Source organism: Geotalea uraniireducens (genome assembly GCF_027943965.1).
In the GTDB taxonomy this organism is placed as follows: Bacteria; Desulfobacterota; Desulfuromonadia; order Geobacterales; family Geobacteraceae; genus Geobacter; species Geobacter uraniireducens.
Window position 1 is genome coordinate 1,322,519 of the sequence record NZ_AP027151.1, and the last position, 84,982, is coordinate 1,407,500.

Sequence of the window (84,982 nt, forward strand, 5' to 3'; positions counted from 1 at the left end):
AAACATCTCCCGGTAATCGTCATCGGTCTCGGACTCTGCTGCGTCGTGGTCACCCCGGCCGTGGCCAGAACGGGCAAAACCGCCCGGCCGACGGCAGCGGTGGCGGCAGCGGCGCTCCCGACGGTCGGGACGGTCTTCCGCGACCGGCTGCGGGACGGTTCCGCCGGCCCGGAAATGGTGGTGATCCCGGCCGGCCGCTTCCGGATGGGGGCGATCTTCGGCGGCGGCGACCCCGATGAAAAGCCGGTCCACTGGGTGACCATCGCCCGGCCGCTCGCCGTCGGCCGCTTCGAGGTCACCTTCGACGAATACGACCGCTTCTGCCAGGCGACCGGCCGCGAGCTGCCGAAGGACGGCCGGCGCTACTTCCCCTTCTCTAACTGGGGGCGCGGCCGCCGGCCGGCGATGAACGTCAGCTGGAACGATGCCATGGCTTACTGCCAGTGGTTGTCGCAGCAGACCGGCCGCAAGTATCGGCTGCCGAGCGAGGCGGAGTGGGAATACGCGGCGCGGGGCGGCAAGGATACCCCTTTCTGGTGGGGGGGGACGGCCGGCGAGAACCGGGCCGACTGCAAGGGGTGCGGCAGCCGCTGGGACAACCGGCAGACGGCGCCGGTCGGCTCGTTCCCGGCCAGCCCTTACGGTCTCTACGATACCGCCGGCAACGTCTGGGAGTGGTGCCTCGATACCTGGCACGAGGGGTACGATGGGGCGCCGACCGACGGCCGGGCCTGGCTCGGCGGCGATGACGAGCGCCGGGTGCAGCGGGGGGGCTCCTTCGGCAGCAAGCCCCGCTACATCCGCTCGTCGGCCCGGGGGCGCGGGGCGCCGGACGGCCGCTACGTCTATCTCGGCTTCCGGCTGCTGCGGGAGCTGGAGTGACCCAGTCTCCCCACGACATCCTCCGGACCGTCTTCGGGTACCACGCCTTTCGCCCTCTGCAGGAGCGGATCGTCGCCCGGCTGGCCGGCGGCGGCGACGCCTTCGTCCTGATGCCGACCGGCGGCGGCAAGTCGCTCTGCTACCAGATCCCGGCGCTGCTTCGCCCCGGGGTCGGCATCGTCGTTTCGCCGCTGATCTCGCTGATGAAGGACCAGGTGGACGCCCTGCGGGAGAACGGCGTTGCCGCGGCCGCCTACCATTCGGGGCTCGGCGAGCGGGAGGCCCGCCAGACGCTGGCCCGGCTCCATGCCGGCGAACTCGATCTCTTTTACGTCGCCCCCGAGCGGCTGATGAGCGACGGCTTCCTCGACCGGCTCCGCGAGCTTCCCATCGCCCTGCTCGCCATCGACGAGGCCCACTGCGTCTCCCAGTGGGGGCACGATTTCCGCCCCGAATACGTTGAACTGGGACGGCTGCGCCGGCTCTTCCCCGGAGTGCCGCTGATCGCTCTCACCGCCACCGCCGATCCCCAGACCCGCCTCGACATCGTCGACCGCCTCGGCCTGCGGGAGGCGGAGCTCTTCGTCTCCAGCTTCGACCGCCCGAACATCCGCTACACGGTGGTCGACAAACAGAAGCCGTTCCAGCAGCTGCAGACCTTTCTCAACGTCCGGCCCGACGAGGCCGGGATCGTCTATGCCCTGTCGCGCAAACGGGTTGAGGAAGTGGCGGCGAAACTGCAGCAGGCCGGGATCGCCGCCGCGCCGTACCATGCCGGGTTGCCCGACGCCGAGCGGAGCCGGGTCCAGGAGGCGTTTCTCCGCGACGACCTGCGGGTGGTGGTGGCGACGGTCGCCTTCGGGATGGGGATCGACAAGCCGAACGTCCGCTTCGTCGTCCACTACGACCTGCCGAAGAATATCGAGAGTTACTACCAGGAGACCGGCCGGGCCGGCCGCGACAGCCTACCGGCGGTGGCGCTGCTCCTCTTCGGCTACGGCGACATCGCCGTCAGCCGCGGCCTGATCGAGAACGGCAGCAACCCCGACCAGGTGCGGATCGAACTGCACAAGCTCAACGCCATGGTCGGTTTCGCCGAGGCGGTCACCTGCCGGCGCCGGGTGCTGCTCGGCTATTTCGGCGAGACGCTGGCCGAGCCGTGCGGCAACTGCGATATCTGCCTGACCCCGCCGGAGCAGTTCGATGCCACCGAGGCGGCGCGCAAGGCGCTCTCCTGCGTCTACCGGGTCGGCCAGCGGTTCGGGATGGGGCACGTCATCGACGTCCTGCGCGGCTCCCACGGCGACCGGCTCCGCCAGCTCGGCCACGACCGCCTCTCCACGTACGGGATCGGCGCCGACCGCTCCGCCGAGGAGTGGGGGAGCATCCTCCGCCAGCTGATCCACCGCGGTTATCTCGAACAGGACATGGCCAACTACTCGGTGCTGAAGCTGACCGCGGCGGCCCGGCCGCTGTTGCGCGGCGAGGAGACCCTCACCCTGGCCCGGCCGCGGGTGAAGGTCGCGGCGCCGAAGAAGGAGCCGAAGCGGCGGGCGGGGGGGCCGCCGACCGATTACGACGAAGGGCTCTTCCTGGCGCTGCGCGTCCTGCGCAAGCGGCTGGCCGACGAGCAGGGGGTGCCGCCGTTCGTCATCTTCAGCGATGCCACCCTGGTGGAGATGGCGGCGTTCCGTCCCGCCAGCAGCGACGAACTCCTCCGGATCAACGGCGTCGGCCACCAGAAGCTCGGCCGCTACGGCGCCGCGTTCCTGGCGGCGATCAGCGCCTCCCGGGGCGACTGAGCCCATTGCATTCCATCCCGTCCCTGTGCTATTGAACGGGGACTATCCATTTTCATTCCCAGGCAGGAAACCCCATGAACTTCCAGACGCTTCTCGGTACGGTCACCCCGCCGGTGGTCGGCGCGGTCATCGGCTACGTGACCAACGACATCGCCATTCGCATGCTTTTCCGTCCCCTCAAGCCGTGGCACATTCTCGGCGTCCGGGTGCCGCTCACCCCCGGGGTGATCCCGGCCGGCCGGCACGAATTCGCCACCTCCATCGGCCGGATGGTCGGCACCCACCTGGTGACCGGCGACGACGTCGCCCAGGCCCTCGGCAAGGATGCCTTCCGCCGCGAACTGCGGGAGACGGTGAATAACAAGCTGGACCGGCTGCTCGACCGGGAGCTCGGCACGGTCAGCTCCCTCGTTCCCCCCGGCCTGGAGCAGTGGCTGGCCGATCTCGGCGAGCTGGTCGCCCGCCAGGTGACCGACGAGATCGTCGCCTATCTGGGGAGCGACGGCCTGCGCAACGAACTGGCCGGCTACCTGGCGGTGCTGGAGAGCCGGGTGCTCCCCCGGGAGGTGGAACGGTTCCTGAACGGCGACCGCTACGAAGAGGTCCGGCAGAGTGCCGGCCGGGCGCTGGCAGCACTCCTCCAGTCGCGGGGCGTCACCCGGGCGGTGGCCGGGCTGGTCGACGAAAAGCTCGAAGAACTGCTGGCCGACGAACGGCCGCTGCGAGAGCTCCTCCCCGCCGAGCTGCCGGAGCTCGTGGCGGGGCAGCTCGACGAGGCGGTGCCGCCGCTCTTGGCGCGGCTGGGCGAGCTGCTGCGCACCCCGGAATTCCGGGCCGGCCTCGACGAGAAGCTGAAGGCGGGGATCGGCGGCGCGCTGCAGAACCTCAAGGGAGCCCTCGGTTTCATGGCCGGGCTGATCAGTGTCGACAAGATCTACGCGATGTTCCCCGGGCTGATCGACAAGGTGGCGGCGGAGATCGAGCTCTGGCTCCACGAGGAGCGGACCTGCCGCCAGGTGGCCGGGGTGCTCCGCACGAGCCTCGACGAATTCCTCGACCGGCCGCTGGCCGCCTCGCTGGCCCGGCTCCCTTACCGGCGGGTCGCCGCTGCCCGGAAGATGCTCCGCAAGGGGGCCCTTGGGCTGCTCCGCACCCCCGGCACCGCCGAACTGCTCCTGGAGCTGGCCGAGCGGGAGCTGCAGCGCCGGCTTTTGGCCGGCGGGGAAGGGGAGCCGCTCCTCGACCGGCTGGTGCCGGCGGTGGAGGCGGAACGGTTGCGCGGCGCCCTGGCCGACTGGCTGGTGGCCCTCCTCCGGGCGCCGGAAACCCGCGGCGTCGTGGCCCGGCTGGTGGAGGCCAAGCTGGGCGACTGGCTCTACCGGGCGCCGCTCGGCCGGCTGTCGGCCCGGCTCCCCGCCGGCGCCCGCCGCGATCTCGACGAGGCGGTCTATCGCCAGGTGGCCGAGCTGCTCGAAAAAGAGGTGCCGCCGCTGATCGAGGCGATCGATGTCAGCCGGATGGTCGAAGAGAAGATCAACACCCTCGACATCCTCAAAGTGGAGGAGCTCTTGCTCAGCATCATGGAGAAACATTTCCTCTATATCAACCTGTTCGGGGCGCTGCTCGGCTTCGTCATGGGGTGCGGCAACGTCCTGCTGCTGGCCCTCGGCCGTTAGCCGTCTCCATGCTTGCCTTGCCGGGCAAATTGTTTTAGGCTGCGACCATTACCATTACGTTACGAGGTATCCCCATGTCCGTCGTTCCCGATGAAGTGAAAAACGCCCTGGCCGAGGCCGACCTACTGTTCGGCGAAGCCGAGGTGGAAGCGGCCATCGAGCGGATGGCCGTAGCCATCAACGCCCGGCTGGCCGGCGCCAATCCGCTGGTCTACTGCGTGATGAACGGCGGGCTGATCGTCACCGGCAAACTGCTGCCGCAGCTCGCCTTTCCCCTGGAGGCCGAATACCTCCATGCCACCCGCTACGGTCACCGGCTCTACGGGACGGTCCTCGACTGGAAGGTCAAGCCGGCCCGGGACATGCGCGACCGGACGGTGCTGATCGTCGACGATATCCTCGACGAAGGGGCGACCCTGGCAGCGATCATCGACTACTGCCGCGAGCACGGGGCGCGGGAGGTGCTGACGGCGGTGCTGGTGAACAAGCTGCACGACCGCAAGGCCCGTCCCGAGCTGGTCTGCGATTTCGTCGGCCTGGAGGTGGAGGACCGCTACCTGTTCGGCTACGGGATGGATTACCAGGGGTACTGGCGAAACGCCCGGGGAATCTACGCCCTGAAGGGACACTGAGCCCCGGCCCTTCATCCACTGCCGACCGCCTCGGCGTATTTCTCCGCAGACAGGACCCAACCATGAATGCCCTTGCCGCATTTTTCCGCTTCGACCGCTACGAAACCACGTTCCGGCGGGAGACCGTCGCCGGGATCACCACCTTCCTGACCATGGCCTACATCATCATCGTCAACCCGGCGATCCTGGAAGCGGCCGGCATCCCCCGCGGCCCGTCCACCACCTCCACGATCATCGCCGCGGTCTTCGGTACGGTGGTGATGGCCTTTTACGCCAACCGCCCCTTCGCCATCGCCCCCTACATGAGCGAGAACGCCTTCATCGCCTTCACGGTGGTCAAGGTGCTCGGCTACAGCTGGCAGACCGCCCTCGGGGCGGTGTTCGTCGCCGGGGTGCTCTTCACCGTCCTGACCGTCTTCAAGGTGCGGAGCTGGCTGGCCGACTCGATCCCGATGTCGCTCAAGTGCGCCTTCGCCGTCGGCATCGGCCTCTTCCTCACCTTCATCGGCCTCAACGAGACCGGCATCGTCACCCTCGGCGTCGCCGGCGCCCCGGTGAAGATGGGGAACATCACCCAGCCGTCGGTGCTGCTGGCGTTCTTCGGCTACCTCCTGACCGTGGTGCTGATGATCCGCAAGGTCCCCGGGCCGATCGTCATCGGCATCATCGCCACCACCGTCCTCTCCATCGCCTGCGGCGTCACGCCGATGCCCCACTCCTTCGTCAGCATGCCTCCCGACCCGACGCCGATCGTCGGCCAGCTCGCCATCGGCAACGCCCTCGACATCCGCTTCTTTCCGGTGGTGCTGACCATCTTCATCATGGCCTTCCTCGACACCGTCGGCACCCTGATCGGCCTGTCGATGCGGGCCGACCTGCTCAACGACGAGGGAAATCTGCCGGAGATCGAGAAACCGATGCTCGCCGACGCCCTCGCCACCACCGTGGCGCCGCTCATCGGCACCACCACCACCGGCGCCTACATCGAATCGGCCGCCGGCATCGAAGAGGGGGGGCGGACCGGCTTCACCGCCCTGGTGGTGGCGCTGCTCTTCCTCCTGGCGCTCTTTTTCGCCCCACTCTTCACCATCGTCCCCCCCCACGCCTACGGGATCGCCCTGATCGTCATCGGCTCGTTCATGATCGAGCCAATCAAGCGGATCGACTTCGAGGATTTCACCGAGGTGGTGCCGGCCTTCCTGACCATCGTGCTGATGATCTTCACCTACAATATCGGCGTCGGCATGTCCACCGGGCTTCTGACCTATCCGCTGCTGAAGACCATCGCCGGCCGCGGCCGCCAGGTCTTGCCGGGGATGTGGGTGCTGGCGCTCCTGGCGCTGTCGCTGTTCATTTTCTTTCCGAAGATGTAGACGGCCATTTCGTACTTGCCAATATTTTTACAATTCTGTAGCATTACAGATATCCGTTGGTAACGTCGCCGAGCGATGATGACCGACGGATATTTTGTTTCCATCGGGAAACATTTTTACCTTATACTGGAAAGGAAGAACGCGATGATCTGCCCCGCCTGCCACGCCGAAGTCATTCATCGGCTGGGAAAAACCGTGAAAGGTCGGCAAAGTTTTGTCTGTTTCACCTGTGGCAAAGAGTTTGTCCCCCAATCCGTCAGCGCCGCCGCCCAGCGGCAGTAAGCTCCGGCGGCGGGCGGCCCGCTTCCGGGTCGCCCGCCCGCTGCTCCTCCTCCTGCTGACCCTCTCCCTCTGGCCGAAGGCCGGCCAGTCCCTGGCGCCCGTCGATTCGCGGGCATCGCGCTACGAGATCGTCTCCCACGGTTTCCGGGTCGGTACCCTGCAGACGAATTTTTCCCTGGTCCCCTTCGACGGCCACCAGGCGCTGAAATACTCCTCAGTCACCCATATCCACGCCAGCCTGCTCTTCTATTCTCTCGACGCCGAGACAAAGGAAGAGGCGGTGGTCGACAACGACGCCACGGTCTCCTACCGGCGGAGCAGCCAACGTAACGGCAGCTGCACCGACGTCACCGGCCGGGCGGAGAAAGACGGTTTCCATCTCGACGTCACCGCCGACGGCGTCAAGCGGAGCCTGGTCTTCGACCGGAAGCTCTACGACCACACCACCATGGAGTGTCCCGAACTGCTCCTGAAGCACGAGGGGGACGAGATGACAGAACGGATACTCGATTTCGAGACGCTCTCCATCGTCACCCGCCACTACCGCTGGGTCAGGACCGAAGATGTCGCCGTCGGCGAGGGCAAGGTCCGCTGCCGGGTGATCGACTTCGAGGACCAGAACAAGAAGGGGCGCCGCTGGATTCGCCAGGACGGCCTCGGGGTGATCATCGCCCGCCAGGACGGCACCGGCAAGGACGGTTCCTACTCGCTCCGGATGACCAAGCTCAATAGCAAGGGGTAAGCGCGCCCCGCCGCACTTCTCGCATCTTCCCACCAGAGGCCTTCAGGGCCTCTTTTTTTTGCCTGCGTTTTTCTCCGTAGTGCCTACTTCTGAAGCAGGGGCAGGGCGGCTGCCGCTGCCCGGACTAAATTATTTTTCGTGAGGTTACTATATGTAGGAACTTTGCGGAATTCCGGGGAGTTGCGGGGTGGATTGGGCTTTGTGAGTGTGGGCTTATGTGGTAGGGTGGGGGTGTCGGCGGAGGCTGTAGCCCACGGAGGGGCCATGCTCAAGGATATGAAATCATATTGCCACCTGAAGCCTGGGCAGAAAGGGACGCAGCGCCTGGTGGAGCAGTACGGCGATGCGCTTCTCTGTGTCCGTTACCGCTGTGACGCGAAACGCGGGGTGCGGTTGAAAACTGTCGAGTTGATTGTCGAGGAACGGCCAGCCCGACGGTCGTGCCGCTTCGGTGATGGTCTGCCCCACGCCGGCAAGCGATCCGGTCAAGCTGTTGCCACGGATGGCGGGCTTGAAAGGAATGGGAAAAGTTGAGGGAAGTAGGTCAGCCGGCGGAGGGGTGTTACTCGTAGCGTTGCGGATAAGTGCCAAGGACATGGACACCCGCGCCGAGGCGAAGGCGGCCGGTGGCCGTTGGAATCCTGAAAAGAAACTCTGGTAAGTCAGTTACGGCAATGTCGTTGGGACAGCGCTGAAAAAGTATATAGATATAGATGGTTTTGATAAGTAGCAAAAAACCAGTTTCCATATAAATGTATATAGCAACGCACCATATAGATGTAGATGGATCGATATACATCCATAAAGTTCTATATACATGTAGATAGCACACCCTAACTGGTGATTTACGAGTTGGATCGAGAAAGAAATGAACGACGATTACAGCGATAAATTATACAAAGAATACTCGTCGCAGCGAGAGAAGCTTGACGGAGCTTCACTGGAGGCAGCAGGCCGATATGATCGAGCTATCTTAGCGATCAGTACCGGAGCATTGGCGCTATCGGTTACTTTCATTGAGAAAATTGTTTCAACACCACAGACTTGGACTTTGTTTCTTCTTGTGCCAGGCTGGATCTTGCTACTGTGTACAATCATCCTGCAGTTGCTCGCTCTCGCTTCCAGCCAAAATGCTACAAGTGAACAAATCAGAATACTTGACCAACAGTACCAGAAGTATTTTTCTGCTGAAGATGCAGCCCAAGCTGTCAAGGATGGTTGGATAGAACCAGAGAACCCATACGTCAAAAGAACCAACAGGCTAAACATCGTCTCCCAAATTACCCTGATTATCGGGATTTTACTTGTACTCGCTTTTTCATCCGTAAACGTTTGCGTCAATACCTGTACAAGAAAGGAGGCAGAAATGGCTGACAAACCCTCATCTCCAAAACCAGCATCTACCACCAAGATAGGAAATATCAGAGGAAGTTATACGCCGCCGACGAATAAGCTCCCGCCACCTCCGCCACCGAAAAGCAGCAAATGATCCAACCATCAGCACGACCGGCCCTTGAGAAACCGGGCCGGTCGGCTTATAGCGAACAGGAGGCTTCCCGTGTTCAGGTTTTGGAAACGCATCGCTATAGCTTTGGTCGTGGGGTTATTTCTGGGGATATTTTTTGCGGCCATGTCTAAGATGGATTCGATAAAGCAACAGGAATCAGAGGAAAAGAAGCAAAGGGAGCAGGAGCAACAGGAATATGCGAAGAAAGTAGAGAAAGCGAAAAAGGCGGAAGAAAAAGCCCGCAAGGCAAGGGAAAGGCTAAATATCAGCCCAGAGGAAAAGTCGCAGGCCGTAACAGCACTGCAAAGATTCAGAGATGAAGATATCATTCAGAAAATTGAATATTTTGGAGATGGGCTTGTGAGAGTCTGGGTATGGCCCAAATTTCACATGATGCCGTATGACTGGAAACAGAACCTATGCGGCTACGTTGCAGAAGCGTATTTCGACGACGTTAACGGGTATATCGCCATTACAGACGGAATGTCCGGCAATGATGTAGGCAGCTTTTCGCTGACACGTGGGCTCAAAATGAAGGAGTAATCAGCGGTCGGTGAAATATGATCCAACCATCGGGTGGTGCGGTGAAGTCCGCACACCCTCAGCACCGTTGAATCGAGAAAAAAATGAAGAAATTATACGCATTACTTACAGCGGCATATCTTTTATCTGCGTGCTCAGAGACGGTATACGAAGCTCAGCAAAAATTCGGAGGTACTGGAACCCTTCGGGGACGTTGTGGAACCCTTCGGGGACGTTGGTCACTTGTGCTAACTTACATAGGATAACTATCTGAAAAACCATGCCACGAACAGCGCGAATTGACATACCTGGAGTGCTTTACCATGTCATTGTCAGAGGCATCGAGCGCCGCGATATCTACACGGATGACGAGGACAGACATGCCTTCGTTGACCGGCTGTCATCGCTGCTCGAAAAAACGGGCACATCCTGTCTTGCATGGGCACTCATTCCGAATCACTTTCACCTGCTGCTTCGCACGTCAGAGGTAAAGCTTTCTACGTTTATGCGTCGGTTGCTGACCGGTTACGCCGTCGTCTTCAACCTCCGACACAATCGAAGCGGGCATCTCTTCCAGAATCGGTACAAGTCGATCGTCTGCCAGGAAGATTCCTACCTTCTGGAGCTCGTTCGGTACATTCATCTCAATCCTTTGCGAGCTCACGTCGTTGCCAGCCTCGACTCGCTTCACACGTATCACTGGTCCGGCCATGCAGTCATCATCGGGAAAGGGGAGATGAAGGGACAAGACGTAGGTTCAGTTCTCGCACTATTCGGGACATCACGAGCAAAAGCGGTTGGTGGCTACCGAACTTTCATTGCCGATGGGATTGGCCAGGGGGCTCGACCCGAGTTGATTGGGCGTGTCATAGGCCGGGATGGCTCGGTGGGTCCAGCCGATTCGCGAGTACTTGGAGATACAGGCTTTGTTGAAGGGATTCGTGTGCAGCATGCAGTAGAGAGCCAAGTCCAAGACCGAATTCCTGTTGCCGTCATTGCTGAGAATGCTGCCGCCGTTCATTCAGTTCCGGTTCGCGCACTATCAGCAGGAGGACGGCGGGAGGCAGTGGTGAGAGCGCGCTCAATGACAAGTTTCCTGGCTTTGGAGGAGGGGCATTCTGTTACCGAGATCGCGCGATATCTTGGAATGTCGCGCAACGGTGTGGTGGCTGCGGCAAGACGACACGTCGAACAGCCAAATTCATCCGTCAACGAAAAATCAGCTACTTAATGCATGTAAGTTGGCAGAATGTACCAACGTCCCCTTGGGGGGTCCCCTGTAAGTTGGCAGAATGTACCAACGTCCCCTTGGGGGGGCCCCAACGTCCCCTTGGGGAGTCCTCAGTTGGCTTGGTAAATGACTTATTCTGTCGCAGTCATGTAGTAATGTCATGGCGACAATAGTAAAGAAGGTTGCCACTATGGCAAAAGACAGCATTCAATCTCAACAATGGCTCAACTTAACACTTTCTTAGCAATATTGGCACTGAAGCTGCCAATTTCAGCTGACACCATAAAATGACAAGCGAAAAAAACGAAAGGATAATCATGATGCTACCTCCTGAAAATAAGTATAGATGTGAAGAGCTTATAGATATTGATATTGAAAATGAAATAAATGCGATTAACAAGGAAATGAGTGGCTTAGTTACTAACTCTTTAGATTGGACAAAAGGAGACTATATAACCGTTTTTTTTGCGGGCATACTTGGTGGATTAGTGGATATATTTTTGGGTAAGCCTGCAGACGGCTATTCAAGTTCAGCTAATGACGGTAGTTTACTAGGAAAATCTGCAGAGCCCAAAATAACCAAGGATGCTTATTTCGGCTTGGGAGAAAAGCTTAAACAATTTGACTTAAAAAATAATCCAATTGATGCACATATACCAGGAGCACCAGTTGGCGATCATCGGCTATATTCGTATGGGCATGATCTCTTTAGATTCAATAAGGGTCTTCAGTTGATTTTGAAAGGCACAGGACCAATTGGAATAAACGGTACAGGAGGTGAAATATCTCTAGAACAATCTCTACAAGGATTTACATCACCAGATGAAATGTGGAAGGCAGCACTAATTCTTTTGTTGCATTTATATAAGGACTTTTGGTCTGCCAGGTCACTACCTATTCCTGGTTCAACAATAATCGCAAACCTGAATAATGATGAAATGCCAGAAATTATAGACGAATTAACCAATAAACATGAAGTAAATTTACGACAGCTAAGTGGACAAGTATTAAGCGTAACAATAGTAGAAATTATCAACAGAATATGGATATATTTTAGTTCTAAGAAAAGCGATGTCTCAAAAGAGTTAATAGATCAGAAACGAAATAAAATGCTGCTACTTTCTCATTCAGTAGCCATGGCATTCAACTTAGGCAAAGTATTTGTAACAAAGAACCCATTTTTTTTGAATATACCGCAAATCCTAAAGATAGTTATACTATCCTTCAAAGTAGTTAACGACGAGATAAAGTTAACTCACAACACTATGGTAAAAGTTGACCTTGGAGTGATTCGCAATAAATATATGACATTACAAACACTCGTTATGCTAGATGATGCGATATGCTATACAGCAGACTTCAATAAGTTTTTTATAAAACAATCAGAGGAATACACAAAGCTAATTACAGATAAGACATTGACAAATAACAGCAATTTCAGCGAAATAGATATAATTTTACAAAAATTCAACGAAATTTAATCGTGGGAGACCAACAATGACTAATGCGCTGATGACAATTACACTTGATAAAGAGGTAGCAAACAACCCCAAAACTATTGCTGATATGATTATGCAATTAACCAAAGACATTGATAATTGCAAAGGTGATTTATCTGAAATTAAAGATCGTGGTGTTTTTAAGAGATTCTTTTCTAATAATACAAAAGATTTAGCTGATGCTATGATTAAGCAGAATGACACTATATCATTATTCCTAAATATTATTCAGTCTATCATTATGCTTCATATGCACAATACAGTAGTACTAGGCAAAATTCAGGAACATCTGCATATGTATACTGCATCAGCAGGTGATACTGAAAATAAATATACAAATATGGCGAAGGAATTTATCACCCAGTCATATAATGCCGCTTTAACATTAAAAAATAAAATTGATAAACATGAAAATGCCGTGTGTGAAATAATGAAACAACTGATCGATAAGGACAAAATCGATGAAGAACAATCTTATAAAATAGCTCAAATAAATACGCAATTTGAGAAACATGAATTGGATGACGAAGAACAAGATAAGAAGATAAGCGAATTAGAAAATGCTATTGAAGCTAAGAGCATTATAGATTCTAAGCAAGATCAAGTATTGTCAGAAATAAGCTCAGAATTATTAAAGCACGATTCAATTGATACTGTGCTATCACATAAAATTGACAGCTTAAACAAAATGATGATGCTCAAAGATGATATAGATAAAATACATGATGCAACATTAAACGAACATCAAGGTTCTATAGCTAATATCAACAACAAAACCGAACTTCTCAAAAACCAGTTAGACAAACTATCATCTGATATTAACAACATAAGTAACTTGGCAGCTAAAGCCTCAATAAATAATCTTGTACATCACATTATCACTTGGTTAGTAATCGCAATTTTGATCGGCTACATTATTTTTAAATAAAAATTGACACAGAGTAGGCACCACGCCTCCTTTCACATAAAAGAGTAAATCAAATGGTCAACCAGCGCCAAGACCGGCCCAAAACCCTGCCGGTCAGGCTTATGGCGTTGGACACCAGAAAGGACAAACAATGAAGCCTGAAGAAATTCATCCCGTTGGGGCACCCTTCGGGGGACGTTCCTTTCCATTTGAGTAACTCCGATGGGAAATTGCCCTCCCCGGAAATTGAAATTTGACCCACTCTTTCTGATAACCCAGGCTGTAAATTTGCGCCGTCAAACGTGTAATGCTTAATGGGCGCTTGCTTTGACGGCAGCATTTAATTACCATGACGGCCATGTTGACGGAAAAGGCACATAATTCATGGCTGGCGTTTGTGCCGGGTCTTTTCCTGTTGTCTCTCCTTTTCTGCGCCCCCTTTACAGCCGCAGGGGCCTCACCGCCGCTCGTTCTCCATGCCACTACCGCTTCAGCCCCGCTGGCCGGTCATATCGACATTCTGGAAGACAAAGCCGGACAATTGACGATCAAGGAGGTAAGCGCTCCCGCTGCGGCCGCGCTGTTCAAACCTGATCCCCGGCCTGTCCCGCACTTCGGCTATACCTCAGCTGTCTACTGGGTCAGGTTCACCATCGACAACGAGGCGGTCGCGGAAAAACGGTGGCTGCTGGAGCTGAATTTCCCGCTCGCGAATTACCTCGATTTTTACGCCCCGGCCACAGGTAGCGGCTTCGAACGCATGCAGGCTGGCGCCATGCGGCCGATGAGCATCCGGAAGTTTCAGCACCGCAATCCCGTCTTTCCCGTTTTTATCGATGGCTCCGGCCAAACCTTCTATTTACGGATTGACGCCAGGGGGCGGACATTACTGCCGTTAACGCTTTGGACTCCCGAGGCCTTTGCCCGCATGGACAGCCGCAGGAATATGGTGCATGGCTGCTATTTCGGGGCCATGATGGTGATGTTCGTCTACAACCTGTTTGTTTTTCTATCCCTGCGCGACAAGAACTATCTGTTCTATATCATCGATATCTTTTGTTTTGCCCTGTTCGTCTTCTTCTCAAATGGTTTTCTGATCGAATTCATCAGCGGCGATACTCCGTTGATCAACACCTACGCTCCTTTGAATGTTGCGTTCGGGCTTTTTGCCGGCCTCTTATTCAGCCGCAACTTTCTGGATACCGCTCGCAATGCCCCCTTCATAGACCGCATTTTCAAGATATTGCTCTGGGTGGCTTTTCTGTCCATACCCGCATTTTTTGTCGTTCCTCCGGATTTCTGGAAACGCGCCATAGCTGTTGTTACGGGCGGCGCATCCATCTTCGGCCTGACTGCCGGGGTGATCTGTTTCCGCAGGAGGTATCATCCGGCCCGCTATTTTGTGGCCGCCCGCAGCTTCCGTATGCTGGGTATAGGCTCTTTTGTCTTTGGCGCAAATAATCTGCTTGCCACGAGCCTGCTGACCAACTTTGGCTTGCAGATCGGCTCGATTCTTGAGGTGCTGCTTACCTCCTTCGCCCTGGCCGACCGTATCAGTATCATGCGGCGGGAACGGGAAGAGGAGATGTTCGAACGAAGCAGGCTTGAGCATGAAATCGTCCATATCAGTGAGGATGAGCGCAGACGCATCAGCCATGACCTGCACGACGGCTTGTGTCAACAGTTGACAGCGGCGCGACTCAGGTTTTCGGTGCTCAAGCGCAAACAGCTGGCAGTGGATGGGGCCCAGCCCGAACTGACCCGGATAGCGACGCTGCTGGATGATGCGGTGAATCACGCCTATAGTCTGTCACGCGGACTCTGGCCGGTTGAGCTTGATCCGGTCGGTGCAATCCCCTCGCTGCAGGAACTGGCGCGCCGGTTGTCGGAGTCGAGTGGCATACCGATCGAGTTCAGCCGGAAACAGCGCTGTGAAAACTGTACCAGCAGGCATATCATCCAGCTGCACAGGATTGCCCAGGAGGCGATTACCAATGCTCTCAAGCATGCCCAGGCCGGCTTGATTCAGGTTGACTTCGATTGTTGCGGCAGGGGTGTGGTGTTGGAAGTGCGGGATAACGGGATCGGGCGAGGCATTGCCGCAGATTCTCCGGGTGGCCTTGGTACCGGGATCATGCATCACCGGGCACGGATCATCGATGGTGACCTGCGGATTCTCGATGTCGCAGGGGGCGGTACCGCCGTTGTCTGCCGGGCAGCGTGCGACGTGATAAAGGAGTAGTGACATGACGAGTGACAAAAGAACCTGCGCCGGGATTATGCTGGTAGACGATCACCCTGCTGTCAGGCAGGGGGTGGCCCTGGTGCTGGAGGAAGAGGGTTACCGGATCTGCGGCGAGGCGGATAGTTGCGCTACGGTTCACGCTTTTCTGGCAAAGCAGACGCCCGACCTGGCATTACTGGACATATCCCTTGGCCAGGAGAGCGGCTTGAACCTGATCCCGGAGATCCGGCACCGGGGTGTGGCGACGCTGGTCTACTCCATGCACGAAGATCCGGCTAGTATCGAGCGCGCCTTCATGGCCGGGGCACTGGGATACGTTGCCAAGCGCGAGTCTACGGAGGTGTTGCTGGATGCCGTTGCCGCTGTTCTGGATGGCAGGCGTTATGTCAGTCCCTGCTCTGCCCAGAGTCTTGCCAGCCGCGTGCTGGCAGGGGCTGAAACGGAACATGCCGCCGTACTGAGCGAACGGGAAAAACAGGTACTGCAAGGCCTCGGCAACGGCGCCGCAACCGGCGATATCGCCGCCCTCTGTGGCATCAGCGTGCGCACGGTGGAGACCTATTACAGCCGGATCATTGAAAAGCTGAAGCTTGACGGCATGAAAGCCTTGCGCCGTTATGCCGCCACGTTCAAACCATAACGCCACCCCGTCACATTATTCGCCAGGCCTTCTGCACTATTCTCACCCTGTCCGTAAAATCCCCTACAAAGCCCCTACACAAAAACCACCAGTTCCACGACAGACAAGCCGGGCTTGAAAGGTGTATCTACTAGATGCACCTTTTTCTCTCAACAGCTTGAAATGAGCGGATGAGACAAGATGACATCAACAGCGGAGGGCTCCGTTTATGCGACGTTTCAGTCAGTTTGTAATGATTTTACTCGCGGTGCTGATCTTTAACAGCGGTACTGCCTGGTCGTCGCTGGCCCGCTTTGTTGATATGGAGGATGGGACGGTACTCGATAGATGGACGTACGTGCGCTGGCTGAAAGACACCAACTGTTTTTATAACAAAGTAAACTGGTATGATGCCATGCTGCTTACCGTCAAACTGGCATCTGGCCAGTGCGGTTTGACGGATGGTTCGGTTGCCGGTGACTGGCGGCTGCCGAGTGGGAACGAACTGAGTTTCATGTCGTCTGAATCTGTGAGCGAAGCCGAGCTCTATGCGACATTTGCTGTAGATTATTATTATTATGCAAGTTACTGGACTAGCTCGCAGGTGAACGATAGCTTTATGGTGGTGAGGTTATACCCTGGGGCAGTGCTCGGCCCTTTCAATGCGAGCACGACCACAGAGTACTTTTGGCCGGCCAGAGAGGGGCATATCGGTTGGCTGAAGGTTGCCCCTGCTCTTACCAGCAAGGACTTTGGCACTGTCCCACCCAACACGAGCTCTGCCAGCCAGACCTTTACCATCAGCAACGACGGTGCGATAACTGTCGCCCTCAACATCCTGCTGGATGGGGGGGATACCGGCATGTTTACCCTGGACAAGGGGGACGGAACCAACGGCACCTGCGGTGCTACGCCGGGACTGGATCCTGGTGCCAGTTGTACTGTCTCCGTCAGCTTCACCCCCACCAAGCTCGGCGGTAAATCCACCAACCTGCGGATATACACCACCAACGCCGCCAAGAATCCCGATACGTCCATCCTGCTGAGCGGCAACAATCCCGATCCTACGGTTTCCTGGTGGAAGGGGGAGAACGACGCCACTGACAGCGTAGGCAGCAATAACGGCATCACCAGCAACACGATAACGGCAACTGTTGCGGAGAATCAAACCGCAACCGCATTGTGTAGCGCAGGGTCTACCATAACATCATTTACCTCGGTTTACGGAGCTGATCCAAACTGGGTAAACTGTGGCAGTTGCGAGATCGGCTCATCCAGCTGCAGTGTCGCCTACAGCAACACCGCTTGCGGTGATCCGTACCTGAATCAGACGAAGCAAGGCAAACTGGCTATCGTGTGCGGCAGCATGTTTGCGCCCGGCAAGCTCGGACAGGCGTTCAACTTTGACGGTACTGGGCAGTATGTCGCGATACCGAGTTCTACAACATTGGATATTTACGGCACCCATGCCGTTGCGTTCTGGGTCAAGCCAGCCGCGTACCCGGCCTCCGGCAAGTCGTTCTATCTCGTCAACAAGTGGACGGATGGGCAAGAAGATAAGCGGGTAACCATCGATTCGGACGGCAAGGTGCACTATTTTCTGTTTGGCACAAGCGCCAGTGCGGGGGTGACATCGACCACAGCCGTGCAAACCAATGTCTGGACCCATGTTGTGGCTACCTATGACGGCACGGACATGAAGATCTATCTTAACGGTGTTCTGGATGCAAGCGTTGCCGCCAGCGGGGATGTTTTGGACAGTACCGGTCCCTTATGTTTGGGCTATAACCCCCTAAGGGTAAGCGAGGGACTTGAAGAGCCTTTCACTGGCCAGCTTGATGAAGTGGGGTGGTACAACCAGACGTTGTCGGCAAGCGAGGTTAGTCTGCTCGCCAATATGGTGCCTGATGCCTTTAGTTTTACCGCCAGGACCGGCATGCCGCTGAATGTGGCAATTTTCTCAAACCCGGTCACCGTGACCGGTATTACCGCCCCCACGGTGATCTCGATAACCAATGGTGACTATTCAGTTTCAACCGATAACGGCGCCACCTGGGGTGACTGGACAAACATCTCGGGCACCATAGCTGTCAACAGTCAGGTCAGGGTGCGGCTGACATCGTCCGCCACCGCCGCCACCCAGACCTCCGCAACACTCACGATCGGTGCCGTATCCGGCGTATTTAATGTCACAACGGCAGCAGCGGGTGATCCCATTGTCACTGTCAACGGGCTTGGACTGGTATCCTGGTGGCAGGCGGAGAATAATGCCAATGACACCTTGAATGGCAATGATGGCCTGATCAACAACACACAGTCGGTGACTGTGGCGGAAAATCAAACTGCAATTTTATCGTGCGGCACAGGGTCTACCATAACGTCATTCACCTCGGTTTACGGGGCAGATCCAAAATGGGTAAACTGCGGTAGTTGTGAGACCGGCTCATCAAGTTGCAGCGTCACCTATAGCAACACCATTTGCGGTGATCCGTACCCGGGGCATGTGAAACAAGGTGTACTGAGTATCGTGTGTGATGATGCATTTGCACCTGGCAAGGCCGGACAGGCGTTTAACAGTCCTGCGCAGAATATCTCGGTACCGCACTCATCGTCATTGAATATTTCCGGCGCCCATACCGTTGCCTTCTGGGTCAAGCTTGCCGAGAAGCCGGCTAGCGGCAAGTCGTTCTATCTCGTAAACAAGTGGACGGATGGAAACGAAGACAAGCTGGTTAGCATCGATTCGGATGGCAGGGTGCACTACTACCTGCTTGGCACAAGCGCCAGTGCGGAGGTGAGATCGGCCACTGCCCTGCAGACCGGTGTCTGGACCCATATTGTGGCTACCTATGACGGCGCGGCCCTGAAGATCTATCTTAATGGCGTTCTGGACGTAAGCCTTGCAGCCAGCGTGAATGTGGCGAATAGTACCGGCAAACTGTATTTTGGCTATAACCCCGGCAGGGTCAGTCAGGGAAGCGAGGTGCCGTTCTACGGCCAGCTTGATGAACTGCTGTGGTACAACCGGGCGCTGTCAGCAACGGAAATCCCGGCAATGATGGAAAACTATACCTATACCCTGACGGTCTCCGTATCGGGCAATGGGGGCGGCACGATCACCAGTGCTCCCCAGGGCGCCGATCCGGTCGGCGTCGCCTGCACATCGGGAACCTGTACGACTACCTATCCGTACAATACTCCTGTTGCCCTCACGGCGACACTCGATCCCATCACTACCTTTGGTTCGTGGAGCGGCGATTGCAGCGGCAGCGGGGCCTGCGGTTTCACCATGAATTCGGACAGAACCGTTTCGGCAACCCTGACCCAGGCCCCGCTGGCAATGAACAAAACCTACAATAACAAAACCTACGCGACCCTTGCCGATGCCCTGAACGATACGGACAGGGCCGCCTTCTCCGGCGACGAGTTGCTGCTATTGGGTACGACATACGATGGGGCTGTCTCGCTGAATAAGGGATTTATCCTGAACGGCGGCTGGAACGCGGCATACCTGGGCCTGAGCGGGCTGCCGACTATCTTGAATGGCGGCCTGATCTTTCAGAGCGGCGACTCTACTCTCAAAGGCGTGAATGTGAATGGATTACTTACCATCCAAGGCGGCAGCCTGGAGGTAAACGGTCTGGTGGTTGGGCCGTAGAGGGCTATTACTGAACAGTGCTGATTTGCTTAGGGATCCGTTCTGAAGGGCGTCATCCGCCTCGGGCCAGAAGCGTTGCTTGAACTCGTCCAACAGCGGGGCAAGGCTTTTGCGGTCAGCCGCGCCGCCGTATTCGGCATCAGCATGTCCACGGTGGAAACCTATTACAGCCGGATCATTGAAAAACTGAAGCTTGACGGCATGAAGGCCTTGCGCCGTTATGCCGCCACGTTCAAACCATAACGCCACCCCGTCACATTATTCGCCAGGCCTTCTGCACTATTCTCACCCTGTCCGTAAAATCCCCTACAAAGCCCCTACATAAAAACCACCAGTTCCACGACAGACAAGCCTGGCCGGAAGGGTGTATCTATAGGACTCGTATCTTTGTGTCTTACTGCTTGAAATGGTTTGAAAACCCCTGGTGTCTACAGAGGAGGCCCGGTTTATGCGACCTTTTTACCGGTTTGTAATGATTTTACTCGCGGTGCTGATCTTTAACAGCGGTACTGCCTGGTCGTTAGCGCGCTTTGTTGATCTGGGTGACGGTACGGTACTCGATACCACAAGCCAACTGCGCTGGCTGAAAAATGCCAACTGCAAAGCAACGCTAGGCGGCATTACAAAAAATGGTGATACTCTTCCTTGGTACAGTGCCCAGACCTGGAGTGGGAATGTCGCGTCAGGAGCCTGCGGGCTGTCCGATGGTTCGGTTGCCGGTAACTGGCGCCAACCAACCAAAGAGGAACTGCAGACACTCTCCTCTATCAGCAGCACCCCCAGCGTTACCCTTAATGCAACAGGAGTTTTCAACAACAGTGTCTTAGAGTTGATGTACTACTGGACGTCCAGTGTTGACCCTGGCGACCCATACGACTTCTTCGCTATCTGGATGGGGCCTAATCCCTCAGTGAGCAGTCTGTATTACACAAACGCACTTGCTGTCTGGCCTGTCCGCTCCGGTTTGTGGGTTGTGTCGGCGGTTTCTGTTGCCCCCACCAGCAAGGATTTTGGTAGAGTGACAACCAACACAACATCAGCAAGCCAGGTTTTTACCATCAGCAACAATGGAGCTGCGGGTGATCTGCTGCTCGACAATATCGCGGTTACCGGTGGTGACAGCGGCATGTTTGTCCTGGACACAGGTGACGGAAGCAATGGTACCTGCAGTGGTTCGAAAACACTGGGGATTGGCGCCAGTTGTACGGTCTCTGTTGCCTTCAGTCCCACATCAGGCGGAACAAAATCAACCACCCTGCATTTTGGTTCCAACGACGCAAAAATGACGAACATAGACATATCCTTGAGCGGGACCGGGGGCAGTCCACCAGTTTCCTTGTGGAAGGGGGAGAACAACGCCACTGACAGCGCAGGAAGCAATAACGGCATCACCAGCAACACGATAACGGCAACTGTTGCGGAGAATCAAACCGCAACCGCATTGTGTAGCGCAGGGTCTACCATAACATCATTTACCTCGGTTTACGGAGCTGATCCAAACTGGGTAAACTGTGGCAGTTGCGAGATCGGCTCATCCAGCTGCAGTGTCGCCTACAACAACATCACTTGCAGTGATCCGTACCCGCTTCAAGCGAAGCAAGGCAAACTGGCTATCGTGTGCGGCAGCATGTTTGCGCCCGGCAAGCTCGGGCAGGCGTTCAGCTTTGACGGTACTGGCCAGTATGTCGCGATGCCGAATTCTTCAACATTGGATATTTTCGGCACCCATGCCGTTGCCTTCTGGGTCAAGCCTGTTGCGAACCCGGCCTCCGGCAAGTCGTTCTATCTCGTCAACAAGTGGACGGGTGGGCAAGAAGATAAGCGGGTAACCATCGATTCGGACGGCAAGGTGCACTATTTTCTGTTTGGCACAAGCGCCAGTGCGGGGGTGACATCGGCCACAGCCGTGCAGACCAATGTCTGGACCCATGTTGTGGCTACCTATGACGGTGCGAACATGAAGATCTATCTTAACGGTGTTCTGGATGCAAGCGTTGCCGCCAGCGGGGATGTTTTGGACAGTACCGGTCCCTTATCTTTGGGCTATAACCCCCTAAGGGTAAGCGAGGGACTTGAAGAGCCTTTCACTGGCCAGCTTGATGAAGTAGGGTGGTACAACCAGACGTTGTCGGCAAGCGAGGTTAGTCTGCTCGCCAATATGGTGCCTGATGCCTTTAGTTTTACCGCCAGGACCGGCATGCCGCTGAATGTGGCAATTTTCTCAAACCCGGTCACCGTGACCGGTATTACCGCCCCCACGGTGATCTCGATAACCAATGGTGACTATTCAGTTTCAACCGATAACGGCGCCACCTGGGGTGACTGGACAAACATCTCGGGCACCATAGCTGTCAACAGTCAGGTCAGGGTGCGACTGACATCGTCCGCCACCGCCGCCACCCAGACCTCCGCAACACTCACGATCGGTGCCGTATCCGGCGTATTTAATGTCACAACGGCAGCAGCGGGTGATCCCATTGTCACTGTCAACGGGCTTGGACTGGTATCCTGGTGGCAGGCGGAGAATAATGCCAATGACACCTTGAATGGCAATGATGGCCTGATCAACAACACACAGTCGGTGACTGTGGCGGAAAATCAAACTGCAATTTTATCGTGCGGCACAGGGTCTACCATAACGTCATTCACCTCGGTTTACGGGGCAGATCCAAAATGGGTAAACTGCGGTAGTTGTGAGACCGGCTCATCAAGTTGCAGCGTCACCTATAGCAACACCATTTGCGGTGATCCGTACCCGGGGCATGTGAAACAAGGTGTACTGAGTATCGTGTGTGATGATGCATTTGCACCTGGCAAGGCCGGACAGGCGTTTAACAGTCCTGCGCAGAATATCTCGGTACCGCACTCATCGTCATTGAATATTTCCGGCGCCCATACCGTTGCCTTCTGGGTCAAGCTTGCCGAGAAGCCGGCTAGCGGCAAGTCGTTCTATCTCGTAAACAAGTGGACGGATGGAAACGAAGACAAGCTGGTTAGCATCGATTCGGATGGCAGGGTGCACTACTACCTGCTTGGCACAAGCGCCAGCGCGGAGGTGAGATCGGCCACTGCCCTGCAGACCGGTGTCTGGACCCATATTGTGGCTACCTATGACGGCGCGGCCCTGAAGATCTATCTTAATGGCGTTCTGGACGTAAGCCTTGCAGCCAGCGTGAATGTGGCGAATAGTACCGGCAAACTGTATTTTGGCTATAACCCCGGCAGGGTCAGTCAGGGAAGCGAGGTGCCGTTCTACGGCCAGCTTGATGAACTGCTGTGGTACAACCGGGCGCTGTCAGCAACGGAAATCCCGGCAATGATGGAAAACTATACCTATACCCTGACGGTCTCCGTATCGGGCAATGGGGGCGGCACGATCACCAGTGCCCCCCAGGGCGCCGATCCGGTCGGCGTCGCCTGCACATCGGGAACCTGTACGACTACCTATCCGTACAATACTCCTGTTGCCCTCACGGCGACACTCGACCCCATCACCACCTTTGGTTCGTGGAGCGGCGATTGCAGCGGCAGCGGGGCATGCGGTTTCACCATGAATTCGGACAGAACCGTTTCGGCAACCCTGGCCCAGGCCCCGCTGGCAATGAACAAAACCTACAATAACAAGACCTACGCGACCCTTGCCGATGCCCTGAACGATACGGACAGGGCCGCCTTCTCCGGCGACGAGTTGCTGCTATTGGGTACGACATACGATGGGGCTGTCTCGCTGAATAAGGGATTTATCCTGAACGGCGGCTGGAACGCGGCATACCTGGGCCTGAGCGGGCTGCCGACTATCTTGAATGGCGGCCTGATCTTTCAGAGCGGCGACTCTACTCTCAAAGGCGTGAATGTGAATGGATTACTTACCATCCAAGGCGGCAGCCTGGAGGTTGATGATGTGACAATCGGTCGGTAGAAATGAGCGTTCCCCGCCGCACTTCTCACTTCTTCACCAGAGGCCTTTCAGGGCCTCTTTTTTTGCCGGCGTTTTGCTTCTCGATGCCTACTCCTCTGTCCGCCGCGAGGCCGTTGCCGCTTGCCGGGTAAAATTTTTCCCGTGAGGTTGCTATATGGAGGAACTTTTCAGAATTCCGCGTAGTTGAACAACGGGTTCATCGCTCTTCGCGCGCCTTGGCCTGTGATCTTTGTCTTGACGTTCGGGCCGATAAATCGTGCAATTCTCTACTCGGCAAAGCACCAGCCTGAAGCGTCGCTATTTCATAAGTGCGCCGCCTTTGTCGGTCCGCTCACAATCGTAGCATTTTACGGGGCGCTTTCAGGGTCGTTCAAAAGATTAAATCAGGGGTGCGGTTAGGAGACACCCTTTGCGTGTTGGCATTTACTGAGTCTGGTATACTCAAAGCAACTACGTCCCGGCAATTGTCCCTTGAGGAAGGTTACTATCCTCTTCCGCTTCAAAGAAACGGAAATGGCCCTATGTCTGGAATGATCGGCTCACTCTGGGGAATTATCGGGGTCTTGCTGCTCCTCGGTAGCGCGGCATATCGTCTGACCCCCCTTGCCCTGGCCGCTTTTTCCTCTCCTTTCCAGTGGTATCACTGGGTGGCATGGACCCTAAGCATCGTGTTTATGGCCCATGCAGAAGGTTATCGCGGTTTTCAATGTCATTTTTCCCCACGTGTTGCTGCCCGGGCGCTCTATCTCAAGGCGCATCCTCGGGCCGTTTATGTTATTTTGGCTCCTCTCTTCTGTATGGGCTATTTCCATGCGACACGCCGGAGGCAGATCATCTCCATTTCCCTCACGGCGGGAATTGTTGTGCTCATTCTGGCTGTCCACAGGCTCGCCCAGCCTTGGCGGGGGATTGTCGATGCCGGGGTTGTGGTCGGCCTTGTCTGGGGAGTCATTTCCCTGTTCTGGTTCGGCATAAAGGCTTTTGCCACCGGAACGTGCGACTGCTCTCCAGAAGTTCCGGAGCCGTGGAAGGTGAAAAAGTAGTCCACTATTTTCCCTGTTCTGAAATAAAATGATCTCCAAACAAACCCAGGAGACCCCATGCTCAGTACCGAATTCCTGCTCACCTCGCTCGTCGTCGTGCTCATCCCGGGCACCGGCGTGATCTTCACCGTATCGACCGGCCTGGCCCAGGGCCGCAAAGCGAGCATCTATGCGGCACTCGGCTGCACTGCCGGCATCGTCCCCCATCTCGTTGCCACCGTGCTCGGCCTGGCCGCGCTGATGCACGCCAGCGCGCTGGCCTTCCAGACCCTCAAGTACGCGGGGAGCGCCTATCTGCTCTACATCGCCTACGCCACCTGGAAAGACCGCTCGGCTTTTGCCCTGAACGAGGCGCTGCCGCGGCGCTCGGCACGCTCGCTCGTCGTCCGGGCGGTGCTGCTCAATATCCTCAATCCCAAGCTGACGATCTTCTTCCTCGCCTTCCTGCCGCAGTTCGTCACTCCCGCGGCTGCCGGCCCGCTGCCCCAGCTGCTCTTGCTGAGCGGCGTCTTCATGGCGATGACCTTTGCGGTGTTCGTTGCCTATGGCCTGCTGGCCCACGCCTTCCGCCGCAGCGTCATCGAATCGGCTCCCGTCCAGGCCTGGCTGCGCCGCAGCTTTGCCGCAGCCTTCGCCGGACTGGGACTGCATCTCGCCCTGGCGGAGAAGTGACGGCGGGTGTCGGCAACGTCGGTTTACCGCGGACAAAACAAAAGGGGCCGGGCTGTTTCGCCCGACCCCCATTCGATTTCGTTTCCTGCCGGCAATTTCCTACCTCAAATTGCCACCCAGTCTTCCCCTTCATCGCCAGCCATTTCGTCTACGTGGTGATGGGTCATATGGTCGATGCCATGTGACCTGAGCCAGACGTACACGAACAGGACGGTCGTAACCAGCATGACGAGAAGCAGGCTGACGGTCGTGCTGAACATTACCCAACTGATGCCTGTCATGATGACAACCCCCTTTCTTTCCGAATATGCTCATATATTGCTTGAGATTATTATATCACATCCGGCGTTTTGGACGCGGCAAATATTTTATTCGGCCAGGTCCCGATTGTCGCTGCTTTGCCTAAGCTAACCATCTGTAATTACGCGTATTTGACAGGGCGTATTTGTAGGATAAGCTCTTGTTAATTCCGCCATCCCGCCGCTTTTCCCCCACTGCACCTACACCCGTTTGCCGGTTGCCCACCACAAGGAAGGGGTAAGGAACAGCCGGACACCGCGAAGCAGTCAACCGGTAGCCGGAGATCAAGGAGGATTTCCATGAAACGATGCGCTACAACCATCACGCTGATTTTCGCTCTTCTTTCCTTCGCCACTGCCGCTTTCCCCTGGGGCTCCGCCACCCATGCCTACATCGACGGCAAGATCGGCAAACGGCTGCTCTTCGATGCCCAGGAACGGTACGGCGGCATGGGACCGGACCTGTTCAACTTCATGTTCACCAACCCGGCTCTTGCCACCTACCTCTATGGCCAGACCCACACGGAGTTCATGAAGGTCTGGGACGCGGCGCACACACCGGTGGAGAAGGCGCTGGCCTTCGGTTTCGTCAGCCACAACGACGTCTGGGGGGCGGACATGACGGCCCACCATGACGGCCTCACCTTCGGCCAGGGGGAGGGGTACGTCATTGCCAAGGCGGCAATTCTCACGGATATGCTGAAGACGGTCCCCGAATTCGCCGCCCTCGGCCTCCCCGATCCGGTAGTCATGGAAATCGCCCACAATTTCGTGGAGTACGGCACCGATATCCTCGTGAAGCGCGCCGATCCGCTGATCGGCCAGAAGGTGATCGTGGCGGCGGTCTTGCGCAGCCCAGACTTCCCGCGCCTGTTGATCAAGGCCTATGGCGGGGGAGTTGCCGCGGCCGCCGGGATCTCCCCCGCGGAGGCTGCCCGGCTGATTACCGCCACCGAGCTGGATTTCCGCAAAATGATCATCTCCTACGGCCAGGCGCTGACCCTGGGCGAGGCCACGTCGCGCGGGCTCCTTGCCGAGCAGCTGGCCGCCTTCGCCACCGCTTTCCTCCAGGCTTACGGGATCGTTCTCCCGGAAGGGGTCGATCTGGTCCCACTGGCTGAACTGGGAATCTCGCAGGCGATGCAGCTCTGTGCGGCTGATTTCCCCGGCGAACTGGCCGCGACGGTCGATGAGGTGAGAGTGCAGCTCAAGGCGCACGACATCGGGTATTGAAACCGGCAGGAGAGGGGGCTGGGAGAACGGGCCCGGCATCCTGCCGCCAAGCGCAGGACGTCGGGCTCGCCGCCCTGAGGGAGTCACGCGTTGGGGAGCGTAAAGTAAAACGTCGCGCCTGCATCGACGTCGCCCGTCGCCCAGGCCCGGCCGCCGTGGCGTTCGATGATCCGCTTGACGGTGGCGAGGCCGATGCCGGTCCCTTCGAACTGCTCGTCGGTGTGGAGCCGCTGGAAGGGGCGGAACAGTTTATCCACGTAGGCCATGTCGAAACCGGCGCCGTTGTCCCGGACGAAGTAGACCTTTTCGCCATTCACCGTCGTCCGGCCGAACTCGATCCGACCGTGGGGCGTCCGGGCGGTGTACTTCCAGGCATTCCCCAACAGGTTCTCCAGGAGCTGTCGCAGCAGGGTGGCATCGCCGCTGGCCCGTAGCCCGCTGGCGATGACCCACTCCACGTCCCGGGCGGGCTCGGTTTCGTCCAGCATGGCGGCAATCTCGGCTGCCTTGGCGCTCAGGTTGACCTTCTGGTGGTGCAGTGTTGCCCGTCCCACCCGCGACAGCTCCAGCAGATCGTCGATCAGTTGGCCCATCTGGGCGCTTGCCTTGCGAATCCGGTCGAGGATCTGGCGTGCTTCGACGGGGAGCTGCCGGGCATACTCTTCCGCCAGGATGGCGCCGAAGCTGTTGATGTGGCGCAGTGGCGCCCGGAGATCGTGGGAAACCGAATAACTGAACGCCTCCTGTTCGCGGATCGCGGTCTCCAGCTCGACCGTCCGCTCCATTACCCGCCGGTCGAGCTCCCTGTTGTGCCGATTGAGGCCCTCTTCGGTCGCTTTTTTGTCGGTAATGTCCTGGATCGTGCCGATCATGCGGGCCGGGTTGCCGTCGGGCGCGACGATGATTTCGCCGGTGCCATAGACCCAGCGCTCAATGCCGTCTGATGCACGAACGATCTTGTACTCCATGTCGAACCATTTCTTCTGGAAGAGGGCGTCTGCCAGATGATGTTCCATTTTGCTCCGGAAGTCGGGATGAACCAGCAGGAGCCAGCCTTGGGAACTTCTGGAGAACGTCTTGTCGATCCCAAAGATGAGGTCAAGCTCGGGGGAACTCGTCCAGCAATCTGCAAGCACATTGTAATCATAGGTGCCAACGTGGGCGATCCGCTGGCATTCACGGAGCAGCCATTCACTCTGCCGTAACGCTTCCTCTGCTGCCTTGAGCTCGGTGATGTCCACATGGGTACCGATCAGGCGAAGCGCGTTCCCCTCGGCATCGCGGGCCACCGCCGAGCCGCGGCCGAGGATCCAGCGCCAGCCGCCATCCTTGGTCCGCATCCGGAACTCGACCTGAAACGCCGGAATCTTCCCCTCGGTGCAGGCGAGGTTGGCGGCCAGCGCCTGGTCGCGGTCCTCGGGATGAATCAGCTCGAGCCAGAGCTGCAAGGCCATCGGAAACTCGTCGGGCTCGTAACCGAGCATCCGGTAGTAGCCGGGGCTGAAATAGACCCGGTCCAGGGCGGGGGACCAATCCCAGAGGCCGACACTGGCGGCGTCCATGGCGAGATGGAAACGTTCTTCGCTTTCGCGGAGCGCCTCCTCCTTCCGCTTCAGCTCGGTGAGATTCCGTACGAAGCAGACGAAGCGATGGGTGCTGGGGATATAGGTCGTACTGACTTCAACGTCGATGATCCTGCCGTCCTTGCGCCGATGCTGGCTTTCAAAGCGACCCGCGCCGCCGTCGATGACCTGCCGGATATGCGTCTGCGTCTCCGCCGGGCTTTCACGCGCTTCGATATCCCCGATGGCCATGTTCAGCAGCTCGCCGCGCCCGTAGCCCGAAATTGCACAGTAGAGATCGTTGACTTCCAGAATCCGGCCGCGTTCGTCGGCAACCAGGAAGCCGTCCATGGAGGTGTCTTTGATCGTCCGGTATTGGCTGGCGCTTTCCCGTGCCTGCAGTTCCGCGTCGAGCCGCTCGGTAACGTCGTGCAGGGTACAGAAGACCGGGTCGACGCCGGCAGCGGTTATCTCGACGGCGCGTCGGCTGCCGTCTTTCCTGGTGATAACGACGTTGCGCGGCGCGGGGAACCCTGCTGCCCGGTCCGCTTCGTAGTCCTGGCGGAATTTGGCGTGTGCTTCGCCGTAAAGCTTGCGGAACCAGGCGTCGAGGGTGGGGACTTCGTCCCGGGCGAAGCCGGTCAGGGCTTCGGCCGCCCGGTTCTGGCCGACGTGATTGCCGGTGATGCAGAGGGTGGCGACCGGTAGCGAGTCAAGGAGTGCGATGATCGATTCCTGACTGAGATTGCCCGGGGCTGGCAGCATGTCTCCTCCCGACTATGCCGGATGTTGCTGAACAGTAATCAATTATAAGCCGTCGGCGCGGTTTTGCACGCCGGCCGACTGCCGGCGATCTTTCTGCCGGTCCGGCGGCGGGGTAGTGGCAACTGCATGAAAACTATCGGGAAGGTCGCGGCGGGGCGATATCCGCTCCCTGCCAGCCGGGTTGGCGGTGCGTGAGCGGCGGGGGCGGGCGAATTTGCCGGTTGCGGTCCGGCGGCGACGGTATCGGCTATTGCTGGCTGGCGAAATAGAGATCGAGCGCTTCCCGGACAATTTCGGACATGCCGCCTCGCCGGTTGCTCGATAACGAGCGCAGCCGCTCGATCTGGTCGGGCCGCAAATTGAGCGTTTGCGGCCGGTTGGTCTTCTTTTTGACGGTTCGTCGCCGACTGGGCGTCATCTTGGCCTGTTGCCGGGGTGTTTTGTTATCTGTCATACCATTTCCTTTTCGCGCCTATCTTACCCAAAACTGCCGCATTAGGCGAGAATTTTCATGAAAATGGGCGAATTCCTTGTATCGCTGCCGTTGCCGGCCAGTGGTAAACAAAACACAGTCCAGTAATTCATGCCAGTTAGAGCTTGGCCCGTTCGTACTGCGGCGGCCAGGAAACATCCACCCGGAGGGCCCGGGCGGCGCGGAGCGGCCAGTGGGGGTCGCGAAGCATCTCCCGGGCGAGGAAGACGGCGTCGGCCAGTCCGGTGGCGACGATCTGTTCGGCCTGGGCCGGCTCGGTGATGAAACCGACGGTGCCGGTGGCGATCCCCGCTTCGTGGCGGATGGCGGTGGCGAAGGGGGTCTGGTAGCCGGGGCCGAAGGGGATGGCGGCGTCGGGGGTGACGAAGCCGGCGGAGCAGTCGATCAGGTCGACGCCGAGTTCCTTGAGCTGCCGGCAGAGCGCCACCGACTGGGGCAGATCCCAGCCTCCTTCCACCCAGTCGGTGACGGAGAGCCGGACGAAGAGCGGCAGCTCCGCCGGCCAGGCGGCGCGGACCGCCCGGGCCACCCGGAGCGGAAAGCGGAGGCGGTTTTCCAGGCTGCCGCCGTAGTCGTCGCGCCGGTGGTTGCTGAGCGGGGAGAGGAATTCGTGGAGCAGGTAGCCGTGGGCCATGTGCAGTTCGATCACCTGGAAACCGGCCGCCTGGGCACGCTGGGCAGCGGCTACGAACTGGTCTTCGATCGTCGCCAGGTCGGCCACGGTCAGTTCGCGCGGCACCGGATGGCCGGTAGCGAAGGGGAGGGGGCTCGGCGCTACCGGCTGCCAGCCGCGGCTTCCCGGGCCGAGGGGACCGCCGCCGCGCCACGGTGCGTCGGTGGAGGCCTTGCGGCCGGCGTGGGCGAGTTGGATGCCGGCCACGGCTCCCTGCTTGCGGATGAAGTTGACGATCGGGGCGAACCCCTCGGCGTGCCGGTCGGCCCAGATGCCGCTGTCGTCGGGGCTGATCCGGCCTTCGGCGCTGACCGCCGTCGCCTCGACCATGACCAGCCCGGCGCCGCCGACGGCCCGGCTCCCCAGGTGGACCAGGTGCCAGTCGGTCGGCATGCCGTCGCAGCTCGAATACTGGCACATCGGCGAGACGAAAATCCGGTTGCGGCAGGTAACTTCCCGCAGTTGCAGGGGGGTGAAAAGTCGGCTCATCTGCATCCTCCTCGTGATCGTTGGGCAGTGTCCGGCTGCAGCCGGACACCACCTAACTGTAGACCAGGGAGGGAGCGTGTCAAGCCTCCGGCCGGCCGGCACGGCACACGCGATCATTGACAAGAGCGGCAGATGAGCAATAAAGTAGACCGTTATCCGTATGCGGCCGGCAGCGCCGGTCGTTCTCCCCATTTCCCCGGAGGTCCCGCTCGTGCTCAGCAGAACGAAGATCACCCTCGGCCTGGTGGCCACCCTGGTCATCCTTGGCGTCGGTGCCGGCATCGGCTGGCATCTGTACAGTTATAAGCCCCGGCGGCAGGATGTCGAATATCTGCAGCTGTTTCGCCAGGTGCTCCAGGAGGTGCGGAGCGACTACGTCGAAAAGGTGCCGACCAAGAAGCTCCTCGAAGGGGCGATCAACGGCATGCTGGCGGCCCTCGACCCCCACAGCGAATATCTTCCCCCCGAGCCGTTCGCCGAGATGAAGGTGGAGATTTCCGGCTCCTTCGGCGGCCTCGGCATCGAGATCTCCCAGAAAGACGACCGGCTGACGGTAGTGGCCCCCATCGAGGATACCCCCGCCTGGCGGGCCGGGATCAAGGCGGGGGATTACATCTGGAAAATCGACAATACGTTCACCCGCGGCCTGACGATCACCGAGGCGGTGAAACGGATGCGCGGCGAAAAGGGGACCAGGGTGACCCTGACGATCATCCGCCAGGGGGTGGACCGGCCGCTGGTCTTTCCGCTGGTGCGCGACATCATCAAGACCCGCAGCCTCAAGGCCCGGACCCTGGCGCCGGGTTACGGTTACGTGCGCATCGGTCATTTCCAGGAGCGGACCGGCGAGGATTTTGCCGCTGCCCTGCGCAAGCTGCGGGCGGAGAACGGCGGGACCTTGCAGGGACTGGTGATCGACCTGCGCAACAATCCCGGCGGGCTGCTCGATTCGGCGGTGCAGGTGGCCGGGCGCTTCGTCGGTGACCGGCTCGACAACGGCCTGGTGGTCTATACCAAGGGGCGGGAGCCGGTCGGCCGGCACGATTACAACGCTACCCTCGGCGAGAAGGAGCCGCTCTATCCGATCGTGGTGCTGATCAACGGCGGCACCGCCAGCGCCTCCGAGATCGTTGCCGGCGCGCTGCAGGATTATCACCGGGCGGTGATCATGGGGACGACGAGCTTCGGCAAGGGCTCGGTGCAGACGGTGATCGGCCTGCCGAACGGCGCAGGGCTCAAGCTGACCACCGCCCTCTACTACACGCCGAAGGGGCGTTCGATCCAGGCGCAGGGGATCATCCCCGACATCGTCGTCGGGAATGCCGAACTGAAGGTGGAGAAAGGCGACCTGGGCGAGAATTTCCACGAGAAAGACCTGGACAACCACCTCAACGTGCCCCAGCCTGTTGCCGCACCGGCAAAGGTGCGACCGCAGGGGGGCGCCGGCGCTGCCGCTGCGGCGGCCGGGGCGGCGGAGAAGGATTATCAGCTCGATCGCGCCCTCGACCTGCTCAAGGGGTGGGAGCTGATGAAGAAACGGTCGTAAAACGGGCCAACTGCCCTCCTCAGCCGCAGGGGGAGGGCGAACGCAGCTCTCACCGCCGTGCGGCGCTGCGGGCATAAAAAAAGCCGTCCCCGGTTGGGGGCGGCTTTTTTCGTTGCCGGGGGCGCCGGTCAGTCGGCGAGCGGTCCGGCCCCTTCCAGCGTCAGGGTCGCCTCTTCCTCTGCCGCCATTTCAGCGAACTCCTCGTCGCCGGCACCGTCGAGCATCCGCTGCAGCCGGGCCTCATCCAGTTCATTTTCCCACTTGGCGATCACCACGGTCGCCACCCCGTTGCCGACCAGGTTGGTCAGCGCCCGTGCCTCGGACATGAAACGGTCGATGCCGAGGATCAGCGCCAGCCCGGCCACCGGGATGGTCGGGATGGTGGCGAAGGTGGCGGCCAGGGTGACGAAGCCGCTGCCGGTGACCCCCGCCGCCCCCTTCGAGGTGAGGAGCAGCACGAAGAGGATGGTCAGGGTCTGGGTCAGGGTCAGGTGGGTGTTGGTGGCCTGGGCAACGAACAGCGCCGCCATGGTCAGGTAGATCGAGGTGCCGTCGAGGTTGAACGAGTAACCGGTGGGGATCACCATCCCGACCACCGATTTCCGGCAGCCGAGGTTCTCCAGCTTGGTCATCATCCGCGGCAGGACCGATTCGGAGGACGAGGTGCCGAGGACGATCAGCAGCTCCTCGCGGATGTAACGGATGAACTTGACGATGCTGAAGCCGCTGATGCGGGCGATGGTGCCGAGCACCAAGAAGACGAACAGCAGGCTGGTCAGGTAGAAACTCCCCATCAGCATCCCCAGGTTGGCGATAGACCCGACGCCGAACTTGCCGATGGTGAAGGCCATGGCGCCGAAGGCGCCGAGCGGCGCGACGCGCATGATGATGCCGACGATGCCGAACAGGGTGTGGGATACCTGGTCGATGAGGCGGTAGAGGCTTTTCCCCTTTTCGCCGAGGGCCGACAGGGCAAAGCCGAACAAGACGGCAAAGAGGAGCACCTGGAGGATATCCCCCTTGGCGAAGGCATCGCCGACGCTCGACGGGATGATGTTCATCAGGAAATCGGTGGTGGTGTGGGTCTTGGCGGTGGTGGTGAAGGCGGTGAGCGCCTTGGTGTCCAGCTTGGTGACGTCGGCGTTGAAGCCGGCGCCCGGCTGGATGATCGAGACAACTACCAGGCCGATCAACAGGGCGAAGGAGGTGACCACTTCGAAGTAAAGCAGCGCCTTGGCGCCGACCCGGCCGACCTTTTTCATATCCTCCATCCCGGCGATGCCGGTGACGACGGTGCAGAAGATCACCGGGGCGATGATCATCTTGATCAGCTTGATGAAGCCGTCGCCAAACGGCTTCATGGCGACGCCGGTCGCCGGGAAGTAGTAGCCGATGACCCCCCCGATGGTGATAGCGAGCAGTACCTGGAAGTAGAGGTGCGAGAACAGCTTTTTCATCCTCATGACAATGGCTCCCGATTTGCTGCAGATTGGTAAGACATATTGTATTCATTCCCCATAGCACGGACCGGAGAGCGGGTCAACAGGAATGCAGTTAAAATGGAATCATGAGCTGTCGATCGGGAAGAGCCGACGTCATGGTGCGCCGGTAGCGATTATGTATACGGTGGAGATTCGCCGGTGATGGGCGATGAGCAGTGGCGGTGGGAGCGGTGAAATTTGGGAATGTTGGTAAGGCCAATTTAAAGACGCCAGCACCGGCCGTTGCGGCAGGGCGCCGGCGCCGGTGGTCAGTGTTGCTGTCGGGTCGCGTAATCGGCCAGGCTGGCGACCAGTTCGCCGTCGCCGGTCGGATCGATGTGCGGGATCTTGCTCTGGCCGCCGAGCTTCCCCCGGACGTCCCGCGACCAGCGGTAGATCAGGTCTTCGGCGACGGTCAGCACCTGCGGCGGCTTGATCCGCTCCTGGCTGCGGAAGGTGTCGTAGTCGGCGTTGAGGCTGCGCAGGGCGGCATCCAGCTCGGCGGCCAGGCTCCCCGCATCGGGGCGGCTCTCCCCGCCGAGGGCCAGGATCCAGCGGTGGCGCCGTTCGGCGATCAGCGGCCCGACGACGAATTCCCTCACCTCGATCCCCGGCCGGCGGTTCAGTCGGGCCACCGCCTCTTCCACTTCTCCCTGGGTCACCTTCTCCTCGAAGCGGTCGAGGAACTTGTCGCGGCCGGTGAACTCGATGAAGTGGGGGGCGCGGTCGGTGAAGCGGATGGTATCCCCCAGATGGTAGCGCCAGAGCCCGGCGGCGGTGGTCAGGAGTACCGCGTAGCGCTGGCCCGGTTCGACCCCTTCCAGGGGGACCGTCGGTGCGTCGGCGGCCGGCACGCCGCGTTCGTCGAGGGCGTCGAAGGGGACGAATTCGAAGAAGGTGCCGTAGTAGGGGACGAAGCGCATCTGCTCCTCGCCGAGGAGCTGGAAGGCCATGAACGCTTCGGACGAGGGGAGCACCTCCAGGAAGTGGGGGGCCCGGTCGCCGAAGATGGCGGCGAATTCCCGCCGGTACGGTTTCATGCTCGTGCCGCCGTGGATCAAGAGTTCCAGGTTCGGCAGCAGGTCGGGGAGCGGCCGGTGCCCCATCTCCTCGACTTTTGCCAGGAGCAGAATGATCCAGGGGGGGACGCCGGAGATGCCGCGGATGTTCCGGTCGGAAAGGAGCAGCCCCGCCAGGGCGGCCACCTTCTGCTCCCAGGGGAGGGTCGATACCGCCAGCCCCGGGGCGATGAACGGCTTGAGGTAGAAGGGGCGATGGCGGAGGGTGATGGCGCTCATGTCGCCGCTCTGCACCCCGTCGCCCATCTCGGAGAGGGCGGTGTTGCCGGCCATGTAGAGGAGCTTCCCCTGGAAGAGGCGGCTTTTCGGGTTGCGCTGCAGGTAGCAGGCGGTCATGTCGAGGGCGGCCCGTTTGTTGGCGGCGAACATCTCCCGGGAAAAGGGGATGAATTTGGTCGGGGCGGTGGTGCCGGAGGTTTCGCAGAAGAAGGGGATCTTACCCGGCCAGGTGACGTCTTCCATTTTCAGGTGGCGCTTTCCCCCCTCCTCGCTGAGCCCGGCGCCGAAGTAGTCGCGCCAGAAATCGCCATAGGTGCGGATCGGCACCCGGCGGCGGTATTCGGCGTAGAGCCGCTCGTAGGGCTCGCCGGCCAGTTCGGCCAAGCCGTAGTCGCGGCCGAAGCGGCTGGCGGCGCCGGTGGCGACGATCCGCGCCAACAGCTCCCGCTGGCTGGCGAGCGGGTCGCGGGCCTCGAATTCCCGGGCCAGGGCGGCGGCGCCCGCCTTGAGCACCAGGTCGAGGGCCGGGGCGGTCAGCGACCGGAGCGAGGTCAGCGGGTTCATGAAACCACCGCGAAGCGGAGGACGCCGTTCAGCTTGTCGTACCACGATTCGATGAACGGGTTGTAGCAGTGGTGATGGAAGATCAGCGAGGCGTGGGGGACCGCGTCGCCGCGGACCGCCGAGGCGACGGTGCGGACCGTGCCGCGGGGGAAGAGCCGCCGGCTGGTTGCCTGGTCGCGCAAAAGCTCCAGGGTCGGCGAGCCGGGAACCAGCAGGTTGTCCTCCTCTTCGGCGAGCAGCACCAGTGTCGGTCCGTCGAACAGCGGCGCCCCGGGCGCCGGGGCCGCTTCCTTGAGCGCCAGCACCCGTTCGTAGCCGCCCCGGCAGGAGGTCCGCTCCAGGACCTCCATGATCCGCTTCCGGATTGACAGGTGCCGGCTGGAGAGGGGGCGGTTCTCGGCCCCGGCCTCGAACAGCGCCTGGAAACAGCGCCGGGCCCGTTCGATTTGCCGCTCCAGCTCTTCGCCCTTTTCCGCCCCGGCCCTGAGGATGCGGCGGAGGTTGCTCTCCAGCATCCGCACCCCGTCACCCTTCTGCCGGTCCGGCCGGACCAGGTCGTCGGTGCTGAGGACCGGGCTGGTCATCACCACCCCGCGGATGGCGAGGCGGTCGTCGGCGGCCACCGTCCGAAGGAAGCGGGCCACCAGGCTGCAGCCGAAGCTGATGGCGAAGATCACCGGCTTCTTCCCCCGCCGGTTGAGGTCTTCCACCAGGTCGCCGAGCTGGGCGAGGAGCAGTTCGGTGGAAAAGCCGCTGCGGGCGTAGTTCAGGTAATAGATCGAACCGTAACGGCGGAACAGCTCCCGCTGGAATTCCACCGCCTCGGTGGCGTCGGGGACGAAGCCGCCGACGACGATGGTCGGCAGGTCGCCGCTCCCTTTTTCCTTGTAGATTCGGTTGTGCACGGCGTGGATACTCGGCAGGCGCTCCCGGCAGAGGATTTCCCGGCGGCGGAGCCTGGGGGCGAACGGTTTGATCGCCAGCTGGCGGATGATGCCGCTGGCGGCGGTTGCCACGGTCATCAGGGCGGGGTTGCTGAGGACGATTTTCCGGGCGAACGGCGTGACGGTACTGCTGGTCATGGCCTCCTCCTGTCGTTTTTTCCGATTATCGCCTAGTTTCATGGCGATTCCGTGGCAACGGCGCAAATTTGTATTACGGCGCCGTGACACGGGAGGCGGCGATTTCCGGCGCCACGTAGGCCGGGGCGAGGGGGGCGGCCGCCGGTCGGCCGAGCAGGTATCCCTGGGCGAGCGGCACCCCGAGTTCGGCCAGCCAGGCCAGCTCCTCCGGTCGCTCGATCCCTTCGGCGATCACCGTGATGCCAAGCCGCCGGCAGAAGCCGACCAGCGACTCCACCAGCGCCTGTCGTTTGGCCGACAGGTGGATATCGTCGACCAGGAAGCGGGCCAGCTTGACGTAGTCCGGTTCCAGCTGGGCGAGCATCTTCAGCCCGGCATAACCGGCCCCCAGGTCGTCGATGGCGATCGAGTACCCCTGGGAGCGATAGTAGGCCAGCACCCGGTTGAACAGCTCGTAATCGTCGATCATCGTCCGTTCGGTCAGCTCGAAGGTGACCCGGGAGCGGTCGATGCCGAGCTCGTCCAGCAGCCGGGAGGTTTTCCCCTGGCGATGGTCGCTGCTGGTCAACAGCGCCGGGCAGACGTTGAGGAACAGCCGTCCCGGCACCGCCAGCCGGCTGGCCCCGTGGAGCGCCCGGGTGCGGCAGAGCATCTCCAGGGCGGGGGCGTGGCCGGAGGCGATCGCCTTGTCGAACAGCTCGTCGGGGGACCCGATCAGGGTCGGCCCGGCGATCCGGCTGAGCGCCTCGTAACCGTAGACGGTGCCGTCGGCCAGGGCGAAGATCGGCTGGAAGAAGGGGGTGATCCGCCCCTCGCGGACGATCTCCTCGATCTCCCGGCGTTCGCCGGCCGTCACCCCCTCCGCTTCGCCGAGCGAGGCGCCGAACAGTTCGCGGAAGGCGCCGAAGATGGCGTTGTCGATCTGGCCGGCGGCGGTATTGCTCAGCAGCACGCCGTCGACCTTGGTGGCCACGGCGGCGTCGGTGCGGCGGCCGTGGCAGAGGAAGTGCCGTTCCAGTTCCCGGCGGATCGCCGCCAGGTCGTGCTCGTAGGCGGTGGCATCGTAGGGGCCGGCCGGCACCAGCAAAAGGAAGAATTCCCGGTCGCTCGCCCGGTAGCCCCCCTCGATCCGGCCGCGCAGTCGTTTGCCGACCAGCCGGACGAAGAGCGACAGGGTCCGGGGGGCGATCGGCGGCGTCCCCGGCGGCGTCTCCAGGCGGATGCCGACCACCGCCGTCAGCTGGGAGCGGATGAGATGTTCGCGGAACTGCTGGAACAGGTAGCCGCAGTCGGCAAACGACTCCTCGATGCGGGGGAGATGGCGGCGGTAGCCGGTTGTGGTGGCGGCGATGGCGGGTGCTGCGGGGGGGATCATGGTTTCCTCCGGCGGGTCAGTCGTTCAACAGCGAGGCGAAGTAGTCGCCGTAATAGGCGTTGTTCGCCTGTTTGTAGCCGTCCCGCAGCTCCTGCAGCTTGGCGATCTGCCGATCGAGTTCGGTGAAGTCGAGCCCTGAAAAGTACGTGAATATCTGCTTCATGGTCTGCTCCTTGGCGCCGGCGCCGGGGGGCGGCGGCCGGCAGCGGTCGTCCGACGGCCGCCCCGGTTATTCGGGGCTGCCGAGCATGAAGATGCCGGTCATTTTGAAGAGCATGCTGTTCACCTGGCTGAGCCCGGTCAGCCGGATCTCCGCCTGGCGCTCCTCGCGGATCGCCTTGAAGCAGCGGAGGAGGAAGGCGATCCCCATCGAGTTGATCCGGCTGACGCCGGAAAAGTCGAAGCGAACCAGCGGCTGGCCGATCAGCGCCGGTAGGTTCTGCAACGGCTTCTCCGCGTGGGCGTCGATGGTGCCGCTGAGTTCGATCTGGTCGGCGGCGGCCTTTCTGGTGATCTGGATGTCGAATGGTCGGTTCATGGTTACTCCTTGGTCGGGCCCGGTCAGTGGGCCGAAATGTGAAATCCCCGGGGGGGACGCTCGGTGAGCGGCTCGCCGAGCCTGATCTGGCCGCCGATCACCGTCTGGCGCCCCGGGGTGATGGTGACGTGCAGCCGGTCGAGAAAACGCCAGATGATGAATAGTCCCCGGCCACCGGCGGTCGGTTCGAGGAGCTGCCGGGCCTCGTTCTTCGCCAGGTGCGCCAGCACTTCCTCCGGCGCCAGGCTTCCCCAGCCGTCTTCGACCTCCATCGCCAGGGTCCGGTCGTCCAGGCCGAAGCGGAAGCGAATCGCTTCCTCCGGGCCGATCGGCCGGTCCGTCCCCTTGCGGAACAGGGCGGTGCCGTTCGGGTCGCGGGGGGCGCCGAACATGGCGTTTTCCAACAGTTCGTCGGCGAGCAGCGCCGCCCGCTGCCGGAGCGAGCCGGCGTCGGCCGAATCGGGGATCAGCCGCTCCAGCCGGTCGATGATCTCTTCCTTCTGGCACGAACAGGAGAGCGGGAATTCGAACACTGCTGCCCCCGGCTGCAGGTAGTCGCCGACCTGCCAGCTCTCGCCGCGCAGGAGCTTTTCCACCGCCAGCCGGAAGAGCCGGAGCTCGTCGGCGTGCGCCGCCCCCCCTCCGTCGGGGTTGATGACCAGATGGCGAATCCGGTCGTCGAAGAGCCGGTGGAGCGGCGGCTGCTCCCCGTCGGCGGCGAGGAGGAGCAGCTCGGCTGCCGGGTGGCGGCTGCGGAGTGCCGCCGACAGGTGCGGGGCGGCAGCGTAGGCGGCGGCGGAGACGATCGCCAGCCGCGGAGCGTCGCCGGCGGTCAGGTCGTCGCCGGTCAGCCTGTGCATGGTCCGGCAGGGCGCCGGCAGGGCGGCAAGAACCGGCGACCAGCGGTCCCGGTCGGCGCCGGAACGGAACAGGGCGAGAATCGGGGCGCTGGTCATGGGGTCGGCTCCTCGTAGGGGGCAATGTTGCGGCCGGCGGCGATGAGTATGGTCACGTCGTCGGCAAATACTTTCGAGCCGCTGAACCGCCGGGCGGCGGCAAGGACCTCGTCCCGCAGGGCGACCGGGCTCAGCTCGCTCCCCCGGCGGAGCAGCTCTTCCAGACGGCCGTAGCCGAACTCCTCGCCGGCGGCGTCGGTGCATTCGACGATTCCGTCGGTGTAGAGGAAGAGCAGGTCGCCGGCGGCAAAGGTGGTGCGGTATTCGCTGTAGACGCAGTTGGCATCGAAGCCGAGCGGGAAGCCGGAGACGATCTCCAGCAGCTCCGCTTCTCCCTGCCGCTGGCGGCAGAGATAGGGAAAATTGTGGCCGGCGTTGGCGATGCAGAGCTCGCCGCCGGCCGGGTCGATGATCGCCACGATACAGCTCATCAGCAGGAACTGCCTGGCGGTAGCGAGGATCGCCTTGTTCATTCCGCAGAGGAAGTCGCGCGGGGTGGCGGTCCCCTGGGCGGCCAGCGTATGGAGGGCGGCCTTGGCGGCGGTGGTCACCATCCCCGCCTGGACGCCGTGGCCGCTGACGTCGCCGATCACCAGCCCCACCCGGTTGCCGCCGCAGGGAAAGTAATCGTAGAAGTCGCCGCTCACCTCGCTGGAGGTGGTCAGCCCGGCACCGATCTCGATCCCCGGGAAGCTGCCGGTGGGGGGCGGGAGCAGCGCCTGCTGGATGGCGGCTGCCTTGTCCACTTCGTCGCGAATCCGGGCGCTGAGCCGTTCGAGGGTGCTCAACAGCAGCGCCTGGCAGTCGGAAATGGCCATCATCAGGTCGGACACGGCCACGACCCCGTGGCAGGTGCCGTTGTCGACCACCGCCACCGAATCGACTTCCAGGGTCGGGTCCAGTTCGAGCAGCTTTTTCAGGGCGTGGTTGACGTCGAGGTGGGGCTCCAGGGCTGCTGCCGGGCGGTCGAGCAGCTGGCTGATCGGTTTCCGGCCGAACAGCTCCATGGCATACGGCCCGGCGAGCTGGCGAAAGAAGAGGGTCCGGCGGTCCACCAGGCCGACGAAGCGCTCATCGGCGGTTACCGGGATCGCCGGCAGTGACTGGTCGGCACGAAAGAGCGCCACCACCTCCCGCACCGGCAGTTCGGCGCTGATGGTGGTGACGGGTTTGGCTATTTCACGGACCTTCGGGAATGTGGTGCTCCTGTTTTCCATGCCTCCGCCTCGGTGATTACGTTATTTGGCACTATAGGAGAGTCATGTTACCAGGCGGTTACAGTGGGGTTAATGGTTGAACTTCTCGTTCATTAACCATGCTGACGGCACGTCCCTCCCTCCCTTGTCGGGGGATGAATCTGGGCGCGCTATGGAAGATGGCGGTAATTGGGGATTGATTGGGCAGAAGGCGGGGGAAAGAACAACCGGGGACGAATGGCTCGTCCCCGGCCGGGGTGGCGGGATCAGGCGATCTCCGGCGACGAGGGGGGAGCCATATGGCGGATATCCTTCCCCTTGAGCATGAAAATGACCATTTCGGCCACGTTGGTGGCGTGGTCGGCGATCCGTTCCAGGTACTTGGAGATGTAGTTGAGCCGGAGGGCCCGGCTGATGGTCCCCGGGTCTTCGAGCATGAAGGTCAGCAGTTCGCGCTGGATCTGCTCGTTCAGGTGGTCGACGATGTTGTCGTCGCGGCAGACCTTGAGCGCCAGGGCTTCGTCGCCGCGGACGAAGGCGTCGAGCGCCTCCTTGACCATTGTTCCGGCGGCCTTGGCCATCCGGGGGAGGTCGATGTACGGCTTGAGCGGCGGCTCCTCGTTCAGTTCCACCACCCGCTTGGCGACGCTGGTGCACTGGTCGCCGATCCGCTCCAGGTCGGTAACGATCTTCAGCGCCAGGGTGATGAAGCGGAGGTCGCGGGCCGCCGGCTGGCGGAGCGCCAGCACCTGCAGGCAATTCTCGTCGATCTCCATCTCCAGGTGGTTGATCTCGTGGTCCATGGCGATGGTCTTGCGGGCCAGGTCCGAATCGCGCTCCACCAGCGCCTTGATCGCCGCGCCAATCATTTCCTCCACTTTGCCGCCCATTTCCAGGAGCTTGGCGCGGATGGCGTTCAGTTCGGCGTCGTACTGCTTGATGATGTGTTCCTTTTCCATGTGGTTCCTCAAGGTCGGGTAATGGGAGACGGTGCCGGTGATGCTGCCGGCCGGCATGCCGTCGATTATAGCCGATAATCCCCGTGGTTGTCACGGGGGGACTGCGGGCCGGCTGGCCCGGTTAGCCGAATCGGCCGGTGATGTAGTCCTCGGTCTGGCTCTTTTCCGGGGTGGTGAAGATCTTGCGCGTCGTGTCGCACTCGATCAGCTCGCCCATGTAGAGGAACGCCGTGAAGTCGGAAACCCGCGCTGCCTGCTGCATGTTATGGGTAACGATGACCACCGTGTAGCGTTCCTTGAGCTCGCTGATCAGCTCCTCGATCTTCGCCGTGGAGATCGGGTCGAGAGCCGAACAGGGCTCGTCCATCAGGATCACCTCCGGTTTGACGGCGATGGTCCGGGCGATGCAGAGCCGCTGCTGCTGGCCGCCGGAGAGTTCCATGGCGCTGCTCTTCAGCCGGTCCTTCACCTCGTCCCACAGGGCGACCCGGCTGAGGCTCGATTCGACGATCTCGTCGGCGTCGCTCTTCTTCAGGCGGCCGCTCAGCTTGTAGCCGGCGATGACGTTGTCGTAGATCGACATGGCCGGAAACGGATTGGGCTTCTGGAAGACCATCCCGACCCGGCGGCGGATGACGACCGGATCGACGCCGCGGTCGTAGATGTCGCCGCCGTCGAGGAGAATCCTGCCGGTAACCCGGGCCTGGGGGAAGAGGTCGTGCATCCGGTTGAGGGAGCGGAGGACTGTCGACTTGCCGCAGCCGGAGGGGCCGATGATGGCGGTGACGGTGTTTTCGGGGACGTCGATGCTGACCCCCTTGACGGCATGGGTCGAACCGAAGTGGACGTTCAGATCGGAGATTTTTACCTTGGCGTTCATGGTCTTCCTTTTGTCGGGGCGGCGAGTGGCCTGCCGCCGGTCGATACGTTACGATTGGTACTTGTTCCGCCCCAGGAAACGGGCGGTCAGGCTCAGGACAAACATCAGCGTTACCAGGACCAGTGCCCCCGCCCAGGCGAGGCGATGCCAATCGTCGTAGGGGGAGATGGCGAAATTGAAGATCTGCAGCGGCAGCGCGGCGATCGGCTCGGTCAGCTTCTTGCTCCAGAACTGGTTGCCGAGAGCGGTAAAGAGGAGCGGCGCCGTCTCGCCGGCGATCCGGGCAACTGCCAGCAGAATGCCGGTCAGCACCCCTTTCAGGGCGCTGCGCAGGGTCACCCGCAGGCTGGTCCGCCAGAGGGGGACGCCGAGTGCCAGCGACGCCTCGCGCAGGGTGTCGGGGACCATCTTCAGCTGTTCCTCGGTGGTCCGGAGAACGATAGGGATCATGATCAGCGCCAGGGCGACCGCGCCGGCCAGCGCCGAGAAGCCCTTCATCGGCACCACCATCAGGGTGTAGGCGACCATCCCGGTGATGATCGACGGGACACCCGACAGGACGTCGGCGGCGAAGCGGATGCCGCTGGAAATCCGGCTGCCGCCGTATTCGACCAGGTACATGGCGCCGAAGATGCCGACCGGGATGCCGAGGCCGCCGGCCAGGACGATCAGAATGGCGGAACCGACCAACCCGTTGGCCATGCCGCCGCCGCTCTCGCCCGGGGGCGCCGGGATCTGGGTGAAGAAGTCGGGCGAAACCGAGCTGATCCCCATCTTGACGATATGGACGAAGATCATCACCAGCGGCAGCAGGACGGTCAGCGTTGCCACCCCCAGCAGGAGCATCATCAGGGCGTTTTTCAGCGATCGGATGGTCAGCCTGTTCATTTCGCACCTCCGACGGCGGTCTTGCGGGTCATGCTCCAGAGGAGCAGCCGAGCCAGGACGTTGATGATCAGGGTCACTGCCAGGAGGATCAGGCCGATCTCCATCAGTGCGGCGCTATGGAGCGCCGAAGTCGCTTCGTTGAACTCGTTGGCGATAACGCTCGGCATGGTGTAGCCGGGCGAGAGGAGCGACAGCGAGATCTGCGGGGTGTTGCCGATCACCATGGTAACCGCCATGGTTTCGCCGACTGCCCGGCCGAGACCGAGGATCACCGCGCCGAGGATTCCGGAGCGGCCGTAGGGGAGGACCGCCATCCGGATCATCTCCCAGCGGGTGGCGCCGAGGGCGATGGCCGCTTCCCGCTGGTTCTGGGGGACCGCCTGCAGCACTTCCTTGGTGATCGAGGTGATGATCGGCAGCACCATGATCATCAGGATGATCACCGCGGCCATCATGCTCACCCCGTAGGGGGCTCCCTGGAAGAAGGGGAGGAACCCGAAATGGTCGATCAGGTAGGGCTGGACCGTCTGCTGCAGCCAGGGAGCCATCACCAGCACCCCCCAGAGGCCGTAGATGACGCTTGGGATCGCCGCCAGCAGCTCGACCAGCGAGGCCACCACCCCGCCGAACCGCTTCGGAGCGATCTCGGTAATGAAGATGGCGGTACCGACGCCGAGCGGGGTCGCAAGGAGCAGGGCGAGGATCGACGAAACGACCGTCCCCCAGATGTAGGGGAGGGCGCCGAAGATCCCCTGGACCGCGTCCCAGTCGCTGCCGCCCACGAAGCTCCAGCCGAACTTCCTGATGGCCGGAAGACTCTGGTCGGCCATCTCCAGGATCATCAGGGCGATAATGGCGAGAATGCTGAAGGCGAAGAGGACGGTGATCCCCTTGAAGAGCAGATCGCCGTTCAGCCCTTTCGGCAGCTTCATTCTGCGGAACGATACTTCCGTTGACACCGGGTCCTCCGTAGTTGTGCCTGTCGGCCGTTTGATGGCTGTTTCACCGGGGTTGCTTTCCATGGCGGTTCCTGTTGCTGCATGTGCCGTAATGGTATTGTCCTGGTTGTGATGGTTTCTTAACGTTACTGTAATATTCCGCCGTGCAGGAAAAAGGCCCGACCGGGAGCGCAGCCACGCTGCGGCCGGCCGGGCCTCGTCGGGTACCGCCTAGTACTTGATGGTCTTGATGGTCTTCTCGACCATCTTCTTGACGTTGACGGGGAGCGGCGCATAGAGGAGCGCCGGGGCCATCTTTTCACCGCTGTTCAGCGCCCAGTGGAGGAACTCGACCAGTTTCTTGCCGTTCTCGTGGTTCTTCTGGTGCTGGTAGACGAGCAGGTAGGTGAAGCCGGCGATCGGGTAGGCATTCTTGCCCGGCTGGTTCACCAGGGCGATCCGGAAGTCGGCCGGCATGTGCTTGGCGGCGCCGGCAGCGGCGGCACTGGTGGAGGCGATGGACGGCTCGACGAAGTTCCCGGCCTGGTTCTTCAGGAAGGCGTAGGGGAGCTTGTTCTCGAAGGCATAGGCGAGTTCGACGTAGCCGATGCTGTTGGCCGTGGTTTTGATCTGGCCGGCGACCCCTTCGTTACCCTTGCCGCCGAGACCGATCGGCCACTTGACCGAGGTGCCGGTGCCGACTTTCGTTTTCCATTCCGGGCTGACGCTGCAGAGGTAGTTGGTAAAGATGGCGGTGGTGCCGCTGCCGTCGGAACGGTGGACGACAACGATCGGGGAGCTGGGGAGCCGCAGGCCGCGGTTGATGCCGGCGATCCGCGGGTCGTTCCACTTGGTGATCTTGCCGAAGTAGATGTCGCTCAGCACTTCGGGGGTAAGCTTGAGACCTTTGCCGACGCCGGGGAGGTTGTAGGTGACGACCACCGCACCCATGACGGTCGGGATATGGAGAAGCTTGCCGCCGGCCGCTGCCGCTGCGCTCAGCTCTTCATCGGAGAGCGGCTTGTCGCTGGCGCCGAAATCGACGGTCTGGGCGGTGATCTGCTTGATGCCGCCGCCGCTGCCGATCGACTGATAGTTGAATTTCACCGAGGTGTCGATCTTGGCGTACTCGCTGAACCACTTGGAGTAGATCGGGTAGGGGAAGGTGGCCCCGGCGCCGTTGATCAGGGTTTCGGCCCCGGCCTGTCCCGCTACCGCCGTTGCCGCCACCAGGGCGAGCAGGGCGATTCCTTTGCGAAGAGACTTGAACATGTATTCCTCCTTGGGGGTTGTTTACCTGGCGTAATAATAGCCAGCCAATTGTTACGATCAGGTTACGGATTCCGCAAAAATGGGTAAATTCGCCGCCGCGCCGCGAGTTAGCCGGCGGCGCTACAGCTCCTCGCGCTGGCGACGGGGCGAGAAGCGGACGGCAATGATCCGGACTGCCGCCAGGGACAGCACGAGGGCGATCACCATGGCGATCTTTTCCCATTCGACTTCCCGGTACCAGAAGGCCATCACCTCGGTAAGGACGGTGACGAGCACCGTGTCGATGATGTAGGTCACCTTGACCCGGCCTTCAGAAAAATAGGCCAGCGCCGTCCGGAGGATTTCCACGATGGCGAGTACCGTCAGCACGTCGACGAGAATCGTCTTGAATGCTCCGTGGAAATCGTGGGCAAAGACCAGCCGGAGATCGAAAAAGGTCCAGATGATGCCGGCCAGGATCGCCAGGAGAATGGCGACGATCAGCAGGCTCAAGAGGGCCCGGGCCGATACTTCGAAGAATTTGGTCAGCTTCAGATCGATGACATCTTCTTTCCACATGCAGGTTCTCCTCTCTTTTGGTCACGCGGTATCCTAGCCGAGGATTGTTACAGCCGGATGTATTCACGGTGAGAAGTGGGAAACTATTGACTTTGCGGCGCCGCGGAGTATCGTGCGGTAAGGATTTCGTAACCCAGTGCGAGGTACCTTTGTATGGAGAAAGTCATTGCCCATCTTCGGGGACGATTCGTCACCGGGCTGGTCATCGTTGTCCCGCTTGGCATCACCCTGTTCATCCTCAAGTTCCTCTTCAATTTTGCCGACGGCATCCTCGGGAGCTATCTCGACCGGCTGTTCATCGCCCTGACCCACCATGACTACTATGTGCCGGGGCTCGGGATGCTGACCGGCGCGGTGGTGATCTACGGGACCGGGCTGGTGGCGACCAACGTGCTCGGCCGACGGGTGCTCGCCTGGTGGGACAAGGTGCTGGCGCGCATCCCGCTCGTCAAGTCGATCTACACCTCCAGCAAACAGCTGACCCAGGTGTTCCAGGAGGGGAAGACCTCCTACCGGCGGGCAGTTTTTGTCGAGTGGCCCCGGCCGGGGGTGCGCGCGGTCGGCTTCGTCACCGCCGAAGTCGACCGGAACGGCGAGCGGCTGGTGGTCGTCTACGTGCCGACCATGCCGAACCCGACTTCAGGCTTTGCCCTGTTCTTTCGCGAGGAGGAGGTGCAGGAGAGCGGGATGAGCGTGGAAGAGGCGGTGAAATTCGTCGTCTCGGGCGGGGTGGTGGTGCCGTGACGCAAAAAAGGGGAACGGTTGCCCGTCCCCCTGGGGTGCACTGCTGTCGAGCCGGCCGCTCAGGCCTTGCGGAGGGATATCCAGAAGGTCGAGCCCTTGCCCGGCTCGCTTTCCACCGCCACCGTGCCGCCGTGCAGCTGAACGATATGCTTGACGATCGACAGGCCGAGGCCGGTCCCCCCCTCGTCCCGGTTACGGGCGGCATCCACCCGGTAGAACCGTTCGAATATCCGCGGCAGGTCCTTGGGCGGGATGCCAATGCCGGTGTCCCTGACGCCGATCCGGAGCATGCCGTTTTCTTCGGCGGTGATGAAGGAGATCGTTCCTGACGCCGGCGTGTATTTGATGGCGTTGTCGAGCAGGTTGATCAGCACCTGCTCCAGCCGGCCGGGATCGGCGAGGATCGCCGGTGCGCCGGCCAGGGCCGCGGTATTGATGGTGATCTGCTTCCGGCCCGCCTTCTGTTCCAGGAGGCCTGCGGCATGGCCTGCCGCCCGTTCGATCTGCAGCGGCGTCAGATCGAGGGTCAGGGTCCCCGATTCCAGTTGGGAGAGGGTCAGCAGGTCGCCGATCAGGTCGGCGAGCCGCTCCGAGTGGCTGTAGATGATCTCGACGAAGCGCCGTGCCCGTTCCGGGTCGTTTTCGAGGGTCCCGCCGAGCAGCGCTTCCCCGTACCCCTTGATCACCGTGACCGGGGTCCGGAGTTCGTGGGAAACGTTGGCGACGAAGTCGCGGCGGATGTTTTCCAGCTTCTTCAGATCGGTGATGTCGTGGAAGACCGCGACGATCCCCTGCAGCACCCCTTCTTCGCGCAGCGGCACCCAATGGGTCAACAGATGGGTGTCCTCTCCCAGGTGGAGGGTCATCTCTTCGAGCCGCTCGCTGCCGGAGGCGCTGACGGCGCGGAAGGCCTCGTTGAGGGCGGGGTTGCGGGCGATTTCAATGACTTGGCGCCCCTCCACGTTTTCCGCCAGCGAAAAGAGCCGACAGAAGGCGGGATTGACCAGGGTGATCCTTCCTTGCGCATCGGTCACCATCAACCCCTCACCCATGCTGGTCAGGATCGTGTCGAGCCTGTTCCGCTCGGCGGATATCCGTTCCAGGTTCTGCTGGATCTGGGCGGCCATCTCGTTCATCACTCCAGCCAGTTCCCCCACCTCGTCGCGGGTGGAAACGGGGATGCGTCGGCTGTAATTCCCCCGGCCGATCTGGGTGGCGAGCATCGTCATCGTTCGGAGCGACCGGGAGGTGACCCGGGAGAGGACATAGCTGAGGCAGAGGGCGATGAGCAGCGAGATGACGACTGAAATGCCGAGCAGGGTCCGGATGCTTGCCCGGGCGGCCTCGATGGCGGTCAACGGCAGGGCGAGGCGGAGGATGCCCCGTTCGCCGCTGCTCGCCTGCAATGGGAGCGCGACATACAGCATCGGCGTCCTGATGGTGGCCGAATAGCGGATCGAGCTCCCCTGGCCGGACTTCAGCGCTTCCTGCACTTCCGGACGGTGGAGGTGGTTCTCCAGGTTCGGCAGGTTTTCCGGCGTCACGTCCGAGTCGCCGGCCACCGTGCCGTCGCCGCGGATGATGGTGACCCGGGCGCGAATCTCCCGCGAGATGGTGGCGGCAACAGCGGGGGCGTCACGATTGAGGTCGTTGAAATCGCGGAGGGCGATCAGTCGGGCGAGCCGCGCTTCGCTCTGCAGGTTGTCGCGAATTTCCTGTTCCAGGTGGGTGGCGAGGGTGTGGTCGAGATAGAAAAAGAAAGAGCCGCCGATCATAAGGACGAGCAGCAGGTAGGAAGCCATCAGCTTCCACTGGATCGGAAATCTCACATCTCCTCCATTTTGTAGCCGAAGCCGCGGACGGTCTTGATCAGTTCCCCCGCCGTCCCCAGCTTGGTCCGCAGCCTGGTGATATGGGTGTCGACGGTGCGGGTATCGCCGACGTAGTTGTACCCCCAGACGTTCTTCAAGAGGGTATCCCGGCTCTGCACCCGGCCGAGCCGTTCTGCCAGGTTGAGGAGCAGCTTGAACTCGGTGGTGGTGAGGATGATCTCCTCGTCGCCGATCGTCACCAGGTGTCGTTCCGTATCGATGGTTATCTGGCCGATGACGATGATTTTCCCTTCGCTCTTCTCCGGATTGGCCCGGCGCAACACCGCCTTCACCCGCAGCAGCAGTTCCCGCGTCGAGAACGGCTTCACCACGTAATCGTCGGCCCCCACCTCGAATCCCACCACCCGGTCGATCTCCTCGCCGCGGGCAGTCAGCATGATGATGGGGATATGGGAGGTCTTTTCCGATTTTTTCAGCACCTTGCAGATTTCCGTCCCCATCATCCCGGGCAGCATCAGGTCGAGAATGATCAGGTCGGGAAGCTGGCTGCGGGCCGCCTCCATGCCGCCGGTCCCATCGAGGGTGACAACGGTGCGGTATCCCTCCTTTTCCAGATTGAAGGCTACCAGTTCGGCCAAGTCGCGTTCGTCTTCGATAATCAGAATATTTTTCATGAGGTTTCGTGGCTCCTTGGCGGCGATCCTAACGAAACATTATTGCAGTTTTGTTACAACTATGTAAAAAACACTGTAAAATCAGCATCTATCACGTCTTTCCACAAAAATTGTGGAAACCCTTGTGGATAAAAAAGCGATAAGGTGACAAACGTGTATTAATACAACCGCAAATAGCAAATTGCCTAAATTATGGGCAGGTAAAATGGACGTGTGAAGTGAAAAAAGTCCAATAAAATCAATACGTTTTTGCAATTAAGCGAAAGTATTAGGAAACTCTACTGTCAAGCTTTTTTTTAAAAAACTTGTAACACGGAAGATTGATTCGCAAAAGAAAATTATCCCCCCTGCTAATAGCTTGACTTGTCACGAAGGCCGTGATAATTCATCAAAACTTCCTTAAATCAATGAGTTGTAGTGTGTTAAATATTTGTTTGGTCTGGTGGAATAAAGAGGGGGTATCCCATGAGCCAGCAGCTTGATTTTACGCTTGGTGCCCTGCTAGAGCACGTTGCCGCGACCTATCCCGACAACGATGCCCTGGTCTATCCCGAGCGCGGCCTCCGCTACAGCTATCGCGCCTTTAACGAGATTTGCCGCCAGGTGGCCAAGGGACTGCTCCGGCTCGGGGTCAAGAAGGGCGATCATGTCTCGATCTGGGCCTATAACGTCCCGGAATGGGTCATTCTGCAGTTCGCCACGGCAAAAATCGGTGCCGTCCTGGTCACCGTCAACACCAGCTACAAATCGGCGGAGCTCCACTATCTGCTCGACCAGTCCGACACCAGTACGCTGTTCCTGGTCGGTTCGTTCAAGGATACCGATTATGTGGCGACCCTTAACGAAGTCGTGCCGGAGCTGGCGGCGGCGGAGCCTGGCCGGCTGGCGAGCGCCAGGCTGCCCCATTTGCGGCGGGTGGTTTTCATCGGTGACGAGACGCCGCCGGGGATGAGCAATTTCCGGGAAATCCTCTCGCTGGGGGAGGCCGCCGCCGATACCGAGCTTGCCGCGGTCGAGGCGACCCTCGACCGCCACGAGGTGATCAACATGCAATACACTTCGGGGACTACCGGTTTCCCGAAGGGGGTGATGCTGACCCATTTCAACGTTATCAACAACGGCTTCAATATCGGCGAGTGCATGAAGTTCACCGAGCGGGACCGCCTCTGCATCCCGGTGCCGTTCTTCCATTGCTTTGGCTGCGTCCTTGGCGTCATGGCCAGCGTGACCCACGGCACAACCATGGTGCCGGTGGAGACCTTCGATCCGCTCAGGGTGTTGCAGACGATCGAGAAAGAGCGCTGTACCGCGGTTCATGGCGTGCCGACCATGTTCATTGCCGAACTGGAACATCCCGACTTCGCGTCCTTTGACCTGTCCAGTCTCCGCACCGGCATCATGGCGGGCTCCGTCTGCCCTATCGAGGTGATGAAGCGGGCGGTCAAGGATATGAATCTGACTGAGATCACCAGCGTCTATGGCCAGACTGAATCTTCGCCCGGCATAACCCAGACCCGTACCGAGGACTCCATCGAGCTGCGGGTTTCGACGGTCGGCCGGGCACTCCCCGGCGCCGAGGTCAAGATCGTCGACATCGAAACCGGGGCCGAACTGCCGCCGGGAAAACAGGGGGAACTCTGCGCCCGGGGCTATATGGTTATGCGGGGATACTACAAGATGCCGGAAGAGACCGCCAAGGTGATTGACACCGACGGTTGGCTCCATACCGGCGATCTGGCGATAATGGACGAGAATGGCTATTGCAAGATCACCGGCCGGATCAAGCAGATGATCATCCGGGGCGGGGAGAACATCTATCCGCGCGAGATCGAAGAGTACCTTTACACCCATCCGGGAATTTCCGACGTGCAGGTCTACGGCGTCCCCGACCGAAAGTACGGCGAGCAGGTGATGGCGGCGGTGATTGTCAAAAAAGGAACGACGCTGACCGAAGATGACATCAGGAATTACTGCCGCGGCCGGATCGCCAACTACAAAATCCCCAAATACATCAAGTTCGTCGATACCTATCCGATGACCGCCTCGGGCAAGATCCAGAAGTTCAAGTTGCGCGAGATGGCCATCAAGGAGCTGGGGCTCGGCGATGACGGAGAACCGGTTTAGGCCGGAAGAGGAAGGTCGATGCGGGAAAAGATTCTGGGAATACTGCTGCTCCTTTTTATGTTATGCTTTGTTGCCCTTATTGTTGAGGAGACATTCTTTGGTGGCCGGAAACGGCGCCAACTGGAAAAACAGGCGCGTAACGCCAACCTGGACGATTCCGGAGACAACCGATGCGCATAACGCCACGTGAAGAACTCGAATACCGGATCGGCAAGCTGCAGCGCTTCATGGCGGAAGCCGGCCTCGATGCGGTCATCATTCTGCAGAATGCCGACCTGTTCTACTTTACCGGGACGATCCAGAACGGTACGCTCTATGTGCCGGTAGAGGGAGAGCCGCTCTACATGGTCCGGAAGGATTTTCCCCGGGCGAGGATGGAGTCGGGGTTGAAAGAGGTCGTGCCGTTCCGCTCCATGAAAGATATTCCGCCTCTGCTCGCCGAGTACGGCTATCGGCAGCCGGTCCGGATCGGCATGGAGTTCGACGTGCTGCCGGTCTCCTTTTTCGAGCGCTACCGTACGGTGTTTCCCGAGGCGTCGTTTGCCGATGCTACCCCGCTGGTCAGACGGGTGCGGATGGTGAAGAGCAAGTACGAAATTCATATCCTTCAGGATGCCGCCGTCCAGGTGGAGAAGGTCTGCCAGCGGGCCTGCGAGGTGATTCGCGCCGGGATGACCGACCTGGAACTGGCCGCCGAACTGGAATTCATCGCCCGAAAAGAGGGGCATCAGGGGCTGGTCAGGATGCGGGCGTTCAATGCCGAACTGTTCTATGCCCATGTCTTCTCCGGCACCGATACGGCGGTCCCGGCCTATGTCGATACCCCGCTCGGCGGTCTCGGCCTCAATCCCAGCTTCGGTCAGGGGGCGGGTTACAAGCGGATCGAGCCGAACGAGCCGATTATCGTCGACTTTGCCGGCTGCGTGGATGGCTATCTGGTGGATCAGACCAGGGTCTTTGCCATTGGCGGCATTTCAGCCCAGTTGCGCCAAGCGTACGACGACATGTTGAAAGTCCAGGCGCGGATGATGGAGCTGACGGCGCCGGGCGTGTCGTGGGGGGATGTCTACGAAACGTGTCTCGCCCTGGCCGTCGATCTCGGCTATGCCGACAGTTTCATGGGGAATCGCGGCGCCCAGGTTTCCTTCATCGGTCACGGGATCGGCATCGAAATCGACGAATATCCGTTTATTGCCAAAGGCTTCAAGGAGATGCTCTTTGAGCCGGGAATGGTCTTCGCGTTCGAGCCGAAGGTCGTTTTCCCCGGTGAAGGAGCTATCGGCATCGAAAATACCTTTTACCTTTCCCATTTCGAAGGGCTCAAACAGCTGACCTGCTCCAGTCAGGAACTGACTATCCTCTAGAAATTCCTACTTTTTCCCAGGGAAAAAATTTTGTTGAATTTAATAAAATTGGGTGCTATAACCTTTACAACTGAAAGTGTATACAGTATACTAAAAAGCAATTTTCCCCACGCGTAAACATTCGTTGGTAAGCCCCGCATCAGGCTCTTTACCTAAATCGGCTCAGCCGAAATCACGTTCATAGAGGTCTTCGCATATCATCAGCGGAAAGGAGGGAAGGGGAGAGGTTACCAACAAGCGAGATTGGTTTTTGTTTATTAAACCACACTAAGGTGAAAGGAGATGCAACATGTCTAAACTGAAGGAAAAACTTACCCAGAAAATCCAGGAGTTCCGTCCCCGCACCACCAGACTGGTAAAAGAGTTCGGCAAGGTACTTATCGACCAGGTAACCATCGATCAGTGTATCGGCGGCGCCCGCGATATTCGCAGCCTCGTTACCGACATCTCCTATCTTGATCCCCAGGAAGGTATCCGCTTCCGTGGCAAGACCATCCCCGAGACCTTCGAAGCACTGCCCAAGGCTGCCGGCTCAGATTACCCGACTGTTGAGGCGTTCTGGTCCTTCCTGCTGACCGGTGATATCCCGACCCAGGCCGAGGTTGACGAAGTCGTCGCCGAATTCAAAGAGCGCGGCAAAGTCCCCGCGTATGTATTCGACGCCATCCGCGCCCTGCCGAAAGACAGCCATCCGATGGTCATGCTCTCCGTCGGTATCCTCGCCCTGCAGAAGGATTCGGAATTCTGCAAGTTCTACAACTCCGGCAAGTTCAACAAGATGACCTGCTGGGAATACATGTATGAAGACGCCAGCAATCTGGTTGCCCGCATTGCACCGATCGCCGCCTTCATCTATCGCTACAAATATAAGAATGACGAGCAGATCGCTGTCGATCCGAGCCTTGACTACGGGGCAAACTTCGCCCACCAGATCGGCCAGGTAAAACCGTATGACGACGTCGCCCGGATGTACTTCATCCTCCATTCCGACCATGAGTCCGGCAACGTGTCCGCCCACACCACCCACCTCGTTGCTTCGGCGCTGTCCGACGCCTACTATGCATACTCCGCCGGTCTGAACGGCCTGGCTGGCCCGCTCCACGGTCTGGCCAATCAGGAAGTGCTCGGCTGGATCATGGAATTCCAGAAAAAACTCGGCGAAGGCGTCGAGCCGACCAAGGAAAACGTCACCAAGGCGCTGTGGGACACCCTCAACGCCGGCCAGGTCGTTCCGGGTTACGGTCATGCCGTTCTCCGCAAGACCGACCCGCGTTACACCTCGCAGCGTGAGTTCTGCCTCAAGCATCTCCCGAACGACCCGCTCTTTAAACTGGTCAGCATGATCTTCGAAGTGGCCCCGGGCGTTCTGATGGAGCACGGCAAAGCCAAGAACCCCTGGCCGAACGTCGATGCCCAGTCTGGCGTCATCCAGTGGTACTATGGCGTTCGCGAGTGGGATTTCTACACTGTTCTGTTCGGTGTCGGCCGCGCCCTCGGCTGCATGGCCAACATCGTTTGGGACCGCGGTCTCGGTTATGCCATTGAGCGGCCGAAATCGGTCACGACCGCCATGCTCGAAAAATGGGCGGAAGAAGGCGGCCGGAAGTTCTAATGCCGTTAGGCGGGGGCATTTTGCCCCCGCTGCTTTATCCTGCCGGTACAATGAAAAATGGGGAGATGTCGAATACATCTCCCCATTTTTGCTGTTGGTCCCGTAATGGCAGTGCGGGCGATTCAGTCGAAGACCTGGGCGCTGAAAATGTAAATATCGGCGCCTTCTTGCCAGTCATCCCGTTTGAGCCCGGCCTTGAGGCAGGTCTGGCCCAGGAAGGTCAAACGGTCCCAGCCATATTCCACTGCAACCTGCGGAAGCAGGACGCCCCTGCAATGGTTCTTTTCCAAGTATATCCCGTGGATGCCCACCTCTATTTCATCGATGGAGGAAATTTTTTCCAATGGGCTCAATACGGAAATTTCCAGGGTGAAATTGTCGAGATCTGCCGTTTTCATCGGGTAGAATCGTGGGTCGCGGGTCGCGGCCGCTATGGCCATTTCCTGGACGGTCTGGTACAGTGGCTTGTCGGTAACGAAACTGCCGATGCAGCCGCGCAGCGTCCCGTCCTGCTTCAGGGTCACAAAGCACCCGCGGCAGGCCCGCAGGCCGGAGCCGGGGTCGGCAACCGGCGGGATGGCCCGTTCTCCGATATAATGAATAATTGTTTCTCTGGCAACGGTGATTAGGGTTTCTTGCTCTTGTTTTGTCAGGTTTGTAGTCACGTGCCGCTCCGACGTTAAAATGTTGACCGTAAACAAGTATACTCATTTACCGCATGGTGACAAGGCGGAGCGTTCAATTCAGCTGCAGAGGAGGCCTTATGGCGAAGCGATACAAAGTTCTCATTGGCGGTGCATGGACTGGAGACAACTGTCCGGGGATCGATGTCATCAACCCCTTTGACGACTCGGTGATCGGAGTGGTCCCCGAGGCATCCCTCACCGATGTCGAAGAGGCGATTGTCGCCGCGCAGGCGGGGTTCGCGGCGATGGCCGCATTGCCGGCCCATCGCCGGGCTGAAATTCTTACCCGAACTTCGGAACTAATTTTACGGGATCGGGAGGAGATTGCCGAGATCATTGCCCGGGAGGCTGGTAAGTCGTGGAAATTCGCCTTGGGTGAGGCCGACCGCAGTGCGGAGACCTTTGCCTTTGCTGCCATCGAGGCGCGGAGCACCCACGGTGAACTGGTGCCGATGGATGCCTCGCCGGTCTCCGCCGGCCGCTTCGGCTTCTATCTCCGGACCCCTATCGGCATCATTGGTGCAATCACGCCGTTCAATTTCCCGTTGAACCTGGTTGCCCACAAGGTAGCGCCGGCAATTGCCGCCGGCAATTCGGTAATCCTTAAGCCGGCCACCAAAACGCCGCTTTCGTCAATCAAGCTGGCAGAGCTGATGGAGGAGGCCGGCCTGCCTGCCGGCGCCCTCAATGTCGTGATCGGCAGCGGTCGGGTGGTGGGTAACCGCCTGGTCGAAGATGACCGGCTGGCGATGATCACCTTTACCGGCAGCCCGCCGGTCGGTGTCGAGATCAAGTCTCGCAGCGGGTTGAAGCGGGTAACGCTGGAGCTGGGCTCCAATTCGCCCACCATTATTGATGCCGATGCGGACATCGATGCCGCCGTTGCCCGGTGCGTCGTGGGCAGCTTTGCCAATTCGGGACAGGTCTGCATCTCGGTACAGCGGATTTTTGTCCACCAGAGCCGTTACGACGAGTTTCTGCAGAAATTTGTCGCGGCAACCGGCAAGCTGAAAGTCGGTGATCCGATGGACAAGCAATCCGATATCGGACCGATGATTTCCAGGGAGGAACTCGACAGGATCGTCGGCTGGCTGGATGAAGCCAAGTCTCTCGGGGCCAAGGTCGAGACCGGTGGCACGGTTATCGGCAACTGTCTGACACCGACGGTGCTCAGCGGTGTAACTCCGTCGATGAAGGTTGTCTGTTCCGAAGTGTTCGCCCCGATCGTTACCGTGATGTCCTGCGAGACGTTCGAGCAGGCCCTTGAAATGGCGGACGACTCGGTGTACGGCCTCCAGGCTGGGGTCTACACCAACGACATCAACAAGGCATTCCAGGCGATCAGGCGCCTTGATGTGGGTGGGGTGATCATCAACGACATCCCGACCTTCCGTGTCGACCACATGCCGTATGGCGGCAATAAGCAGAGTGGTCTCGGCCGGGAAGGGGTGCGTTATGCGATGGAAGAAATGACGAATATCAAAATGGTCTGCTTCAATCTCTAAAATGCTCTGACAATGTCTAAAGTTTGGATTGTAACTTGTTGATTTGGCTGGACAAAAATGGTTGGTAGTCAAATTAAAAAAGTCTTGACTTTATTTCTAAAGGTAGTATATTTCGCATCTGTTGTGTTTGAAAACCATGCGCTTTGCGCGAGAATGACAATCACAAAAGAAAAGAGGTGAGAACGTCGATGAAAAAACTGCTTTCCCTGACCCTGTGTCTTGCTCTGGCCGTGGCTTTCGCCGCTGGCTGCAAGAAGAAAGAAGAAGCTCCGGCTCCTGCTCCGGCTGAACAGGCTGCTCCGGCTCCTGCCCAGGCTCCGATGAGCTCCGCTACGGCTGCTCCGGCTGCTCCGGCTGAGCAAGCTCCGGCTGCTCCGGCTGAGAAGAAGTAATTTCGATTATTTCTTCGCGAATGAAAGGGCCCACAGGTTAAGATCTGTGGGCTTTTTTTTTGCCTTTTGCCAAATTGGGTTGACAACCGTTCGGCTACATGCTATCTGAGACGGTCATTTTACTATGAGCGATGCGGAGGTAGTCATGGAAAGAACGTTTGCGATTATCAAGCCCGATGCAGTGGAAAGAAATATAATCGGCAAAATCCTGGAAAAGGTCGAAGGCGCGGGGTTCCGGGTCGTCGGTATGAAGAAAATCCAGCTCTCCAAAGCTGAGGCTGAAGGGTTCTACTACGTGCACAGCGAGCGGCCGTTTTTCAATGACCTGTGCACCTTCATGTCACGGAGCCCGGTGGTGGTACTCGCCCTGGAGCGCGAGAACGCCATTGCCAAATGGCGCGAGGTGATGGGAGCGACCAATCCGGCCAATGCCGATGCCGACACGATCCGCAAGGAATTTGGTCTGAGCATCGAAGAGAATACCGTTCACGGCTCCGATTCGCCGGAATCGGCGGCCTTCGAGATTCCGTACTTCTTCAGCCAGCTCGAACTTCTCTAGCATTATTCGTTGAGTGACGGAAAAGCCCTTCCTGCGAAGGGCTTTTTTTATAATTTATCAGGCAGCATGACTATGAAAGTTGATGTAAAAGGGCTGAGCTTCGAAGAACTCGAGGAGTTGCTGCGCGGGAAGGGGAAAGAGCGATACCGGGCGCGGCAGCTCTTTAAGTGGCTCTACCAGAAGGATGCGGCAACGTTTGCCGAAATGACCGATCTGGCCAAGGACTTACGCCGCGAGCTCGAGGAGACGGCTTTTATCAGCCAGCTTACCCCCCTGGCCGTTGAGATGTCCCGGGACGGCACCCGGAAATACCTGTTCCAGCTTGACGACGGCAATGCGGTGGAGTCGGTGCTTATTCCCGAAGAAGACCGGAATACCCTCTGCATTTCGAGCCAGGTCGGCTGTGCCATGGCCTGCGCGTTCTGTCTGACCGGGACTTTTAATCTAACCCGCAACCTGACTGCGGCCGAGATCGTCAACCAGGTCTGTGCGGTAAAGCGGGAAGTCCCGGTGCGGAATATCGTCTTCATGGGGATGGGCGAGCCGCTGGGGAATCTCGATAACGTCATTCGGGCGCTGAAAATCCTCACCCATGACGACGGCCTGCAGTTCTCGTCGCGACGGGTGACGGTCTCGACTTCGGGGCTGGTCCCGGAAATGGAACGCCTCGGGCGGGAAGTTACCGTGAACCTGGCGGTGTCATTGAATGCGACGACCGACGCGGTACGCAACCAGCTGATGCCGGTCAACCGGCTCTATCCGCTTGCGGACCTGCTGGCGGCCTGTCGGCGCTTTCCCCTGCCGTCCCGGCGCAAGATCACCATCGAGTATGTGCTGATCAGAGGGCTTAACGATACGCTGGAGGATGCCAAGCGGCTGGTTAAGCTCTTGAGTGGCATTCCTAACAAGATCAACCTGATTCCGTTCAATGAGCACGAGGGGTGTGATTACCGGGCACCGGAGCAGGCAAGCATCGACCAGTTTCACAGTTATCTGCTGGCGAAGCATTTTACGGTCATTACCCGTTCGAGCCGCGGCGGTGATATCTCCGCGGCCTGCGGGCAGCTCAAAGGGAAGCTGGACCGGCAGCGGGCCGCCGGAGAGTCCCCGGCAGAGTGATCGGTTGTTTATCTGAGCGATTGTAGTGAAAGGAGCTGGCATGAGTGAGCTGGTAATTGGCGTCTTCGGCGGCAGTGGCCTTTACGAGATGGAGGGGATGAGCGATATCCGGCGCGTCACCATGGATACGCCGTTCGGTGCCCCTTCCGACGAATATATCACCGGGATTCTCGACGGGGTGAAAATGGTGTTTCTCCCCCGGCATGGCCGTGGCCATCGCCTCTTGCCGTCGGAGGTCAACTATCGGGCCAACATCTATGGGATGAAGAAGCTCGGGGTGAGCCGGATCATTTCGGTGTCGGCCGTCGGTAGCATGAAAGAGGAAATCGCCCCTGGCCACATTGTCATTCCCGATCAATTCATTGATCGCACCAACGCCACGCGGTGCAACACGTTCTTCGGTAACGGGATCGTGGCCCACGTCCAGTTTGCCGACCCTGTCTGCGCCGACCTGTCCGGCTGTCTGTACGAGGCTGCCCTGGCGTCGGGTGCCGTCGTGCACCGGGGCGGCACGTACATCTGCATGGAAGGTCCCGCCTTCTCGACCAGGGCCGAATCGAACATGTACCGTTCTTTCGGGGTGTCGGTCATCGGCATGACCAATATCCCCGAAGCCAAGCTGGCGCGCGAAGCGGAAATCTGCTACGGTGTGATCGCCCTGGCCACCGACTACGACTGCTGGCACGAGGCTCACGACGATGTCTCGGTGGATGCGATCCTGACGATCATCAAGAACAATGTGACTATGGCCAAGAGCATTATCCGCAATGCCGTCGGTCGGATTGTCGCCGAGCGGGACTGTCCCTGCGCCTCTGCCCTCCAGTACGCCGTTATCACCGACCGGAATGCGATTCCGGCCGAAGTGAAGGACCGGCTCGACCTGATCGTCGGCACGTATCTGTAAGCGTCTCTATAAAGGAAGAACAGCCATGAGTATTCTCGTTGTCGGTTCAGTAGCGTTCGATTCGGTGGAAACCCCCTTTGGTCAGGTGGACAATGTCCTGGGAGGCTCCGCAACCTACTTTTCCACCTCGGCAAGCTTTTTCACCGATGTCAACTTGGTGGCGGTTGTCGGTGCCGATTTTCCCGAGGAGGATGTCCGGTTTCTGGCGGGGCGCAACATCGATCTGCGCGGCCTGGCACGGGTGCCGGGCAAGACCTTTCACTGGAAAGGGAAATACGGCTATGATCTGAACGAGGCCCAGACCCTGGAGACCCACCTGAACGTCTTTGAATCGTTCAAGCCGCAAATTCCGGTCGAATATCGCGAGACGGAGTTCCTCTTCCTCGCTAATATCGACCCCGAACTGCAGATGGATGTCCTGAAGCAGGTGGGACGGCCGCGGGTAATTGCCTGCGATACCATGAATTTCTGGATTTCTTCCAAGCCCGAAGCGCTGAAACAGGTGATTGCCCTGGTCGATATCCTGATCATCAACGAAGGGGAGGCCCGCCAACTGACCAAGGAAGTCAATCTGGTCAAGGCGGCCCGCCAGCTGCTGGCCCTGGGGGTCAAGACGCTGGTGATCAAGCGGGGCGAATACGGGGTGCTGATGTTCAGCGGCGAAACCGTCTTTGCCGTTCCCGCCTACCCGCTGGAGGACGTTTTCGATCCCACCGGGGCGGGGGATACCTTTGCCGGCGGTTTCATGGGCTATCTGGCCAATACCGGCGACATGTCGGAAGCGGGGATCAGGCAGGCGATCATTTTCGGCAGTGTGATGGCTTCGTTCAATGTGGAGGATTTCAGCCTCGAGCGGATGAAACGCCTTACCTACCCTGAGATCGAAGAGCGGTACCGTAGCTTCAAGGCCCTTACTCAATTCGAGGAGCTGCCGGCGCTGAAAGGCCGGCCAACGGGCGAGTAGCGGCCGGCCGCGTTGACAAGGGGCGGCAAATCTGTTACGTTTCCCGGTGGATACGGCGTGTACTCTCCCGGTTGGCGGGGCTTGACGTTATGGCGGCCGGTGCCGGGAACCCAAATGACCAGAGGTGGCTATTGTGAGACGTCTGTCGGCGCTGTTCGGCATTGCACTTTTCCTGTTCACAGCTGCCTGTGCCTTTGACGATTCCGCCAAGAAGCAGGCGTCATATCATTTCCAGATGGGAGTCTCCTATCTGGGGGAAAATGATCCCACCCGGGCGCTCATCGAGCTGACCGAAGCGGAAAAGCTGACGCCCGACGATCCGACCCTGTTGAACTCCCTGGGCCTCGCCTACTATTACAAAAAACGGTACGATCTTGCCGAAAAGGCATATCTGCGGGCGATTGAGCTGAATCCGGCCTATTCCGAGGCCCGGAACAACCTTGGCGTCAATTACATGGATATGCAGCGCTGGGACGATGCCATCACCCAGTTCAAGGTCGTCTCGGCGGATCTCTTTTTTCTCCACCACGAAGATGCCCGGATCAATCTCGGCCTGGCGTATCTCGGCAAAGGCGATTACCCCCAGTCTTTCGACATCCTGCGGCAAGCGGTCGAGGCCAGCCCGCAGAACGTCATTGCCCGGGTGGCGCTCGGCCGGGTCTACTTTGCCACGGGAAAGACCGACCAGGCCATCGATGAGTATCAGAAGGCCGTGGCCATCGCCAAGAACTATCAGAACGCCCATTACTACCTGGCACTGGCATATCTCAAAAAGAAAGATTACATTGCCGCCGCCAATTCTTTCAAAGAGGCAATCAAGCTTGCCCCTGATTCTGAAAAGGGGCGTCTGTCCCGTGAATACCTGGAATCGATGAAATGAGAGGCCTGCGTGGTTGAGTCAGCTACCGTCGAGTCGGGAAAAGAGACTGTCGGCGGGCTGTTGTCCGCCGCCCGCCAAGCCCGGGAAGTGACCCTGGATGAAGTCGCCCGTGCTACCCGAATCGGGAAAATCTACCTGATTTCCCTTGAGGCCGATGCATTCGACAAGCTTCCCAGCCCCGCCTATGTGAAAGGGTTCCTCCGTGTCTATGCCGCCTATCTCGGTCTGGATCCCGATCGCCTGGTGGCGATGTACGAAACTTCTCTCAAGCCGGCCGTTGCCGTGGCCGATGAACCGCGGCCGGCGGATCCCCGCGAGCCCCGCACGATCGGGACGCCCCGCAACCGGTGGACAATCCCGTTGGTATTGCTGGTGCTTGTTTTCTTTTCCGCCTACCTCTTCCGTGATCGGGACGAAGAGCGGGTGCGGAAAGCCCCTGCCGTGGCCCCGGCGGTACGTCCTGTGCCGCTACCGACCCCTGTCCAGCCTCGGGTCAGTTCTGCCGTAGCCCCTGCCGTGTCGGCGCCGGCCCAGGCGACAGAACCGGCAGCGCAGCCGGCGGATGCTGCCACTCCCGCCCCTGCCGCATCGGGAGTTGTGCTCAGGCTCAAGGTCAATCAGGATTGCTGGTTGAACATTACCATCGATGGTGCGGTTTCCCAACAGTACGATCTCAAGGCAGGAGATTTGATCGAGTGGAAAGGCGAACGGTTTTTCTCTCTTGACCTCGGCAATGCCGGTGGGGTCGAAGCGGAACTCAACGGGAAAGCGCTGCCCTCTTTCGGCGCAGCCGGCCAGACGGCTCATGTCCTGCTCAATGCCGAGGGGGTCGAGGAGCAGTAACTGTCGGCAGTTTACGGATATTCTTTGCGAGGGAGATTCTTAATGCATCTTGCACGCTGCAGAAAATGCGGAAGAGTGATGAAAAGCGAACGGATTGACGCCTATCGGGTCAAACTGGTCTGTAGTTGTGGTTTTTCCGATTTCCGGACTGTTACCGAGAAAGTGAAAACCGTCAATCCCTTCCACCAGAAAGCGAGTTTCACCCCCCTGCTGGAAAGCGAGCGGGGCAAGATGGTGCTGACGATGCAAAAGGCCGACCGCGAGCATCTGGAGATCATCTCGCTCGAGGAGATCAGCATGCTGGTTTCCGCCGATTTCGAGCTGCCGGACGTATTGCAGAGTGTCACGCGGAAAGTGGCCGAACAGCTCAAGGTGAGCGTTTGCAGCGTCTATCTCCGTGACGGCGATGAAGTAGTCCTTGCCGCGACCTCCGGTTTCGATCCCTCGTTCATCGGCAAGATTCGGATCAGGCTCGGCGAGGGGATTACCGGCATCGTGGCCAAGGACGGACAGTACATTTCCCTCAGTCATGCGTCGCAGGATCCCCGTTACAAGTATTTCCCCGAGTTGCATGAGGAAAAGTACAATTCGATGCTGTCGTTCCCGATCGGGGACAAAAAAGAAGTCTACGGGGTCATCAATCTTAACAGCACCTCGATTCGCTCGTTTCAGGAGGACGAGATCTATTTCGTCTCCATTATCGCCAACCTGATTCTGACAGCGATCAAACTCCGGGAGCGCGTGGCTTCAGAGAAGAAATTGTCCTGAGGAAACCGGCTTGACAGAGGGGGATGCCATGCTAGACTCCAAGAGGGTGAAATACTGGCGTTATGTGGGGAAATTCATTGATCGAACAGTTAAAAAAACGTATCCTTGTCGTGGACGATGAGGAAAATGCCCGGATCGGTCTTTCGAAGCTCTTGGAGCGCGAGGGATTCGAGGTTGAAAGTGTTTCTAACGGATACGAGGCACTCAATTATCTGATGCAGCGGGATGTCAATGTCATAGTTACTGACATCAATATGCCTGAGATGAACGGCATTACTTTTCTGAAAGAGTTGAACAAGAATTTTCCGCAGAGCAATGTCATCATGATAACCGCCTATGGTGGCGTTGATTCTTACATTGAAGCAATGAATCTCGGTGCCTTCGAATACATTAACAAACCGGTGAAGATCGACGAACTCAAGTCGATCTTGAAGAAGATCTTCAATGGCAACTATCATTAAGCCTGTCAAGGGGGAATGAAATGAAGACGTTCAGTACGATTGTGTTTCCGACCGACTTTTCTGAAAATTCGGAGTATGCGTTTGATTATGCCCTGACCCTTGCCAAACAGTTTAGTGCCCGACTGGTGGTGATTCATGTCATTAACGAGCCGGTCGACTTGCGCGGCTTCTACGTGCCGCATGTCTCGTTCGAGAAGCTCGAAGAGGAGATCGTTTCGGCCGCGGAAAAAATGATGGATAAGTTTTGCCGGACCAAGATCAAGGACTATACGAATTATACCAGTACGATCGTCTCGGGGATTCCCTATGATGAGATCCTCAAGAAGGCGACGGAGGAGAACGCGTCCCTGATCGTCATGGGTACCCACGGCAGAAAAGGGATCGATCATTTCCTGTTCGGCAGCACGGCCGAGCGGGTGGTGCGGAGTGCCACCTGTCCGGTGATGTCCGTGCGGCCGCCTGAGGCCTGATTACCGGCTCTGTTTTCAGAGCGAACAAAGGGCAGCGAAAGCTGCCCTTTGTTTTTGGCTGTGATGACCTCGGCGAGGTGCCGTGTAATGGGGGGAGCGAATTCGGCTAATGCGTATGGAGTCACCAGTAACTGAATCGACAGCAAGCAAGGGGACGATCCTGATTGTGGATGACGAGCGGGTCATCCTCGACCTGACGTCGATCGTCCTCAGAAACCGCGGCTATACGATTTATACGGCGGGGGACGCTATCAGCGGCATGAGGGAGTTGGAAGAGTACCAACCCCAGTTGGTGCTGCTCGACTACATGATGCCGGTAGTTGACGGTTTGACGGCGCTCAAGGAAATCAGACAGCGCTTTCCCGATACCTACGTAATCGTCTTCACCGGCAAGGGGAACGAGGAGATTGCCGTCGAGTTGATGAAGGCGGGGGCCTCCGATTACATTCTCAAACCGTTCAATAATCAGGACCTGATCGAGCGGATCGAGAATGTGCTCCGGATCAGGGCGGTGGAGCTGAAGAACCGGGAACTTCTCGAAGAACGGGAACGCCTGTTGTCGGAGATCGAGGAGTGGAACCGGCAGTTGGAGGCACGAGTCCTCGAAAAGACCGAGGCGCTCCAGCGGGCCCAGCAGGAGATCGTCCAGTCGGAAAAACTTGCCTCTCTCGGCTATCTTTCCGCCGGGATGGCTCACGAAATCCGTAACCCTCTCAACTCTATCACCCTCTTTGCCCAACTCCTCAAGAGCGGGCTCGACGATCCGGAACGACTCGAATACATCGACAAGATTCTCAAGGAGGTCGATCGGATCGACGATATCATGCGCAAGCTCCTCGACGCCTCGAAGCGGCCGCGGTTCCAGTTGAGCGAAGTCCGCATCGACAAGGTCATTGAGGCGACCCTTGAAGTGTTCAAACCCCAGACCACCCTTTATCACATTGCGGTCCGGCGCGAGTTCACGCGGATTCCGCCGCCTTTCCAGGCCGATTCCGCCGAGATCGAACAGATTTTCACCAATCTGTTCCTCAATGCGATCCATGAAATGAAAGAAGGCGGCACTCTGACGGTCGAACTGGACCACGATGACCGTGATATCCTGATCCGGGTAGCCGATACCGGCAAAGGGATTCCCAAAGAAATCGTGCCGAAAATCTTCGACCCGTTCTTTTCCACCAAGAGCAGCGGCAGCGGCCTCGGCCTGGCGGTGGTGCTGCGGATCGTCAAAACGTACAACGGCCGGATTGGTGTCGAGGAGGGTGACCGGCCCGGCACGACCTTTGTCATCAGGCTGCCGCTGGTCGGTTCGTGAGCCCCCTTTCCCCTTTTCTTTTCGGCCCTGATCGAGTATCATGGCCGAACTTTGCCTGATTCCAGAGGTTCCGATGTCCGCCCGGGAAAAAGTTCTGATCATTGACGATGATCCCTTCTTCCTGAAGGTCCTTTCCGACGCTTTTACGGAGAGCGGGTTTGCGGTTGCTACGGCGGTCAACGGGAAAGACGGCGTCGATGCCTACCTCAGCCATGAGCCGGGGGTGGTGATTTCGGACCTGATCATGCCCCAAATGGGTGGCGTCAGTACTTGTCTGGAGATCAGCCGCCTTGCCGGCGCCCGGGAACCGATCATCATCCTGCTGACCTCGATGTTCAATGAAGCTCCCCACGAGCACTCGGTTCCGGAAATGGGAGCCCGGGTCCATATCTCCAAATCCACCAAGCCGGTGGATATCGTTATTATCGTCGAGCAGCTCCTGGACCGGAAAAAGTACGACGCCCACAGGTCTGAAGAATACTGATGCCGTTTCTGGTACGAAATCTGATCCTGTCCCCGGAAGAGGACGAGAGTCTGCTTTCCGGTCTGGTGCAACGGCGCTTCGGCCTGCGGGCGCAGGATGTCGTTTCGTGCCGGCTGGTACGCAAAAGCATTGATGCCCGACGCAAGCCCCGGGTAAAATTTATCTGTACCGTCGAATGCCGGCTGACAGACGAAGCCGGTTTCCTGGCCCGCTTCGGCACCGATCCCGACGTCCAGCCTGTGGTAGAGCCATCACCGCCGACTTTCCCTACCTTGCGTCCGGAACCGGGGATCGTTATCGTCGGCATGGGGCCGGCCGGGCTGTTCACCGCGCTGCGCCTTGCCGAATACGGGCTGGTGGCGACCCTTGTCGAGCGCGGCCAGCCGGTCGAGCGCCGGACCCGCGATGTCGAGCTCTTCTGGCGCAGTGGCGCTCTGGATCCGGAAAGCAACGTCCAGTTTGGCGAGGGGGGGGCCGGTACCTTTTCCGACGGCAAGCTGACCACCCGGGTCAACGACCGGAACATCACCTACATCCTCGAACGGCTGGTGACCTTCGGTGCCCCGGTGGAAATCCTTTACCAGGCCAAACCGCACATCGGCACCGACCGCCTGCGACGGGTGGTGGCCGGAATCCGGCAGTGGCTGCTTGATGCCGGCTTCGAAATCCGTTTCGCCTGCCGGGCCAGCGATATTCTTGTCCGGGAGGGGCAGGTGGCGGGAGTGGTCCTGAACGACCATGATGAGCTCTCCTGCAGCCGCCTCGTGCTGGCGCCGGGCCACAGTGCCCGGGATACCTACCGGCTGCTGGCCGAGCGGGGCGTCTTCCTGGAGGCGAAACCTTTTGCCATCGGGGCCAGGATCGAGCACCCGCAGGAGCTGATCAACCGGATCCAGTACGGTAAGGGTTTCCATCCCGCCCTGCCGCCGGCCGAGTATGCCCTGGCCTATAACGACCGGCAGCGCGGCCGGTCCGCCTACTCCTTCTGCATGTGCCCCGGTGGCGTGGTGGTGGCCGGCAGTTCGGAACAGGGCGGCGTGGTCACCAACGGGATGAGCGCTTACCGGCGCGATGCCACTCACGCCAACAGCGCCCTGGTGGTCAACGTGGGGCCGGCCGATTTCGCCGATCCCTCACCGCTGGCGGGGATTGCCTTCCAGCAGCTGTGGGAACGGCGGGCGTTCGCTGCCGGCGGTGGCGATTACCGTGCCCCGGCCCAGAATCTGTTGGCCTTTCTCGGGCAGCGGGGCGGTGGGCTGACCTCAAGCTACCGGCCGGGGGTGCGGGAAACGGACCTGGCGACGGTACTGCCGGCGGGGGTTACGGAAACGCTCCGGGCGGGAATCCATCATTTCGAAGGGAAGATGCGCGGTTTCATCACTGCGGAGGCGACCCTGACCGGAGTCGAGACGCGAACATCGGCCCCGGTGCGGATTGTCCGTGGGGACGACTTCCAGTCGGTTACGCTCCGCGGCCTGTATCCTGCCGGCGAAGGGGCCGGTTATGCCGGTGGCATCATGAGCGCGGCCCTCGACGGGATCCGGGTGGCGGATGCCTTGGCGCAACAACTCAGCAAGCAACAAGGAGCATGCTTTGAATAAGATTTTCATCGGGACGATCAAGGACCGGGACCAGGTCGACTCCGTTTTCCTGGTCAAGGATAAGATCATGGCGATGGCCAAGAACGGCAAGCCGTACATGACGTTGCGGCTGATGGACAAGAGCGGCGAGATCGAGGGGCGGGTCTGGGACAACGTGGATACGCTGTCGGCTGTCTTCGACAAGGACGATTTCATCGCCATCCGCTCCAAGGCAACGGTCTATCTGGGCAAGATGCAATTGATCATTGCCGAGCTGAAGCGGGTGCCGGAAGAACAGGTCTGTCTGGCCGACTTCCTCCCCGAGTCGGCGCGGGCGATTGCCGAGATGGAGCAGGAGCTGGCAGCGCTCGTCGGAAGCATTGGCGACGGCAATCTCCGGGGCCTGATGCAGTCCTTTGTCGATGACGAAGGGTTCATGGCCCTCTACCGGGTTGCTCCTGCCGCCAAAGGGATGCACCATGTCTATCTCGGCGGGCTGTTGGAGCACTCGCTGGCGGTGGCCCGACTGGTCGACGCCATCGTGCCGCTTTACAGCGGAATCAACCGCGACCTGCTGGTCGCCGGGGCGCTGCTGCATGACGTCGGCAAGGTACGGGAGATGACCTACCTCCGCTCGTTCGATTATACGGACGAGGGGAAGCTGCTCGGCCATATTACGATCGGCGTGGAGATGCTCCATGAACGGATCGCCGCTATCCCCGGCTTCCCTGTCGAACTGGCGATGCTGCTCAAGCATATGCTCCTCTCCCACCATGGCCAGTACGAATTCGGTTCGCCGAAGCGGCCGAAGACCATGGAAGCGACGATTCTCAATTACCTGGACGACCTCGACTCCAAGATCAACGGCATCAATACCCATATCGGCAAGGAAATCGACGGCCAGAGCCGCTGGACCTCCTACCATCGGCTATACGACCGTTACTTCTACAAGGAAAACGGGTTGGGCGAGACGGGGCACGAGGAGTGCGCCAGCGAGCCTGCGCCGTCTGCCCCGGCAGTGCCCGCGGCGGCGGAACCGCCGGCCAGGGGGAAGCCGGCCGAGGCGAAAAAGGGGTTCCACAACAATCCGTTCGAGTCGTTGCAGGGGAAGAATCTCGACCTGTTCTGACCGCTTTGCGCAAGGAGTCTGTTATGATTTTTGAAAATGTTGTCGTTGGGCCGCTGGGGGTGAACTGTTTTATTCTCGGCTGCCCGGAGAGCAAAGTCGGCGTGGTGGTCGATCCCGGCGCCGATGCCGGGCGGATCGTTGCCAGGATAGGTGAACTCGGCCTGGAGATTCGTTACGTGATCAATACCCACGGCCATTTCGACCATGTCGGCGGGAACCGGCGCCTTGTGGAGGCTACCGGGGCGAAGCTGATGATCCATCGGGACGACGTCCATTTCCTCAATCGCGCTGCCGATGCGGCAGCTACCTATGGTTTGGAAACGGAAAACTCTCCCAGCCCCGATCTTCTCCTGGAGGATGGCCAGATGATCGAGTTCGGCACCTGCCACCTGGAGGTTTTCCATACCCCCGGTCATACGCCCGGCGGCTGCTGCCTCTATCTGGCGGCGGAGAAAAAGGTCATCAGCGGCGATACGCTGTTCGCCGAATCGGTGGGGCGGACCGATTTCCCCGGCTCATCCCATCGCGATCTGATCGACTCGATCCGCAACAAACTGCTGACCCTTCCCGACGATGTACAGGTCTTTCCCGGTCATGGCCCGGCGACCACCATCGGTCGGGAGCGGCGTTACAATCCCTATCTGAACGACTGAGCCCAAACGGCAACCGACGTCCCGGCGGCGTCGGCGGAGAACAGCTATGCTCAACGGCAAGGAAATCGTCCTCGGCGTTACCGGCGGCATCGCCGCCTACAAGGCGGTCGAGCTCCTGCGGCTGCTGACCAAGGCCGGGGCGACCGTCCACGTCGTGATGACCAGATCGGCGATGGAGTTCGTCACCCCCCTGACATTTCAGACGCTGTCGATGAATCCGGTGGTTACCGACCTCTTCAATCTCATTTCCGAACGGGAGATCGGCCATATCGCCCTGGCCGACCGGGCCGACCTGGTGATCATCGCTCCGGCCACCGCCAATGTCATTGGCAAGATCGCCAACGGCATTGCCGATGACATGCTGACCACCACCGTCATGGCAACCAAATCGCCGGTACTGATCGCTCCGGCCATGAACGTCAATATGTACCAGAACCCCCTCTATCGGGAGAACGAGGCCAAGCTGAAACGCTTCGGCTACCGCTTTGTGGAGCCGGCCAGCGGCCTGCTTGCCTGCGGCTGGGAAGGGGAGGGGAAACTGCAGGAACCGGCAGTGATCTTCGAAGAGGCGGTGGCTGCCCTGACCGTAAAGGATCTGGCCGGCGAGCGGGTGCTGGTGACCGCCGGCCCGACCCGCGAAGAGATCGACCCGGTCCGCTACATCAGCAACTACTCTTCGGGCAAGATGGGCTATGCCATTGCCCGGGCGGCGCGGCGCCGAGGGGCAGAGGTGACGTTGGTTGCCGGCCCGACCTGTCTCGCCGATCCCTGGGGGATCGAAACGGTGCGGGTGACGTCGGCCGCTGAAATGTACGAGGCGGTGCTGGCCAGGCTCGAACGGAGCACGGTGGTGATCAAGGCGGCTGCCGTGGCCGATTATCGGCCGAAGTGCAAGGCGCCGGGCAAGATCAAGAAGACCGACGCAGCGATGGCGGTGGAACTGGAGAAGAATCCGGACATCCTGCGTGAAGTGGGCGCCCGGAAAGGGGCGCGGCTGGTGGTCGGCTTTGCCGCCGAAACCGGCGAGCTGGTAGCCAACGCCCGGAAAAAGCTCCTTGACAAGCAGGTCGATCTGATGGTCGCCAATGATGTCAGCCAGGCCGGGGCCGGCTTCCATGTCGATACCAATATCGCCAAATTCCTGTATCCCGACGGGCGGATCGAAGAGCTGCCGCTGATGGGGAAGAACGAGCTGGCCGATCTGCTGCTGGACCGGGTAACGGCGCTGCGGCAGACCGGGGCGAAGGCTGGTCCCTGAGCTGGTGGTGGAAAACCGGCGCTACGGTTCGGCGGAGAGAATTCTGAGCAGTTCGTCAGGCTTCCAGATCGCTTCCTTGAGCCGGCCCTTCATCGCATCGACCTGCTCGAAGGCATCTTCCTTGGTGATCTTGCCACTCCGGTACAATAGCCGCAGATTTTTGCGCACCGCCTCGGCGGTAGCTAGGGCCCGTTCGCCAGTCGGGTCCGCCTGGTAATAGCGTGAGTGCTCCAGCCGGTTGAGAAAATCGAACACCGATTCCTCGGCGAGCCCCATGTATTCGCTGCGATCCCCTTCTTCAAGGACATAGCTCGACGAATCCGCCAGGGTCTTCATGACCTGCTGCCACTTTTCCAGCCGGCTGACCAGGAGGATCGAGTTGAAGATCCGTTTGTTGGTGCCGAAAGAAAAGATGGTGTCGGAGAGCACGTTGCGGAGCAGCGCGTCGTTCGCCTTGTAATTTTCCTGGCAGACTTTTTTGCCGGTTTCCCAGATATCCCGTTCCACGAAGGTTTCAAAGCGCATTTCCCAGTAGGCATGCTTGAGGGTCAGGGTCGAGAAACTGCGCATGATCTTGAAAGGGACGAAGTAGTTGTGGGCGACGGTATCCGCTGCCAGGTGGCAGAGATAGCCGTAGGCGCAGGCTTTCTGGGGGGGATTCCAGGCATATTCCAGCACCTTCATGCCGATCCGCCAGCGGTGGCAGTGCTGGAGATAGTGGGTGAATTTCTTCCCCAGGGTGATGTCGGCGGAAATGCAGCCGTAGAGGAAATCCTGGGGGAATTCGCCGATGATTGCGGCAATGGCCGGGTTGATCGCCTGGAGATTGTTGATGATTGACGTTCCCAGCTGTAAGTGGATGCCTGCTCCCCAGGCAAAGGCGTTGGCAGGGATTAACAACAGTACGAACAGGATGACCGGAAGCATAACCATATCGTAAATGATATTGATCTGTTAGAAAAAAGTAAAGGGATTTGCCATGCCGGAAAGCGATGATGCGCGCCAAGCCTTGTCTTTGTTGAAAAGTTATCTCGAAGAACTGAAGGCGTCAGGAGTCGATGCTCTCCCCTATGGCGTGACCGGGGGGGCCGCCGAACCGGCCGCCGGAGCGCCTTCCCGCCCGGCGGTGCCGAACGTCGCGGAGTCGCTGGAGCAGATCCGGGCCGAACTCGGTGACTGTCAGCGCTGTTCGCTGGGGAAGGGGCGGACCAACCTGGTCTTTGGGGTCGGCAATCCCCGGGCGCGGCTCGTTTTTGTCGGCGAAGCTCCCGGCCGGGACGAAGATCTCCAGGGCGAGCCGTTTGTCGGCGAGGCCGGCGGGCTGCTGACCCGGCTGATTACCCGGATGGGGCTGAGTCGTGAGGATGTCTATATCTGCAATGTCCTCAAATGTCGCCCCCCCGGTAACCGCAATCCGGAGCCGCCGGAGATCGAGCAGTGCAGCCCCTTTCTGCTCCGGCAAATCAGGAGTATCGGTCCGGCGGTGATCGTGGCGCTCGGTACGTTCGCCGCCCAGACCCTGCTCGGATCCAAAGCGCCTATTTCCAAACTGCGCGGGCATTTCCACGATTATCACGGCATCCCGCTGATGCCGACATTCCACCCGTCGTTCCTGCTCCACAACCGGAGCGATACGGGAAAATACTGGCTAGTCTGGGAAGACATGATCCAGGTACTCAATCGTCTCGGTCTGCCGGTTCCCGACGTCAAGCGCAAGGGCTGACAGAGACGATCAAAGGAGAGGAGCCGTGGCGAAAGGTTATCAGGTGAATCGCGAACGCCAGGAATTGCTGGCCTCGTTGGGCAAGTCGCTGGGGAAACGGGCCGGCTTTCGTTGCGAATGGTGCGAGGGGAAAGATGATCTGCGCCCCTGGGAGTCCCGCCCAGACCGGGAGCCGACGGAAGAGTCCATTGCCCTGCTGTGTGCCCCCTGCCGCGAACTGGCAGCAGGGAAACGGGCTCCAGCCGGCGCCTTGCGCAATCTTCGCAATGCCCTCTGGAGCCCGGTGCCGGCAGTCGCCGAGGGGGTGGCGCGGGTCCTGGCGGCGAGCGGCGAGTTGTGGGCCAGAGAGGCGATCGAAGAGAGCCTGATCGATGAGGCGTTGAAACGGGAACTGCTCAAATGAAGTCGCCGGCTGGGGCGAGCGGCGGGCAGATACCGGGAGAGGGGGCGGTGGGGTGAAACGATACCGGGAGCTTTACGATACGGAGATGGTCAAGGGGGCGGCGTTGCCGTTTGCCCTGCCGGCCTGGATTGCCCGCGCGCCATTCGAGGAGTACCTCGACATGACGATCGAGTCGGCGGTCGACGGCCGGGCCGTCCTGACCATGCCCTTCAAGGTCAAGCATGCCCAGGGCAAAGGATTGATGCACGGCGGTGCGGTGACCGCCCTGGCCGATACCGCCGTGGCAATGGCGATCAAAAGCATTCTGCCGGAAGGGAGCCATTTCGTCACCACCGAATTGACCCTCACCTTCCATGCGCCGATTCAGGGCGGAACCGTCAAGGCGGTTGCCACGACGGTCCGGGAGGATGAACGGACCCTGCGCGGCATTGCCGAAGTGTTCGATGCCGAGGGGGTGAAGACGGCGACCTTTCAATCGCTGTTCCGGATCAAACGCGCCAGCCGGCCTGCATAGGCGGGCGGCTGGCTGTCGGGTGAGGCGGGCTTCGGCGCGCCGCCGGTGTTATTGCAGCGGCATGCCGAGCCGGCGCATCTTTTCGACCAGCGTCGTCCGGTTGAGGTTGAGCAGCGTGGCAGCCCGGGCCTTGACCCCGTCGCTCAAGGCCAGCGCATCGTTGATCATGCTCCGTTCGATCTCGGTCAGGGTCTTGACCAGGTCCACTCCCTTGCTCGTGACCCGGGTCAGCGATTCGTTCCGGACGCCGGGCGGGAGGTCCTGGAGGGTAACGGTATCCGCCTCGGTGAGGGCGACGATCCGTTCCATGACGTTTTCCAGTTCCCGGACGTTGCCCGGCCACGGATACCCCTCCAGCGCCTCCAGCGCGTCTTTGGTCAGCACCAGTTGCCGCCGGCCCATCTCCTTGCAGAATTTGGCCTGAAAATGCCGGACCAGCGGCAGGATGTCCTCCACCCGCTCCCGTAGCGGCGGCAGCCGCAGCGGGATAACATTGAGCCGGTAAAAGAGATCTTCGCGAAAATTCCCCTTCTTGACCTCTTCCTCAAGGTTGAGATTGGTTGCCGCAACGATCCGGACGTCGATCTTCTTCGGCCGGGTCGAACCGACCCGTTCGACCTCCTGCTCCTGAAGAACCCGCAGCAGCTTGGTCTGCAGCTGCATCGGCATGGTGCCGATCTCGTCGAGGAAGATGGTCCCGCCGTCGGCGGCCTCGAACTTGCCGAGCTTGTCCCGGGCCGCGCCGGTAAACGCCCCCCTCACGTAACCGAACAGTTCCGATTCCAATAGGTTTTCCGGGATGGCGCCGCAATGGACGGTGATCAGCGGGTTGGTCCGCCGGTGCCCGTTGAAGTGGATTGCCTTCGCCACCAGTTCCTTGCCGGTTCCCGATTCGCCGGAGATGAGCACCGTTGAATCGGTCTTGACGATCCGTTTCATCAGGGCAAAGACCTGCTGCATCGCCGGTGAGGAGCCGACGATGTTCGCCAGTTCGAATTTGTCCTGCAGCTGTTTTTTGAGGTAGACGTTTTCGTTCAGCAGCTGGTGCTTTTCGATGGCTTTGGCAATGATGAAGTTGAGCTCTTCGAAATTCAACGGTTTGGTGATGTAGTCGAAAGCCCCTTCCTTCATGGCTTTGACGGCCGTTTCGGCAGAGGCGTGGCCGGTGATGAGAATCACTTCGGTCTGGGGAGACTGTTCCTTTGCCCGCTTCAGGATGTCGATCCCGTTGCTGTCGGGGAGAAACAGGTCAGTGATGACGATGTCGAACTTCTCGCGGGCGAGCAATTCCAGACCCTCTTTTCCCGTAGCCGTCCCCTTGAGCTGGTAGCCGGCATGTTTGAGAAGGAGGGAAAGGGCTTCGCGCCCCGATTCTTCGTCGTCGATGAGGAGGATTCGCGTCCGTTCTTTCATGGCACCTCCACGGATGAGCCCTCAACGTAGCATCTTTGCCGGAGATTGGCAAGTCGGCAGTGGCCGCCGGAAGGAGCCCCGTTGCGGGCCCGGTGCCGGCGCCTGCGGCCGCTGCTTTGCCTTTGCATTACGCCCCGTCGTTTGCTACTATAGCCCGGTTTATGCGAATCAAACGTCTCGATATAGGGGGCTTCAAGTCCTTCGTCGATAAAGCGTCCCTCGATTTCCAGCAGGGGATTACCGGTATCGTCGGACCGAACGGTTGCGGCAAGTCGAACGTCGTCGACGCCATCCGTTGGGTGATGGGAGAGCAGTCGGCCAAGAATCTGCGCGGTAAGTCCATGGAGGACGTGATCTTCGGCGGCAGCGAGTTGCGCAAGCCCGTCGGGATGGCGGAAGTCTCCATGGTGTTGTCTACCGACGACGGCCGGGTATCGGCCAAGTACCTCGGCTATCACGAGATCCAGGTCACCCGCCGCCTCTACCGGGATGGTGAAAGCGAGTATTTCATTAACAAAACTCCCTGCCGGCTGATGGATATCACCGAACTGTTCATGGATACCGGGGTCGGCGCTCGGGCCTATTCGATCATCGAGCAGGGCAAAATCGGCATGATTCTCCATTCAAAACCCGAGGAACGCCGGTTTTTGATTGAGGAGGCGGCGGGGGTCACCAAATTTAAAGCCAGGAAACAGGTTGCGCTGAAAAAGATCGATCTGACCCGGCAGAACCTGTTGCGGATCGGTGATATCCTGGCGGAAATCAAGCGTCAGCTCAATTCATTGCAGCGCCAGGCCAAGAAGGCGGAAAAATTTAGAGAATACCGGGAAGAGCTCAAAGAACTCGAAATTCGCGCTGCTGTCAGCCGGTTTTCGGTATTGAACCAGGCCAAAGATGAGCTGGAAAACGAACTGCGGCAGGCCGTTTCCCGGGAGACCGAGCTGGCCGCCGAGCTCCGGCAGCGGGAGCTGCAGGTCGAAGAACGGCGGGTAACGCTGGTCGAGCAAGAGAAAGAGGTCACCGGATGCCAGGAGGACCTCTTCCGGCAGAAAAGCGATATCCAGGGATGTGAGAGCCGGCTCGAATTCCAGCAGAAGGAGCTGGCGGCGCTGGAGCGTCGCCAGGAACGCCTGACCGATGAACATGCAGGGCTGGAAAAACAGCTGTCCGAGGCCGAAAACGAGGTGAAGCGCCTCGTCGAGCAAAGCGGGCTCTTTGCGGTGGAGGCCGCCGAGGAGGAAGGAACTCTTCTCGACCGGGAAAATGAATTGGAATCGATGGCGGGGAGCGAAGTGGAGCTTGCCGCTGCCGTGGAAGAGATGCGTCGCGAGCTGTTTTCGCTGCTGGCCGAGGTCGCCCAGCTGAACAACCAGCGGGGGGCGGCCGTACGCCGGCTGGAGAACCTGGCGGAGCGAGTCGAGCGTAACCGTCGCGAAGGGGTGCTGCTCCAGGAAAAAGCGGTCGAGGCCCAGGGAAAAATTCACGAACTCGAATCGGTTGTCGCGCGATTAACCGGGCTGAAAGCGGAGCTGGCAGAGCGGATTCCGCTGCTGGTTCGTCAAGAGCAGCAAACCCGGGCCGACATTGCCGAAGCTGAACAAGCGCTGGTCACGAAGCGGGACGAATTGAGCAGGAAGTCGTCCCGTCTCCACTCCCTGCAGGAACTCGAAGCCCAGTTTGCCGGCTATGGCCAGGGGGTGAAAGCACTCTTGCAGGCAGCGGAGTTTCGCGGCCGGTTCCAGGGGGTCATCGCCGACCATGTCGAAACGGCCGCTGAATTCGAAGCTGCCCTCGAAGCGGTCCTCGCCGATCGTCTCCAGTATCTGATTGCTCCGGAGGAGGCCGCTGCATTTGCGGCGCTGACATACCTGAAAAATTCTGCCGGCGGCCGCTGCTGGGTTCTTGCTGGCGATCCCGCCGCGCCGGAACTCCTCTCCTTGCCCGATCATCTTCAGCCGCTGCTCTCCTGTGTGACCATTGCCGCCGGGGCCGAAGGCTATATTCGCCCGCTGTTGGCCAATGTCGCGCTGGTCGACGACCTCGCCGAAGGAGTCGCCCTCTCCCGGCGGTTTCCCTATGCCACCTTCGTTACTCGGGACGGGGACTTGGCAGCCGGCGGGATGATCGGCGGCGGTTCGGTCGAGGCGGGCGGCGGCGGGCTGGTGCATAAGAAACGCGAGATTCGTGAGCTGGTTGCCGCAGTTGCGGTTGTGACCGAGGTCGTTGGCGACCTTGAGCGACAGCGCGAAGAACTGCGGCGCGCCGCTGCCGGCATCGAGGAAGAATTGCGCGACCAGCGTCAGGAGCTTCACCAGACGGATCTTCAGCTGGTCAATGCCGAAAAAGATCTGGCCAAGGCGCGGGAGGATTGTCAGCGGGTTGACGAGCGGCTTGCCTTGGTCGGTCTGGAAGACGACCAGCTTCGCGAGGAGCGGGAAACGCTCGACGCGGAGGTTGGCGAGGCCGATAGCCGCCGGAGTGTCAGGGAAGAGCGAAAGACCGTTCTCGAAGCCGAACTTGCTGGCCTTCAGGAACAATTGGCCGGAAAAAAGAAGGCGATTGCGGAAGTGCGCGAGGCGGTGACTGCTCTGAAGGTGCGAGGAGCCCAACTACGGGAGAAAAAGGATGCCGCCAGTCGGGCAATGGCCCGGGCCGAGGCGTCGATCGCCGACCTGCGGCAACGGATCGAACGGCATCGGCTGGAGGGTGCCGAATGTGTCCGGGAGCACGACGGACTGGTTGCCGCCCGGTCGGCAAGCGAAGAGGAGCTGCGGCAGCTGCTGGCCGTCCATGCCGGCGCCGAGGCGACATATGCCGAGCGCAAGCGGAGCTTTGAACTCCAGGCCGAGGAAGTGCGCGAAGAAGAGGCATTGCTCAAAAGGGTGCGCAGCGGGTGCGACGAGGCAAAGAATGCCGTTGCTTCCTGTCGGCTCAAACTGTCTGAGCTGACTCTCGAATTGAACCACCTGGTCGCCACGCTGCAGGACAAATATCGTCTTGAACTGCAATCCCTGCTGCCGCGTTATGCGGACCTTGCCTATGACGCGGAGCAGGCGGAACAACGGCAGCGGGAACTGGCCAGGCTCGTCGAAGAGATGGGGGAAGTGAACCTGACCGCCATCGAGGAGTATCAGGAACTCGATGAGCGCTTCACCTTCCTGTCGGGACAGAAGGCCGACCTGGAAGAGTCGCTGCTATCGCTGCAGCAAGCGATTCAACGCATCAACCGGACGACGCGCAAGCGGTTCCTGGAAACCTTCAAGCTGGTCAACGAGAAATTCCAGGAAGTATTCCCCCGGCTCTTTTGCGGTGGTCGGGCCGAGCTGAAGCTGACCAACGAAGAAGACCTCCTGGAGACGGGGATCGATATCATCGTCCAGCCGCCAGGGAAAAAATTGCAGAACGTCACGCTGCTTTCCGGCGGGGAAAAGGCCTTGACTGCCGTTGCCCTGATTTTTTCCATCTTCCTGATCAAACCGTCGCCGTTCTGCCTGCTCGACGAAGTCGATGCCCCGCTCGACGATGCCAATATCGGCCGTTTCAACGATATGGTCCGGGAGATGAGTGAAATTTCCCAGTTCATCATCATTACCCATAACAAGGCGACGATGGCGGTTGCCGACACTCTTTACGGCGTGACCATGGAGGACCCCGGAGTGTCGAAGCTTGTTTCCGTCCGGCTGAACTGACAGGGGAGGTGCGTGGTGCCCTTCAAGACTATCCTAACCGATCTCGTTCACACCGTCCCGGGAGCCAGTGGTGCCATTCTGGCTGATTGGGAGGGGGAAGCAGTTGATCAGTTCGCACGATTCGACACGTTCGAGCTGAAAATTATCGGCGCCCACAAGGCGATAATCCTCAGTCGCCTGCAGGAAGTCCAGGACCGGTTTGCCGGCGGGTTCGTCCGTGAAGCGGTGATTACTACCTCGGCGCTGACGGCAATCGTCGGCGCCGTCGGGAAAGACTATTCACTGGTCATGACCCTTGAACGGGCGGCAATTCCCGGCAGGGCCCTCTACCATTTTCGCCGGGCAGTGGCGCTGCTGGCCAAGGAGATATATTGAATGGCTGACGAGAAAACAGGATTTTTCAGAGGATTATGGGGGAAAATTGCCGGCCAGGAGCAAGAGACGGCTGGCGAGCCCGCTGAAAGTCTACCGGAAAGCGAGGACCGTGAGCGACGTCCCGGGTTCTTCGAACGGCTCAGGCAAGGTCTTGCCAAAACCCGTGATTCATTCGTGGGGAAAATTGACCGGCTGGTTCTCGGCAAGAAAGAGATCGATGCCGATACCCTGGAAGAGTTGGAAGAAATCCTCATTTCCGCCGACATCGGGGTCAACACGACGGTTGAATTGATCCGGATGCTCGAACAGCGGTTGTCCCGTAACGAATTGCAGGACGGCGAGGCGCTGAAAGCCGCGTTGAAGGAGGAAATCTATGCCCGGCTGAGTCGCGACGCCCGGCCGCTCGATATCACTACTGCTTCCCCCTTCGTGATCATGGTCATCGGCGTGAATGGCGTCGGCAAGACGACGACCATCGGCAAGCTTGCCGCCCGATACTCGGCCGAGGGGAAAAAAGTCGTCCTTGCCGCCGGCGACACCTTCCGGGCCGCCGCCGCCGAGCAGCTGCAAATCTGGGGGGAGCGGGCCGGTGTCGACGTCGTTCGCCACCGGGAAGGCGCCGACCCCTCGGCAGTGGTTTTCGACAGCATCAAGGCCGCACAGGCGCGCAACGCAGACGTGCTGATCGTCGATACGGCGGGTCGGCTCCATACGAAGGTGAACCTGATGGAGGAATTAAAGAAGGTCAAACGGATCATTGGCCGGGAGTTGCCCGGTGCGCCCCATGAAACGCTGCTGGTGCTCGATGCGGCGACCGGACAGAATGCGGTGTCACAGGCCAAGCTTTTCAAGGAAACCGCGGAAGTTACCGGTATTGCATTGACCAAACTCGACGGGACGGCCAGGGGAGGAATCGTTGTTGCAATCTGTAACGAGTTCCGGATCCCCATCCGCTATATCGGGGTCGGAGAGGGGGTCGACGACCTTCGCGACTTCGATCCGGAGCAGTTCGTCGAAGCGCTTTTCTATTAATTTCCTTGACTTTACAAGGGGGCTGCACTATCATTACACCCCAAAAAGGCCTCGGTATGGATGGTGAACTTTTCGCCGAAATTGAGCGGCGTGTGGATTTACTTCTTGAGCGCTATCTGGCGTTGAAGGGTGAAAATGAGCAGCTCCGGAATGAAAATTCCCGCCTAATGGAAGAGCGCAATCTGATCAAAGGGCGGCTCGATATCATTCTCGACAAGCTTGAGAGGGTCTGACGCGGGTGAAGCACTCTCACCGGATCAAGGTGTTGGGCAAGGAAATCACGGTTCGAAGTGAGGCCGATCCGGAGCATGTGCAGGAAGTTGAACGGTTCGTCAATCGGAAAATAGCCGAAGCTCAGGCTGCAGTGCCGGTTGGCGATCCCCAGGTGCCGGTTATCCTGGCGCTGATGAATATGGCGGAATCCTGTCTCGCCCTGCAAAAGGAGCGGCAGGGTGCCGCTTCGCAGCTCGACGAAGTTGCAACGCGCCGATTGCTGCAGCGGCTCGATGACGTTTTACGGCGATAGCCGTGTTTGCGTGGTTCCACGATCTCTTGTGAGAGATTTTTGCATAGAGCGGTCCGGTTCGATTCGGTTTGGAAAGTTTGATCAGTTTCAACAGTAGCGAGAATGATGCTCCCTGTTTTACTGATAGCAGCTTACAGAAATTTCCTTGATGCGGAAGGGGTAAGCCCGGCGTTGTTACGCTCATGATTGTTGTTTTCTATGCAAATCTGCCCCTAGAAGCATAAGCAGTTTCGATCTGTTGCTGACCAAACCTTCCCCCGTCTCCCCCCGGAGCCCTTCCTTGCGGAAATCCCGCCCAGATTTGTATTTGTAACCGTAGATTATTCATTGTCGTCGTAAGGCCGCGGTTTATGGCAAAGCAGTTGCTCAGAAAGACCATGCTTTCCCGTCGGAAGCAGCATTCGGCCGGGGAGCTTGCCGAGGCGGGGGATCGCATTCAGCTGACGCTCATTGCATCTCCCGAATTCCGGGCGGCGCAGGTGGTTGCCCTCTATGCGCCGATTCATGGAGAAGTGGCTACGGACAAAGTGATGGCTGCGGCACTCGCGGCCGGGAAGACAGTGCTTTTCCCGGCTGTCTGCGATGACAGTCTCCGCTTCGTGGCGGTTGCCGATCATGGTCAACTGCAGCCGGGAGCTTACGGTATCCCGGAGCCTTGCCCGACTGAGGGCGTTGTGCCGGTGGAATGTGCCGATCTCGTCGTGGTGCCGGGCGTGGCGTTTGATCTCGGCGGCCGCCGGGTCGGTTATGGCAAGGGGTATTACGACCGTGCCGTGCATCATCTCGAAGGGCAGGGGAGGCTCGTCGCTTTCTGTTACGATTTTCAGCTTGTGGCGGAAATTGCCGGCGAGCCCCATGATGTGGCTGTAGATCGAATCATCACCGAGACACGGATTATCCGGCCGCTCGGTTAGAATATACCAGGGGAGGTATCAAAGCATTGAAGATAGAACTGGCAATCACCTTTATTGTTGTTGCGGCGGCGATCGGTTTTTTTGTCGGGAATTTTTTGCGGAAGAGGCTTTCCGATGCGCTTGTCAGCAAAGCGGAAGATCATGCCTCCAGAATCGTCGATGATGCAAAGCGTGAAGCGGAAACGATAACAAAGGAAGCGGCCCTGCAGGCGAAGGATGCCGAGTACGAGGCCAAGGCTGAATTCGAGCGGGAAACCAAGGAAAAACGCAAAGACCTCCAGGCGTTGGAGAAGCGGTTGCAACAGAAAGAAGAGAATCTTGACAAAAAGATGAATCTCTTCGACCAGCGTGACGCCGATATGGCGAAAAAAGAGCAATCGCTGTACGCCCGGGAACAATCCCTTGCGCAGAAGGAGGAAAAGCTCGACGGTCTTGTTGCCGAACAGCGGGAAAAGCTGGAGACCATTTCCGGGATGACCTCTTCCGAAGCCAAGAAGCTCCTCATGGAAACCATGGAGAGCGAGGCCAAACTTGATGCCGCCAAGCGGATCAAGGCCATTGAGGAAGAGGCACGGGAAACCGCCGACAAGAAATCGAAGGAAATCATGGCGCTGGCCATCCAGCGGTATGCCGGCGAATATGTGGCGGAGAAGACGGTTTCGGTCGTGGCGCTTCCTTCCGACGAGATGAAAGGTCGGATCATCGGCCGCGAGGGTCGGAATATCCGGGCACTCGAAGCGGCGACCGGCATCGATCTGATCATCGACGATACTCCGGAAGCGGTTATCCTTTCCGGTTTCAATCCGGTCAGACGGGAGGTTGCCAAGATTGCCCTGGAGAAACTCATTTCCGACGGGCGGATCCATCCGGGGCGGATCGAAGAGGTGGTTGCCAAGGCCGAGGAAGAAGTTGAGCAGGTGATCAAGGAGGCCGGCGACCAGGCGGCCTTTGATCTGGGTGTTCACGGTATCCATCCGGAAATCCTCAAGCTGATCGGCCGGCTCAAATACCGGACATCCTACAGTCAGAACGTCTACCAGCATTCCCTTGAAGTCGCCTTCCTTTGCGGTATTATGGCCGCCGAGCTCGGCGTTAACGTCAAGCAGGCGAAGCGGGCCGGACTGCTGCACGATCTCGGCAAGGCTGTTGACCATGAGGTCGAAGGGTCCCACGCGGTGATCGGCGCCGAGCTGGCGCGGAAGTACGGCGAATCGCCCAAGATCGTCCACGCGATCATGGCGCATCACGAAGACGAGAAACCGAACTCGGTGCTGGCGGTGCTGGTCCAGGCGGCGGACGCCCTTTCCGGAGCCCGTCCCGGCGCACGGCGGGAAATGATGGAGACCTACGTCAAGCGGCTTGAAGATCTGGAGCGGATCGCCAGTTCTTTCGGCGGCGTAAGCAATTCGTTTGCCATTCAGGCCGGGCGCGAGATCCGGGTCATGGTTGCCAGCGAGGACGTCTCCGACGAACGGGCAGTGGTACTGGCTAAGGATATTGCGAAAAAGATCGAAGCGGAAATGACCTACCCCGGGCAGATCAAAGTAAACGTCATTCGGGAAACCAGAGCCATCGAGTATGCCCGTTAAGCTGCTCTTTATCGGCGATATCATTGGTAGCCCTGGCCGGCAGGCTGTCGGACGTGAACTCCATCGGTTGGTCGACCGTTATCAGCTCGACCTGGTGATTGCCAACGGAGAAAATTCGGCCGGCGGGTTCGGTGTCACCGAAGAGACCGCCAAAGAGCTTTTTGGCTTGGGGGTCAACGTCTTGACCAGCGGCAACCATATCTGGGACAAGAAGGAGTCGGTTCCTTACATCCGTCGTGAAGAGCGGCTGATCAGACCGGCCAATTATCCCCCAGAGACGGCCGGCCGGGGGAGTGTCGTCGTCCGGACGGCCGGCGGGGTCAAGGTCGGGGTCCTGAACCTGGAGGGGCGGGTGTTCATGAATAACCTCGACTGCCCTTTTCGTTGTGCCGATTATGAGGTCGACCGCCTCAGGCAGGAAACGAACATAATTCTGGTGGATTTCCATGCCGAGGCGACCTCGGAGAAGATCGCCCTCGGTTGGTACCTGGACGGTAAGGTGAGCGCTGTTATCGGTACTCATACCCATGTACAGACCGCCGATGAGCGGATTTTTCCCGGCGGCACGGCGTATCTCACCGACGCAGGAATGACCGGCAGTTTCGATTCGGTCATCGGGATCAAAAAAGAGCTGGCGATGGAGAAGTTTCTTACCCAGATTCCTGTCCGCTTTGAGGTAGCCAAGAAAGATGTTCGGTTGAACGGCGTCGTTGTTGAAGTCGACGAAACGACCGGCAAGGCGCTGGCGATCGAGCGGGTATCAATTTCGTGTTGATGAGGAGGGCGTAACACGTGATGTCAGTTGCGGAGCAGATGGCAATCATCAAGAGGGGGGCGGTTGAAATCCTTCTTGAAAACGAGTTGGAACAGAAGCTTGAAAAATCGCTTAAAACCGGTGTGCCGCTCAAAATCAAGGCAGGCTTCGATCCGACTGCGCCGGACCTTCATCTCGGCCATACGGTGCTCCTCCACAAGCTCCGCCAGTTTCAGCAGCTCGGCCACCAGGTATACTTTCTGATCGGTGACTTTACCGGCATGATCGGCGACCCGACCGGCAAATCGGAAACACGCAAGGCGCTTACCCGTGAGGACGTGTTGGCAAATGCCGAAACTTACAAAGAACAAGTTTTCAAGATTCTCGACCCGGACAATACTAGGGTCGTGTTCAATTCGGACTGGCTGGCCAAGCTGAACGCCTCCGACATGATTACCCTGGCGGCAAAATACACCGTTGCCCGCATGCTCGAACGGGATGACTTCGGCAAGCGTTTTGCGAATCAGCTGCCGATCAGTATTCACGAATTCCTCTACCCGCTCATCCAGGGGTATGATTCCGTAGCCCTCACGGCCGATGTCGAGCTTGGCGGTACCGACCAGAAATTCAATCTGCTTGTCGGCCGCGAACTGCAGCGCGAATGGGGACAGGCGCCGCAAACAGTTATTACGATGCCGCTGCTCGAGGGGCTGGACGGTGTCAACAAGATGAGCAAGTCGTTGGGGAACTACATCGGGATCAATGAGCCGGCCGAGGAGATGTTTGGCAAGGTGATGTCAATCTCCGACGAGTTGATGCTTCGTTACTATGAGTTGCTCAGTGATATGTCCATCGCCGACCTGGAGCGCCTCAAGGCCGGTCTCAAGGCGGGTGAGCTCCATCCGATGGAGGTCAAAAAGCAGCTGGGACGTGAAATCGTTGCCCGGTATCATGGCCAGTCGGCAGCGCAAACAGCCGAGGAGGCCTTTGTCCGGCGGTTCCGCGATAATCAGATCCCTGAAGATATGCCAGTCGTCACCCTGGCGGCGACAGCCGGCGCCACCCAGCTGTTCCGTGTTTTGGCCGAAGCAGCGCTGGTGAAGTCCAACAGTGAGGGGCGCCGGGCAATCCAGCAGGGAGGGGTGAAGGTCAACGGCGAAAAGGTGGCTGACGATGCGCTGGAGATCCCTTGCCGTGGCGAGTATGTAGTACAGGTCGGCAAGCGCCGCTTCGCCCGAATCATCTTTGGCTAATTTTAATAATTTTCTCGTTGACCCTGCGCGGAGGATTTGGTAGAACTGCACTTCCTTTTGGGACGGGTAGCGAACGCGGCGGGAGCCGGCGAGAAAAAAAGTGGCCTGGACGAAAAAAAGGATTGACAAGAAAAAGCAGATAGAGTAGATTGCAAAGTCTGCCACGGACGAGCGGCAGGTGGTCTTTGAAAACTAAATAGTAGACGCCAAGTAACGTGGGTTCT

The 84,982-nt window shown here is 59.5% G+C and carries 78 protein-coding genes (1 of these 78 only partly in view); 55 read left to right on the forward strand and 23 right to left on the reverse strand.

All coding sequences use genetic code 11. From position 1 onward, the window contains the following. From QMN23_RS06130 to QMN23_RS06225, 20 genes are all read left to right on the forward strand, one after another. A protein-coding gene (locus tag QMN23_RS06130) for a formylglycine-generating enzyme family protein (RefSeq protein WP_282002627.1) crosses the window boundary here: on the forward strand, nucleotides 1-882 show its 3' portion. 9 nt of this gene lie to the left of the window's left edge; the window shows 882 of its 891 coding nt (coding positions 10-891); its start codon lies off the left edge, out of view; it ends in the stop codon at nucleotides 880-882. Next, nucleotides 879-2,684: a DNA helicase RecQ gene (gene recQ / locus QMN23_RS06135; RefSeq protein ID WP_282002629.1), complete on the forward strand. Its 1,806-nt coding sequence runs from the start codon at nucleotides 879-881 to the stop codon at nucleotides 2,682-2,684. Before QMN23_RS06130 ends, recQ begins: the two co-directional genes overlap by 4 nt. 74 nt (nucleotides 2,685-2,758) lie before the next feature. Continuing rightward, nucleotides 2,759-4,360 (forward strand): DUF445 family protein, encoded by a 1,602-nt coding sequence (locus QMN23_RS06140; RefSeq protein WP_282002631.1) that lies wholly within the window; start codon nucleotides 2,759-2,761, stop codon nucleotides 4,358-4,360. A gap of 74 nt (nucleotides 4,361-4,434) precedes the next feature. After that, a complete protein-coding gene (locus tag QMN23_RS06145) occupies nucleotides 4,435-4,992 on the forward strand; it encodes a hypoxanthine-guanine phosphoribosyltransferase (protein WP_282002632.1) in 558 nt (185 codons plus the stop codon). A 62-nt stretch (nucleotides 4,993-5,054) separates the two neighbouring features. Then, nucleotides 5,055-6,365 carry an NCS2 family permease gene (locus QMN23_RS06150; protein WP_282002634.1) on the forward strand — a complete coding sequence of 437 codons (1,311 nt, stop codon included), beginning with the start codon at nucleotides 5,055-5,057 and terminating at the stop codon, nucleotides 6,363-6,365. Nucleotides 6,366-6,509: 144 nt separating this feature from the next. Continuing rightward, on the forward strand, nucleotides 6,510-6,647 hold the full coding sequence (locus QMN23_RS19690; RefSeq protein ID WP_432613098.1) for an IS1/IS1595 family N-terminal zinc-binding domain-containing protein: 138 nt from the start codon (nucleotides 6,510-6,512) through the stop codon (nucleotides 6,645-6,647). Then, nucleotides 6,607-7,389: a hypothetical protein gene (locus tag QMN23_RS06160; RefSeq protein ID WP_282002656.1), complete on the forward strand. Its 783-nt coding sequence runs from the start codon at nucleotides 6,607-6,609 to the stop codon at nucleotides 7,387-7,389. The genes QMN23_RS19690 and QMN23_RS06160 overlap by 41 nt, the downstream gene beginning before the upstream one ends. A gap of 264 nt (nucleotides 7,390-7,653) precedes the next feature. Next, entirely contained in the window at nucleotides 7,654-7,923 is a 270-nt protein-coding gene (locus tag QMN23_RS06165; protein ID WP_282002658.1) for a hypothetical protein, read from the forward strand. A 334-nt stretch (nucleotides 7,924-8,257) separates the two neighbouring features. Continuing rightward, a complete protein-coding gene (locus QMN23_RS06170; protein WP_282002659.1) occupies nucleotides 8,258-8,878 on the forward strand; it encodes a hypothetical protein in 621 nt (206 codons plus the stop codon). Between the two features lie 69 nt (nucleotides 8,879-8,947). Then, nucleotides 8,948-9,439 (forward strand): hypothetical protein, encoded by a 492-nt coding sequence (locus QMN23_RS06175; protein ID WP_282002661.1) that lies wholly within the window; start codon nucleotides 8,948-8,950, stop codon nucleotides 9,437-9,439. A 259-nt stretch (nucleotides 9,440-9,698) separates the two neighbouring features. After that, a complete protein-coding gene (locus QMN23_RS06180) occupies nucleotides 9,699-10,649 on the forward strand; it encodes a transposase (protein ID WP_282002663.1) in 951 nt (316 codons plus the stop codon). A 317-nt stretch (nucleotides 10,650-10,966) separates the two neighbouring features. After that, on the forward strand, nucleotides 10,967-12,130 hold the full coding sequence (locus QMN23_RS06185; protein ID WP_282002665.1) for a hypothetical protein: 1,164 nt from the start codon (nucleotides 10,967-10,969) through the stop codon (nucleotides 12,128-12,130). A gap of 16 nt (nucleotides 12,131-12,146) precedes the next feature. After that, a complete protein-coding gene (locus QMN23_RS06190; RefSeq protein WP_282002667.1) occupies nucleotides 12,147-13,076 on the forward strand; it encodes a hypothetical protein in 930 nt (309 codons plus the stop codon). Between the two features lie 328 nt (nucleotides 13,077-13,404). Further along, nucleotides 13,405-15,297: a sensor histidine kinase gene (locus tag QMN23_RS06195; protein ID WP_282002669.1), complete on the forward strand. Its 1,893-nt coding sequence runs from the start codon at nucleotides 13,405-13,407 to the stop codon at nucleotides 15,295-15,297. A 4-nt stretch (nucleotides 15,298-15,301) separates the two neighbouring features. Beyond that, complete coding sequence (locus QMN23_RS06200) at nucleotides 15,302-15,940, forward strand: response regulator (RefSeq protein WP_282002671.1); 639 nt, start codon at nucleotides 15,302-15,304, stop codon at nucleotides 15,938-15,940. A 208-nt stretch (nucleotides 15,941-16,148) separates the two neighbouring features. Then, complete coding sequence (locus QMN23_RS06205; protein WP_282002673.1) at nucleotides 16,149-19,577, forward strand: LamG-like jellyroll fold domain-containing protein; 3,429 nt, start codon at nucleotides 16,149-16,151, stop codon at nucleotides 19,575-19,577. A 75-nt stretch (nucleotides 19,578-19,652) separates the two neighbouring features. Beyond that, nucleotides 19,653-19,820 carry a hypothetical protein gene (locus QMN23_RS06210; RefSeq protein ID WP_282002675.1) on the forward strand — a complete coding sequence of 56 codons (168 nt, stop codon included), beginning with the start codon at nucleotides 19,653-19,655 and terminating at the stop codon, nucleotides 19,818-19,820. Between the two features lie 205 nt (nucleotides 19,821-20,025). Beyond that, nucleotides 20,026-23,496, forward strand: coding sequence for a LamG-like jellyroll fold domain-containing protein (locus tag QMN23_RS06215; RefSeq protein WP_282002677.1), 3,471 nt, complete (start codon nucleotides 20,026-20,028; stop codon nucleotides 23,494-23,496). A 521-nt stretch (nucleotides 23,497-24,017) separates the two neighbouring features. Beyond that, nucleotides 24,018-24,539 (forward strand): hypothetical protein, encoded by a 522-nt coding sequence (locus QMN23_RS06220; RefSeq protein WP_282002679.1) that lies wholly within the window; start codon nucleotides 24,018-24,020, stop codon nucleotides 24,537-24,539. Between the two features lie 57 nt (nucleotides 24,540-24,596). Next, nucleotides 24,597-25,211: a LysE family translocator gene (locus QMN23_RS06225; protein WP_282002680.1), complete on the forward strand. Its 615-nt coding sequence runs from the start codon at nucleotides 24,597-24,599 to the stop codon at nucleotides 25,209-25,211. 104 nt (nucleotides 25,212-25,315) lie between these two features. Here QMN23_RS06225 and QMN23_RS06230 read toward each other — a convergent pair whose 3' ends face one another. After that, nucleotides 25,316-25,492, reverse strand: coding sequence for a hypothetical protein (locus tag QMN23_RS06230; protein ID WP_282002682.1), 177 nt, complete (start codon nucleotides 25,490-25,492; stop codon nucleotides 25,316-25,318). Nucleotides 25,493-25,810: 318 nt separating this feature from the next. Between QMN23_RS06230 and QMN23_RS06235 the strand changes: the two genes are divergently transcribed. After that, nucleotides 25,811-26,743 carry a hypothetical protein gene (locus tag QMN23_RS06235; RefSeq protein ID WP_282002684.1) on the forward strand — a complete coding sequence of 311 codons (933 nt, stop codon included), beginning with the start codon at nucleotides 25,811-25,813 and terminating at the stop codon, nucleotides 26,741-26,743. A gap of 83 nt (nucleotides 26,744-26,826) precedes the next feature. Here QMN23_RS06235 and QMN23_RS06240 read toward each other — a convergent pair whose 3' ends face one another. From QMN23_RS06240 to QMN23_RS06250, 3 genes are all read right to left on the reverse strand, one after another. After that, the gene (locus QMN23_RS06240; protein WP_282002686.1) at nucleotides 26,827-29,070 is read right to left on the reverse strand and encodes a PAS domain-containing sensor histidine kinase; all 2,244 of its coding nucleotides are present in this window, start codon (nucleotides 29,068-29,070) and stop codon (nucleotides 26,827-26,829) included. A gap of 247 nt (nucleotides 29,071-29,317) precedes the next feature. Next, nucleotides 29,318-29,524, reverse strand: coding sequence for a hypothetical protein (locus tag QMN23_RS06245; protein ID WP_282002687.1), 207 nt, complete (start codon nucleotides 29,522-29,524; stop codon nucleotides 29,318-29,320). Between the two features lie 136 nt (nucleotides 29,525-29,660). Further along, nucleotides 29,661-30,725, reverse strand: coding sequence for an NADH:flavin oxidoreductase/NADH oxidase (locus QMN23_RS06250; protein ID WP_282002689.1), 1,065 nt, complete (start codon nucleotides 30,723-30,725; stop codon nucleotides 29,661-29,663). A gap of 211 nt (nucleotides 30,726-30,936) precedes the next feature. On the opposite strand from QMN23_RS06250, the gene QMN23_RS06255 reads away from it, so the two are divergent. Then, nucleotides 30,937-32,271, forward strand: a complete 1,335-nt coding sequence (locus QMN23_RS06255; protein WP_282002691.1) for a S41 family peptidase — start codon at nucleotides 30,937-30,939, stop codon at nucleotides 32,269-32,271. A gap of 128 nt (nucleotides 32,272-32,399) precedes the next feature. On the opposite strand, the gene QMN23_RS06260 is transcribed toward QMN23_RS06255, so the two are convergent. From QMN23_RS06260 to QMN23_RS06325, 14 genes are all read right to left on the reverse strand, one after another. Further along, complete coding sequence (locus tag QMN23_RS06260; protein WP_282002693.1) at nucleotides 32,400-33,734, reverse strand: dicarboxylate/amino acid:cation symporter; 1,335 nt, start codon at nucleotides 33,732-33,734, stop codon at nucleotides 32,400-32,402. 287 nt (nucleotides 33,735-34,021) lie between these two features. Continuing rightward, entirely contained in the window at nucleotides 34,022-35,614 is a 1,593-nt protein-coding gene (locus QMN23_RS06265) for a GH3 family domain-containing protein (protein WP_282002694.1), read from the reverse strand. Then, the gene (locus tag QMN23_RS06270) at nucleotides 35,611-36,696 is read right to left on the reverse strand and encodes an alpha/beta hydrolase (protein ID WP_282003821.1); all 1,086 of its coding nucleotides are present in this window, start codon (nucleotides 36,694-36,696) and stop codon (nucleotides 35,611-35,613) included. Before QMN23_RS06270 ends, QMN23_RS06265 begins: the two co-directional genes overlap by 4 nt. Nucleotides 36,697-36,769: 73 nt before the next feature. After that, nucleotides 36,770-38,071 carry an EAL domain-containing protein gene (locus tag QMN23_RS06275; protein WP_282002697.1) on the reverse strand — a complete coding sequence of 434 codons (1,302 nt, stop codon included), beginning with the start codon at nucleotides 38,069-38,071 and terminating at the stop codon, nucleotides 36,770-36,772. Between the two features lie 16 nt (nucleotides 38,072-38,087). Next, nucleotides 38,088-38,234: a hypothetical protein gene (locus QMN23_RS06280; protein WP_282002699.1), complete on the reverse strand. Its 147-nt coding sequence runs from the start codon at nucleotides 38,232-38,234 to the stop codon at nucleotides 38,088-38,090. Nucleotides 38,235-38,300: 66 nt separating this feature from the next. Beyond that, nucleotides 38,301-38,609, reverse strand: coding sequence for an STAS domain-containing protein (locus tag QMN23_RS06285; protein ID WP_282002701.1), 309 nt, complete (start codon nucleotides 38,607-38,609; stop codon nucleotides 38,301-38,303). Between the two features lie 23 nt (nucleotides 38,610-38,632). Further along, complete coding sequence (locus tag QMN23_RS06290) at nucleotides 38,633-39,565, reverse strand: hypothetical protein (RefSeq protein WP_282002703.1); 933 nt, start codon at nucleotides 39,563-39,565, stop codon at nucleotides 38,633-38,635. After that, complete coding sequence (locus QMN23_RS06295; protein WP_282002705.1) at nucleotides 39,562-40,782, reverse strand: PP2C family protein-serine/threonine phosphatase; 1,221 nt, start codon at nucleotides 40,780-40,782, stop codon at nucleotides 39,562-39,564. Before QMN23_RS06295 ends, QMN23_RS06290 begins: the two co-directional genes overlap by 4 nt. Before the next feature lie 245 nt (nucleotides 40,783-41,027). After that, nucleotides 41,028-41,720, reverse strand: coding sequence for a phosphate signaling complex protein PhoU (gene phoU / locus QMN23_RS06300; RefSeq protein WP_282002706.1), 693 nt, complete (start codon nucleotides 41,718-41,720; stop codon nucleotides 41,028-41,030). Between the two features lie 121 nt (nucleotides 41,721-41,841). Then, nucleotides 41,842-42,600, reverse strand: a complete 759-nt coding sequence (gene pstB / locus QMN23_RS06305; protein ID WP_282002708.1) for a phosphate ABC transporter ATP-binding protein PstB — start codon at nucleotides 42,598-42,600, stop codon at nucleotides 41,842-41,844. A gap of 48 nt (nucleotides 42,601-42,648) precedes the next feature. Then, complete coding sequence (gene pstA, locus QMN23_RS06310; protein WP_282002710.1) at nucleotides 42,649-43,488, reverse strand: phosphate ABC transporter permease PstA; 840 nt, start codon at nucleotides 43,486-43,488, stop codon at nucleotides 42,649-42,651. After that, entirely contained in the window at nucleotides 43,485-44,420 is a 936-nt protein-coding gene (pstC, locus tag QMN23_RS06315; RefSeq protein WP_282003823.1) for a phosphate ABC transporter permease subunit PstC, read from the reverse strand. Before pstC ends, pstA begins: the two co-directional genes overlap by 4 nt. A gap of 237 nt (nucleotides 44,421-44,657) precedes the next feature. Then, nucleotides 44,658-45,698 (reverse strand): phosphate ABC transporter substrate-binding protein PstS, encoded by a 1,041-nt coding sequence (pstS, locus tag QMN23_RS06320; RefSeq protein ID WP_282002713.1) that lies wholly within the window; start codon nucleotides 45,696-45,698, stop codon nucleotides 44,658-44,660. Nucleotides 45,699-45,818: 120 nt separating this feature from the next. Then, on the reverse strand, nucleotides 45,819-46,256 hold the full coding sequence (locus tag QMN23_RS06325; RefSeq protein WP_282002715.1) for a phosphate-starvation-inducible PsiE family protein: 438 nt from the start codon (nucleotides 46,254-46,256) through the stop codon (nucleotides 45,819-45,821). Between the two features lie 153 nt (nucleotides 46,257-46,409). Here QMN23_RS06325 and QMN23_RS06330 point away from each other — a divergent pair, with 153 nt between their 5' ends. Then, the gene (locus QMN23_RS06330; RefSeq protein ID WP_282002717.1) at nucleotides 46,410-47,000 is read left to right on the forward strand and encodes a DUF502 domain-containing protein; all 591 of its coding nucleotides are present in this window, start codon (nucleotides 46,410-46,412) and stop codon (nucleotides 46,998-47,000) included. A 59-nt stretch (nucleotides 47,001-47,059) separates the two neighbouring features. On the opposite strand, the gene pnpS is transcribed toward QMN23_RS06330, so the two are convergent. Next, nucleotides 47,060-48,829 carry a two-component system histidine kinase PnpS gene (gene pnpS, locus QMN23_RS06335; RefSeq protein ID WP_282002718.1) on the reverse strand — a complete coding sequence of 590 codons (1,770 nt, stop codon included), beginning with the start codon at nucleotides 48,827-48,829 and terminating at the stop codon, nucleotides 47,060-47,062. After that, nucleotides 48,826-49,506 carry a response regulator gene (locus QMN23_RS06340; protein WP_282002719.1) on the reverse strand — a complete coding sequence of 227 codons (681 nt, stop codon included), beginning with the start codon at nucleotides 49,504-49,506 and terminating at the stop codon, nucleotides 48,826-48,828. Before QMN23_RS06340 ends, pnpS begins: the two co-directional genes overlap by 4 nt. A gap of 465 nt (nucleotides 49,507-49,971) precedes the next feature. Here QMN23_RS06340 and QMN23_RS06345 point away from each other — a divergent pair, with 465 nt between their 5' ends. The 4 genes from QMN23_RS06345 (at nucleotide 49,972) to QMN23_RS06360 (ending at nucleotide 54,606) form a co-directional block, all read left to right on the forward strand. After that, nucleotides 49,972-51,630, forward strand: a complete 1,659-nt coding sequence (locus QMN23_RS06345) for an AMP-binding protein (RefSeq protein ID WP_282002721.1) — start codon at nucleotides 49,972-49,974, stop codon at nucleotides 51,628-51,630. A gap of 18 nt (nucleotides 51,631-51,648) precedes the next feature. Next, complete coding sequence (locus QMN23_RS06350) at nucleotides 51,649-51,810, forward strand: hypothetical protein (protein WP_282002723.1); 162 nt, start codon at nucleotides 51,649-51,651, stop codon at nucleotides 51,808-51,810. After that, complete coding sequence (locus QMN23_RS06355; RefSeq protein WP_282002725.1) at nucleotides 51,801-52,994, forward strand: M24 family metallopeptidase; 1,194 nt, start codon at nucleotides 51,801-51,803, stop codon at nucleotides 52,992-52,994. Before QMN23_RS06350 ends, QMN23_RS06355 begins: the two co-directional genes overlap by 10 nt. 289 nt (nucleotides 52,995-53,283) lie before the next feature. Beyond that, a complete protein-coding gene (locus tag QMN23_RS06360) occupies nucleotides 53,284-54,606 on the forward strand; it encodes a citrate (Si)-synthase (protein ID WP_282002726.1) in 1,323 nt (440 codons plus the stop codon). 122 nt (nucleotides 54,607-54,728) lie between these two features. Here QMN23_RS06360 and amrA read toward each other — a convergent pair whose 3' ends face one another. Continuing rightward, entirely contained in the window at nucleotides 54,729-55,307 is a 579-nt protein-coding gene (gene amrA, locus QMN23_RS06365) for an AmmeMemoRadiSam system protein A (RefSeq protein WP_282002728.1), read from the reverse strand. A 62-nt stretch (nucleotides 55,308-55,369) separates the two neighbouring features. Here amrA and QMN23_RS06370 point away from each other — a divergent pair, with 62 nt between their 5' ends. From QMN23_RS06370 to coaBC, 16 genes are all read left to right on the forward strand, one after another. Continuing rightward, nucleotides 55,370-56,797 (forward strand): aldehyde dehydrogenase family protein, encoded by a 1,428-nt coding sequence (locus tag QMN23_RS06370; protein ID WP_282002730.1) that lies wholly within the window; start codon nucleotides 55,370-55,372, stop codon nucleotides 56,795-56,797. A gap of 537 nt (nucleotides 56,798-57,334) precedes the next feature. Then, nucleotides 57,335-57,748, forward strand: a complete 414-nt coding sequence (ndk, locus tag QMN23_RS06375; protein ID WP_282002732.1) for a nucleoside-diphosphate kinase — start codon at nucleotides 57,335-57,337, stop codon at nucleotides 57,746-57,748. A gap of 66 nt (nucleotides 57,749-57,814) precedes the next feature. Next, nucleotides 57,815-58,867, forward strand: a complete 1,053-nt coding sequence (rlmN, locus tag QMN23_RS06380) for a 23S rRNA (adenine(2503)-C(2))-methyltransferase RlmN (protein ID WP_282002733.1) — start codon at nucleotides 57,815-57,817, stop codon at nucleotides 58,865-58,867. Between the two features lie 40 nt (nucleotides 58,868-58,907). Then, the gene (gene mtnP / locus QMN23_RS06385) at nucleotides 58,908-59,771 is read left to right on the forward strand and encodes an S-methyl-5'-thioadenosine phosphorylase (protein ID WP_282002735.1); all 864 of its coding nucleotides are present in this window, start codon (nucleotides 58,908-58,910) and stop codon (nucleotides 59,769-59,771) included. Between the two features lie 25 nt (nucleotides 59,772-59,796). Next, the gene (locus QMN23_RS06390) at nucleotides 59,797-60,735 is read left to right on the forward strand and encodes a PfkB family carbohydrate kinase (RefSeq protein ID WP_282002737.1); all 939 of its coding nucleotides are present in this window, start codon (nucleotides 59,797-59,799) and stop codon (nucleotides 60,733-60,735) included. A gap of 133 nt (nucleotides 60,736-60,868) precedes the next feature. Next, nucleotides 60,869-61,615 (forward strand): tetratricopeptide repeat protein, encoded by a 747-nt coding sequence (locus QMN23_RS06395; protein WP_282002739.1) that lies wholly within the window; start codon nucleotides 60,869-60,871, stop codon nucleotides 61,613-61,615. 9 nt (nucleotides 61,616-61,624) lie between these two features. Next, nucleotides 61,625-62,458, forward strand: a complete 834-nt coding sequence (locus QMN23_RS06400; protein ID WP_282002741.1) for a helix-turn-helix domain-containing protein — start codon at nucleotides 61,625-61,627, stop codon at nucleotides 62,456-62,458. 78 nt (nucleotides 62,459-62,536) lie between these two features. After that, nucleotides 62,537-63,226, forward strand: coding sequence for a GAF domain-containing protein (locus QMN23_RS06405; RefSeq protein ID WP_282002743.1), 690 nt, complete (start codon nucleotides 62,537-62,539; stop codon nucleotides 63,224-63,226). Nucleotides 63,227-63,288: 62 nt separating this feature from the next. After that, complete coding sequence (locus tag QMN23_RS06410; RefSeq protein WP_432613099.1) at nucleotides 63,289-63,687, forward strand: response regulator; 399 nt, start codon at nucleotides 63,289-63,291, stop codon at nucleotides 63,685-63,687. Nucleotides 63,688-63,707: 20 nt separating this feature from the next. Further along, nucleotides 63,708-64,157, forward strand: coding sequence for a universal stress protein (locus QMN23_RS06415; protein WP_282002746.1), 450 nt, complete (start codon nucleotides 63,708-63,710; stop codon nucleotides 64,155-64,157). A 109-nt stretch (nucleotides 64,158-64,266) separates the two neighbouring features. Continuing rightward, nucleotides 64,267-65,469 (forward strand): hybrid sensor histidine kinase/response regulator, encoded by a 1,203-nt coding sequence (locus QMN23_RS06420; protein ID WP_282002748.1) that lies wholly within the window; start codon nucleotides 64,267-64,269, stop codon nucleotides 65,467-65,469. A 40-nt stretch (nucleotides 65,470-65,509) separates the two neighbouring features. After that, nucleotides 65,510-65,953 (forward strand): response regulator, encoded by a 444-nt coding sequence (locus tag QMN23_RS06425; protein ID WP_432613100.1) that lies wholly within the window; start codon nucleotides 65,510-65,512, stop codon nucleotides 65,951-65,953. Further along, nucleotides 65,953-67,554 (forward strand): NAD(P)/FAD-dependent oxidoreductase, encoded by a 1,602-nt coding sequence (locus QMN23_RS06430; protein WP_282002749.1) that lies wholly within the window; start codon nucleotides 65,953-65,955, stop codon nucleotides 67,552-67,554. Before QMN23_RS06425 ends, QMN23_RS06430 begins: the two co-directional genes overlap by 1 nt. Continuing rightward, a complete protein-coding gene (locus QMN23_RS06435; protein WP_282002751.1) occupies nucleotides 67,547-68,662 on the forward strand; it encodes a 3'-5' exoribonuclease YhaM family protein in 1,116 nt (371 codons plus the stop codon). The genes QMN23_RS06430 and QMN23_RS06435 overlap by 8 nt, the downstream gene beginning before the upstream one ends. 23 nt (nucleotides 68,663-68,685) lie before the next feature. Beyond that, on the forward strand, nucleotides 68,686-69,315 hold the full coding sequence (locus tag QMN23_RS06440) for an MBL fold metallo-hydrolase (protein WP_282002753.1): 630 nt from the start codon (nucleotides 68,686-68,688) through the stop codon (nucleotides 69,313-69,315). A 46-nt stretch (nucleotides 69,316-69,361) separates the two neighbouring features. After that, nucleotides 69,362-70,573 carry a bifunctional phosphopantothenoylcysteine decarboxylase/phosphopantothenate--cysteine ligase CoaBC gene (gene coaBC / locus QMN23_RS06445; protein ID WP_282002755.1) on the forward strand — a complete coding sequence of 404 codons (1,212 nt, stop codon included), beginning with the start codon at nucleotides 69,362-69,364 and terminating at the stop codon, nucleotides 70,571-70,573. Nucleotides 70,574-70,594: 21 nt separating this feature from the next. Here coaBC and QMN23_RS06450 read toward each other — a convergent pair whose 3' ends face one another. Continuing rightward, nucleotides 70,595-71,506, reverse strand: a complete 912-nt coding sequence (locus QMN23_RS06450) for a zinc dependent phospholipase C family protein (RefSeq protein WP_282002757.1) — start codon at nucleotides 71,504-71,506, stop codon at nucleotides 70,595-70,597. 46 nt (nucleotides 71,507-71,552) lie between these two features. Between QMN23_RS06450 and QMN23_RS06455 the strand changes: the two genes are divergently transcribed. From QMN23_RS06455 to QMN23_RS06465, 3 genes are all read left to right on the forward strand, one after another. After that, nucleotides 71,553-72,296 (forward strand): uracil-DNA glycosylase, encoded by a 744-nt coding sequence (locus QMN23_RS06455; RefSeq protein WP_282002758.1) that lies wholly within the window; start codon nucleotides 71,553-71,555, stop codon nucleotides 72,294-72,296. Between the two features lie 25 nt (nucleotides 72,297-72,321). Beyond that, a complete protein-coding gene (locus tag QMN23_RS06460) occupies nucleotides 72,322-72,699 on the forward strand; it encodes a hypothetical protein (protein ID WP_282002760.1) in 378 nt (125 codons plus the stop codon). Nucleotides 72,700-72,784: 85 nt separating this feature from the next. Continuing rightward, complete coding sequence (locus tag QMN23_RS06465) at nucleotides 72,785-73,213, forward strand: PaaI family thioesterase (RefSeq protein ID WP_282003825.1); 429 nt, start codon at nucleotides 72,785-72,787, stop codon at nucleotides 73,211-73,213. A gap of 48 nt (nucleotides 73,214-73,261) precedes the next feature. On the opposite strand, the gene QMN23_RS06470 is transcribed toward QMN23_RS06465, so the two are convergent. Beyond that, nucleotides 73,262-74,626, reverse strand: coding sequence for a sigma-54-dependent transcriptional regulator (locus tag QMN23_RS06470; protein ID WP_282002762.1), 1,365 nt, complete (start codon nucleotides 74,624-74,626; stop codon nucleotides 73,262-73,264). A gap of 161 nt (nucleotides 74,627-74,787) precedes the next feature. On the opposite strand from QMN23_RS06470, the gene smc reads away from it, so the two are divergent. From smc to tyrS, 9 genes are all read left to right on the forward strand, one after another. After that, the gene (gene smc / locus QMN23_RS06475; RefSeq protein WP_282002764.1) at nucleotides 74,788-78,315 is read left to right on the forward strand and encodes a chromosome segregation protein SMC; all 3,528 of its coding nucleotides are present in this window, start codon (nucleotides 74,788-74,790) and stop codon (nucleotides 78,313-78,315) included. A 15-nt stretch (nucleotides 78,316-78,330) separates the two neighbouring features. Next, nucleotides 78,331-78,690 (forward strand): roadblock/LC7 domain-containing protein, encoded by a 360-nt coding sequence (locus QMN23_RS06480; protein ID WP_282002765.1) that lies wholly within the window; start codon nucleotides 78,331-78,333, stop codon nucleotides 78,688-78,690. Continuing rightward, nucleotides 78,691-79,722, forward strand: a complete 1,032-nt coding sequence (ftsY, locus tag QMN23_RS06485; RefSeq protein ID WP_282002767.1) for a signal recognition particle-docking protein FtsY — start codon at nucleotides 78,691-78,693, stop codon at nucleotides 79,720-79,722. A gap of 56 nt (nucleotides 79,723-79,778) precedes the next feature. Continuing rightward, nucleotides 79,779-79,955: a cell division protein ZapB gene (locus QMN23_RS06490; RefSeq protein ID WP_282002769.1), complete on the forward strand. Its 177-nt coding sequence runs from the start codon at nucleotides 79,779-79,781 to the stop codon at nucleotides 79,953-79,955. A gap of 5 nt (nucleotides 79,956-79,960) precedes the next feature. Further along, entirely contained in the window at nucleotides 79,961-80,248 is a 288-nt protein-coding gene (locus tag QMN23_RS06495; protein WP_282002771.1) for a cell division protein ZapA, read from the forward strand. Nucleotides 80,249-80,598: 350 nt separating this feature from the next. Continuing rightward, nucleotides 80,599-81,162 (forward strand): 5-formyltetrahydrofolate cyclo-ligase, encoded by a 564-nt coding sequence (locus tag QMN23_RS06500; protein WP_282002773.1) that lies wholly within the window; start codon nucleotides 80,599-80,601, stop codon nucleotides 81,160-81,162. A gap of 26 nt (nucleotides 81,163-81,188) precedes the next feature. Next, nucleotides 81,189-82,751 (forward strand): ribonuclease Y, encoded by a 1,563-nt coding sequence (gene rny, locus QMN23_RS06505; RefSeq protein WP_282002775.1) that lies wholly within the window; start codon nucleotides 81,189-81,191, stop codon nucleotides 82,749-82,751. Then, nucleotides 82,741-83,526, forward strand: coding sequence for a TIGR00282 family metallophosphoesterase (locus QMN23_RS06510; protein WP_282002777.1), 786 nt, complete (start codon nucleotides 82,741-82,743; stop codon nucleotides 83,524-83,526). Before rny ends, QMN23_RS06510 begins: the two co-directional genes overlap by 11 nt. Before the next feature lie 20 nt (nucleotides 83,527-83,546). After that, on the forward strand, nucleotides 83,547-84,758 hold the full coding sequence (gene tyrS, locus QMN23_RS06515; protein WP_282003827.1) for a tyrosine--tRNA ligase: 1,212 nt from the start codon (nucleotides 83,547-83,549) through the stop codon (nucleotides 84,756-84,758). The last annotated feature ends 224 nt before the right edge of the window (nucleotides 84,759-84,982 follow it).

Bases quoted from the DNA above. Each gene is read 5' to 3' on its own strand.
- QMN23_RS06140 (WP_282002631.1), top strand. From the start codon at position 2,759: ATGAACTTCCAGACGCTTCTCGGTACGGTCACCCCGCCGGTGGTCGGC.
- QMN23_RS06145 (WP_282002632.1), top strand. From the start codon at position 4,435: ATGTCCGTCGTTCCCGATGAAGTGAAAAACGCCCTGGCCGAGGCCGAC.
- QMN23_RS06150 (WP_282002634.1), top strand. From the start codon at position 5,055: ATGAATGCCCTTGCCGCATTTTTCCGCTTCGACCGCTACGAAACCACG.
- QMN23_RS19690 (WP_432613098.1), top strand. From the start codon at position 6,510: ATGATCTGCCCCGCCTGCCACGCCGAAGTCATTCATCGGCTGGGAAAA.
- QMN23_RS06165 (WP_282002658.1), top strand. From the start codon at position 7,654: ATGCTCAAGGATATGAAATCATATTGCCACCTGAAGCCTGGGCAGAAA.
- QMN23_RS06170 (WP_282002659.1), top strand. From the start codon at position 8,258: ATGAACGACGATTACAGCGATAAATTATACAAAGAATACTCGTCGCAG.
- QMN23_RS06180 (WP_282002663.1), top strand. From the start codon at position 9,699: ATGCCACGAACAGCGCGAATTGACATACCTGGAGTGCTTTACCATGTC.
- QMN23_RS06185 (WP_282002665.1), top strand. From the start codon at position 10,967: ATGATGCTACCTCCTGAAAATAAGTATAGATGTGAAGAGCTTATAGAT.
- QMN23_RS06190 (WP_282002667.1), top strand. From the start codon at position 12,147: ATGACTAATGCGCTGATGACAATTACACTTGATAAAGAGGTAGCAAAC.
- QMN23_RS06195 (WP_282002669.1), top strand. From the start codon at position 13,405: ATGACGGCCATGTTGACGGAAAAGGCACATAATTCATGGCTGGCGTTT.
- QMN23_RS06200 (WP_282002671.1), top strand. From the start codon at position 15,302: ATGACGAGTGACAAAAGAACCTGCGCCGGGATTATGCTGGTAGACGAT.
- QMN23_RS06205 (WP_282002673.1), top strand. From the start codon at position 16,149: ATGCGACGTTTCAGTCAGTTTGTAATGATTTTACTCGCGGTGCTGATC.
- QMN23_RS06215 (WP_282002677.1), top strand. From the start codon at position 20,026: ATGCGACCTTTTTACCGGTTTGTAATGATTTTACTCGCGGTGCTGATC.
- QMN23_RS06220 (WP_282002679.1), top strand. From the start codon at position 24,018: ATGTCTGGAATGATCGGCTCACTCTGGGGAATTATCGGGGTCTTGCTG.
- QMN23_RS06225 (WP_282002680.1), top strand. From the start codon at position 24,597: ATGCTCAGTACCGAATTCCTGCTCACCTCGCTCGTCGTCGTGCTCATC.
- QMN23_RS06230 (WP_282002682.1), bottom strand. From the start codon at position 25,492: ATGACAGGCATCAGTTGGGTAATGTTCAGCACGACCGTCAGCCTGCTT.
- QMN23_RS06235 (WP_282002684.1), top strand. From the start codon at position 25,811: ATGAAACGATGCGCTACAACCATCACGCTGATTTTCGCTCTTCTTTCC.
- QMN23_RS06240 (WP_282002686.1), bottom strand. From the start codon at position 29,070: ATGCTGCCAGCCCCGGGCAATCTCAGTCAGGAATCGATCATCGCACTC.
- QMN23_RS06245 (WP_282002687.1), bottom strand. From the start codon at position 29,524: ATGACAGATAACAAAACACCCCGGCAACAGGCCAAGATGACGCCCAGT.
- QMN23_RS06250 (WP_282002689.1), bottom strand. From the start codon at position 30,725: ATGAGCCGACTTTTCACCCCCCTGCAACTGCGGGAAGTTACCTGCCGC.
- QMN23_RS06260 (WP_282002693.1), bottom strand. From the start codon at position 33,734: ATGAGGATGAAAAAGCTGTTCTCGCACCTCTACTTCCAGGTACTGCTC.
- QMN23_RS06265 (WP_282002694.1), bottom strand. From the start codon at position 35,614: ATGAACCCGCTGACCTCGCTCCGGTCGCTGACCGCCCCGGCCCTCGAC.
- QMN23_RS06270 (WP_282003821.1), bottom strand. From the start codon at position 36,696: ATGACCAGCAGTACCGTCACGCCGTTCGCCCGGAAAATCGTCCTCAGC.
- QMN23_RS06275 (WP_282002697.1), bottom strand. From the start codon at position 38,071: ATGATCCCCCCCGCAGCACCCGCCATCGCCGCCACCACAACCGGCTAC.
- QMN23_RS06280 (WP_282002699.1), bottom strand. From the start codon at position 38,234: ATGAAGCAGATATTCACGTACTTTTCAGGGCTCGACTTCACCGAACTC.
- QMN23_RS06285 (WP_282002701.1), bottom strand. From the start codon at position 38,609: ATGAACCGACCATTCGACATCCAGATCACCAGAAAGGCCGCCGCCGAC.
- QMN23_RS06290 (WP_282002703.1), bottom strand. From the start codon at position 39,565: ATGACCAGCGCCCCGATTCTCGCCCTGTTCCGTTCCGGCGCCGACCGG.
- QMN23_RS06295 (WP_282002705.1), bottom strand. From the start codon at position 40,782: ATGGAAAACAGGAGCACCACATTCCCGAAGGTCCGTGAAATAGCCAAA.
- phoU (WP_282002706.1), bottom strand. From the start codon at position 41,720: ATGGAAAAGGAACACATCATCAAGCAGTACGACGCCGAACTGAACGCC.
- pstB (WP_282002708.1), bottom strand. From the start codon at position 42,600: ATGAACGCCAAGGTAAAAATCTCCGATCTGAACGTCCACTTCGGTTCG.
- pstA (WP_282002710.1), bottom strand. From the start codon at position 43,488: ATGAACAGGCTGACCATCCGATCGCTGAAAAACGCCCTGATGATGCTC.
- pstC (WP_282003823.1), bottom strand. From the start codon at position 44,420: ATGAAGCTGCCGAAAGGGCTGAACGGCGATCTGCTCTTCAAGGGGATC.
- pstS (WP_282002713.1), bottom strand. From the start codon at position 45,698: ATGTTCAAGTCTCTTCGCAAAGGAATCGCCCTGCTCGCCCTGGTGGCG.
- QMN23_RS06325 (WP_282002715.1), bottom strand. From the start codon at position 46,256: ATGTGGAAAGAAGATGTCATCGATCTGAAGCTGACCAAATTCTTCGAA.
- QMN23_RS06330 (WP_282002717.1), top strand. From the start codon at position 46,410: ATGGAGAAAGTCATTGCCCATCTTCGGGGACGATTCGTCACCGGGCTG.
- QMN23_RS06340 (WP_282002719.1), bottom strand. From the start codon at position 49,506: ATGAAAAATATTCTGATTATCGAAGACGAACGCGACTTGGCCGAACTG.
- QMN23_RS06345 (WP_282002721.1), top strand. From the start codon at position 49,972: ATGAGCCAGCAGCTTGATTTTACGCTTGGTGCCCTGCTAGAGCACGTT.
- QMN23_RS06350 (WP_282002723.1), top strand. From the start codon at position 51,649: ATGCGGGAAAAGATTCTGGGAATACTGCTGCTCCTTTTTATGTTATGC.
- QMN23_RS06355 (WP_282002725.1), top strand. From the start codon at position 51,801: ATGCGCATAACGCCACGTGAAGAACTCGAATACCGGATCGGCAAGCTG.
- QMN23_RS06360 (WP_282002726.1), top strand. From the start codon at position 53,284: ATGTCTAAACTGAAGGAAAAACTTACCCAGAAAATCCAGGAGTTCCGT.
- QMN23_RS06370 (WP_282002730.1), top strand. From the start codon at position 55,370: ATGGCGAAGCGATACAAAGTTCTCATTGGCGGTGCATGGACTGGAGAC.
- ndk (WP_282002732.1), top strand. From the start codon at position 57,335: ATGGAAAGAACGTTTGCGATTATCAAGCCCGATGCAGTGGAAAGAAAT.
- rlmN (WP_282002733.1), top strand. From the start codon at position 57,815: ATGACTATGAAAGTTGATGTAAAAGGGCTGAGCTTCGAAGAACTCGAG.
- mtnP (WP_282002735.1), top strand. From the start codon at position 58,908: ATGAGTGAGCTGGTAATTGGCGTCTTCGGCGGCAGTGGCCTTTACGAG.
- QMN23_RS06390 (WP_282002737.1), top strand. From the start codon at position 59,797: ATGAGTATTCTCGTTGTCGGTTCAGTAGCGTTCGATTCGGTGGAAACC.
- QMN23_RS06405 (WP_282002743.1), top strand. From the start codon at position 62,537: ATGAAAAGCGAACGGATTGACGCCTATCGGGTCAAACTGGTCTGTAGT.
- QMN23_RS06410 (WP_432613099.1), top strand. From the start codon at position 63,289: ATGTGGGGAAATTCATTGATCGAACAGTTAAAAAAACGTATCCTTGTC.
- QMN23_RS06415 (WP_282002746.1), top strand. From the start codon at position 63,708: ATGAAGACGTTCAGTACGATTGTGTTTCCGACCGACTTTTCTGAAAAT.
- QMN23_RS06420 (WP_282002748.1), top strand. From the start codon at position 64,267: ATGCGTATGGAGTCACCAGTAACTGAATCGACAGCAAGCAAGGGGACG.
- QMN23_RS06425 (WP_432613100.1), top strand. From the start codon at position 65,510: ATGGCCGAACTTTGCCTGATTCCAGAGGTTCCGATGTCCGCCCGGGAA.
- QMN23_RS06430 (WP_282002749.1), top strand. From the start codon at position 65,953: ATGCCGTTTCTGGTACGAAATCTGATCCTGTCCCCGGAAGAGGACGAG.
- QMN23_RS06440 (WP_282002753.1), top strand. From the start codon at position 68,686: ATGATTTTTGAAAATGTTGTCGTTGGGCCGCTGGGGGTGAACTGTTTT.
- coaBC (WP_282002755.1), top strand. From the start codon at position 69,362: ATGCTCAACGGCAAGGAAATCGTCCTCGGCGTTACCGGCGGCATCGCC.
- QMN23_RS06450 (WP_282002757.1), bottom strand. From the start codon at position 71,506: ATGGTTATGCTTCCGGTCATCCTGTTCGTACTGTTGTTAATCCCTGCC.
- QMN23_RS06455 (WP_282002758.1), top strand. From the start codon at position 71,553: ATGCCGGAAAGCGATGATGCGCGCCAAGCCTTGTCTTTGTTGAAAAGT.
- QMN23_RS06465 (WP_282003825.1), top strand. From the start codon at position 72,785: ATGGTCAAGGGGGCGGCGTTGCCGTTTGCCCTGCCGGCCTGGATTGCC.
- QMN23_RS06470 (WP_282002762.1), bottom strand. From the start codon at position 74,626: ATGAAAGAACGGACGCGAATCCTCCTCATCGACGACGAAGAATCGGGG.
- smc (WP_282002764.1), top strand. From the start codon at position 74,788: ATGCGAATCAAACGTCTCGATATAGGGGGCTTCAAGTCCTTCGTCGAT.
- ftsY (WP_282002767.1), top strand. From the start codon at position 78,691: ATGGCTGACGAGAAAACAGGATTTTTCAGAGGATTATGGGGGAAAATT.
- QMN23_RS06490 (WP_282002769.1), top strand. From the start codon at position 79,779: ATGGATGGTGAACTTTTCGCCGAAATTGAGCGGCGTGTGGATTTACTT.
- QMN23_RS06500 (WP_282002773.1), top strand. From the start codon at position 80,599: ATGGCAAAGCAGTTGCTCAGAAAGACCATGCTTTCCCGTCGGAAGCAG.
- QMN23_RS06510 (WP_282002777.1), top strand. From the start codon at position 82,741: ATGCCCGTTAAGCTGCTCTTTATCGGCGATATCATTGGTAGCCCTGGC.
- tyrS (WP_282003827.1), top strand. From the start codon at position 83,547: ATGTCAGTTGCGGAGCAGATGGCAATCATCAAGAGGGGGGCGGTTGAA.